Genomic DNA, 115,343 nt, shown 5'->3' on the forward strand with positions numbered 1-115,343 from the left:
GAGTTGCCGCACCTGGGCCCGGCCACCCGCGCCGGGTGATCAGACGCACGGTGATCACACGCACCGTGTCATCAGACGCACCGGTTGATCAGATCAGGACGACCGCCGCCGGAAGATCCCGGCGGCGGTCGTCCTCGGTCGTGCTCCGCGATCAGGCGAGCAGCTTGGGCATCCGCTCCCCGATGAGCGCCTCCGCCTCGGCGACGATGGAGCCGACCACCTCGCGACAGCTGCGCACCTCGTCGATGAGACCCTGCGCCTGGCCTGCCCACCACATGCCGCCGTCCATGTTTCCCTCGGCCAGCACCTCGCGTCGGCCGCGCTCACCCGACGCCAGGTGGGCCACGTCGGCGAACGTCGCACCGGGACGCGCCGAGATGGCCGCGATCTCTTCGGAGACCGCGTTGCGGGCGACCCGTGCGGTGTTGCGGAACTCCCGGAACACGAGAATCGTCGACCGCTCGTCGTTCGCCACGATCTGCTGTTTGACGTTCTCGTGCACCGGCGCCTCGGTGGTGGCCACGAATCGGGTGCCCATGTTGATCGCGTCGGCGCCCAACGCGAGCGCGGCGACGAGGCCTGCGCCGTTGGCGAAACCCCCGGAGGCGACGATCGGGATCGACAACGAGCGCGCCGCCGCGTTGATGAGGACCAGACCGGGCACGTCGTCGTCGCCGGGATGTCCGGCGCATTCGAAGCCGTCGATGCTGATGGCGTCGACCCCGACCCGCTCGGCCTTGAGGGCATGCCGAATGGCCACTGCCTTGTGGACGACCTTCACCCCGGCCGCCTTGAAGGCGGGCATGTGCGGTTCCGGGTTGGCGCCTGCGGTCTCGACGATCGAGACCCCGCCCTCGATGATCGCGTCGCGGTACTCGTCGTAGGGCACCGGATCCACCGTCGGCAGGATGGTGAGGTTGACGCCGAACGGCTTGTCGGTGAGGTCGCGCACCCGGCCGATCTCCGCGGCCAGCGCCTCGGGGGTCGGCTGCGTCAGGGCGGTGAGGAAGCCGAGCGCTCCGGCCTCGGCCACGGCCGCGATGAGTTCGGCCTTGCCCACGGCCGTCATGCCGCCGCAGACGATCGGGTGGTCGACTCCGAAGATGTCGGTGAAGCGTGTCTTGATCACAGCAAAACTCCCTACAACAGAACGATTTCGGGCCGTTGGCGCGGTCCGGCAAGGGCGAGAAGAACGTCGGCGGTCAGAAGCTGCCGGTGTCGAACCAGCGCTCGAGTTGCTCGCGTCGGTCGTCGTTGACGTACTCGATCCGGGTGTGGGTCACGGTGCTTGTGGCGTAGATGGCCGAGATCTCCCCCGTCGACCGCCACAGCACTGCCTCGACGGTGATCAGCGGGTCGGCGTCGAGGGACTCGAGCCGCCGCGCGATGTCGGACTCCCAGACCCCGACATGATGCAACCCGATCCGTTCTGCCGCATAGATACCCGTGCCGTGGGCGGCGATCAGCTCGAGCCGGTGCGGGCCGGTCCGGCTGTAGGTCACCGTCAGCTCCATCGGCCCTTCGGTGCCGGCGATCCGGTCGTCGAACCGGGGCACGGTGAGCGTCGTCGGGGTGTTGAACTCGTAAGAGATCTCACCGTTCAGACCGGCCATGGCCTTGCCGAGGTCGTCGACGAGAATGCCGGAGTGATAGGGGATCTGGGCAGCCATCAGGGACTCGTTTCGTCGGTTGGTGCGGGTCGCAGGTCACGCCGGGCGGTCGGCCACCCAGTGCAGTGCGTTGTGCAGCAGTCGCTGGAACGACGGATTGCCGTACGCCGACGGTCCGTCGCCGAACTGGAGGTAGACGATGCGGCTGCGGTCGTGCGGGCGTTCCCACGCCACCACGCCTGCGCCGGGCTCGTGGTGCCAACCGTCGTTGGTGTCGCGTCGGCCCAGAACCGCGTTCCAGGTGGACCAGTGGTTGTCGACGGTCAGTGCCGAACGCGTCGTCAGCAGCGGCCGGATGTCCGGCGAGACCTCGCACAGATAGGTCTCGTCGGTGATCTCGAAGCCGTCGACGAGTCCGGCGGTGACCGGATGAACGGGGTCGGTGACCGAGATCGTCTGGTTCACCTCGTGGCGGTACCCCGAATCCGGGGCGTCCTCGTCCCGCAGGAAGCGGAATCGTCCGCCCATGACGCCGGCGTACTCCGGCCAGGTCGGCCAGGAGGCCAGGGCATGGTGCACGAACACGAAGCCGTGCCCCCGCTCGACGGCAGCCAGGAAGTTCCGCCGGAACTCCGCCGACGGCTCGTGCAGGTCTGGTGGGCTGTGGTCGGGATGGAAGGTGTAGCCGGGCATGTCGTACATGAGGTACGCATCCCATTCGCCGGCGATTTCGGGGCGGAAGAAGGCTTCCGCGGCAGGTTGCTCCGCCTGACTGACCGCGAGGCCGTCCAGACCGTCGAGCATCGCCGCGAATCCGTTGCGCTCGAACTTGTGCCCCCGGGTGACCGCGAGTACCCGCTTGTCGTTCTCAGCCATAGGACTTGGCGCCCATCACTTCTCGGCCATCCGGTGGATCCCGCGGTCGGCGGCCACCCATCCGGTCAGCTGCGGGTCGGCACCGATCTTGTCGCCGGAGACCCAGCGGCCGTCCGCGGCGAAGACGGCAACCTTGCCGTCACGCTGCGTGACCTGGACTCGCCGCTCACCGAGTGGCTCGTAGAGTGCACCGCTGTAGGGATGTCGCAGTCCGTGCATGTCAGTCCTCCTCCATGTAGGCGTCCATCAGCTGATGCATCCAGCGGATGTTGTCCTCCTGGTACTGCGCGAAGGTGACCGTCTTCTTGGAGGCGGCCTCCATGCCGTACTGGACCTTCTCCATGTTGTAGACATCCTGGTCGAGGATGTTCCCGACCAGCCCCAGCTCCGACCGGCTACCGAACGAGGTGTCGGCGTCGAGCTTGATCTCCTCGGCCGGCGGCGGCCGCTCACCGGTGTACGGCCCGATCAGGAAGACGTCCATGATCGACTCGCGATGGTTGTCGCCGTATGGCCGGAACCGGTAACAGAGCCGGTGCACGCCGCCCCACGGCATCATGTTCGGGAAAACGGTGTAGGTGAAGTTGTCCACCAGTTCGCAATCGGCCCAGTCGTCGATCTCGTCGCCGATCAGACCCCGCCACTTCTCGCGCGAGTTGCTGACCACGAAGTCACGCGCGGTCTCGCCATCGAGGGGCTGGACCGGCAGCTCTTCGTCGACGCGGACGTCCATGGTCGCCTTGAGCATCTCCTCGGTCGTGGGATCGCCGAGGGTCATCGGGCCGACGACCTCCGACGGGGTGACGAACCGGGCGAAGTTGTCGTAGCAGTCGACCTGGCACACCCCGAAGGCCGCGTAGGGCACGGTCTGCGGATGGGTCGCCGCGGCGTGCCAGCACTCCATGTACGCCTCCTGCGCGACCTTCCAGTTGCAGCGCAGGACCTTTGACACATGGGCCTGGATGTAGCGGTCCTCGAGCTTCCACTTGGCGAAGTGATCGGTCAGCTCACCCAGGTAGTCGTCGAGCGGCTCGGCGTCGGGATCGGGGTTGATGAACACGAAACCCGCCCAGGTGCCGACGCTCACCGCAGGCAGCGAGAAATCGTCTTTCTCGACGTGCGGGAATTCCCAGGGCGCCGGGATCTGCTTCAGTGCCCCGTCGAGGTCCCAGCTCATGCCGTGGAAGGAACAGCGGATCTCCGAGCACCAGCCGTCGAAGTCCTTCAGCTGGCGACCCCGGTGCAGACAGGCGTTGGGATAGGCCCGGATGGTGTCCGGCGCCGATCGGATCACCAGGTACTGCAGGTCGGCCACGGTGTAGACGATGTGGTCGCCGACGTCCGGGATGTTCTCCTCCCGGCAGACGAACTGCCACGTCCGCTTCCACACCCGATCCTTCTCACGGAGATGCCACTCGCGGCTGGTGTACCGCTCGATCGACGCCTCGGTCCACGAGAACTCACCCCGGTTCTCCTGCCGAATATGTTTGGGCACTTCATGTGTGTCCAAATCGAGCACGTCCTGGTAGGACAACAGCCGATCCCCGACATCCAACCGCTCGCCCATGACTCCTCCACTTCCCGACTTGTCTGTGTTTCCAGTTCCGAAAGGCCCGGATTCAGTGCTGCACCCGGGACAACAGGCCTCCGTCGACCACGAGGTTCACGCCGGTACAGAACGCCGCGCGACGACTGACCAGGAAGGCCACGCCGTGTGCGACGTCGTCGACGGTACCCAGCCGACCGAGCGGCACCCGGTCGACGACGGTCTGATAGGTCTCCGGCCGAGCCTGCCGGACCGTATCCCAGGCACCGCCCGCGAACTCGATCGGCCCCGGTGAGACCGTGTTGACCCGGATACCCTCGGCGGCCCAGCTGCGGGCGAGTGCCGATGCGTGATGCAGGACGGCCGCTTTGATGGCGCCGAACGAATTGGGTCCGGACGGGAGATCGACGTCGAGGGCACTGGTCGAGCTGATCGCGACCGCCGAACCCGCATCGGACTGCGCGAGATGCGGACGGGCGGCGTCGGCGAGGATCGCAAACGCCTGCAGATCGCCGCGTGCACTGGTCACCCAGGCGTCATCGCCCTTGACGCTTCCCGGCGATGCGTTGGAGATCAGGATGTCCACTCCGCCGAGCGCGTCGGCCGCGGCGCCGATGAAGCTGCGCGCCGCGTCGGGATCTGCGACATCCACCGACAGCGGGTGGGCTTCGGCCCCTGACTTCCGCAGCCCCTCGGCCGCTTCTGTCAGCGGCCCTTCGCTGCGGGCACCGATCACGAGCCGGCACCCCTCGGCGGCGAGAACCTCCGCGATACGCAGGCCGATTCCGCGACTCGCGCCGGTGATCACCGCGCGCATTCCGTTCAGACCGAGATCCATGGTCGCCCTTTCATCTGGTGTCCTAAGTATTCCATAATTAGATTATTTATGTCTAGAGTAAAGGCGTCCGACACCCCTCATCGAAAGCGGAGAATCCCGTGACCATCGTTCTCTCCAAGCCCGTCGTCGACTTCGGCATCGTGACCACGAACCCCGATCGGATGACCGAGTTCTACGGCACGACGATGGGCCTCCCCCAGCTCGATCCGATTCGAATGGACGGCTTCTCGATCAGCCGGTTCCAGCTCGGCGACACCGTATTGAAGGTCCTCGTCTACGACGCCGAACCCACGGCGACCGCCGCCATCGGCGGTATCGGCAACGGCACCGGCATCCGGTATCTCACCATCTCGGTGGCGAATCTGTCCGAACTCCTCGAGGCCTGCCGCACATCGGACACGGGATCGGTGGTCGACGAACCGGTCGAGGTCCGCCCCGGCGCCTGGATCGCCTTCGTCGCGGACCCCGACGGCAACATCATCGAGCTGGTGCAGCGCGGCGGCACTCTCTGAGGCCGCCGCACACAATCCCCGCACCGCCGTCGCTCCCCTCTCACGGCGGCGGTGCGGACCCTGCTTGGCTCAGCACAGCTCCCGAACTTTGGCGACGATACGCTCGACGGTCGGAAAACCGTTGAGCGCCTTGGAGAACGGGACGGGTGTGAACTTCGCCCCGACGCGGCCGACCGGCGCGAGCAACTCGTTGAACAAGGACTCGTGGATGCGGGCGCTGATCTCGGCCCCCGGCCCACAGAACTCGGTGGCCTCGTGCACCACGACGCACCGCCGCGTACGCTCCACCGACTCCAGCACGGTCGGGATGTCCAGCGGGACCAGACTGCGCAGGTCGATGATCTCGGCCTCGATCCCCTTCTCCGCCAGTGCTTCCGCCGCCTGGGTGCAGACTCCGACGCCGGTTCCGTAGGTGACCAGGGTGACGTCCTCGCCGGTGCGCAGCGTCGCCGCCTTACCCAACGGAATCGAGTACCGACCCTCGTCGACCGGTTCCTTGGTCGAATAGAGCAGTCCCGAATGCTGGATGAACAGGCACGGGTCCGGCGACTCCAGGCACGACTGCAACAGTCCCTTGGCATCGACCGGATTGGACGGCATGACCACATTGATCCCCGGCACGTGCATGAACCACGCCTCCAGCGACTGTGCGTGCTGCGCGCCGAAGTGGCTGCTGCCGATGACGGTGGTCACCAGGATCGGTGTGGGCGTCGCCCCGCCGGTCATGTACCGCAGTTTCGCGGCATGGTTCACCACCTGATCGAGTGCCAGGGTGATGAAGTCGAAGAACATGATCTCGGCGACCGGCCGGTAGCCGCCGAGGGCGAGGCCGACCGCGGTGCCCGCGATGGTGCCCTCGGCGATCGGCGTGGAGCGCACGCGATCTCGGCCGTACTCGCTCGACAATCCCTTACTGGTCTTGAACGGGCCGCCGATCGGGTCCTCGACGTCCTCGCCGAGGACGACGATCTTCGGGTCGGCCGCCATCGCTCTGTGGAAACCGGAGTTGATGGCCGCAGCCATCGTCATGGTCTTCTTCTCAGTCATGGTTCAGGCTCCGAACGAACTCGGGGTCGGCGAACACATCGGAGTCGATGGTCGCCGGGTCGGGAAATGGACTCGCTTCGGCATAGGTGAAGGCGTCGTCGACGTCGGCCTGTGCCCGTCGCTCGATCTCGGTGAGCGCGTCGTCGTCGAAGATCCCGCGCTCGGCCAGCCAGCGGCGGAAGTTGGGGGCCGGGTCACGCTCCATCGCCGCGGCGAGTTCGTCTTTGGGGACGTAACTGAAATCCGCGGTGCCGGTGTGGCCGGTCAGCCGGTAGTGCATGAACTCCAGGAACGTCGGACCCCCGCCGGCACGGGCACGTTCGACCGCCTCGCGGATCGCCCGCGTCGAGGCGATCGGATCGAACCCGTCGACGCGCTGCGTCGGCATCGCATACGCCGCGGCCCGTTTGGCGAGTTCGACGTCGGGCGCGTAGTCAGCGATCGCGGTGTGCTCACCCCACTGGTTGTTCTGGCAGATGAACACGATCGGCAACTTCCACAGTGCGGCGAAGTTCATCGACTCGTGATAGGTCCCGATGGACGTCGCGCCGTCACCGAAAGTGGTGACTATCGCCCGGGATTCGCCGTCGAGCTGGGTCGCCATGGCCAGGCCGACCGCCAGCGGCAGCCCCTGCCCGACGATGCCGGTGGTCGCGGTGAACCCGACGGCCTGATCCTGCAGATGCATCGGGCCGCCCTTGCCCCCGGACATCCCGGGCGCCCGACCGTAGAGCTCGGCCATGATCGAGCGCAGCGTGGCTCCTTTGGCGAGGGCATCGCCGAGGTTCCGGTAGGTCGACACCATCTTGTCGTCCGCGTCGAGCACCGCGCCCATCGCCGCGCACACTGCCTCCATACCCCGCACCGGGTAGAAGGCCGCCTGGAGCCTGCCCGCCTTGGCCTCGCGAGCCGAACGCTCGTCGGCCAGGGTCGTGACGAGCATGAGGTGATACATCTCGGCGAGCTCGTCGTCGCTGAGGCCGGCGGTTACGCCATCATCTGAGGCCATCTGCCCCTCCTGTCGGGTCGAAGACGGTGATCTACGGTTCACACCGAGACCGGCGTCTGGCTGAGTCGTTCGGTGACGGTCTGGCCGCAGATGCGGCCGAATCCGGTGGCGCTGGCCAGGGAACTTCCCGAGCCCACGTAGACCCGGCCCGAGATTCCGCCGGTACATTCACCTGCCGCGTACAACCCGGGGATCACCTGACCGGTGCGGGCCAGCACCCGCCCGGCCTCATCGATCTTGAGGCCGAAGCCGGTGTGCGCGATCGCGGTCGGGCGGACCTCGACGGCGTAGAACGGACCGGTGGCCAGCGGGTTGAGGAACTTGGCCGGCTTGGCGTAGTCGGCGTCCTCGCCGAGTGCGACGAGGTCGTTGTAGCGGTCGATCTCACCGCGGAGGTCGACGTCCGGGATTCCGATCGACGCTGCCAGCGCTTCGACCGTGTCGGCGATGTGCACGCGCTCGTGTTCGGCGAACAACTCCATGACCTCGGCGGTGTAATGCTTCGGACGGAACGCGGCATGGTTGGGCCAGACCTGCTTGTAGGCATCGCGGTAGCGGTCGGCGAGCGCGGCAGGCGGGTTCAGGCAGGCCTCGTCGAAGATCACGTAGCCGACGTTGCCCCGGTTTCGCATCAGCGCGTCGAGGATTCCGTAAGGCGCGGTCTCGTCGGCGAATCGCCGGCCGTGCCGGTCTACCAGGATGGTCCAGCCGGGCAGGAAGGCCTCGTGGACCTTGTCGATACCGGGGTTCAGCATCCGCAGACCCCGGTCGAATCCGGTGAGCTGGACGCCGAGCTGCTCGGCGAAGTCCAGGTGATCACCCTGCGCGCCGTCGGCCCCGATGTAGAAGCTCTCACCGGGCACCCACGCCGACGGGTAGAACTCCGCGAGACGGTCCGGGTTGGCACCGAATCCGCCGCTTGCCAGCACCACGGCCGCAGCGGTCAGCGTCTCTCCGCCCGACACGACTCCGACGAGGTCACCGCCCTCGACGGCCAGCGAGTCGACCCGACGCCCGAAGGCGATCTCACCGCCGCGCGCGGTGTAGGCCGCCGCCAGCGCCTTGACCAGCGCCTGTCCGCCGCCCTCGACACAGTGCCCGCGAGGGCGGCTCTCGTCACCGCCGAAGATGAGCTGCTCGTAGAAGGGCACTCCGTGGCCCTGCAACCAGTCGATCGTCTCGCCGAGGGAGTCGGCCCAGCGTCGCACCGGCCCGGCCGAGAGATCCCAGGCGTTGAGAGACATGTACTCCCGGAACAGGTTGCCCTCGGCATCGTCGATGCCGGCGGCCTGCTGCAACGTGCTCCGGCTCGCCATGACGACGCCGCCGGACAGCCGGGACGACCCGCCGACCTCGCCTTGCGATTCGACGATGAGGACCGAGGCGCCGTGCTCGATCGCGGACAATCCGGCGGACAATCCGGCCGCACCGGAGCCGATGACGATGACGTCGAAGTCGGGGGTTGTCATGGTTGAGCCTTCCCAGTTTCGTTGTGGTTCAGGGAGTTGTCGTGGTTCGCGATGTTTCGGAACGGTTCTCCGACGCGAAGGTGTGCGGTGTCGTTGAGGGACACGATTTCCCGGTGCCCGGCGCGGGACGCCATGATCCGGGTGATGCCGGTCGGGTCGGGCGAACGGACCACCTGCGCGGCCACGCCGAGAGCCCGGCGCACGATCTCGTCGATCACCTGGGGGCAGGCGCAGACGAGCACCCGCTGCCCGGGGTGATCGGCGATCACGGCGTCGACGGCGTCCGCGGTCGCGGGACTCGACCTGGGCGTCAACCCGGTCGCCGCGCCGATCGCGGCCGCGGTGTCGGCAGCCGGTGGGCCCGCGGCGTAGAGCGCATCCCATCCACCTTCCGCGCCGAGCCGCCGCGCGACGGCCGGCGCCTGGTGTCCACCTGTCGCGCCGGGCACGAATGCGCCACCTTCGATGTCCCGGGTCGCCGCGTCGGCATGTTGGACGAAGATCAGTTCCACGAGGCACCCGCCCTCGCCACCGGAACACTCCTGACCGGAGCTCCGGGGGCGCGTGTCGGCGGCCGGGCGTTCAGTTCGCGGACCGACCACCCCGCGTCCGCGCGGTACTCGAAACGGCTGACCGAGCCGTAGTCGGGCGCGAACAGGCGTAGCGCCGACTCGCCGAGTATCCAGGCCAAGAAGATGTTGATGACTCCGCCGTGGCACACCGCGACCACCCGCTCGCCGACGTGCTCGATCCGGATCGCCTCGAGCGCGGTCACCACCCGCTGCCGGAACTCCTCGGCGGTCGTCCCCCAGGGGCTCAGGTCTCCTTCGCGGTATCGCTGCCACACGTCGGCACCGTCTTCGTAGTGCAGATAGTCGCTGTCTCGGTCGAACTCCGCGAGGTCGGCGACCTCGCTGACCGGGACGTCGGGGCCGAGCGCACACCGGGCGCTCTCGGTCGCCCGGCGCAGATTCGAGGCGAACACCGCGTCATAGCCGTCGGCCCGCAGCAGCCCTCCGGTTTCCTGCATCTGCGCGACGCCGAGAGGACTCAGCGGCGGATCGTTCTGGAGCTCTCCGGAAGCGGCTCGGGCCGGCTCTCCGTGACGGACCATCGAGAGGATCATCGTCGACCCACCTTCCTCGGTGTGGGCACTGCCTCATGCCCCAATTACTCTAACACTAGATTTTCCATGTGTAGAGTAAACCTTCGTGCCGGCCCGGTCGGTACGCGCGGACGTGGCCGCGGCCCAGGGGCTCCTGTGATTGACGTCTCAGCCACTTTCGGTTAATACTCTATTCGTAGATTATCTTGCGATAGATGATTGCGCTATAGAGAACCTCATCCAGTCCACGCGCAACGAAAGAGGAGAATCGTGGCCCACGAGCTCACCATCCTGCAGGCGGCCCGCATGAAGGGCCGCCTGTCGCCCGAACTCGCCGCGGCATCGACCGGTCTCGACGTCGACGCGGCGAGCGCCGTCCTGGCCGAGCTGCGCGGTGCCGGCCTCGTCAAGGGCGAGCCGTCCGTGCGCCTCACCCCGGAGGGCCGCGAACGTCTCGCCACCCTGGTGGCCGCGGAACGCGATGACATCGATCAGACCGCACTGAGCGTGCTCTACGGCGAATTCGACGACCACAACAGCGATCTCAAGCACATCATTACCGACTGGCAACTCCGTGACGGTGCACCGAACGACCACACGGACGCCACTTACGACGGTCAGATCATCGCGCGACTGGTCGCGCTCGACGACAGCTTCACCCCGCTGGTCGACCGCATGTCGGTGATCGCGCCCCGGCTGGCCACCTACCGGGCCCGCTTCGCCAACGCGATCGAGCAGATCACCGCGGGCGACAAGGGCTTCGTCGCGCGGCCCATCGCCGACAGCTACCACACCGTGTGGTTCGAACTTCACGAAGAACTGATCGGACTGCTCGGCCTCAGCCGGGCCGAAGAAGCGGCCGCCGGCCGCGCCGTCTAGGAGGGAACACACCGATGACGTTCATCTGGCTGGGAGATGCTCCCGATCTGGATCCCGCCCTCGTCGGCGGTAAGGCCCGCAGCATCAACCGGATGCGTGCCCTGGGGATGCCGGTGCCGCCGGCATTCGTCCTGTCCACCGCGTTCTGCGCGGAGGTCAGTGCCAACAACGGTCGGCTCACCGACCGCATCATGCAGCACATGAGTGATGGCATCGACCGGTTGCAGGCCGAGACCGGCCGCCGCCTCGGCTGCGACACCGCGCCGCTGCTCGTCTCGGTTCGCTCCGGCGGCGCGCAGAGCATGCCCGGCATGATGGACACCGTCCTCAACCTCGGGATGAATACCGACGTGGAGCGCCGCGTGGCGGAATACAGCGGCAGTCCCGACTTCGCTGCCGACACCCACCGACGGTTCGTCGAGCAGTTCTCCCGGGTGGTCGGGACCGAGGCCACCGGCGTGCCCTGGGACGACCTGATCCTCGCGGCGGAGGCGGTGTTCGCCTCCTGGAACTCGCCACGAGCTCGCTCCTACCGCGCGCACCACGACATCAGTCACGAGGGCGGCACCGCGGTGACCGTTCAGGCGATGGTCTTCGGCAACTACGACGAGAACTCCGGCACCGGCGTCCTGTTCAGCCGCAATCCGCTGACCGGCGATCCCGCCCCGTACGGCGAGTGGCTGCCCGGCGGCCAGGGCGAGGACGTGGTGTCCGGCCGGTTCGACGCCTTGCACCTCGAAGAACTCGAGAAGCTGTTGCCCGAGGTCCACGCCCAGCTGATGGCGGCCTCGGAAGCCTTGGAGCGACACGGTCGCGATGCCCAGGACATCGAGTTCACCGTCGAGAACGGGCGACTCTGGCTCCTGCAGACGCGCGCGGCCAAGCGCTCGCCGCAGGCGGCGGTCCGGATCGCGGTGACCCTCGCCCAGGAGGGCATCATCACGCGGCAGGAGGCGGTGGCCCTGGCCACCGATGCCCAGATCGCGGCGGCAACCGCACCCCACGTTGATCCGGTGGCGCGCCGCGACGCCACCCTGGTCGCCTCCGGACTGCCCGCGTGTCCGGGCGTGGCCAGCGGCCGTGTGGTCTCCGATTGCGAGGCGGCAGAGAAACTTTCCGATGAGGGTATCCCGGTGATCCTGGCCCGTCCCACCACCGACCCCGACGATGTGGCCGGCATGGTGGTCTCCGAGGCCATCATCACCGAGATCGGCGGAGCCACAAGCCACGCCGCGGTGGTCAGTCGAGAACTCGGCACGCCGTGCATCGTCGGGTGTGGGCAGGGCGTCCTGGACTCCCTCATCGGGAAGACCGTGACGGTCGACGGCACCAACGGCGAGATCTTCGAGGGCATCCTGCCGCTGGCCGACGTCCACGGCAAGGAACACGACGCCGTCGTGCAACTGCGTGACTGGGCGACGGAAACGCCTGTGGCGGTAGCGCGATGACCTTCGCCGCCCAGCTCGCCGCGGAGCGTCCCGACGAAGTGGCGCTCCGCGACGACGAGTGCGCGCTGAGCTGGCGCGACGTCGACGAACGGCTGCGTCCCGCCGTCAACGCCCTGATCGCCGCCGATCTCGGCGCCCGGCGACGGGTGGCGATCCTCGCAGGCAACTCCGCCGAGACCCTGCTCGGATATGTCGCCTGCACTCTGGCGGGCTCGTCGGCCGTCGCGGTCAACTCGCATCTGACGGCGGCCGAGACCGCGTACATCCTGGAGGATTCCGGGGCCCGGGCGGTGCTGTGTGACCGCGGGACCGCGCCGGTCGCCGCCGAGGCCGCACGACTCGCCGGCATCACCACGGTCGCCGCCTGGGGCCGATCCGCCGAACCGCTGCCCGCCGGCGTCGCCGCATGGCGGGACTGGGCCCGTGATCCCGCCGAGCCGCCGACCGATCTGACACCCCGCCGGACGCTGGTGTACACCTCCGGCACCACCGGACGGCCGAAGGGCGTCGAGTTGCCGTTCACCTCATGGGTGGGTGGCGCCGACATCACCCGGCATCTGGCCGGCCTGGCGCAGAACCGGATGGTGGATTTCGGCAGGCACCTGGTGGTCGGCCCGATGTATCACTCGGGTCCGCTCACCGGGACCCGACTTCTGGCCGGGGGTGCGCCGGTCACAGTGATCGGCAAGTTCGGGGCGGAGGCAGTGCTCGCGGCCATCGAACGGGACCGGATCGGCTCCACGATCATGGTTCCGACCCATTTCCAGCGACTGCTGGCGCTACCCGAGGAGCGCCTCCGCACCGCCGATCTGAGCGAGCTGCGCTACGTCCTGCAGGTCGGCGCGAAGTGCCCGGTACCGGTGAAACATGCCATGATCGACTGGCTCGGCGATCGCGTCTGGGAGAGCTACGGCGCCAGTGAGGTCGGTACGACCTGCATGATCAGCTCGTCGGAGTGGCTGGAGCGTCCCGGATCGGTCGGTCGCGCGGTACCTCCTTTCGAGGCCTACATCCTCGGCGACGACGGGCAGCCGGCGCCACCGGACACCGAAGGCCCACTGTGGTTCCGCGACACCAGCGGCCACGGGATCAACTACATCAGCGGCGCCGGCAGTGGCCAGGAGTTCACCCTCGGCGAGATCGGGAGGATGGACAGCGACGGCTACGTCTGGATCACCGACCGTCTGTCGGACATGGTCGTCTCGGGCGGCGTCAACATCTATCCCGCCGAAGTCGAACAGGCTCTGGCCCAACATCCGTCGGTCGCCGACGTCGCATGCTTCGGGTTGCCACACGACGAGATGGGCGAGAGCCTTGCCGCGCTCATCGTTCCTGCCGATCCGTCATCTCCGCCGGATCGCTCCGAGCTCGAGCAGTTCGCGCGGAGCCGACTGGCCGGCTACAAGATCCCCCGGCAGGTCTACCTGACCGAATCGCTGCCGCGCACCGCGGTGGGGAAGCTGGACAAGAAGGCGATGCGCCGCCTGCCCGGGAGTGGTTCCGGCGAGATCCGCTCGCTCGGCGACCATCTCGGCGCCGCTCGGTGAGCCGGCCCTCCGGCCGGAAACTCGATGAGTAGACTAATGAGAATGGCGGGTAAGCGAGTGACAAGTACAGAGGTCACACCGGATACGATGACCGACCCGGTGGATTGGGCTCGGCACTACTGGGAGCAGCAGAAGCTCGACGGTGACGAACAGCGGTTCCTCACCCTCACCTCGCTGCTCCGGTATCAGCGCCTGGTGGCCGACGAGGTGGACTCGGAGCTCAAGAAGCACGGGCTCAACATGACCGACTACCTGTTGCTCATGACGCTGCAGCTCTCCGAGCACGGGACCCGGCTGATATCCAGCCTCGCCCGCAACCTGATGGTGCATGCGACGACCGCGACGCTGGCCACCGATCGGCTCGAGCAGCGCGAGCTCCTCGCGCGCAGTCCGCACCCCACCGATCGCCGGGCCACCTGCGTGACGATCACCCAGAAGGGACGCGAGGCCATCGACACCGCGACCCGCGCTCTGACGGCCATCGACTTCGGAATGCGTGGTAGCAGCCCGACTGATGTGACCCAGCTGCACGACGCGCTGACCGCCATGCGGCAGAGCGCCGGGGACGCCTGATCCTCACCCTGCGTGTATCACGGTCATCTCCCGAAAGGACGCCACACTGAAGGCTTGGGTATTCAACGGCGCAGGAAGGCCTCCGGAACTGCAGGATGTCCCCGCCCCAGTGGCCCAGCCCGGCTAAGTAATCATCGACGTCAAGGCCAGCGGTCTGTGCCACTCTGATATCTCTGCCTTGGACGATCCGAACTGGTCAGCTAATTTTCCAAGTTTGCCCATCGCCCTGGGCCACGAGCCCGCAGGGGTCGTCTCCGCCGTCGGTGAGGGCGTCACGAACCTCGAGGTGGGCGACCGCGTGGGGGTGCCCTCGGGTCCGCCCAACGCCAATGGCTACTTCAAGGACGGCGCCAACGCGGAGAAGACAACCGCCATCGCAAACTCTGTGTGAGGATTCCCGACGGTCTCGACTTCGTTCCCGCTGCCGCGGGTACCGATGCCGGCAACGTTGCTCACCACGCCGTGATTACGCGCGCACGGTTTCGACCTGGCGACAAAGTCGGCATCATCGGAATCGGGGGCTTTAATTAGTACTACAGTCGCGTTTAGGGGAGATGTCGTCGGGCTCGGTAGTGGGATTGTCGTCGGGCTCGGTGTTGGTGGCGGCGACGCCACTGGGAGCGTGCCAGGACGTGGCTCGGATCGGGTGCATACGTCCAGATCAGGTCGCAGAGCAGCCGTCGGATCTCGGGCACGCTCAATGCGATCAAGTCGCTGTCGTCGCCGGGTTCTGGGGGCCCCTTTTTGACCGGGTCACGGTGAGGAAGGCATGGTGGCATCGGCGGCCATCCAGGTGCAGTAACACACACTCAGTTGCACGACAAGAGCAGCGCAACCGCCCCTCCACTTCCTGCGCTCGCGATTGCCTGAACGGCCGGTGAACTCTGGTCACTTAGGATCCGGGCACGGTTTCACTCGACGTCCTCTACGCCGGCGTTGCAGCACTTGATCGCGTTCTATTTCGCCGTATTTGTCACCTTGCGTGCGATATCGAGCATCTCCTTGATATTGGTGAGCTTGACTCGAGGGCGGCCGCGTTCCCGTCCGCGTGACCGTTCCTCCGCGTCGATCGCCAACCAGCCTTCCCGGTCGACGACCTCGGGGCGGCGTTCATGGACCAGCGCAGTCAGAGCGTTTCCGTCACCGAACTTCGGCTGCGGCAGCCGTCCCCCGACCATGTCGTCGATCAACGCTGCCACCGTGTCGTGGGCGCATTGCTTGTTGGTGCCGATTACACCCGACGGCCCGCGTTTGACCCATCCTGTGGTGTACAACCCCGGAATCGTCGCCGCGGTGTTCGGATCGACGATCCTGCCGTCGACGTTGGGGATCCTCCCTGAGACGTCGTCGAAGGGCACATCCGGTACGGCGGTGCCGCGGAGACCGATCGACCTCAGTATCAGCCCGGCCTCGAGGACTTCCCGATGTTCGGTGGCCAGGGCCGCGAGTGCACCGTCCTCGGCCCGGACCAGCTCGTTACGGACGATCTCGACGCCCTCGACACGATCCTTCCCGAGAATCCGGGTCGGCGACGCCAGGTACCGCAAGACAATGCGCTTGTGCCCCGGAGTGGGAATTACGTCGGCGTACTCTCGGGCGATCCGAGTCTTGAGGTCCGCCGAAAAGGACCGGTCAACGTCGGTCGCATCTCCGAGGTCGAACTCGCCTGTATCGGCCACGACGTCGACACCCGGGATGGAACCGAGCGCCAGGAGCTCGGGCGTGGTGTACGCAGCCTGGGTGACCCCCCGCCTCCCCAGCACGACGACCTCTCGAATCTTGCCCTTGCGCAAAGCTTCCACTGCATGCTCTGCCATATCAGTTCGAACCAGCTCATCAGGGTCCGTGACGAGTAGCCGCGCGACATCCAGGGCGACGTTCCCGTTCCCGATGATCACCGCACGCTCGCACCCCAAATCGAATGTCCGGTGCGCGAAATCGGGGTGCCCGTTGTACCAGGCAACGAACTCGGTGGCTCCTACACTGCCCGGCAGCTCCGTTCCGGGGATGTCGAGTTCGCGGTCCTCGAGTGCGCCGACGGCATAGATCACGGCATGGTGGTGAGCGAGCAGCTCATCATTGGTGAGATGCCGGCCGATCTCGACATTGAGGTGGAACCGGAACCCGGGCTTCGCAGCGATCTTGCGGAACACTTCGGTGATTGCCTTCGTGCCGAGATGATCGGGGGCGACCGCAGCGCGCACGAGACCCCACGGCGTGGGCAGACGATCGAACATCTCGATCTCGACGCCGCGGCTCGGCATTCTGCCGAGCAACTCGGCCGCGGCGTACACACCGGCCGGTCCCGAGCCGACGACGGCCACTCGCAAAGGCACGTCCAGCTTCGGCACTTTCACCGGCATCGGCTTGTCGAACGGCGGTACGGAAGAGTCGAGCGGGTGGCGACGGAAGTACTCCGCATTGATTTCACGGTACCGCGACTGGTGTTCCGGAAGTTCGTCCTCGTGGCAGATCGCCTCGACGGGGCACGCTTCCATGCACGCGCCGCAGTCGATGCAGGTCTGCGGATCGATGTAGAGCATTTCTGTCGTGCGAAACTCCGGATCATCTGGGGTCGGGCGGATGCAGTTGACAGGGCACACCGGGACACAGCTGGCATCGTTGCAGCATGGCTGTGTCACAACAAAAGACATGGAAACTCCTCAGACGAAGGCCACCGGATCGGTAACTGGGAATCCGGCACTCAGTGCACGCGCATCGCTACGTCGGATACCGAGAGGTAGGTCAACGCGTGATCTCGCGCGAAGTCGCTGACCTCTCCTTCGCTCGCCATCCTCGTCGCATCGATTGGGGAAACGAGTTCGCACATGGCGGCCATCGGTCGCATGCTGGCCGCTTGCACCAAGCGCACTATCGTTTCGGCGATGCCCGACCCAGCGTTTCGGGCAATGACCGGGGCCACGTGTCCCGGCCGGGACAGCCCGGACGGAACGGTACGCGGGTCTGCGATGGTCCTGATGGTGTGCGCTCGGTCGGCTGCCGAGATTCCGGTACCGATACCTTCCGCGGCGTCCACGGTCACCGCCGGGATCGAACTCACCACCGGTGCAACAAGTTGCCACATTTGAGGCAGTTGGAGACGGACGCAATCTTCCTCCGGTACCGCGACTTTCACGAACCCTGAGGTGTGCCGAATCATGAACGCCAGGGATTCGGTGGTCGCGAACTCGGCAGCAACGACAAGGCTCGCTTCTCCGCAAGCGGGATCGAACAGAACGATCGATTTTCCGGCGGCGATATCGGCCACCGCCCGTTCGACGCGATCCTGGACAGTGCACCGCGGATCGAGCCGGGGCATATAGCTGATCTCAGCGATCGACATTGCCGCTCCTCGCGTTGGTTGCGGATTCCGGCCGAGAGCGCTTGGCTGTGAAGGCCAGGATTGCGGAGCGGAAGTCGTCCCTGGTCGTCAATCGAATTTGGCCATCGCGCTCACGGGCAAACGCGTTCCCGAGTTCGCGCAGACTCGCCTCGTTGATGGCGCGTTTGGTTTCGATGATCGAGTCGAGGGAGATTCCGCTCAGGCGTGTCGTGAGTTCTTCGAGTTCCGACTCGAACACGTCCCGCTCGTACACTGCCGCCACCAGTCCGGCCCGCTCGGCTTCCTGTGCGCTCAGGCGTTCTCCGAGCAGCGACATCCGCATCGAGATCGCGCGGCCGGCCGATGCGGCGACCAGTGCCGTCGCACCGCCGTCGGGCATCAACCCGATCGAGGTGAACGGCATCGAGAAGAAGGCGTCGGATCGGACGACGGTGAGATCGGCGGCGAGGGCAAGCGAGACCCCCACTCCTACAGCTGGTCCGCGGACGGCGGCGACGACCGGACGGGAGACTCGGGTGATCGTGGTGATGCACCGGGAAGCCGCGTCGGAGGTGCTGGCAGTGTTCTCGACCGACAGCGGGTCCTCGACGTCGAGATCTCCTCCGGCGCAGAAGGACCGGCCTGTCCCAGAGAGCACGATCACTCGCACGGCGGGATCCTCGCCGGCACTCTGGACGGCATCGGAGACGTTGTGCAAGGTGTCCTTGTCGACGGCGTTCATGCGTTCGGGACGATCGATCAGGATGTGCCGCACCGATTTGTCGTCGACGATACTCACAGTCATGGAAGAACCTTCCGGAAGAAGTCAGCGATCTCGGCGACGCCGTCGCGTGCTCGAGGGAGAAAGTCGGTGAAGAGCGTCCACGCATGGCAGGTGTCCGGGTAGACGGACAGCGTGCTCGTGCCGCCCCCGGACTGCACCGCATGGTGGATCCGGACCGCATCGTCGAGCAGGATTTCGCTGTCGCTGGCCAGCAGCAGGATCGGAGGTAGGCCGGTGAGGTCGGCGAAGACCGGAGAGGCAAGGGGGTGGTCGTGGTCGTGCCCGCGGAGGTATGTGGCGGCGAGCATGCCGAGCGAGCGTTCGGTGATGACCGGGTCGGTGTCCCGGTTGGTGGCGACGCTTTCTCCGGATGCCGTGAAATCGGCGAGGGGAGACACCGCGACGGCGACCGCAGGCAGCGTGGCGCCGCGGTTGCGGGCGTCGACCAGGACGGCCACCGTCAGGCCACCGCCGGCGGAATCACCGCCGACGGCCGTGTGCCCGGGTCCGTATTCGGCGATCAAGGCGTCCACCACAGCCGCCGCGTCCTCGAGTGCGGCGGGAAACGGATGTTCCGGAGCGAGCCGGTAGTCGGGCAGGATGACCGCGGACCCGAGCGCCCGGGACAGCGCTGCGGCGGCATGGCGGTATCCGTACGGACTCCCCATGACGTAGCCACCGCCGTGAAACCACACGAGCACGTTGTCGTCGATCGCGGGTCCGGCCGCGACGCGTAACGCTCCGACGCCGCCGACGACGATTTCGTCGACCGAAACATCCGCGGAAAGTTCGGGTTCCAGCATCATCTCGTCGAGGTTGTGCCGGAGTTGTTCGAGTGTGAGGCGTCCGTTGCCGAATACCGCGGCGAAGGAGTTTCGGGCACGTTCGAGCGCACCCTGGTGATCGACTGCGGAGTCGACGATTTCCGAGTGAGTCATGCTTGCGCCCTGCCCGTGGTCGCGAGCGCCGCGTGGGTGCCGAAAGCCCTGCCGTGGTAGGTCAGGGGCGGAATCGTTTCGCTGGCGATGTCCACGACGCGCCCGAACACGACCGTGTGGTCGGCCACCTCCAGGGTTTCCATCACCTCGGCAGCGATCCAGTGCGGGACATCGGCGATACGCGGCACTCCCCCGTCGACCCGCCACGCGACGTCCTGGAATTTGTCCTGCCCCTTGCGCGCGAACTGCCCGGCGAGCGCCGACTGCCGACTGCCGAGGACGTTCATCCCGAAGCGCCCCGATCTGAGGACCAGTGCCAGCAGGTCCGATCCCCGATCGAGGGAGACCAGCACCGACGGCGGCGATATCGACAGCGACGCGAAGGCGCTGACGGTCGTGCCGTGGGGGCGGTCCCCGTCCATCGCGGTCACGACCGCGACCGGTGTGCACACCGCGGCCATGGCGTCGCGGAAGCGCGTTGCCAGTTCGTCGAGTTGCTGTGCGGGCATGTCGGATGCCTTTCGTACGTGGTGATGCCGGATGGAGGAGTGGAATGCGGGTGCCGCACCGCCGGTGCGGCACCCGCATGTCTGGTGGGACCCGACGAGGTGTCAGAGTCCGAGTTGCTTGCGGATGAAGGCTCCAGCTTCATCCGCGGCCTGAATGCCCTCCGGCAGGATCGACGAGAACAGCGGCCACACATGGACCATGTCGTCGTACGTCGAGACGCTCGCCGCTCCGCCGTTCTCCACGATCGCGGCGGCCGCTCGACGGGAGTCGTCGAGGAGCACCTCACCGGAACCGACCAGGAAGAGTGTCGGCGGCACGTCGTGCAGGTCGGCGAAGAGCGGAGATGCCAGCGGATCCTTCGGATTGTGGCCCTGCAGGTACGCGTCGCCGACGTTGCCGATCGACCCGCGTGAGACCGCGACGTCTTTGCCGTCGAATTCGTCGATGCTGTCGCCGCTTGCCGTGAGGTCGAGGAGGGCTGAGATGAATACCGCTGCTGCAGGTAGTGATTCACCCTTGTCACGCACCGCGAGAAGAGCGGCGAGTCCGAGTCCGCCGCCGGCCGAGTCGCCACCGGCCGCGACATTGCCCGCACCATACTGCGAGACGAGTGCGGAGATCACGGCGATGCCGTCGTTGACGGCAGCGGGGAACGGATTCTCGGGTGCACGCCGGTAGTCGGGCAGGACGACGGTCACGCCGCTGGCGCGTGAGAGGTTGTGTCCGAGTTCCTGGAAGCCCCGCGCGCTGCCCATGATGTACCCGCCACCATGGAACCAGACGAGGACCTTGTCCTGCGCCGCTCCCTCAGCCGTGACGAACAGGACGGGGACGCCGCCGACCTCAGCCTCGACCGGCTCGATGCCCTCGGGGAGGGGGAACTGCAGAAACAGCCGGTCGTATGCGTCGCGCAGATCGTCCACCGTCGCCGTCGCCGGGTCAGGGAAACCTTCCACCCACATCTTCTCGGCGCGCACGAGAGCTTCGGTCCTGGCCATGGGTCCTCCGAAAATCGAGTTCGAATCCCGACATCGCCTCGCGATGGGGTTGTGAGCAATGTTACATAGTTATCACTAACTGTGGAAGGTATTTCCCAGGACTTTTTTCAAAATGCACAATGATCTGGCCATAACGAGGGTTCACAGGATAGATTTTCAGCAGATAGTGGCACGGCCCGGATCACACCAGCCTGTGCCGCAAAGACACCGCCGGTACCCGCACCCGCGGTTCCGGTCCTTTCCCCGGCCTGAGTTCTGCTCCGTCCCGACACATCCCCGGACGCGGACACAACGGCCGGGCACTCGTCCAGACGTTCCCACTCTCGCCCGGAGGTCCACAACCATGACCCTCATCTCGGACGACGGTTCCTCCCGCACACAGGAGTCCGACGTTCGCCCCTCACCCTCTCTCGAACGCGTGCTGAACCCGTCGACCATCGCGGTTGTCGGACTGAGCGACAAATCCCCCGTTGCGCCCTTCATCGAGCCGACGCTCGACAGCGACGCCGAGGTGTTCTTCGTCCACCCCACGGCACCCACCGTTCTGGGAAAACCGACCTATCGCACCATCGCGGACATAGCTGAACCCATCGATGCCGTCCTGTCCGTGATGTCGGCCGAACGGACGGTGACCCTGGCCGAGGAGTGCGCGACACTCGACTGCGGAGGGCTCGTCATCTACGCCGCCGGCTTCTCCGAAGTAGGCGCGGACGGGGAGGATCTCCAGCGTCGACTCGCCGCCGCAGCGCAACGCGGCGGAATGGCCGTGATCGGGCCGAACAGCCTGGGCTACATCAGTGTTCCCCGCAGTCTCAACCTGACCGCCTCGGCGGACTACCGGCCGCCGGCGGGTGGGGTGTCGATCGTCTCCCACAGCGGCGCGATGATCGGTGGCATCGCGATCGCCGCCCGCGCTCGCACCGGCATGGGTATCTCGCGATTGATCTCGGCCGGAAACGAAGTCACCACCGACATGGCCGACTACGTGGACTTCCTGGCCTCGGACCCGGAGACCGCCGCCGTGGGACTGATTGTGGAGGGCATCCGCCGGCCCGAGGAGTTCCTGCGCGCGGCCCGCCGATGCATCGCAGCGGGAAAGCCGATCGTGGCGCTCAAACTCGCACGCAACAGCCGGACCCAGCAGATGGCGGCCTCGCACACGGGAGCTCTGGCCGGGAGCGCCTGGGCCTACGACGTGGCGTTCCGTCACGCAGGCATCCAACTCGCCCACGATCTCGAGGAACTCGTCGACCGGCTGTCGCTCGTCGGCCAACTCGACCCCGCCAAGTGGAACAAGGTCGAACGTCTCGGTGTCGTTGCCGGGACCGGAGGGTTTGCGTCCCTGGCCTACGACCTCGCCGAAGCGGAAGGTCTGGTCCTCCCGCCCCTGGACGACCTTGCTGACTGGGTGCGCTCGACCATCCCGGGCATCACCGTCCCGAACCCCCTCGACACCACCGGCTTCGGCGCGACGTTCTGGACGGACATCGTCGACCGTTACGTCGGATCACCCGAACTCGAGGCCGTCGTCTTCGTCAACATGTGGGGCGAGGGCGACGACTCCCCGATGTACCGCCGCCTCATCGACGACGTTGCCGTCGCTGCACGCCGATTCGGAAAGCCGGTCGCGATCGCGGCCGGTGCCGGCCCCGTCGGTGCCTATGCGCAGGACGTCATCGGTTCCGATGGGAGCGTCGCACTCGGGTACGGGCTCCGCGGCACGCTGCGCGGACTGCACACGATGGGCACGTTCGTCCGCGACCGTGGGACGCCACGTCCGCCGGCCGACGCCGTTACGCCCGTCCCGCGCCCGACCGGACCGCTCCCCGACGCCGGTGACGGCCGGAGTTTTCTGCCGTTCACCCAGGCCATGGCGCTGCTCGACCGGTTCGGCATATCCACGGCGCCGCATTGCACCGTCGACACCGGTGAGCAGGTCGAGCCCGGTTTCGCGGGACCGTACGCGGTGAAACTCGCCGATGTGCCCCACCGGACGGAGCTCGGAGCCGTCGCGCTGGACGTCGGTCGGGACGACCTCGAACGCGCCGTGGCCGACATACGCGCGATCGCGCAGCAACACGGGCTGCCCGAGACCGTGGCCATCCAGCCGATGACGGCCGCGCGAGGTGAACTGCTGGTCGGCATCGAGGGACGCAGCGAGCTCGGCCCGATGGTGGTGCTGGGTATCGGTGGCATCCTCGTCGAGGTACTCGAACGAGTCGGTGGTCGTCCGGCACCGTTGACCCACACCGACGCCGTGGCTCTCATCGACGAGTTCCGCGACCTGCGCCTGATGCACGGTTATCGCGGATCCGAGCCCTGGCACCTCGCGCAGCTCGCCGACCTTCTCGTCGGCTTCGGACAGCTGGCCGCCGCGTGCCACGGCTGGATCGAATCACTCGACGTCAATCCGCTCCTCGTCACCGAGGACGGTCTCGTCGCGGTCGACGCCCTCTGCATCGTGCGCGACACGGAAGGAAACCGATGACGACGACCGAAGCAGTCATCCGTTGCGGCAACGACGTCCGTACCCACTCGGAGATACGGGTGCGCGCCACTCGCCTGGCCTCGGCGTTGTCCGCGCTCGGTGTGGGGCACGGTGACCGATACGCGCTGGTGATGCGCAACGAGATCGGCTTCGTCGAGGCCACCCTCGCCGGTGCCGCGATCGGTGCGGTTCCGGTCCCTGCGAACTGGCACGGGAACTCCGACGACCTCGGTCACGTGCTCACCGACAGCGCGGCCAAGGTGGTGCTGGTGCACACCGACCTGCTCCCGAAGGTCGAAGCGGTTCTCTCGCCGGGTACCACGATCGTCGAAGTGCGGACGCCGCAGGTAGTGGCGGCCGCCTACGGATTCGACCGTCCCGCCGCCTCGCGGCGATACCCGGACCTCGACGAACTGCTCGACGTCCACGAGCCGCACATCGCCGGGATCACCGAACCGCCCATGAGCGTCATCTACACCTCCGGCACCACCGGATTGCCCAAGGGGATCCTGCGCAGTCCGACTGCTCCCCAGGACGTCACCGCGCTGCACGAGGTGGTGATCGCGGCGTTCGGGTTCGGCACTGCACGTTCCACGCTCGTCGCCGCACCGATGTACCACACCGCCCCGAACACGCAGTTCCAGTTCGCGTTCGCACTGGGCTTGGACGTCGAGATCATGCCGCGCTTCGATCCGGAGGAACTCCTCCGGGCGATCGAGCAACGCCGGATCGAACACCTCCAGGCCGTTCCCACGATGTTCGTGCGCCTGCTGAAGCTGCCGGCACCGGTGCGGGAGCGGTACGACCTGTCGTCGTTGATCGCCGTCGTCCACGCGGCCGCCCCGTGCCCACCCGACGTCAAGCGCGCGATCATCGACTGGTTCGGCCCGATCGTCCACGAGTACTACGGCGGTTCCGAATCCGGTGCTGCCGTGATCTGTTCGAGCGAGGAATGGCTCGCGCACCCCGGCACGGTAGGCAGACCGGTCTCCGATGCCGCCGTGCGGATCATCGCCGCAGACGGCAGCGAGGCCGCCGTCGGTGAGCCCGGCGACATCTACCTCCGGCCGTTCTCCGCATGGCCCGACTTCACGTACCTGGGGGACGACGCCAAACGCCGCGCCATGGAGAAGGACGGGTTCGTCACCGTCGGTGACATCGGCTATGTCGACGCGGACGGCTTCCTGTATCTGAGCGACCGCCGGAACGACATGATCATCTCCGGCGGGGTCAACATCTATCCGGCCGAGATCGAATCGGTGATACTCGGCCTCGACGGAGTGGCCGACGTCGCGGTGTTCGGCATTCCCGATCCGGATTTCGGTGAAGCCGTGGCGGCGCACATTCAACCGGATCCCGGGGCGACCCTCGCCGAGGACGACGTCCGCGCGCACGTCGCCCGTCGCCTCGCACGGTACAAGGTGCCCAAGGTTGTGGTGTTCGAGGACGTCCTGCCGCGTGAGGACACCGGCAAGCTGTTCAAGCGGAGGTTGAAGGCCCACTACTGGGAGCAGCACACGTCCGAGGTGCCCACCGGACACGCATAACGCGGGTACCACACACGAGATGCGCGCCCGATCGGTTCGATCGGGCGCGCATCTCGTTCTCGGACGCTGTTGTCGTCAGAACGCTGCCTCGTCCAGGCCCATCACGGAATCGTCGACGGCACCGGCGATCCTGCCCTCGGCCACCACGACAGGAAGGACGTTGCGAGCGAAGAACCGCGCTGCCGCAGCTTTGCCCTCGTAGAAGGACCTTTCGGCCGCGGGAAGGTCCGTGTCGAGCGCGCGGAGAGCGATTGCGGCACTGCGCAGCAGTAGCCAGGCGACGAGGACGTCACCGAGCACGTAGAGCAGCCGGCTCGCGTTGAGTCCGACCTTGTAGACGTTCTTCTCGTCACCACCGGGGACCTTCGGATTCGTCTGGGCGAGATCCGCAGTCATCGTCGCGACGATCGACTCCACGCTGTCGGTCGCCTCGACGAGAAGGTCCCGTTCGAACGCCAGCTCCGTGGCCGCGGCCGGATCGTCGGCGAATCCCGAGATCTCTCGCACAAGGTGCCCGAAAGCCACTCCCCTGTTCCGGGCGATCTTGCGGAAGAACAGGTCCTGCGCCTGGATGGCGGTCGTTCCCTCGTAGACGGTGTCGATCTTGGCGTCGCGCACGTATTGCTCGAGCGGATAGTCCTGAAGGTATCCCGATCCACCGAAGGTCTGCAGGGATTCCGTTCCCAGGATCGTCCACGAACGTTCGGAGCCGTATCCCTTGACCACGGGCAGGAGCAAGTCGTTGACGGCCTCGGCGAGGGTCGTGTCGGTGCCGGCGGCGCTGCCGATCGCGATCTCATCCTGCCACGACGCGGTGTACAGCACCAGGGACCGGAGCCCCTCCGCGAACGACTTCTGTGTGAGCAGCGACCGGCGGATGTCGGGGTGGCGGGTGATGGGCACCCGGGGTGCCGCCCTGTCGGACGAACGTGTCAGGTCGGCACCTTGCAGCCGGATCTTGGCGTACTCGAGCGCATTGAGATACCCGCTCGACAGGGTCGCGATCGCTTTGGAACCCACCATCATCCGGGCGTCTTCGATCACGTCGAACATCTGACCGATGCCGTCGTGGACCTCCCCGAGAAGCCAGCCGCGTGCCGGTTCGTTCTCACCCAACGTCATCTCACAGGTTGCGGAGACCTTCACGCCCATCTTCTTCTCGACGCCCGTGACGTAGACACCGTTGCGCTCGCCGGTGAGCTCACCGGTCTCGAGGTCGAAGTGGAACTTGGGGACGAGGAACAGACTGAGTCCCTTGGTGCCGGGCCCTCCGGCGCCCTCGACACCCGCGGGCCGGGCCAGAACCATGTGGATGATGTTGTCCGTCAGATCGTGTTCGCCCGCAGTGATGAACCGCTTGACACCCGTGATGTTCCAGGTGCCGTCGTCGTTGGGGGTGGCCTTGGTGCGACCGGCCCCGACGTCGGAACCGGCGTCCGGTTCGGTGAGCATCATCGTCGCGCCCCACTGCTTGTCCGCAGCGATTTCCGCGATCTTCTTGTCCCGATCGGTGCCGTGACGCCACACCACCCGCGTGGCCGTCGGGAACCCCACATATGTCCACAGGGTCGGGTTCGAGCCCAGGACGAACTCGCCGATAGCCCAGTTCAGGGAACTGGGCGCGTGGGTTCCGCCCAGTTCGGGAAGCACACGCAGGCGCCACCATTCGGCGTCCATCCACGTCTTGTACGTCGCCGCATAGGCCGGCGGGACGGTAACCGTGTGCGAAGCGGCATCGAAGACCGTAGGACTACGATCGGAATCCTCGAACGAGGCCGCGAGCTCCTCGCGGGCGAGACGATCGACCTCGCGCAGTGCGACCTTCGCGGTATCGAGGTCTACCTCCTCGAACGGACCGGTCCCGAGTACACGGTCGCGCTCGAGAAGTTCGAACAGGTTGAACTCCACGTCGCGGAGATTGCTCTTGTAATGCCCCATGGTCGGGTACCTCTCACACTCGTCGGCCTGCCCCCGGCAGGCCGGAACACCGGCCGCGCCCGAAGGCGCGGCCGGACCGGAATCTCAGGATCGGGCCGGAATCTCGGATCAGGCTTCGGCTTCTGCGTAGATCGGGAGCAGAACCCCCGCGGCATTGACGAGCATGATCGGATCGACGAGCAGGTGCTGGGTTGCCACATTCATGTCGCGAACGAAACGGCCCAGCGTGCTCTTGCGGCCGATGCTCTGGCTGCCACCCCACCGATGGGCGAAAGTCACGACATCGGCCGCGACTTCGTGCACCCAGGACAGCATCTGGCTCACCCGGGCGATGTGTTCGGGGGTCACCGCCTGTCCGGAGTTCACGGCAGCTTCGGCAGCCTTGGTGACCTCGTAGCAGTACAGACGCGCGGCCTGGAGGTTGGCCTCCTTGCGCGCGAAGTCGATCCGGAAGATTTCGGCGTCCCCCACTGGGACAGTGTAGGTGGGACGGGTCTTGCCAGCCGTGATGCTCGCGACGATTTCCAATGCACGGGTTGCGATTCCGAGCGCGATCGGCGCATGCGGCAGGCCCCCGGCCAGTTCGTTCGTCAGCTTGTACATGGTTTCCGAGCGCGTCGGAGTACCACCGAAGGTGGGGGTGGTGTACTCGGCGGGAACGAACTGCTTTGTGATCGTGTAGTCATTGCTGCCGGTGCCCGCGAGACCCCATACGTCCCAGTTCTTCTCGAACTCGACTTGGTTCTTGGGCAACAATGCGATACGCGCCTGCGGCTGCCCGTTCTCACCCAGGATCGGGTTTCCCTGCTCATCGGCGACGAAGAACCCGGCGCCCACCCAGGTGGCGTGGTCGGAGCCGCTGGCGAAGGAGTACTTGCCGTCGATGATGTAACCGCCCTCGACCTGCACGCCCGGGTACCGCGGCAGGAGCTGACCGGCGACGATGAAGGGCTCGTCCTTGCTCATCAGTTCTTTCGTCACCGCGGGATCGAGGTAACCCACCACGCCGGCGGTGCCCCATTCGCTGGCCATCCATGCCCAGCCTGTCGAGGCGTCGGACTTGGTGATCTCCTCGAACACCCGCATCCCCTCGCTGGGGAGCAGGCCGCCACCGCCGAGTTCTGCGGGGACCAGCATTCCGTGCAGGCCCAATTCGACGAGCGCGTCCGCGACCGGTTTCGTGATCGTCCGGCCCTCTTCGATGGCGGCCGCTTCCTGCCTGATCAGCGGTGCGATGGAACGAGCGCGCTGCAGATAGTCGGCCTCCCTGTCGCTGCCGGCAACTGCGTCTCGGGTCAGCGTCTCGGTCATGTTCATGCCTTTCGTGGGGATGTCCGGAGGCGTGCCCAACATTCGAGTGTCTCCCACGCAACCGGTCTTCGTAGTCTCTACGGCGCTCCCGAAGCTGATCGAGAAGCATTCCGGTGTGAGTAAGCTAACATAGTTACCACTAATGTCAATACTCAATAGCGCAGGTCAATCGCCTTTGGTTCCTTGACCAGGGCCACAATGCTCATTTACAGACCCGCCCGAGACGAGGAAGTAGGCGCACCGGTGCGGGTTGCCCGACGGCGTCGGAAGAAAGATGTTCGTACGTCTCGGGGCGCACGCGACATCCAACTCCACCGCCACCCACCTCTCCGCAGTAGGGTACATAGTGACAACTAACTATTTGGCCATATATTGCAGTTCAGTATCCATTGACCGCCATGTCGAGCCATAGTTAGCATTAACCCAGGCTCGATGAGCCACCTCGTCGAGCGGCTCACAGCGATCGATGTCCTTCGCTCTCCGATCGACCGAACCCCACCTACACACTCCGGAAGGAGAACCGTGAGCCTCACCGTCACCCCTAACCCGAATCTCGATCGTGCCACCGTGCACGCCGCAGTCACCGCAGGCAATATCCCCTGCCTGCTCCCCGTCCTCTATCAGTTGACCGGCGAAGAAAAGTGGCTGTCCTCACCGTATCTTCCAGCCTCCACCAAGGGATTCGAGGAGCTGAACGACGGCGGCCTCGACCCGGCGATCCAGGCGGAGATCCACAACGCGGTCACCGACGCGGTGCTCGACTGGTGCAACGGCAAGCCGATCGCACACCCCGCGCCCACCGGCAGCGAGCTGACCCGGTTGATGAGCACGGTCATGGGCGAACCGATCTCCGAGGTCTACGCACCGATGATCGCCGAACAACTCGGGTTCGCACCCTTCACCCCCGAGAACGTCGGTGACCTCGTCCGGACGTCGCGCCCCGACTTCGGTGTCGCGATTGTCGGCGCCGGAATATCCGGCATAACCTGCGCTATCAACCTGGAGAAGGCCGGCATTCCCTACACCGTCCTCGAGCGTAACGACCACATCGGCGGTACCTGGTGGGAGAACCGGTACCCCGGCGCACGGGTCGATATCCCCAGCGACCTGTACTCGTTCTCGTTCCGTCCCAAGAATTGGTCCGAGTACTTCGCCCGTCGCAATGAGATCTTCGACTACGTCTCCGATGTCGCCCGCGAGGCGGGAATCACCGATCGGATCCGGCTCGGTTACTCGGTCGACACCGCAGCATGGAACGCGGACGAGCAACTGTGGATCCTGTCGGTCACCGGACCCGATGGCACGCAACAGGAGTTGCGCGCTACCTCGTTGGTGACCGCCGCCGGTCTGCACAGCACGCCCAACGTCCCCGACTTCCCCGGCACATCGGAGTTTCGCGGCGAGATCGTCCATTCCGCACAGTGGCCCGACGATCTGGACCTGACCGGCAAGCGGGTCGCGGTGGTCGGCAGCGGCGCGAGCGCCATGCAGCTCGTCGTGGCGATCGCCGACCAGGTCGAGAGCATGGCAGTGCTGCAGCGTCAGCCGCAGTGGATCGCCCCCAACGAGCACTACTTCCAGCAGTCGGATGCCACCAAGCACTGGCTCTACGACAACATCCCATTCTATCGGGGCTGGTACCGGTTCCGTCTGTACTGGCTCTACACCGAACGCACCTTCGCCGCGCTGCCGGTCGACCCGCGCCGCGAGGAGAAGGGCAAGCACGTCAGCTCCCTCAACGACGCGTACCGGGCGCACTTCACCGCGTACCTGAAGCGCCAACTGGCCGGTGAGGAAGAACTGCAACGCAAGACGCTGCCCGACTACCCCCCGTTCGGCAAGCGGCTCCTCATCGACAACGGCTGGTTCGCCACACTCCGCAAGCCCCACGTCGAGCTCCTCACCGACAGCATCGAACGACTCACACCCGACGGAATCGTCACCGCCGACGGTGAACACCGCGACATCGACGTCCTCATCCTGTGCACCGGTTTCCAGCAGCAACGCTTCCTGTACCCGATGGACATTCGCGGGACCGACGGAACATCGCTGCGCGACATCTGGAACGACGACAACGGGCGCGCGTACCTCGGCATCACCACGCCGGGATTCCCGAATCTGTTCTTCCTCTACGGTCCGAACACGAACCCGCCCGGCGGTAGTTACATCACCATCGCCGAAGCCCAGGTGCGGTACGTCGTCGAGTCGATCAGCCGGCTCGTCACCGAGGATCTCGCAGCCCTCGAATGCAAGCAGGAGCCGTATGAGCGCTACAACTCCGAGCTCGACGAGGCCAACGCCGCCATGGTGTACGCGATGGACGGGGTGAGCAGCTACTACCGTAACTCCAGCGGACGAGTGGTCACCAACTCGCCTTGGCCGGTACCCGAGTACTGGGCGCGCACCGCCAACCCCGAACCTGGGGACTTCACGGCGACGAAGCGTCGCGGGGCCTGACAGCCGACACGAGGCAACAGGAATTCGCCGGGTTTCCGAAGACACCCGGCGAATTTCTTTGTTACTCGGTCGATCGTCGCTACTCAGTGGATTGTCGCGAAGACCTCCGACTCGAGGTCGGACTCGTCGAGGCAGATCGAATTTCCGCCGTCACGAGCTTCCAGCTGCCCCTCTCGGACCTCACCGACGTAATAGCAGGTCGGGTAGGAGCGGCCGGTGTCGGAGTAGGTCAGCGGCGGAGCCAACCCGCCCAGTGTGTCACCATCGAGTTCGCCCAGTCCCCGAGCTACATCGGCGGGTGTGGAGTCCGACGTCAGCCCTGCGCGGCCGGCGGCGGCCTCGAAAAGCCTGCCGGCGATCCAGGAATCGAACGCAACGGCCGAGAATTGCGCCGAGTCCGTCAATCCCTCGTAGTACGAGTCGATCGTCTCCCGGGCCTCACCGACGACCGGAACGGACGGGTCGTAGTACGGAGCATTGGACTGCGTGAACAGCAATCCGTCGGCGGCCGGTGACTCCATGAATTCGTTGCCGACCGCTCCGGCAGAACTGTAGAACTGGGGCTCGTAACCGATCTTGTGGCAGTCCTCCGCGATCCGGACGTCCACACTGGTGATGTGAGCCAGGAAGAGGCCGTCGACACCCTCGTTCTTCATCGTTTGGCACACCGCGGTGTAGTTGGGGGCGGCCGCCGCGGCCTTGACCGAGAGATACCCGATTCCGACATCGGCCGCCGACTTGCCCGCCAGCGCATCCGAATCCGCGCACACGGGGGATTCCGAGCAGTACACGACACCCAGCTTGGTCGTGCCCTCTTCACGGGCGAGCTTCGCCAGACCGTAGGTGATGACCGGGTTGGGAGAGCCCGCGAGGTAGAAGTTGTCGCTCGCGAGGAACGTTGCGTCGGAGGGCACGCCCCCGAGTACGGGGATCCCCTTCTCCTCGACGTACTGCCGCCACGACCCGGTGGTACCGGTGATGGGACCGACGATCGCGACGACCCCATCCTCCTCGACGAGGCTCTTGACCGCGGCCAGCGCCTTCGACGGCTCCTGGCCGATGTCCTTGACGATGACCTCCACCGGATGGCCGTTGATTCCACCGGAATCGTTGACGCTCGCGGCCCAGGCCTGCGCGACGTCGTCGACCCGGCCGTGGGTGGGTGCGGACACTCCCGAGCACCCACAGACCGTGCCGACCACGATCGCCGGTTTCGTCAGAGTCGTCGACGGTGTCGGCGACTGCTCCTGTTCGGCGGAACAGCCGGACAGCACAAGTGCTCCCACCGCGGCCGCGAGCGCAGCCCGCCTCCACATCGTTCTCATCACACGTTCTCCTCAGCTGTAGATTCTTCCAAGTCGGTACCGATATCGATTCCCAGGTATCGGCTCATGAGCTCGTCCTCGTCGAGCGACGACGGATCGATCGGACCCGATACCTGCCCGCGGTCGATCAGGTGCACCACATCCGCGCTGGTCAGCGCGCGACCGACGTACTGCTCGACGAGCAGGATCGACTTCCCGGAGTCCCGGAGGACACCGAGAGCGTCGAAGATCTGGTCGATCACCAGCGGCGCCAACCCCATCGACACCTCGTCGAGAACGATTACGGAACTGCGGGGCAGGAAGGCGCGTGCCAGGGCGACCATCTGCTGCTGGCCTCCGGACAGGCTTCCTGCCTTCGCGTCCATACGCCTGCCGATCTCGGGAAAGGTTTCCAATGCCAGCGCGTACTGGTCGCGGAGAGATCCGTCCACCGCAAGGAGGAGGTTCTCCCGCACAGACAGTCCCGGAAAGATTCCCCGCCCTTCGGGTATCAGGCAGATTCCTGCAGCGGCTCGTGTTGCCGGTCGGTGCTTGGTGATGTCCGTTTCCCCGAGCCGAACGGAACCCGAAGTCGGCGTGAGCAACCCACCGATCGCCGCGAGCAGGGTGCTCTTTCCGGCACCGTTCGGACCGAGCAGCGCGACGACCGAACCGGGCTCCACGGTCACGTTCGCGTCCCGCAGCACGGTCAGTTTCCCGTAGCCGGCGGACAGGCCGGTCACCTGCAAGGTCGGCGTGGTCATTTGATCTCCTCCAGTTCCCGACCCGACTGCACCTCGTCGACCGGCTCCGTTGTTCCGAGGTATGCCGCCTGCACGACACTCGACCGACGCGCGTCGGCGGCAGAGCCGGAGAAGATGACGCGTCCGAATTCCAGGACGTACACGTCGTCGGAGACGCCGAGTACCAGCGAGACATCGTGTTCGACGAGGATCACGCCGATTCCGCGTTCGTCGACGACCCGCCGGATCAGCTCGCCGAGTCGTGCTGACTCGTTGTGGTCCAGACCCGCCGAGGGTTCGTCCAGGAGCAGGATCGTGTGGCCGCCGGCCAGACAGCGGGCAACCTCGACCAATCGTCGGGTGCCGGTCGGAAGATTCATCACATGCTGGTCGGCGACGTCCTCGAGGCCGCACGCCGCGAGCGCGGATTCGGTCGCCGACCGGATCCGGTCCCGTTCGGCTTTCGACGACCGCAGGTGGGTGATCGGGTCGAGCCGGACGGTCCGTCCCTCGGCGCCGACCGACACGTTGTCCCGCACCGTCATCGACTCGAACAGCTCGACGGTCTGGAACGTGCGGCCGATGCCCGCACGCGCCCGGGCGGACGGACTCTTCCCTCGAAGGTCGGCTCCACCGAGGGACACCGATCCGCCGGAGGTGGCGACCAACCCGGTCACCGCGTTGAACAATGTCGATTTGCCTGCCCCGTTGGGGCCGATCAGCCCTGTCACTCGTCCCGGAGTACAGACGATGTCGGCACCATCGAGCGCCTTGACACCTCCGAACGTGACGCCGACCTTCGAAACCTCGAGTACTACGGGTTCGATCGGTTCGACGTCGACCGGTTCGGTGCGCAGTGCCGGTTCGGTCCGATCGTCGCGACGGAACCACCGGTCGACGAGCGACGTCACCCGCACCGGGAGCTGTGCTGGTGGCAACATGACGAGCGCGATCGCGCTGATCCCGAACAGCAGTTGCAGGTAGGTCCCCACCTCGGTGCTCGGAAAGTAGCTGGGAATGAGCGTGTATGCCGCCGCGGCGAGAACCGCGTTCCACGGCACCGCCGGACCGTTCAGGACGATGATGACGAACACGGTCAGCGAGATGATCGGGGCGTAGCTGTCGGCCGAGATGCTCTGCTGGGCGGAAGCTGCCAGCGCTCCCCCGATCGCCGCGAGGAACGCCGTGATGCAGAAGATCAATACTCGTGTCACCGCCGCGGGAACGCCGTTGGCCTCCGCTGCTCGGGGCGACTGCTTGATGTAGGTCAGCAGTCGGCCCAGCCGGCCGCGTTCGAGTGTGAACACCACGGCCACCGATACGACCGCGATCGCCAAGACGAGGTAGTAGTACCCGGTGTCCGATGCGAGGTCGACGATCATGGTGTCGGGCCGTCGTACCTCGAGTCCCGACGACGCGGCGCCGAACATGAAGTCCTGTGTGTAGAACATCTGCTGCAGGAAGATTCCGAACCCGAACGTCGCGATCGCCAGGTACAACCCACCGAGACGGATCGCCGGTACCGCCAGCACCGCACCGATCGGCACGGCGACCGCACCGGCGAGCAGCAGCGCGGCGGGCCACGACATCCCGGTTCCCTGCAGCAGGTGTGAGAACGTTGCGGCACCGATCGCCATGAACCCGATCTGGGCGAGCGACACCTGTCCGGAGGTGTGCACCAGCAGCGACAGCGACCCGAAGACCAGGATCATCGCGACCGCGACCGTCCAGTCGACCAGATGGATTCCGGCGAAGAGGGGAACGGTCACCAGGAATGCGACGACCAGGGCGCCTCCCGTGGCCTGGAGCCGGACCGGAGCTTTCCACGTCGCCCGGGGATGGATCCGGACGGCGGTCTTGTCGGCGAGGTACTTCTTCGGGAAGAAGAGCAGTACGACGAACAGGATCGCGAAGGGAAGTGCCGCGGGGAGCGAGGCGAGGATGCCGTTCGTCAGCCATCGGGTCGACAGGGCGGCCAGCACACCGACGACGAGTCCGCCGGCGAACGTTCCCGGCAGGTTGCTGAAGGTTCCGATCGCGGCGGCGGCATAGGCCGCGACGACCAGCAACGTGAGCTGGACCGGGTCCAGGGGCATGATCGGTGCGAGCAGGACACCCGATAGGGAGGCCATCACGGTGCCGAGAATCCAGGCCCACCGGCGCACCCGTGTTGCGCTGTGCCCGACCAGCTCGAGCAGTTCGGGGTTCTGCACCACCGCCTTCATGGCGATTCCGGTCCGGGTCCACCGGAGGAACGCCCACAGGCCCGCCGTCGCCACCACGGCGATCACGAAGGTCAGGACGTCGTCGTACTGGATGAAGGTGCCGGCGATCTCGATGCGGCCCTTCGGCAGGAACGACGGTACCCTGCGTACCTCCTGGGCACCGAAGATCAGCAGGGTTCCGGCCTGGACGACCAGCAGGATTCCGACGACGCCGGCGATCTGGAGCGGCAACGCGGCACCCTGCAGTCTTCGGGCGAGCAATTCGAGGAGCAGTCCGACCGCGGGTCCGACTGCGCACACGGTGCCGGCCGCTGCGATCGGCCACGACAGCTCGAGTTGAACGTTGAGCACGTAGAACGAGTAGGCGGCGAGAGCCGCCAGTGCGCCGTGCCCGAGGTTGAACACTCCCGATGTCTTGTAGGTGAGAACGAGGCCGACGGCCGCCAATCCGTAGATCGAACCGGCTACGAGTCCGATGATGACAAATGAGATGAGATCCACTCTTGCGCTCCTTGGGCAAGGACGTCGCAGTGGTCGATCCTCCGAGCACGCGAGCGCTGGATAGGAACCGCCACCGAGACGCAGGGAGGCCGCGCGAATATGCGCTGCGTCACATCATTACCCGAAGCAACGAGGAATGCAACTGGTCCAGCTTCGAGAAGTCTACGAATAGCGTTGCTCACCAACATGTTCACGTGCCGTTCGGAGGATCAGTTCACTGCGCGAGCCAGTCCACGCCAGTACGGAGCCCGCAGGTCCCGTTTGAGAACCTTCCCGACCGCACTGCGCGGCAACGACTCGACGAAACTCACCTCGACGGGGCGCTTGAACCGGGCGAGATGCGCCCGGCAGTGGTCGAGGACGTCTTGCTCGGTGAGGTCGGTGTCCTTGTCTGGCACCACGATCGCGATCGGGCTCTCACCCCAACGCTCGCTCGGCACGCCGACGACGGCGACATCTGCCACGCCCTCCATCTCGAAGAGCACTTCCTCGATCTCTCGTGGATAGATGTTCTCGCCACCCGAGATGATCATGTCCTTCACCCGGTCCGAGATGTATAGGAACCCTTCGGTATCGAGGTATCCGGCGTCACCTGTCCGGAGCCAGCCGCCGTCGAGGGTCGCGCGGGTGGCATCCTCGAGAGCCCAGCACCCGCTCATCAGCTGCGGCCCTCGCACGAGGACCTCGCCGACGGATTCGACCGGGACGTCACTGCCGTCCTGTGCCGTCACGCGCAGCGCGGTTCCGATGACGGGCCGGCCCGCCGACATGAGGATTCGCGGGTTCGATTCGAGGGCCCGATGGTGGTCCTCCGGTGCAAGAATGGTTGCTACCGCGCAGGATTCGGTCATGCCGTAGGCCTGCGCGAAGTCGCATCCGAAGAGGCTCATCGCCTTCTTGAGCACTTCCACCGCCATCGGCGCCGAGCCGTAGACCATCAGGTCGAGACCGGTGAAGTCGAGTTCCGCGGTCAGCGGGTCGGCGACCATGTCCTGGATCATGGCCGGTGCCAGGGTGAGAAGCTGGATACGTAATTCGGACATCGACCGGAGCACGCTCGCCCGGTCGAAGTCGCGGACCACGCGGATCGAGCACCCCCCGGTTGTGTAGGCGAAGATCTGCAGCGCTGCCCCGGCGTGAAACAGGGGCATGACGCACAACGTTCTTTTCCGGTTCGCATCGAGGGCGAGCTGGATCTGAAACGCGTTGGTGCACGCGGCCCGGTGGGTCACCATGGCGCCCTTCGGCTTCCCGGTGGTGCCGCTGGTGTACATCTGGTGGTAGACCGATTCGGCCGGCACGTCCCGGTCGATGCGGTCAGCCGGGTATGCGACCACGTCGTCGGCGAACCTGAGCCCGGATGGCGTGTCGTCCCGCATGACCGAGACCGTGACGCCGGGTACGACAGAGGTCAGCGCTTGCTCATAGTCCTCGTGGACAACGGCCAGTGTGCACCGCGCGTCCTCCACGATGTACTTCCACTCCTGGGGAGCCAGCCGGAAGTTGAGAGGCACTGGGACCACGCCGGCGCGTGAGGCGCCGAAGTACAGCGCGATCATTTCCAGCGAGTTCCGGTCGAGCATGCAGAACCGGTCACCGGGCTGCAGGGCGTCGGCCAGCCAGTTGCCGACCCGATGCGTCCACTCCCGCATCTCGTTCCAGGTCAGACTCCGATCGCCGTCGCTGACGTAGATCTCGTCCGGGAAGCGGTGGGCCCAGTGGTCCAGCAGTTCGTGGACACGCATTTCCACCATCCTCCCGATCAGCCGGGCAGTCCGGCGCGCAGTGCGATCGAAATCTGTTCCTGTACGTCCTGTTCCGAGAACTCGAGTACGGCTTCAACGAGGCTCTCGTCCGGGGTTCCGCCGTGGTAAGCAGCGCGAAGGGATTCGGAGACTTCTCGTCTGCGTCTGCGCAGCGTATCGACATCGGCGGCCGGAGCCGGATCGGGTGCGAGTCCGAGTTTTCCTGCCAGTTCCTGGGTGCGTTCGCACACCTGCCCCAGCCGTGCCTGGTCCCACGCGAGACGCTGCGCAAGGTTGTCGAGCTGTTCGAGCACGCCGGCGAGTTCCAGCCGGGCGGGCCCTTCGTCGAGCGCCGGAGCGACACGCCTGCCGAGTGTGTCGGTGATCGTGCCGAGCAGCTTGGTCAGGTCTGTCGAATAGACGGTCATGTCAGTTTCCCCATTCTCCGTCGCGGAGCATCTTCGTCAGCCAGCCGATGCTGTAGTAGACGCTGTGGGCCATGTTCGAATACCGCAGTTCGTCGCGGTCCCCGCGCTTGTAGACGTCGACCGCCTGCAGGCAGCCCACGGCGGTCTTGACGAGGGACTGGACCGACCACCAGGTCAGTGTCTCGGGGCTCGGCCGCCATCCGCCCGCCCGCTCGTACTCGTCGAGGAACGGCTCGAGTTCGATCAGCTTGCACAGCAGCGGAGATCGACCCCGCGAGGTGCGCTGCGCGAACCATGCGATGTCGGCGGTGGGATCGGAGAAGTGGGCGGTCTCCCAATCCAGGACGCCCGAAATCCGTCCGTCCTGTACGACGAGGTTTCCCACTCGGAAGTCGTTGTGGACCAGGCTCACCCGGCCGGACACCACATCGCTTCGGTGATCGAGCCAAGCGAAGGCGAGATCGAGAACCGGGATCGGGATGTCCGCGACCTCGCGGTACGCCCCGGCCCACTTGTCGTTCTCGATCCTGCCGGTGTCGGCACCGTCGGGCACTTCCCCGAGCACGCTCAGCCCCATGGTGCGCGGATCCACGCTGTGCAGACGCGCCATCTCCCGGGCGACCTCCCGCCCGAGCTCCGCGCGCTGGGCGGTGTCCGGGATGAGCCGCGACACGGTGTTCGGCATCGGGATGATGCCCGGGACCTTCTCCATCGCGAAGAACCCACGCTCACCGTGTGTCTCACCGCGGTGGGCGATCACCGCAGGTACCTTCATTCCGGTGCGCGCCGCGGCCTCGAGCAACGCGACTTCACGATCCACGTCGTAGTCGCCGGTGATGCCGCTGACCGGTTGCCGTTTGACGGCGAAGGTGTCGGTGCGGCGGTCGGCACCGCTCGTCCACTTCGCGGTGACCAGATAGGTCTCCCACGAATTGCCCTCTCCACGTTGGTCGATGTCGGTCAGTTGCAGGGATCCACCGGCGGACAGCGCAGCGTCCAGTGCGGCGGTCAGCGCGGCGAAGAAATCGTCGTGCTCGGTAGTTGGGGTGTCTGCCTCGGCCACGGTCGTCACGGAATGCCTCACTCGTGTGTCGGTCGTCAGAAGATGGTCGGGTTCGGGCCACCGCCGTCGACGATGAGCTGCTGCCCGGTCACATACCCGGAGTCCGGGGAGACCAGGAACGCCACCGTGCCGGCGACGTCCTCGGGCCTGCACACGCGCCCGAACGGAGCGGCGGCGTCGAGATCACCGATGTCGGTTCCACGCGAGGCGGAGACCAGGCGCTTGCCCATGTCGGTGGCGATGAGCCCCGGCGCGACAATGTTGGCGTGGATGCCGTGCCGGCGTTCCTCCCGTGCGAGGGTGCGCACGCACATCTCCATTGCGGCCTTCGCCATCGTGTACGGCGCGGAATTCGGCGGTGCGGACAGCGTGGTGTTGGACGAAATCATGACGATGTCGCCGCGTCCCACCTCCCCCGCGGCCGCCTTGCGCATATCCGGCAGCACCTGCTGGATGAGCCCGATCGGACCGAACGCGTGCACCCGCATGAGCTGCAGATAGTCGGCATACGACGTCGACGCGACATCCTGACCGCGGCTGGCCGACCCGGCGTTGCTCACGACCAGGTCGACCGGACCGAGATCCGAGCGGATCGCCACCACCATGTCCGCGACGGCGGCCTCGTCGTCGATCGACGCGCAGTACGCCGCCGCACGGCCTCCCGCTGCGACGATCTGCTCGACCACCTCGTCGGCGGCTGCCGCGTCGCGCCGGTAGTTCACGGCCACGTCAGCGCCGTCACGGGCCAGCCGCAGTGCGACGGCTCGGCCGACGCCGCGCGAACCCCCCGTGACGAGCGCGGTACGTCCAGCGAGCGGGCCTGCGTTCGGTGTGCCGTTCATCGGGTCACCACAGCCCGGCCGACCAGATCCTTCATCACTTCGTTCGCTCCTCCGTAGATGCGCTGGATGCGCGCGTCGCGCCAGATCCGCGCGATCGGGTATTCCTCCATGTAGCCGTAGCCGCCGAACAACTGCAGGCAGCGGTCGACTACATCCCATTGCAGGTCGGTGGCCTTGTACTTGGCGCCCGCGGCGTCGTCCGCGGTGAGGTCGCCGCGCCCGAGTGCTTCCACGCATCCGTCGACGTAGTGCTGCAGGACCTGGATGTCGGTGTGCATCTCCGCGATCGCCATGCGGACCGACTGCAGATCCGCCAGAGGTGCACCGAAAGCCACGCGGGACCGGACATGGTCGAGTGCAAGGTCGAGCACGTGTGCGGCCGAGGCAACCCCCGACACCGCGATCGACAGTCGCTCACGCGGGAGGTTGGCGATGGCCGAGCCGAACCCGCGGCCGGGTTCACCGATGATGTTCGCGGCCGGGACCCGGCAGTCGGTGAACACCAGCTCCGCGGTGTCCTGGGCCTTACGGCCGATCTTGTGCATCGGCCGGCCGCGTTCGAATCCGGGTGTTCCGGCTTCCACGACGACGAACGACGTCCCACGTCCGTCCCGCTCCCCGGTCCGCACCAATACGATCGCCAGGTCGCAGGTCGCGCCGCTGGTGATGAACGTCTTGGTGCCGTTGACGATCAGATCGTCGCCGTCGCGGACCGCGCTGGTCCGGATCGACGCCAGATCCGAGCCGGCGCCGGGTTCGGTCATGGCAAGGGCCGTAACGCATTCGCCCCGAGTGAACTTCGGGAGCCATCGCTGTTTCTGCTCGTCGGTCGTGAGGTCGCGCAGATACGGGACGATGATGTCGTTCTGCATGCTGAAGGTGTCGCCGGCCATGCCGGACCTGACGACCTCCTCGGTCATCACGGCGTTGTAGCGGAAGTCCGAGATTCCGAGGCCGCCGTACTCCGGGTCGAATTCGAAACCGAGGAAGCCGGATTCGGCTGCCGTGGTGATGAAATCCCGGTCGACGGTCCCGGCCTGCTCCCACTTGTCGACGTTCGGCACGGCCTCCCGGTCGAGCAGCGCTCGGAACGCCGACCGGAACGCGTCGTGTTCCGGGGTGTAGAGGGATCTGCGCACGTCTCAGCCCTCCAGCAGTGACGCGGGCGGGGTGAACCGCGGCCCGTACTTGTCGGCGAGTTCCTGCGCGCGGTGGACGAAGGCCCTTGTGCCACCGGGGTATCCGGCGACGAACTGGCTGGTGCCGCCGGTCCAGGTCGGGAATCCGATACCCAACAGCGACCCGACGTTCGCATCGGCGGTCGAGCGGAGGATCCCGTCCTCGTGGCAGCGGACCGTTTCGAGCACCTCGGCGAACAGGAGACGATCGCGCAGGTCGGCCAGATCCGCGCGTTCGCCGCTGACCGGGAACCGCTCGCCCAGGCCCGGCCACAGCGCACCGCGCCGACCGTCCGGGTACTCGTAGAAGCCACCGCCGGCCACGCGGCTGGGCCGGCCCAACTCCTCGACCATCGCGGTGAGCACCGCGTCGCCCGGATGGTCGGCGAGTTCGGTGCCCTGCTGCTGCGCGACCTCGCGGAACTGGCTGCGGATCTTCAGCGGCAACGACAGGGTGAGTTCGTCGAGCAGCGCGAGAGTACCGACGGGGTAGCCGGCCTGCAACGACGCCTGTTCGATCGACTGCGGGTCGACGCCCTCGCCGATCATCGCGGCCGCTTCCACGAGACGTTGCAGGATGACCCGGCTGGTGAAGAAGCCGCGTCCGTCGCCGACGACGATCGGGGTTTTGCGCATCTGCAGCGCGATGTCGAAGGCCTTGGCGAGGGTCGCGTCGCTGGTCTTGTCGCCGACGATGATCTCGATCAGTTCCATGCGGTCGACCGGCGAGAAGAAGTGCAGTCCGATGAAGTCCTCGGCTCGGGGCAGATCGCGCGCGAGATCGGTGATCGGCAGGGTCGAGGTGTTCGAGGCGAGCACCGCGTCGGGTGCCACCACGTCGAGGACCTCGGCGAACACCGTGCGCTTGAGGTCCGGATCCTCGAACACTGCCTCGATCACCAGATCGGCGCCGGCGAGGTCGGCGACCGATGCGGTCGGGGTGATGAGGTCCAGGATCGCGTCGGCGTCCTCTCGGGTGCGCTTGCCGGCCTCGACCTGCTTGCCCAGCACCTTGCGGGCATAGTCCTTGCCACGTTCCGCGGCTGCGGTATCGATGTCCTTGAGCGCCACGCGCATTCCCACGAGAGCACATGACAGGGCCACGCCGGCGCCCATCATGCCGGCACCGAGAACGGCGGCGAAGTTCGCGCGGTGGACAGGGAAGCCCTCCGGGCGGCTCGCGCCGGACTTGATGCTCTGCTTGTCGAAGAAGGTGCTTTGGATGATGTTCTTGGAGATCGGTCCGGTGGCCAGTTCGACGAAGTACCGGGTCTCGACTGCGGACGCGGTGTCGAAGTCGACCTGCGTGCTCTCGACGGCGGCAGCCAGGATGTTGGCGGGGGCGGGCATCGGTGCACCCTTGTGCCGGGTGCGCAGCACGGCACTGCGCAACGGCAGCACCGCCTCGATCTCGGGGGTGTATGCGGTGCCGCCGGGAATGGGTTCGCCCCGGTCCCACGGCTGGGTGGCACCCGGGTTGGCCGAGATCCATTCCGTTGCAGCCACGATCAGAGAGTCGGCGTCGGGGACGATGCGGTCGATCAGTCCGAGTTCGAGCGCGTCCTGGACGCGGTATGCGGTTCCGGGCAGCAGTACCTTGTCGAGCGCGGCGTCCAGACCGAGCAGGCGCACGGTGCGCACGACACCACCGCCGCCGGGCAGCAGACCGAGGGTGACCTCGGGAAGCCCGATCCGCAGCGCCGGAGAATCCACGGCGATGCGATGGTGGCACGCGAGCGCGATCTCGTAACCGCCGCCGAGTGCGCTGCCGCCGAGCGCGGCAACCACCGGGACACCGAGCGTCTCGAGCCGGCGCAGCATGGCCTTGGCACTGTCGGCGAATACGGTGAGTTCGCCGGCCCGCTCAGGCGTCGTCGCGAGCAGGTCACCGAGATCGCCGCCGGCGAAGAACGTCTTCTTCGCGGAGGTGAGGATCACGCCGGTCAGGTCGGATCCGAGGGTCGCGAGCCGGTCGAGGGCCGCGGACAGGGACGCGGACCACGCCGCGGTCATCGTGTTGACCGACTGTGTGGGGTCGTCGAAGGTCAGGACGACGACACCGGATTCGGTCTGTTCCCAGGTGATGGTCTCGGTGGTGGTGTCTGTGGTGGTCACGGCGCTGGCCTCGCTCATGGTGCGGTCACGATTCTCTCGGTGCGATGTCTGTCGGGGGGAAATGTCGGTCACGTGCACTCACATCCGCTCGACGATCGTCGCGATGCCCATGCCGCCGCCGACGCACAGCGTCACCAGTCCGCGGCGCAGATCACGACGCTCGAGTTCGTCGACCATCGTCGAGATGAGCATCGCGCCGGTCGCGCCGAGCGGATGCCCCATGGCGATCGCGCCCCCGTTGACGTTGACCTTCTCGTGCGGAAGATCGAGGTCTCGCATGAAGCGCAGGGCGACCGAGGAGAAGGCCTCGTTGATCTCGAACAGGTCGATGTCGTCGACGCTCAGTCCGGCGACCTCGAGGGCCTTGCGGCTGGCGGGAGCCGGGCCGGTCAGCATGATCGTCGGGTCGGAGCCGCTCACCGCGCCCGCGACGATGCGGGCGCGCGGTGTCAGGCCGAGTTCGGTGCCGACCTGTTCGTTTCCGAGTGCGACGAGCGACGCGCCGTCGACGATGCCCGACGAGTTACCGCCGGTGTGCACGTGCTCGATCCGCTCGACCCAGTGGTACTTCTGCAACGCCACCGCGTCGAAGCCGGCTGCACCGAGCCCCGCGAACGCGGGCTTGATCCGGCCGAGCGACTCGACGGTCGTGCCCCGGCGGATGTGCTCGTCGTGGTCGAGGATGGTCTGCCCGTTCCGGTCGAGCACCGGCACGATCGAGCGCGCGAATCGGCCCTCGTCCCAGGCGGTTGCGGCGCGGCGCTGCGATTCGACGGCGAACCCGTCGACGTCCTCACGGGTGAAACCCGCGAGGGTCGCGATGAGGTCGGCGCCGATGCCCTGTGGAACGAACCCGGTGGTCAGATTGGTCTCCGGATCGTTGGCCCACGCGCCGCCGTCCGATCCCATCGGAACACGGGACATGCTTTCGACGCCGCCGGCGAGGACCAGCGACTCCCACCCCGATGCGACCTTCTGTGACGCGGTGTTGACGGCCTCGAGACCGGACGCGCAGAATCGGTTCATCTGCACCCCGGCCACGGTCTCGGGCAGGCCCGCGGCGATCGCCGCGGTACGCGCGATGTCGGCTCCCTGATCACGCAACGGTCCGACCACGCCGAGGATCAGATCGTCCACGCGCTTGGGGTCGAGGCCCGGGTTGCGGTCCTGAAGCGCCTCCAGCAAGCCGACGACGAGGGAGATCGGCTTGACGCCGTGCAGGGCTCCGCATCGTCCACGACCTCGCGGGGTGCGGAAGGCGTCGTACACGTACACGTCATGGGGCATTTCGAATCCTGTTCTCGAGGTGGTGCGCGGTCGCGCCGGAAGAAGTCCGGACGTCAGGCGCGCGATGCTGCGGCGTCCGCGGTCGTCCAGTACGCGTCGCGGAGCGGTTTTTTGTAGAGCTTGCCGGTGGGCAGCCGGGGCATTTCGTCGGTGAAGTCGAAGGATTTGGGGCACTTGAACTTCGCGAGATTCGCCCGGCAGAACTCACTCAGCTCGGCCGCCAGGTCGGAATCGGCCTGCGCCGGGTCGACGGCCTGGATTACGGCCTTGACGGCCTCGCCGAAGTCCTCGTCCGGGACGCCGAAGACGGCGGCGTCCATGACTTTCGGGTGGGTGACGAGCAGATTTTCGATCTCCTGGGGATAGATGTTCACTCCACCGGAGATGATGACGAACGCCTGGCGGTCGGTGAGGTAGAGGAATCCGTCCTCGTCGAGGTAGCCGATGTCGCCGATCCTGGACATCGTGCCGGTGGGGTCCTTGGCCTCGGCCGTCTTGCCGGGGTCGTTGAAATATTCGAAACCGCTGCCCTCGCCGCGGAACCAGATGTTGCCGGCGACGCCGGGTGGGCACTCGTTGCCGTCGTCGTCGAGGATCACCGGTTCGCCCATGAACGGTCTGCCGACGGTTCCCTTGTGCGCCAGCCATTCTTCGGGGGTGCATCCGCACATGCCGTTGGCCTCGGTGCCGCCGTAGTACTCGTAGATCACCGGGCCCCACCAGTCGAGCATGGCCTCTTTCACCGCGACCGGGCAGGGGGCCGCTCCGTGCACCACGACTTCGATCGACGAGATGTCGTGGTTGCGCTTGTCCTCGGGCAGCTTGAGCATCCGGGAGAACATCGTCGGTACTACCATCGAGTGTGTGATGCGGTGCTGCTCGACGAGTTCGAGGTACTGCTCGGCGTCGAACTTCTCCATCACCACGATTGTCGCTCCCAGGCGCAGGCCGATCGCGACCGTCGACTGTGGACCCGAGTGGTACAGCGGGGCCGGCGAGAGGAACCGCATCCCCTCACGCAGATGGAACAGCTTGCGGCCGAAATCCTCGATCGCCAGGATTTCGCCAGGATGCGCGTCGGGCAGAGCGCGTTTGATCGCCTTGGGGCGACCTGTCGTTCCGGAGGAGTAGAACATCGGCGTGCCGAGCCGCTCGTGCTCGCCGGGTTCCGTCACGAAACCGGCGACGGCGGCACTGTAGGACTCGTACGGTCCCGTCAGAGCAGTCGAGCCCGGATCGGCGTCGGCCATGAGCCAGCGGGTCACCTTCGGGCACAGCTCGGGAAAACCCTGGGCGACCGGCGCTTTTGCTGCTGTCGTGATGACCAGCCGGGACTGCGAGTCGTCGATGATGTACGCGGCCTCGGACGCCGACAGGAACGAGTTGACCGGGGTGTAGAACAGCCCCGAGCGCTCTGCTGCGGACATCGCCACGATCATCTCCATGTTGTTCTCCATGAACAACGCGATGTGATCGCCCGGACCGAGCCCCTCGGAGCGAAACAGCGCGGCCAGACGATTGGCGCGTGCGTCGAGGTCTGCGTAGGTCAGAACCTCACCGCGGGGGGCCATGATGATCGCCGGTCGGTCGGGATGTTCGGTGGCATAGCGCCCGGGGTACATGGCGGACTCCTGTCGGACGGTCGTTTGGGACGAGGTGGCGCAGTGTGTTCAGGGGCGGATGGGACGCAGGAACTCCGCGACCGCCCAGCCGCCGTGACCACCGGCCAGGTCGACGGTCATCTGAGCCATCCGGACGGCGCGGTCCTCGGTTCGCTGGGTGACCGGTACGAAATGCCGGATGGCCCCGTCGACGACGATCGTCGGTAGTCCTTCTGCGGTGATGATGCCGACATGGCGTCCGTTGTAGGTGGATTCGCCCGCGTAGTCGGTGTGCACCGTGTAGTCGGTGATCGGGTGCGCCACGCCGTCGGTCGTGAGTACCGCGCCGGCGGACACCCGGATCCCGGACTTCTCGTATTCACCGTACGCACTGAACGCGGTGCCGTCGGCAAGCCATCCGGCCAGCCACTCACCGGTGTACGACGCCCACTCCCGCGGACCCCACGAGTGGTCGCGGAACGAGGTGACCTTGTCGAGCACCCAGGTGCGGTTGCCGACCCGGATGGTGCCTGAAAGGTGTCCGAACTGTTCGTAGTGGTCGCTGGCGATGACGGAACTTCCCGGTGTGCAGTCGCCGTCACCGTCGCTGTTGATGACGAACATCGGGCTCGACGCCTCGTAGGACAGCGAGATCTCGCATTCCTCCGACGGCGCATTCTTGAGCGCGATGCGGCCGTTCTCCGCCATCAACGACGGATGTACCACGCGTGCAACGGTATCGCGGTAGGTAATCTCCGCGGTCCGTGTGGGTTCCTTGATCGTGATCTCCAGACCCTGACCGGAGAAGCCGTCGTTCGTCTCACACGGGGTCCGCCCCGCCCGGAACGCGATGGCTCCGCCGGGCAGGGTCAGCTGCACCGAAGTCTCGCTGTACCCGAGATTCGGTCGGTTGCCGATCCGGACGAGTCCACCGAGCTGCGAGATGGGGTCGACGAAGTTGAAGTAGACGCTCTCGTTGAAATTGGGAATGTCGGCGAAATCGTGCGTACCCTCCGCATCGGCGCCGTACTTGCACACGGTGAACGGTTCGGTCGTCATAGCACTCCTCAGGTCGATCAGCTTCGAGTTCAGAATTTTTCGGCCGGTGACGGATCCAGCGGCGGGAAGACCGCCGGTCGACGTTCGAGGAACGACAGGATCCCTTCCCGCGCGTCTTCCGAGTCGACTCGGCCGGCGTAGGTCCGGGATTCGTCCGCCGCCGCCGGACCCGGATGTGCGTGCTGCCAACCCGAGGCCAGGAGCCGCTTGGACAGGGCCACCGAGGTCGGAGACGTCTCGTGGACGAACTGGTCCGCGTACGCCCGGGCCGCCGACATCACCTGATCCGCGGGCACCACCCGGGTGAGATACCCCGCCTCGTACCCCTCGGCGGCGTCGAAAACCCGGCCGGTCAGAATCCAGTCGGTCGCGCGCCCGACCCCGACGAGTCGAGGCAGGAACCACGACGACGCGCCCTCGGGGACCACTCCCCGACGAGTGAAAACAAATCCGAATCGGGCGTCCTCACTGGCGATACGAACATCCATCGCCGCGGCGATCGTCGCGCCACCCCCGATCGCATGCCCGTTGAGCGCCGCGATCACAGGTTTCTGCATCGCGAAGAGCCGTTCACTGATTCGTCCCGCGGGTTCGCGGTAACCGGTGGGAGTGTGCCCGTCGGTGTCCTCGACCAGCGCCCGGGACAGAGTTTCCGGACCGTCCAGGGCCGCACCGACGGAGAACGCGTCGCCGGCGCCGGTGACGATCACAGCGCGCACCTGGGGGTCGCGGTCGGCGCGATCGAGGATGCGCAGCAGGTCGACCAGCATCCGCACGCGCATCCCGTTGCGGCGCTCGGGGGCATCGAGCGTTAGAACGGCCACGCCGTCGGACACCTCGTAGCGCACGTCCTCGTAGTCGACCCCGGCTTCGCCCTCATGCACGGACATGTCCGTCACAGCCCTCCGCCGCAGACCAGGACCTGGCCGGTGATGTAGCTCGATTCGGGGCTGCACAGCAGGTAAACGGCGCCGGCGGCTTCTTCGACCGTGCCGGCCCGGCCGAGTGCGATCTGCTTGGTGGCCGCGTCCATCACGGCGGGATCGACCCCGACCTTGATGTCGCGGTCCTCGACCTTGATGGTCTTCGCTTCGGTGGTCACCGACGTCAGCCGGGTGTTGATCACGCCGTACGCGACCGCGTTGGAGGTGACGTTGTAGCGCCCCCACTCCTTGGCGATCGTCTTCGTCAGGCCGACCATGCCGGCCTTCGCCGACGAGTAGTTCGCCTGGCCCGGGTTGCCCAGCAGACCCGAGGTGGAGGAAATGTTCACGACCTTCCGGCACGGCACGAAGCCGGCCTCGCGCTCGCGCTTGACTGCGGCGCTGATGACCGGCTGGGCGGCGCGCAGGATCCGGAACGGGGCGGTGAGATGCACGTCGACGATGTCCGCCCACTGCTGGTCGGTCATCTTCTGGATCACGTTGTCCCAGGTGTAGCCGGCGTTGTTGACGATGATGTCGATCCCGCCGAAATTGTCCACTGCAGCAGAGACGAAGCGATCGGCGAAGGCAGGGTCGGTGACGCTACCGACGCACGCGACGGCCTGGCCACCGAGAGCCTCGATCTCGGCAACCACTTCCTTGGCAGGTTCGGCATCGAGATCGTTGACCACGACCCGGGCACCCTCGGATGCCAGCTTCACGGCGACGGCACGCCCGATACCGCGACCCGATCCGGAGACCAGTGCCACTTTGCCCTGCAGTTTCTGGACGCTCACGTGCTTCCTCCTGAGATGTTTGCGTCGAGCGCTCGGCCGCCGGTCGCGGCGGCGTCGTTACGCCGAAAATCGTGTTGTGACCCCAGTCACTGGGGTGAATACTAACTTCACCGCGTCTGTGCGTCAATAGGGACTTTCAACTGGTATTTTAGGGTGATTGTTAGTCGTGAATATGTATAGTCGTTGGGAGCTGGACCCACGAAACCACTTCGAACGAAAGGCAGGCCCCATGAGGAACGTCTGCATCAGCGGCGTCGGAATGATGCCGTTCACCAAACCCGGCAGAAGCGAGACGTACGACCGGATGGGTGCCGCGGCAGCAGCAGCGGCGCTGAAGGACGCCGGTCTCGAATACACCGACGTACAGCAAGCTTTCGTCGGTTACGTGTACGGCGATTCGACGTCGGGTCAGAATGCTCTCTACGAGATCGGAATGACCGGCATCCCGGTCGTCAACGTCAACAACAACTGTTCGACGGGATCGAGCGCCCTGTGGCTCGCACGCCAGGCGGTAGCCTCGGGGTCGGCGGAATGTGTTCTTGCTCTGGGCTTCGAGCAGATGCAGCCCGGCGCTCTCGTCAACGCCTACGGTGATCGTCCGAGCCCCACCGCACGCGGGGAGAACGTCGCCGCGTCGATGCCCGGCGGCGACGAGAACGCCCCGATGGCCGCGAAGCTCTTCGGCGGCGCTGGACTCGAGTACATGGTGCGCTACGGCGTATCCGCCGAGGTGTTCGGACGTGTGTCGGTGAAGGCGCGGTCGCACGCGGCCCGGAACCCACTTGCGGTGTTCCGCGATCCGATCGACCTCGACGCCGTGATGTCCTCGAAGCAGATCTGGGGACCGCTGACCCTCCTGATGTGCTGCCCGCCGACCAACGGTGCGGCCGCCGCCATCGTGTGCAGCGAAGAGTTCGCCCGCGCCCACGGGCTGGACGCGAGCATTCGCGTTCGTGCCCAGTCGATGGTCACCGACGTGGCCGGCACCTTCGATACCACCGACATGATGAAGGTGGCCGGCTACGACATGACGGCCAAGGCCGCGGCCGAAGTCTATGAAAAGTCCGGCGTGGATCCGCTGGACATCCCGGTCGTCGAACTGCACGACTGCTTCAGCACCAATGAAGTGATCACGTACGAGGGTCTCGGCCTGACCCCCGAGGGAACCGCGGAGAAGTTCGTGCTCGACGGTGACAACACCTACGGTGGGCGGGTCGTGACGAACCCCTCCGGCGGTCTTCTCTCCAAGGGCCATCCCCTCGGCGCCACCGGGCTGGCACAATGCGCCGAACTGGTGTGGCACCTGCGCGGGCAGGCCGGTGAGCGGCAGGTCGAAGGGGCACGAATCGCGTTGCAGCACAACCTCGGTCTCGGCGGCGCGTGCGTCGTCACCATGTACGAGAAGGTGGACTGATGTCACTCGACCACGCAATCCTCGATGTCACGGTTCCTCCGATCGTCACCGACGTCGAACGGGGCCGGATCCGGCAATTCGCCATCGCAATCGGCGAGGAGAACCCGATCTACCGCGATCGTGATGCCGCCGTCGCCGCCGGCCACCCGGACGTACTCGCACCCCCCACCTTCCTGTTCGGCCTCGAACTGGAGAACTCGAACGTCTTCGCCGATCTCGCGGCCCACGGAGTGGATCTCGGCAACGTCCTGCACGGCGAGCAGCAGTTCCGCTACTTCGCCGACGTCCACGCCGGCGACCGGGTCACCTTCGAATCCGCATATGTCGACGCCTACTCCAAGGCGAGCGGCGCCCTCGACTTCCTCGTGCGTCGCAGCACCGTGACCCGCGACGGCACCGTCGTGGCAGAACTCGAGAGCGTCAGCGTCATCAAGAATCCCGGGGGTAAGAAATGACCTCGTCCACACCCACCACGGACGTCGTAGCCGAGTTGCGACCCGGTGCCATCTCGCGCACGACCCTGGCGTTGTTCGCCGGCGCCTCCGGCGACCACAACCCGATCCACATCGACATCGACTCGGCGAAAGCCTCCGGCATGGAGGACGTCTTCGCACACGGCATGTTGTCGATGGCCTATCTGGGACGCTTGCTCACCGACTGGATACCGCAGAGCCGAATCCGGGAACTGTCGACGCGTTTCACCGCCATCACCCCGGTCCACGCCGAGCCCGTGCTGACTGCAACGGTCAAGGAGATCGTCACGGTCGACGGCGAGCAGCGTGCCCACCTGGACCTGAACGTGGTGCTCGCCGACGGAACCCGAACCCTGACGGGCACCGCGGTGGTGGCGTGGTCGGATCCTGGTGAGCTCGCAAATGCGACACTGGTTCCATGATCGAGCCGAGCGGGAAGAACTGAGATGTCACGATCGACAGCGGCACATACCTACGTCGAAGAGAAGGCAACGCCGTCATCTGCACGTGGGAGCGCTCGCACCGAGCAGATTGCGCGGGCCGCCGCGAACCTCTTTCAGGAATTGGGATACCAGAACGTCAGCATCGATCAGATCGGCGCCGCCGTCGGCCTGACAGGCCCCGCCGTCTACCGGCACTTCAAAGGCAAGCATGGCATTCTCGTGCATGCTCTGATGAGCCAAGTTCGGCTCGTGGACGAGCTCAACGCCCGCGCCGACCAGAAAGGCTCGACCGCGCAGGAACAGCTCGACCTGTTCCTCGAAGGACTCGCAGATCTCACCGCAAACGGTGACGAGGCGACGTTGTGGCGGCGTGAGCAACGGCATCTCGAACCCGCCGAACGCGAGCAGTTCCGTGGCCACTTCGCTGCTAATCAACACCGAATTGCCGCCAAGATCAGGGCGGCGAACCCCGCGATCGACGCACACAAGGCCGAATTGCTCGGCTTCGCGGTCCTGGCGGTGTACTCGAACACTCCCGACATCCGTGGCAATCTGTCGGCGGAACGGTTAATGGAGATCCAATCGGCGCTGGCCAAGTCGATCCTCGGCTGCAACCTGCCCGCCCCCGATCCCGACGCCGGTTCGGCGCCGCGTCCCGTTCCCCGGCAGCCCGCAGGGCGCCGCGAACGGATCATCGATGCCTCGGCGAAGTTGTTCGACGAGCGCGGGTTCTACGACGTGCGGATCGACGACATCGCCAAGGCGTCCGAGATGTCGGTAGCGACGTTGTATCAGCACGTGACCGGTAAGGCTCAGGTGCTCCGCGCAGTGCTGGAGCGGGGCGCGGAAGGTCTCCTCTACGTGACCGCCGACGCGCTCGCGCTCGCTACCACCCCGGACGAGGTACTCGACGCCTTGATTCGCACCTACGTCCGTCAGGCGCTCGGTATCCACGGACGGATCATGCACATCCTCTCTACCGACCTGCTGTACCTGTCCGACGAGGAACAATCCGCACTCCGCGAGACCCAGCGCGAATACGTCGCCGAATGGATCGCTGCCATCTGCGCACTCTCCGACGAGCTGGCCACCTCCGACGCACGCGCACTCGCGCAGGCCGTCATCGGTGTCGTGACCGACGTGGCGCAAACACCCCAGCTCCGGGAACGCCCGGGACTCGCCGGGGAACTGACAGTCCTCGCGCGGGCAATGGCGCTGCCGCCGAGCCTCGTTCCGAAATAGCCACCCCCGAACCCTGAGAAGGGCACAAATCTCATGTCCGAAATTGAACCGCGCAGCGCGGTCGTGGTAGGCGGTGCCTCCGGCATCGGTGCTGCCATCGCACGAGCGCTCGCCGCCGACGGAGCAACCGTCACTGTGGCCGACCGAAACGTCGACCAGGCCAAAGAACTCGCCGCCGAACTCGGTCCCACCCACCACGCGGCGCAGGTCGACGTCACCGACGAAAACTCGATCCTCAGATTGTTCGAATCGGTACGCGCAGCACGCGGCCGAGTAGATATCGCCGTGAACAGCGCGGGCATCAGCGTCGCCGGATCCATCACTGATCTTCCCGTCGACAAGTTCCGTCTCGTCGTCGACGTCTGTCTCACCGGGGCATTCCTGGTAATCAAGCACGCAGCCCGAGCGATGGACGACGGCGGGGTGATCATCTCCCTGTCCTCACTCAACGCACGGCAACCCGGCACCGGGATGAGCGCGTACTGCTCGGCCAAGGCGGGGCTCGCGATGCTGACCGAGGTCGCCGCGCTCGAGCTGGCCCCCCAGGGGATCCGCGTCAACGCGATCGCGCCGGGCATCGTCATGACTCCGCTGACCACGCCGTCGATGTCCGTCCCCGGTCTCGAGGACGACTACCTAGCCAACACGCCGCTCGGCAGATCAGGGACCCCCGAGGAGATCGCCGACGCGGCCATCTACATGACCCACGCGTCATGGCTCACCGGTGAGAGCCTCGATCTGAACGGCGGGGCACACCTGGTGAAATACCCCGACCTGTTGACGCATTTCCGCCGAGCCACCGCCTGACACCACCCGGTGGCACGCGATCTCACCCGTGCACGACGTTCCGCCCTCCGCTCCGATCGCGCCCGGCGCCGATTGCAGCGGAGCGCGGATTCGTCGTGCGCACCGCGGACGGCCTATTACCCATCGACACTGACATACATTCAGAATTATCACTAACTTTCGCAGTCAGAATTACTCCGGCCGACACCGCTTCCTGGCACGACTGCCCCTCCTCGTGGGAGATGAAACGGCGGGCCAAAGGGCCGACTTTGGTTTCTTTGCAGGCACATTCGTGCACACTCAAGGCGAAGACATCGTCGACTTCCATCGCGCACCGGAGATCGACCAAAGATTTCCATTGACGGCCGGGCGACGGCATGTCACGATATGATCGTTCACAGACTATGTGCCGCCCGTCACACTCTCACGGGTCGCCTTTCCGGTTCGGTCGATCACAGCAGTCCCCCGTTCATCGGCTGCACGAATCCCGGACCGAAGGTCACGGCACTTCCCGCCGCTACCGAAGGAGCACACATGACAACCACACCGGCCGACGACGTACTCGGCACCGACACAGCCTCCGCCACCGGGGGCCACCCCGCCTTTCCGTTCGGCCGTACGTGCCCGTTCGCGCCGAAAGACAAGTATCAGTCCTTCAGCGACGACAATCTGCAGAAGGTGGACTTCAAGGGCACCCCCGGATGGCTCGTCACCGGGTACAACAACGTGCGCACGGTTCTCGCCGATCCCCGCATGAGCGTGCGCGGGATCGACGATTCCTCCCGCGGCGACGACGGCGAGCAGGCAGTTCCCGGCTTCTTCGTCGCGATGGACCCACCGCAGCACGACGACCTGCGCAGGATCCTGGCGAAGGAGTTCACTCCGCGTCGCATGGCAGCGATGCGCCCGACGATCGAGCGGATCGCCAACGATTTGATCGACGAGATCCTCAAGTCCGACGAACCCGTCGACATCATCGACGCGCTCGCTCTGCCACTCCCGTCGCTGGTCATCTGCGAGCTGCTCGGCGTCCCCTACGACAGGCACGACTTCTTCCAGGAACGCACCCGCGCCGTCCTCGCAGCCGGCAGCACTCCCGAACAGGTCGGCGCGGCCATCGGCGACGTCATGACCTACCTCGCCGAGCTGGTGACCATCAAGCAGGCGAATCCCGGCGACGACCTGGTCAGCCTACTGGTCAAGCACATCGAGTCGGGCGACCTCGGCGTGATCGACGTCGCGGGCATGTCCACCTTCCTGCTCATGGCCGGCCACGAGACGACCGGCAACATGATCGGCCTCGGCCTTTTCGCGTTGCTCGAACACCCCGACCAACTCGCCGAGCTGCGCGAGGACCCCGAACTCATGCCGCAGGCTGTCGAAGAACTGCTGCGTCACCTCGACATCATCGGAAGCCTCCCCCGGACCGCGACCGAGGACCTCGAGGTCGAGGGCCAGCGGATCGCCAAGGGCGAACTGCTGATGTTCTCCACCGAGGCGGGCAACCGCGACCCGTCGGTGTTCGACGAGCCGGACCGCCTCGACTTCCATCGGGATGCAAGCCGGCACCTGACGTTCGGACACGGAATCCACACCTGCCTGGGCGCTCCACTGGCGCGCCTCGAGCTGCAGGTCGTGTACTCGCTTCTCCTCGAACGCATCCCGTCCCTGCGCCTGGCCGTTCCCGCATCGGACATCAAACTCAAAAACGATGCCCGAATCTTCGGCGTCCACGAACTCCCCATCATGTGGGACCGACCGTAACAACACAACGACGCATCAGGCGGAAAGGAGGAACCGTGACAACACACAACGACAGCGACTTCGACACCGTCGTCGAGGATGATGAGTTCGATGTCGTCGTCGAGCGCATCGAGCCCGCCGCCACCGACGTCAAAGCGCTCGTCCTGCGACCGGTCACCGGCACGACGCTTCCCACCTGGACGCCCGGATCACACATCGATGTCCTCCTTCCGTCGGGAACGGTCCGCCAGTACTCCCTGTGCGGCGATACCTCGGATCACGACGCGTGGCGGATCGCCGTCCTTCGGGAACCACCGGAGAAGGGCCGTGGCGGGTCCGAGTACATCCACAACGCCCTGCACCCGGGATCGAAGTTGCGAGTGGGACTACCACGCAACAACTTTCCGCTCGTCGAGTCGACTCGATACCTGTTCATCGCCGGTGGCATCGGGATCACCCCTGTCCTCTCGATGATCGCGCACGCCGATAAGCAACACCTCGACTGGCGGCTCATCTACGGTGGCCGGAACGCCGAGTCGATGGCCTTTCGCGACGAACTCGCGCGGTACGGCGTCCGGGTCGAGATCGTTCCCGAGGACCGCACCGGCCCCCTCGACCTGGGCCATATGCTCAGTATTCCGCGGTCCGACACCGCGGTGTACTGCTGCGGTCCCTCCGGACTGCTCCAGGCGGTCGAGGCAGCGTGCAGTTCCTGGCCGGACGGCTCGTTGCACCTGGAACGATTCGTGCCAGCCCCATCACAACCGGAGTCGGGCGACACGGCCTTCGAGGTTGTCCTCGCCAAACAGGGCCGCACGTTCGTCGTACGACCGGGCGAGACGATCCTCCGCACACTGGAATCGAACGGGGTCGATGTCCTCTCGTCCTGCCAGCAAGGAATGTGCGGACGCTGCGAGCAAACTGTACTCGAGGGCACTCCCGATCATCGAGACGAAATCCTCACCCCCGAGGAACGAGCAGCGGGCGAATACATCCTGATCTGCGTGTCCCGGTGCCACGACGACCGGCTGGTACTGGATCTGTGATTTCACAACATCATTCGACAAGGAGTAAGCAAATGGGCCGTGTAGAGAGAAAAGTCGCCATCGTCACCGGTGCAACCAGTGTCGAGCCCGGAGGCCTCAACATCGGTGGCGCAACCGCGACCGAACTGGCCGCAGAGGGCGCCCGGGTAGTCCTGGCCGATATCAATGTCGAAGGCGCCGAGCGACTCGCAGCAATCCTCAACGAGCGTCACGGAGACAAGACCGCACTGGCGGTCGGCATCGACCTGCGACACGAAGACCAGATCCAAGATCTCGTACAGCGCACCGTCGACTATTTCGGCGCACCCGACATCGTCGTCAACAACGCCGGCATCTTCCCTGGCGACGACGGTGACGTCGCCACCATGGCCATTGAGGTGTGGGACAACGTGATGGCCGTCAACGTCCGCGCGGCGATGCTGCTCACCAAGCACGCGCTGCCCCACCTGCGCAAAAACGGCGGCACAATCGTGAACACCTCATCCACCCACGCCTTCGCGGGTGACAGCAGCCTTACCGGATACGGTGCGACCAAAGCCGCGCTCATCGCGCTGACGAAGTACACCGCGACCCAGTACGGGAAGGAAGGGGTGCGCTGCAACGCCATCTGCCCGGGTACCACCACCACTCCCCCTGCGCTGGCACTACCCCAGGAGATCAAGGACATCTACGTCGCACATACGATGCGCCCGACGCTCAACGGCCCGACCGAACTGGGCAAGGTCTTCCTGTTCCTCGCCTCCGACGACTCGCGCGGCATCAACGGTGAGGTGATCCGGGTGGACGGCGGTCTTCTCGCCCATCAGCCATTCGTCCCCGACATGCACAGGCTGGGCATGGTCACAGCACCGGATCAGTAACCGCCCACCATCACCCTCCCCTCGAACCTGCCCCTCACCCCTTCCTACGTGGGCAACCGACTGCCGGCTCCGGCGTCGACTACTTCACGCGCGGAAGACGGTGTTTCCAGGATGAGCTCGACAATCCGGCAGGGACGTCCGTCGAATCGTCCACCGCGCATGTCACCGATGAGCAGGCGTTCCGAGCGTGTAGTGCCTCGCCGGGATCCGGGTAGGCCGTCACCCACGTCGTCCCTACCCGGATTCGGCCGACGAGGCTTCAACAGGTAACGATCGCCCCGCCCTGCGACTGACGAGCCCAACAGACCGCCCAAATTGAATTCAGGAAGCGAGATCTTCAGTATTGCGGGGCTGTTCACGAGCTCCTGGTCGGCTATTCTCGCGGCCGCGACCGAAAATGCCGCGTCGGTACCCGACGGCGTCTCCGACATCGTGCCGGAGACTCGGTAGGGTCGCCAGTTCTGTCCCAGTATGCTCGCATTCCTCTGACGCATCCGAGTGAGTGCCTGCCTGGAGTGCGCCCAGCCCTGAAGTCAGGCCCGCCCTCGGCAATACAGACATCCACCGATCTCGAGGTGTTCTGCGTTACCCGGATCGATATCAGCCCTCTCGCGTCCGCAAGGACCCCACGATCGACAGCCGCATCTCGTTGTGCTGCGCGTGACCTTTTGCGGCGCACGTCGACAAGCCCCCTCAGCTGCCGTGTATCCCACAGCCACTCACTATCCGATTTGCCGACCGTGGCCGGACCCCTGCCGCGCGGTGCGATTGCAGTTTCCCTTTCCCCAAGGGGTTCGAAGCCCATCTGCCCGAGACACGAAGGAAACAAATGACGAAAATCCGAACGTCGTCGATCGTATGGCTCGCGATCGGCGTACTGATGATCGGCTCCGCCATGCTCGTCAGATGGGTGGTAGTTCCCTCGCTGAGCAAGTTGCCGGCCGACTTGGCTCAAAGCCAGAAGTACGAGGGCACGATGAGCGCGTTGAATCCTGAGGCATTCGCTGCCAACGATCTCACGAATCTCATCACACCTGATCTGCCGATCACCGCGAACCGGTCACTGACTGTCGAAGCCACGGACGGCGACACTGCGATCGTCACCAGCAACTCCACGCTCACGCTGCCCGACGGGTCGACGCAGAAGGACGTCCACAGCTATGCCGTCAGTCGTGTGGACTATCGCCCCATCCAGTTGTCTGCTGAGCAACAGCAAACTCTGGTTCCCCCGAACGCGCAGAACACCTTCGAGGACCACGAGGGCATTGCCTTCAGTTTCCCGATGAATCCTCAAACAGACGGTTACTTACTGTACGACTCCGTTACACGCAGCGGGCAGCAGGCAAAGTTCATCAGTGAGGGCACCCGCGAAGGTCGCTCGGTGTACAACTACGAGGTCAATGCTTCCGGGCCGATCACAAGTCCCAGCGTGATGGCGCAGTTCAAGGACTTCCCGCCGCAGCTTCCGAAAGCGGTGATCGCGGGATTGCTTGGAGCCAACATCGTCCCTTTGGATGCACGAGCGATCTTGCACGACAATCTGGCAGGCCTGCCCGACACTGTCGACATCGGCTTCGGCAGTTCCAACGCAGTAAAGCTGGCAGTTGACACACAGTTCGGTGCGCCGCTGGACGTGGATCAAGTTCAGAGCATGTACGTAACGGTTCCTGTCAACGGCGTGAACGTTCCTGTGCTGCCGTTGTCGACGGTGCGGCTGCTGACCGCCGACAGTGAAGTCACCAAACTTGCCGACAACCTTTCGGAGAACGCCACGCTGCTGACAACCCTCGGAGTATGGCTGCCTGCCGTCATGGCGGTCGTCGGCCTCCTTCTGGTCGTACTCGGATGCAAACGATGGCGTCGCCCATTGGGCAAGGACACCGAACGACGCCTCGCGCACGTCTGAGGAGCGCGAAGGCTGACGCTGCCGCCGTATCGGACAACGCCAATGAGTCCGGGAAGCTTCGTAAAGACCTAAACCAAGTTGATCCGTAAGGCTCAATAGTCAGCGCTCGACCCTTCGATGCGCCGAACACATCAACCGGCCGGCCACCGAGTCGGAGCACCGGGGCGTCGACCCGACACCCATCCAGACGCGTGAATCGACGGTACCGAGGGAAATTACTTAGCAAAAAGAGTTAGCACTCCTACCACTAGAGTGCTAAATTCTTATGGGGTCCAGGTCACAAGCTGGAGACCCTCGACCGAGTCGCAATCATCGACCATCGAAACGGCCTCGAGCACACCGTTCTCGTTGCGCCCGAACAGTTCTTGAAGACGCTTCCGGTCTCGTCAAACCAATTTGCCCCGTCGACCCACTCGTCAACCGTGAGAAGCGAGAAGGAGGACCATGACCGCCGCCGTCCCCGACAGCCCCGGCGCCGACCACCGCATGTGTTCCTCCCACGACGACAACGGGATACGGAAACAGCACGGGTCGCGGCTGCCCGCCGTGTCGATCACCCTCGGCATGCTGTCCGTTGCGTCGTTCTGGTTGGTCGGACTCGGCTTCCTCCTGGGGGTGACCGCAGTGGTCTGCGGCGCCGTCGCCACCTCGCGGTCCGCGGTAGCGGACGACGAGGCGGCATCGTTGCGGGCCCTCCTGGGTGTCGTTGCCGGCGCAGCGGGTATCACCGTCTCCGCGATCGCCCTGTTCCCCATGCTCGCGCACCTGTGAACTGCGAACACGACGGCTTCATCCTTGGTCGCCATCCGGGCCGAACCGCACCACCCCAGCACCACCGCCCTCGGCACAGGTTGCTCATTGAGACCACGACCTCATGCACTATGCGGGCTAAATCACGGCGGATCCGCGGTAATCGTTCGAGACTGTTGAGCTCATCGAGAACATGGTCGACCGCGGTGGTCGGGGTACAGATATCCGTGCCCTCCGAAGCGCGGATCCGGTCGCGTATGTTGGAGACCACGGAGAGTTCACGCTCGAGGTCTGCTGCGGTTCGGTCGCCCACGCCCCCGCCGCCCATCGGATTCGAGAAAATTTCTAACAGTGCAGAATTCGCGGCCATAACCCAATCTGATCGCCTGCGAAAAGTTCGGTCGGATCACCGGTTTCGGAGCCGAATCCGGTTCGCCACTGCAACCGACACCGATGCAGATCCAAACTGATCCCTCGAACGGTTGCGTCCGAGGCCTCGCCGGCGTCAGTGGCGCAGTGCTGCAACGTTCTCGTCGAGAAATCCTTCACCCGCCACTGAAGACATCGTTGTCGTCGCCCGCGACCATATGACCGGCCCCGGTCACGTCGATCAGCTTCGCGGTCGGAATCAGTTCGAGCAGTTCCTTGGCGCCTTCCTCGCTGACCACATGGGACTGCTTGCCACGAACGAGCATCGTGGGAACCGTGACCGCAGCCGCGGCGGCCCGAGCGCGTTCGTATCGCACGATCGAATCCGCTTGGCGGGTGGGTTCGTCGCCGTGACGAAGGAACTTTGGATCCCAATGCCAGAACCAGCGGCCATCCCGCAAACGGAGATTCTTGCGCAACCGCTGCGGGCTGGGCTTACGCACCCGGTTCGGGCTGCCGCGATCGCCGCCGCAGCCTCGTCCAGGCTCGCGAAACCCTCGAGGCCACTGCGCATGAAGGCCATGATCTCCGCGGTACCGCTCGTTTCGACCCTCGGTGCGATATCGACCAAGACCAGACCGCGCGCCAGATCCGGGTTCTCCCCCTGCCCGATCAACGACGTCATACCGCCCATCGAGGCACCGACGAGGACCGGCTTCTCCGCCACCTCGGCGATGATCGAGGTCAAGTCGGCGACCAGTGCGTCGATGCCGTAGTCCCCGTCGGGTGCCCACTGGCTGTCACCATGCCCACGCGCGTCCACGGCGATGGCAGACCAGCCATCCGGCGCGAGGCTGCGACCGGTGTTACGCCAGGAATGCCGGGTCTGCCCGCCGCCGCGCAGCGGCAGAACCAAGCCTTTTCTTTCGACATCCGATCCGCCGACACCCTGGGACGGTGGATCCCCACCGGTCGGCGGCAAGCGTGACACCGTCACCGCGGCATTCGGACTGTGCGACCACGGGATCCATGAAGTTCCTCACCAACATTATCGAGTTGTGCCTACGCGCTCCACGAAGACCAGAAGACACCGCACGGCACCCGCATCGGCAGCCCGACCACCCTGACCAAACGGGAATGGCAGGTCGCCGAGTTGGTGTCCGAGGGACTGACGAACAGAGCCGTCGCCGACAAGTTGGTGATCGCACCGCGTACCTCCCAAGGACGCGTGGAGCACGTCCTCACCAAACTCGGATTCACCTCACGCGCACAAATCGCCGCCTGGGTCGTCGAACAGTCCACGCGCCAACAACCCCAGTCCAGCTAGGAGTACCGCACCCTGAACCGTCTGTAAGTGTTTGTAGTGGCTGGCCCGGGGCTGGCTGGCAGGATCGGTGTCGTCGTCGCGACTGGGTGTGACCCCTGAACCGCATGGCCCTTTCTGGGTGCACTTTCCAGGATCTGTCCACTCGGTCGAGACGGCGACGCCGACCCGGTCTCGCTTCGGTGGCTTGATCAGAAGCCTGCCCGACCCGTGTGCGCGGGTCGTGGCCCGTTACAGGCCTGCCTCGAAGGGGTCGCGGGTAAATATCCGGCGCCACGTCGAGCGCGACATCGCCAGCGTTCACCGCCCTGTCCCCGACAAATCCGAATCGCAATCGGCACAGTCGGGATGACCGGTGTGCCAGGCTACGAACTCCGCCGCAGTCCATCCGGTCTCACGGCGACGAGACATCCGGTCGACGGCTTGACGGGCCGGAACTCAACTCCGGTGAAACCGATGCGATGTAGCGAATCGATGTACCTGCGCACATCGACGGCGGCGAATGGATCCGGCGGCGTCTCTCCGTCAGCCCCATGCCCATGACCGTGACCGTGACCGTGACCGGGGTTGTGGGTGGCGACCCGGGCGAGCGCACGCACCGCGCCGGCGCGGAGACGATCGAGTGGATGCATGTCGGCGATCAGCAACCGCCCGCCCGGGCGCAACACCCGGAACATGTGACCCAGCGCGACCTCTCTCTGATCCTCCGGGATGTGGTGCATCACGAACGTCGAGGTCACCACGTCGAATGACGCGTCCGGAAGGCTCAGCGACTGGGCCGTGCCCAGATGAAAGGTGCAATTGCCGGTGCGGCCCGCGTGCGCGGAGGCATAGTCGATCATCGGCCCGGACGCGTCAACGCCCTCGACCTGACCAGTGGGGCCGACCCGGTCGGCGAGCGCGCCGGCGAATCGTCCGGGCCCGCAACCGATGTCCAGCACGTGATCACCGCGGCTCGCCCCGCTTTCCGCCGCGAGCGCGGTGTCGAGTCGTCGTCGGCGTCCGCCGAAGAAGACCGTGTTGAAGAGGTTGTATCCGCGGACACGGGTGATGAGAATGCCCGGTGGCGTTTCGTTGGCCGGCCCGGGTCGACGATGGGTGGACTGTGATTGTTCGGTATCGGACATGAGTTCAGCATTTCCCCAATAGCATTGCCGGACCAGAACCAAATGGCCCGGATGCGTCCGATTTGGAACAGTTGATCGCGAAATGTTCGGTAACGACGGGAGCAGCCGATGGTGAAGTCAGCCGATCGCCGTGTTCGGCGGACGAAGGGGCTCCTGCACCAAGCTCTGATCGAACTGCTGCTGGAAAAGGGATACACCCGCACCACTGTCCAGGACATCCTCGACCGCGCCGATATCGGGCGATCCACGTTCTACAGTCACTACCGGGACAAAGACGACCTACTCGTGGTGAGCTGCACCGAGTACCTGCGCGCGGCGGTGCACAAACCCGGGGCAGACGCTGCCCGGCTCTGGGAACCGGTGCAGACGATGCTGCAGTTGGCCGAGCAGCACCGCGAGCTGTACCGGGCGTTGGTCGGCAGACGCAGCAGCGGCGTGTTGCTTCGTGCAACGCAGCAGATGGTCGCAGAGATCCTGGCGGAGAATCTTCGCGGCCGACTCGACATCGACGACGCCGAGATCGACACGACGCTGACGTTCCTGTCGTGGGCTCTGGTGGGTGTGCTCGGCTCGATCGCCGAAGACTCGGTATCGGCGTCGGACGCCTTCTCGACTTTCGAGCGCCGCCTCGGCCACGGACTCAGCGCGCGAAGATCGATCTCGGCACCAGAGTGATGGATGCGTGAGGGCGTGGTCGCAGACGACACTGACCCTTACCCGTTCCTCTGTCATTCAATCCGTCACATTGGGGCCGAGGTACGTGGTTGTGACACCGATCGTTTCGTTGTCGAGCTCTACGTACGGCAGCTGTGGATCGCTGCGGACTGGGCGGTTCCGGAACCGGTGTGGGAGCAAGCTCTTCGAACGCCTTCACCACAGCGACGAACGGGGCGCCGGTTGATCGGTCGAGTGGCATGCCATCGGTAGCGAACGCCTCGTTGGATAGTTTGCGCTACGTCGGTCGTCTGTCCTTGGTTCGTTCTGGGCGCCAGCTCATGAGGCATCACGAGAGGATCGCGGCGCGGGTGTGCGGTGTGGGTTCCGCTTGCGAGAAGACGCAATTCATCCTCGCCCGCCGATAGACCCTCCCGCCCGTCTTCCACTCTTCGGGCTTGACCTCGAGAATGGTTGATGTCTTACGGTGTGTGGACAACCAATTCGGAGGTGCGCGGTGTCAGTCGTCTACCGCGTGCGACAAGTTCGTCGCTCCTGATCAAGCCGGAGAGGAGTTCTGCTCTCCTGTCCGCCGGACACACCTGGTCCTACGGGATCAGCCTGGGTTCATCGCGGACTATCTGCTCGAACAGATCGCCGGTCCGGGCCGATGCAGGACGTCGCGCGGTAGTTCGGGGTCCGATTCCCGATTGGAGAAGCGGCGGCGTTCGGCAAGGAACAACCATGCACCGCGAGCGTGCCATCGGCGCAACGAAGGGCGTTCTCCGACTCAGGGTCCCACCAGCGCCCATGTTCCGGCCCCTGTCGATCTGCGGGAGTTGCGCTGACTGAAACGACTGAGGTTTGTCGACCGTTGGCGCGACCGGTCGAGGCCTCCACGGCGACATCCCGCCCTTCGGATTGCAGGCGCGGTGTCAAGCCCCTTTCGCGTCTCCGGGACACCCTCCGTCTGACATCGGCTCGGCCCCTCGGAGGACGGTGGTGACGGCTTTGATGAACTCCTCCTCGATGTCGGTCCAGTCGCGATCGAGCTCCTGGGCGAGGCGGGGATAGCGCGCGGCCGCTGCTTCCAGTAGCCACGCGGGCGGTGCGGCGGGGCGGTTTGCCGGTCCGGTGAGCAGAGCGAAGGTGTGAGCGAGGCCGTCGAGGAGCAGGGCGGTGTGCATGGGGTCAGGCACCGAGCCGCGGTCCAGCTCACGTAAGAGCAGGTCTATCCACGCCAGTCGTTGCGGGTAGCGAGGCATGCCTGCGGCGCGCACGTCGGCGAGCCACGGGTGGGTCCGGTAGCGGTTCCACAACTGCTGTGCCCAGGCCAGGGCTCGGGCGCGCCAGTCACCCTCGCCGAGCTGGGGGGCCGGGCCCACGGCGGCGTCGACCATGATCTCGACGAGTGTGTCCTTGGAGTCGATGTAGCGGTACAGCGCGGTAGTCGTCAGTCCCAGCTCAGCGGCGACGGCCGCCAGCGACACCACGGTGAGGCCGTCGGCGTCAGCCAGTGACATTGCGGCGGCGACGATGTCATCGACGCTGGACCGCGCCTTGGGCCCCCGCGTCGTGGGCGGGTCCAGTCCCCACGCGGAGCGCAGGATCCGGCTCCCCATGTCTTGACTGCGCATGTCGTTCACAGTAACGTAATGGAACTGTGAACGACATTGACAGTAAGCGGGCCGTCCTCGTCACCGGAGCATCCTCCGGACTCGGTGCCCGCACTGCCCAGATGCTCGCTGAGCAGGGTTACCCGGTAGTGGGCGCAGCTCGCCGCGTGGAGCAGATAGCCCAACTGGCCGGCGTGGTGCCCGTCCACCTGGACCTCACCGACGAGGCCAGCATCGACCGCGCCGTCGCGGCAGCGCAGGCGGAGTGCGGACCCATCGAGATCCTGGTCAACGACGCCGGGTACGGGGAGTTCGGGTCCTTCGAGGAGACGCCCCTGACGCGGGCGCGTCGCCAGTTCGACGTCAACGTCTTCGGCCTCGCCGCCTTGACCCAGCGCCTCCTGCCTCCGATGCGTCAGGCGCGCCGAGGGCGCATCGTCAACGTCTCCAGCCTGGCGGGGGAATTCAGCTCTCCGATGGGTGGCTGGTACCACGCCAGCAAGTTCGCCCTCGAAGCCCTCTCGGACAGCATGCGCGCCGAGCTGCGCCCGTTCGGCATCCAGGTCACCGTCGTCCAGCCGGGCCCGGTGCGCACCCCATGGCACGAGGACGCCTTGGCATCCCTACAGGAGTCATCCGGGCACGGCGCCTACACCCAGATGGCCGAGGCGGTCGCGGCCTACCACCGCACGAATCAGGACAAGGTCATCACCAGTGACGTCGATCAGGTCGCCGTATCCATCGTCAAGGCCGCGACCACCCCCCACCCCAGGCCGCGGTACCGGGTTGGGCGCGGCGCCGCCGCCGCGGTGGCCATCAGCAAGCTGCCCGACCGCACCTTCGACGCCATGATCCGACGACAGTTCCGCCTCCCCTAGCCACCCGGCAGTCGCTTCGCCACGCCCATGCAGGCAAAGCCGACAACCGCGAGGACGAGCCCTGCGGCGGTCGCCGCACCTGTGCCAGTGGAGGAACCCTCACCGCACACCCCGCCGCGATCGGGCGACGGTAGGTTTCGGCAGCTCACGCCCGACCCCCGGCCACTCGACGAAGCTCGACCGAGACAACGACGGTATCGCCTGCGACAAGTGATGCGGCGGAACATCGTCGACGTCAAGCCGTAGTCGACTGTGCGGGTCACAAGGGGGCACAGGGATCGCCGGGTGCGGTTCCCAGAAGGGAAACAGCTCGGGGATGCCGGCGTCCGGGTGTTGCCGTTGCGCCTGCACGACGAATTCGAGGACCGCCTTTCCGGTGATGTGGGACAGTGCGCAGGCGTCGAGACTCACCCTTCGCCGACGCCACGAACCCGATCCGCTCGGCGTACGGGCCCAGGACCCCGGAATCGACGAACGGAGCAAGGCCAATCCCCCACCGGTTGACGGCAGACTGCAACCCGCTCACGGGTCTCGGTGTCGTACTTCCTCGGTGCTGGCATGACTTCATTCTCCTGGTTCAATCAGGAGTCTCCACTCAACCCAGGACAGTTCAGCATGCCAGCATCTCGACGAAGGCCACGTTCCGTCGAAGTTGAAAGAAGTAGCCACAGCCACATCACGAACTCAGAGGCCACGCACTCCTCATGCCCGTCCCTGTCGGTCACACCGACGCCGCTGAGCGCAAGAACATTCCACGTATGGCGCCGTCGGGTAGCACACCGCCCATTGCACCGGTGCGGCGACAAATCGACCCACTCCGCCGCCGCGTCACCCCACCTCGCCACGTCGACCACGTACGGCGAGGAAACACAATGGGACTGGGTGGACCCGCCGAACCCACCAGCCTCCTGGGGACGGGGTGCGGCGGCGCACCTGCTCGTCGGATCACTCGCCCATTCCGGGCGCTGGTACGGGGTCCTGGCACCGGCCATGACCCAGCGCATCTGGTCGACCGCGTCAGCCGCAGACTCGGGGGCCTGACCCGAACCTGGCGGTTCGATCGGAAGGCGACCGTCTGCCACTCCGACTTCGTCGGGTCACGGCCGGCTTCGCCGGCGTCGCCAAACGCTACGGCGCCTCGATGGCGATTTGCCCACCGCGGTCCGGAAACCGCACAGGAGTGGCGGAGAAGGCCAATCCCACTGCTGCCCAGTGCTGGTGGCGCACCCTGTCCGACGATCTCACCGTCGAACGAGCCCAGCAGAGGTTGGATGAGTTCTGTCGTGTGCGGGGCGACACCCGGCTGCCTCCCACCGCGAACGGAAGGGTGACGGTAGTGACTGTGGCCGCGAGCGAGCAGTTGACGGAGCCGCAGCGCACCAGGATGCAAGCACGCGGAGGTTGTTTCGCCGATCCGGCACCCCAAGGCGTCTTCGCCTCGACTCTTGATTTCCGGCTCACTCCGGTTGCGGGAGCGAAAGACTCCCGACTCTTTTCCACGGCAGGTCTGCGGAACGGCTTCCGGCGCGGCCATGGTGCGCACAACGTCGCGAGGAATGCCCCTCCCCCGAGGCAAGCTCTGCATCACGAGTGCGAGGGCGGGGTGCTGTTATATATGTGACGTGGTGGACATACTGAATGAACGACGATTGGACTACCGGACCCTCATGATTGATGCGGGAGGATCGATGTCGAAGCGACCAGCGCAAGACAGAGCATCACTGTCGCCACTGCGGATGTACGCAGCGTTCCGCCGCACGCACCCGCACGCTCCGATCCCGGACGACTACGTCACCGACAACGGATACCGCCTCGGGCGGTGGCAGACCCGTCAGCGTGTCGCCCGAATGCTCGGAACACTGCCGGCCAGCCGGATCAGCGAGCTCGACGCGATCGGTTTCGTGTGGAGCGAGAACGGGCAACCCCTCCCGGCGGTCGCGAGGACGGATTCGAAGCGTCGGCGCATGTTGACGGCGATCGCCGCCTACCGCGAAGAGCACGGCAACGCTCTGGTGCCCGCCAACTACATCACCGATGATGGCGAGCAATTGGGGCAGTGGCTGTATCGGGCCGTGAAGAAGTGGCGCGCGCACAACCTGCCGGACGAGGAGCGAGCACCGCTAGCATTGCTAGGCGTGTCACCGGCGCCCCGTCCGCGGGGTCCGCGCACGGCGGCATAGCCTCTCACGTGTGGTGCCGGGTCCGGTGCCGATCGCAAGGGTCGCAGCCACCCGCCGGGATCCGTCCGAACCTACCGGGTTTCGCGGTGTCGATTTCGGTGTTGCTGCCGTGCGGTGTCTTTCGCCCCGATCGGCGGCCCTTCCCCAATTCCTGACCCCTGATATCCACTCACTCGTGCCATATCCCACGGTGATCGAAGCCTAAATTGGTTAGCCGAAAATTTTGGATTGCGATGCTATCCGCTTTAAATCGTTCCGCGGATTGTTACGATCGACGAAGTGATGGCCGTTCTTGTTGCCGTTACTGCACGCGCAGTCCCATCCAGCGGCAGTATTTGTCGCGGATACTCGGAGGAGTTCTCATGGCATTGCCCACTTTGACACCGGAACAGCGCGCGGCAGCATTGGCGAAGGCAGCTCGGGCACGGAAGCTGCGCAGCGAACTTCTCTCGGCCGTGAAGTCGGGTGACCTCACAGTGAGCGCGGTTTTCGATAAGGCCGAGTCCGACGACATCGTGAAGAAGACGAAGGTGTCCGCCCTCCTCAAATCACTCCCCGGCGTGGGTCCCGTCAAGGCCGCTCAACTGCTCGAGGAGCTGTCGATTCCCGAGACCCGCCGGATCGGTGGTCTGGGGCCGAATCAGCGGACGGCACTTGTCGACGCCGCCGCGAAGTGACCGGTGCGCTGCAAGAACATGGCAGCGCGTCAGTGAGCTGCGTCGTACGCCTCCACGATGTCCGTGGGGACCCGCCCACGGTCCCCCACCTCGTAACCCTGCTCGCGCGCCCATTCGCGGACCGCTCTCCCCTGGTCGCGGTCGCGCCGTGCCGGCTTCGTCGGGCTACCGCCGGAGTGGAGGGTGCCTGCGGTCCGGTTCTTGCGGCCGCCCACCCTTGTCGCATGCTCAATGTAGTAATCGAGCTTCTTGTGGAACTGTGTCGCATTCTTCGCTGACAGATCAATCTCGTAATCGATGCCGTCGACGGAGAAGGCGATCGTCTCGCCTTTTCCGTCGTCGATGGACGTTCCGTCGATATCGTCGACGTGTTCGACCACTATTTGGCGCGCCATGACCACTCCCTCATTTTCTTTACCGGTCGACTGTACTGCCCGCGCGAGATGACGGCATCCTCGCGATATCTCCGCCAGACCAGCCGACAAAATTGACCGCGGCAATGAAAGACAGCACAATTCCCGATGTACGTCTCTCACATTCGGCGTCGAATTAGCTGTCCTTGCTCTGTTCGGCGAGTTCGAGGACCGATGCCGACCCTCCCGCCGCCATAAAATTGCGTTCGTCGAACACCGCGGACTCAGCCGTGAACGTGTGCGTTGAGTGCACCGAGGACGCCTCTCCGTAGGTGGACAATCGTGACCGGCGAATCTGAATTCGCTCACTACGAGAGGCGCTTTCGCTGTTCGCGCGCCGACAGTCCCCACGGCGACTCCACGGATCCAGGCGTTGTGGTGCGGCACCACGCCGACAGTGCATATTGCTGGACATGCCGAAGTACACGGTGACTTTTCGCAATGGTATATCGAGCGACAAGCCCTTCGACTCAGACTTTCAGGCGATCAACGAGACGCACAGGCCTACCGCACCTCAAACCGGCATCGTCCAGATCCACCGCTACGCGGACGGTGGCGGCCTGACCGACGTGTGGTCTGCCTCGCCCACCGGCCGGGCCGACAGACCGGACGCATGAGCTGGGCGATCACTGTCAATCCCCGACGTCTGCAAGGCAATCGGGCGGGCCGTTCATGCAGGGAACGGGGACGACCCCGCCGACATCGCACGATGAGACGCAACCCGTCACAAGGGAGCGACGCCTCGTCCGTTTCCTACCGTCCCTGCTGTTCGCACGACCAGCTCGGTTCGCTCCGCGCCACCGTGCCGCGTCTGCGGTCCACCGCGGTGACTGTGGCCCCGGGGTCGGTGCACCCCATCGTGGCGGAGCAAGCCCACCGCTACCACACAGATGATGGACGGTCAGCACGTCCCTGCATCCAGCCCGACCTCGCCGAGCCTGATGCAAGAGGCCAGTGACGAACGCACCCGTCGGTCCCCGATCGATGACCGTTTACCGATCAATCACCGGTCACCGATGGTGGCGCGGGGCAGCAACGGCCCGGCGGCGGAGTTCGTCGTGGAACAGGTGGGTGGCGGAGCGGTCGCATTCGATCAGCAGTCGAATACGACTGCAGCACGCCAGTCTCGCCGAGTTCCGGCCTGCATCGACCGGCGGGAACCGGGCGGCGACGACCGCACACCCGGAGTGCGAGTGGCCGTTTGGGGCTGCGGGTGGTTACGGCCGAGGTGGTCGCGTGCGTGGGGCCGTGTCCGGAGTGTGGGCGACCATGGTGGTCCAGGTGGTCTGCATGAGGGTGCCGTGGACGTCGGTGATGACGTTCTTGATCACGATGAGGTCTTGTCCGTGGCTGCGGCGGAACGAATCGACGTAGATGTCGCAGATCAGGCGGTCCCCCACCGTGAAGGGTTTGTGGAATTGCAGGCGCTGCTCGGTGTGCAGGACCTGACTCAGGTCGTAGCCGGTGACGAGGTCGGCGAACACGCGTTGCTGGGCGACGCCACCGAGCATTGAAGCGAAGGTCAGCGGTGCGATCAGCCCGGCGTAGCCCAGGTCGGCGGCGCCGGCCTCGTCCCGGTGTGCCGGGTGCGGGTCGAAAACCGCCCGTGCGTACTCGCGTATTTTCTCCCGCCCGACCTCGTAGTAATCGGGGAGACGGAAATGCCGGCCGACCATGTCCGCAGGATCGGCCGTCTCCGCTGTTGCGTCATCATCACTCACCCGGGCACACACTGCCGATGCCGTCTTGGCCGGGGGTCAATGGGATGGCGTCGATGTGTCCGCTGCCGATGTGACCGGCGGATCCGGTGAGGTGCGTGATGTACCGCTGGTACACCTCCTCGGCGGCGATCGGTACCGCCTCGTCGTGATGTGGGCGCAGCGCCTGCACCCGGTCGTCGAGGGTGCGGGCGTTGTGTGGCTGCAGCGCCTGGATTCGGTCGACGTGGAATCCGGCGGCTTCGCCATGGCCGGAGACCTCGACAGAGTCCGGGACAGGTGATTCCCTCACTTATTCGGTCGAAAATCGTGTGCATGGTCGGCATGATCACGTCATCCATGCCGACAGCATCGGTCCCCGCCACACGGGGCGCATCTCGTCCACGCTGGCGACCGACGCCAGAGCATCCCGCCCTGATAGAAATCCTCGCCGTCCACCTCGACGAGTACCACCTGCTCCCGTCGTATGGGACCTCGATGATGCGCATATCCATGCGTTTGTCTCCCCAAGGCCGGACGTGACCCACTACCAAGACCGCGCCGCGATATCGCCGTTGCCGTTGCGGCGATGATCGTTCCCTTATAAGACCACTCGAACGACGGTGCCTGCCGTGTTATCGGCAACGGCGACCGGTCGGGCGAGCCGGTACATCCTCACCGCGACGTCCCGACCGACGTCCTGATCGGGGGAGCAACCGCAGTCCCGGGTCAGGGCAGCAGATCGGCGGTTCAGGCGGTGCGGCGGGTGGTGTGGGTGGCCGCGCACATCGGGCACCACGTGCGGTCGCCGACGATCCATCCGTTGGTGCGGGCAAAGGCGACCGCTTCGGGCCGGTCGGCGACGGCGACCTCGAAGGTGTGCTCGCACAGATCGCATCGCAATGTCCAGCCATGTCTGCCTGTGGATCGCACCAATGCACATGTAGTCATGTCACCCCCGCGACTTCGACACCGTGCACCCAGCATGACACAACCCTCGCGCCCGTGAGGCCCACGCAAGCGCACGCCGAGCCGTTACACCCCGGACCCGGGACGCTCCGGCACCCTCGGTCTCATCCGCATCAGCAACCAGAAAATGAGGACCCTCGCCTCTCCGATTCTCACGCAGACCATCCCGGCGATGGCCGACAGTTGCGACGGGATACGTGTCGCGGCATGCGGTTTCGGCCGGAGTCGTGACCTCGGTCCGATCGCCGGGCAGCTACGTGTCGGTGCCGAGTGCGGACTCGGCGGCGGGCGGGGCCGGGTGGTCGTGGACCACGTGCTCCCACCAGGAATCGAGCGGGCTGGGTTCGGGCCACACGATCGTGTCGTCGGCGACCGGCGACGCGCTCTCGCCCGGTTGGCTCGATGCGGTTCCGGTGGTGTCGTTCGAACAGTCGGTCTCAGACATGATCGTGCGCATCCTGTCGCGTCAGCTCGCGTGCGCGTGGCGGCGTGGGGGAAGTTGGGTGATCAGCTGGTCCCATTCGTCGAATCGGATGGCGTCGGACCGGCGGCGACGGGGTGCGGGTCCGGCGGCGAGGTCGACCAAACTCCGGGCGGCGCCGAGGACGGTCAGATGATGACGGCGGGATACGTCGAGGAGTTCGTCGAACGCCTGGGCGTCGCTGCAGCCGCGGGCGGCGATCAGGATTCCCTTCGCGGTGGCGAGGAGTTCGCGACCGTCGGGCCGCCGGCGGGGAATCAGGCGCGTCGGGCCGGGAACCGGGGTGAGGGGTGATTCGGTGGTGTCCTCGATCATGGGGCGTGGTCCTTCGCTCTCGTGCATCGGCCGGGATCCCGCCGGTGTGCCGACAAATCCCCGCAGGACAAGACGATGTGAGTCACGTCACTGTCGATGCCTGATCAGTTCTAGCACACGCCGCCCGCCGTCCATCTACACAAACGTCCAGATGGAGGTGGACATCTGCGCAGGTGGCGCGGGTGACCGCGGTGCTGTACAACGGAAACGGCGAGACCGGTTTGTGATCTGAACCACACATAAACGTTACTTTGAGAGCCGATTACATCGACTTGACCATCAGTTCCAGGGGCGAACGGATCGCAAGGCGGATCCGGTTTCGGGAACGGTAAAGGACACGCATGCTGTTACCGATGGCACCGACCGATTCGCTGTTTCTGCTCGGCGAATCCCGCGAGCATCCGATGCACGTCGGCGGCCTGGCGGTCTTCACCCCACCAGAGGGCACTTCGGCGGCCGATCTGCGCGCGATGTTCGACACGGCCTTGGCCGGCGACCAGGTGGCGGCGCCTTTCCGGAAGCGGGCCCGCCGTTCGGTCACCTCGCTCGGCCAGTGGGGATGGGACCACCTCCCGCACCACGAGGTGGATCTCGAGCACCACGTGCGCCGCGACGCGCTTCCCCAGCCGGGCGGCATGACCGAACTGATGACGTTGGTGTCGAGGCTGCACGGCACCCTGCTCGACCGCAGTCGCCCGCTGTGGGAGATGCACCTGATCGAAGGACTCGCCGACGGCCGCTACGCCGTCTACACCAAGATCCACCACGCGCTCGCCGACGGTGCGTCGGCGATGCGACTGCTCCGCGACAGCATGAGCGAGGACCCGCACCGTCGGAACATGCCCGCTCCCTGGCAACCGCGCACGCCACTCGCCGCCGTCCCGGCACCGACCGCGAGCGGCGACGCCGACACCGCGGTATTCGGCTCGGCACTGCCCTCGATGGCGTGGGACGCCGCCCGGGCCGCCGCCGGCGAGGTGGCCGGACTCCTGCCCGCAGCGGTCGGCACCATGGACCGTGCCCGCCGCGGCAAGGGCGGCGCGGTCTCGCTCACCGCGCCGCACACCCTGTTCAACGTGCCGATCAGCGGAGCCCGGCACGTCGCCGCCCGCTCCTTCCCCCTGGAACGGATCCGCCTGCTGGCCAAGCACGCCGACGCCACCATCAACGACATCGTGCTGACGATGTGCGCGGGCACTCTCCGGGCCTACCTGCACACCCGCGACGCGTTGCCGGACAATCCCCTGATCGCGATGGTCCCCGTCTCTCTCCGCGCGCCGAATACCGGGGCCGGAGGCAATCGGGTGGGCGTGCTCATGTGCAACCTGGCCACCCACCTCTCCAACCCCGCGCACCGCCTCGAGACCGTGCGCAACTGCATGAACGAGGGCAAGGCGGCCCTTCAGGCGATGAGTCCGGCCCAGGTGCTCGCGATGAGCGCACTCGGCGCCGCCCCGCTCGGAGTCGAGATGTTCCTCGGCCGCCGGGGTCCGCTGCGACCACCGTTCAACGTCGTCATCTCCAACGTCGCCGGCCCCCGAACCCCGTTGTACTGGAACGGGGCCCGACTCGAATCCCTCTACCCGCTCTCCATCCCCACCACCGGGCAGGCACTCAACATCACCTGCACCAGCAGCGACGACCAGATCGTCTTCGGCCTCACCGGCTGCCGCCGCACCGTCCCGGACCTGAACCCCATGCTCGATCACCTCGACGCCGAACTCGACCTCCTCGAAACCGCTGTCGGACTCTGACCCCGACGCCCCACCCGCGCAGGATCGCCCCCACATCGAGACGAAGGCAGGAATCTCACGATGACCACCCCGACCACACCAGCCACCGCGATCAACGCCGGCGTGCGCGGTCCCGCGCACGCCGCCGCGATCAGTGCCGAAGAAATCAAGTCCCGGATCGAGGCCATGTTCGCCGACGACCGCCCCGATCAGCAGCGTGAGGCCCGCTGACACCGCCGCCTAGGTTCTTCTTGCGGGTGGTGCCCGACCTGGTTCTCGCGACGACGTGGGCGTCGCGAGCGGTGTGATGGGAATCGTCGAGAAATCGATCAGCGAGGGGCCGGCCCCAGTGTGCGGGACCCACCCCCATACTCGATGTCTTCGTCGACGCTCCAGCCCGTTGGATTCGCCTTACACCGTGGCGCATCGTTCCTGCTGGTCACATGCTTGTCGCACAGACCGTGGGCATGGCGCCCGCACACTGTGCACGAGTGGCGTCTGCCGGCAGCGGCCCAGGAACGGGCCGGCTCGGCGGGCTATGACATCGCGACCTCCTTTTCCGGGCCCTGCCCTCGAACGCAAATCTACGGTAGACTTCTATATAGAAGTGGTAAGGGTACTTGCCCGGGCACCAAGGAGGGGAACATGGCGCACAAGACCGCAGGCTCGAGCTACGAGTCCGATCCGCAACAGCAGCGCGGCGGCGTGAGCGACCACGAGTTCATCGCCCGGATGCGCGCCGAGCTGTACAAGAGGCCGAGCATGCGGCTGGTCGCCGACCGGGTCACCCACATCATGCTGGCCGGACGGATCGATCGAGACGACCCGATTCTCGAGCTCATCGAATCGGACGACATCCTCGACGAGAAGACGGTGCTCAGCGACGCCGTCGAACGCATCCTGTCGTTCCCGCATCTCTCCGCCAAAGAGGTCGCCGACAACTACGGCAAGAACTGGGCCAATCCCAGCGATGCGCTGCGCAAGCTCAGCGCCAAAGGGGAGGTCATCGGGCTCAAGCGGGCGGGGAAGTTCCGGTATCCGGAGTTTCAGTTCTCCCTGGCGGGCGAGGCGAATCAGGTGGTGCGGGAGGGCAACGTGGTTCTCGGTGCCCGGGATGATCCGTGGGGGGTCGCGTCGTGGTGGCTCTCGCCGAACCCGTCGGCCGAAGACCGCAAGTCTCCGGTCCAACTTCTGGACGAGGGATCGTTCGACTCCGTGCGCGCGTTGTTGCGCGCCGAGATCACCGACGACCTTGCCTAAGCGCCCACCACCGGTATCGGTGACCGCGCATATCGGGTCGCTCACCGCGGGAACCAAGCTCTGGCGCATCCACTCCGGCGACCCGAGCCGGGGCGTCTTGACCCTGAATCCGACCCCGGCGGGAGCGGGAGGCGGTCGGTTCGACTCCTCCGACGGGTCGTACCACTACAGCTATTTCGGGGAGGACATCTCCACCTGCATCGCGGAGACCTACTGCCGGTCGCTGCCGCTCGATGATCACGTTCCGAGAATTTTGCGGAAGGCCAAGCTGGCCGGTCGAGTCCTGTCCCAGGTCACCGTCACCGACGACGTCCCCGTCGCACTGGTGCACGGCTCACATCTGGCGGCGATCGGTCAGGACACCTGGCTGACGAAATGCGACCCCGTCGACTACCGGATCACCCGGGACTGGGCGGCATCCATCCTGCACGGGACCGACGGGGTTCTCGGGATCAAGTACCGGGCACGCAACGACGAGGACAGGTTCTCCGTCGTCATGACCATCAAGCCCAATGCCGGTGTGGGGCTGCATGATCTGATGACCGTCTCCCGGGGCCCGATCGTGCTCGATGACCGCGCCGGAGTGGAGCTGGTCAGATCCCATCTCGCAAAGTACAACGCAACACTCATCTAAGCGTCTACGTCGATCTCCCACTGTCTGTCACCGCTGTGGCGCGCGTGGGAGATAAACCGATGAAAAGCCAACCGTCAGTGCAGTATTGTTCCCTGCCTATCAACGACGCCGTGAGAGACCGCGTAGCAAAGGAGATCCATGGGACGCTCGAAGAAAGCAACGCAGGCCACGCAGGCCGCGAAGAAGAGGCGGAACAAGGCCAAACGGCAGACCCGCGGCACAAACCCGATCGCGAACGCGAGCTTCCCCGACTCCAGGGCAATGGTCCTCAACAACCCCTTCGACGCGACCGCACAGGGGGCGCTCATCGAACTGGCACCGGAGCTGACCGTCGAGGAGTACCACAAACTCCGGGACACCGGCGACAACCCGAAGCCTGATGAGTACGACCTTGTCGATCCCACCCTCACGCGCATACTCCAGGGTCGCCGCGAGTGGGAGAGCTACGAAGACGGCACGTGGGATCACGTTCCGAACCGGGACCACGCCGCGACAGCCTGGGGTGAGTTTGCCCAACCACTACATATCGCGGTCGGCTTTGCCGCCGCCGATGGACCCCGGTGGGAGGTCCACCATCCCTCCCCGGACGAGGATTTTCGCACCCCTGCCGAAACCTACACCAGCCGAGACGCCCTCCTCGCCGAACTCGACCGACTCGAACACCTGGGCCACCAGCCGATAGATACCCGATCAATTCCCTAACCGGCCGGCAGCACGTCGGGCTGTGCCACCTTCAACCTGTGGACGACACCTTCAGGGTTGTCGCCGCGGACCGGCCACGTGGGGGTCCCATACGCCGTAGTCGACACCACCCTCGACTGGCGATGCGGTGTCAGTGGGCGTCGTGGAAGGCTTGCACGATCTCGGCACGGATCCGGCCCCGAGCGGACATTTCGTAGCCGTGTTCTGTCGCCCACTCCCGAATCTTCTTGACCTCGCCCGTCCTCGGAGTCGACCCGATCGGGTCCGTCACCCGATTCGCGCGGCGCTTCCTTCCGCCGACCCTCCTGGAATGCGCAATCCAGTAGTCGAGAGCGTCGCGGAACTCCTTGGCGTGCTCGGTCTTCAGATCGATCTCGTACTCGACGCCATCAACCGCGTAGTTGATGCTCTCCCCCTCGTCGCCGAACACGGTCCCGTCGATATCGTCCACCAACTCCACCACAGCCCTATGCGCCACGGATTCCACTCCCACCTTCATCGGCACCAACGAAACAACAGTACTCGCGCCGGACAACACAGCATCGCTAGCTACGCTAGCTATGCTTGCATCGCACCAAAAGCAGGCGATCAGCCTCGTCGTTGCACAGCACCCTGTCACCGTTTCCGAGCGGCCGCCGCCGCAATCCATTGAGGATCCTCATCAACGGCGCTCACCGGCTTTTCACCAGACGACCCCAACGCACGCGACACCCACGCCACTTTCGTCACGGTGATGCAATTCGAGCGCCAGTCGCCGTACCGCCCCTCCGATCGCCCCGTCCGACAACCGACCCATGAAGCCGCAGAAGCACTCTCGGGCCTACAGGTGCGGCATCAACGGCATCCGTCGGGCCGGATGCACGTACAGCATGCGCCCACCTCCGCCTGGTCACACCACCACTCCCCCGCGCAGGGGCTCCGCTGGCGTGGTGCGGCCCAGCCCCACCCAGGTGCAGGTGGGCGAACTCCCGCGGACCGGCCTCCAGGTCTTCGGTGTCGCAACAATGAAAGGTGCTCACTCGGCGCGGCGCCGACGTGGTTTGCGGATGTCGGTGCGCGCACCCTGGCCCGGCCTGTTGTTCGCCCACTCGACGATCTCCGAGCGCTTCCACAGCGGAGTGCGGCCGATCTTCTCCACCGGCGCCGGCGCCTGCCCACGGGAGACGTACCCGCGGAACGTCGAGGCAGACAGCTCGGTACCGGTTTCCTCTTTGATCAGGTCGACGACCTGGTCGGTGGTCAGTCGATGTGGGTTAGCCATCTGGTGAGAGTCCTTCCTGTTCATCGCCTTCTCGGCGATGCGGGGGTAGTTCGGTTGCAGTGCGGCGGTCGGCCCGGCAGACCGGCTGCGACACGACGGCACGCTGTGCGGGGCTGTCCTCGACAGGGACCCTACAACGGCGTGCTGTAATGCCCGCACACGCGTTCGGGGGTCTGATAGCGGTCCATACGTTCCAACACTACAGCGATGAGTTGCAAGGTTTGGACCCCTTGGAGAGGGTCCCTCTAGCTGGACGGCACGTACCCGAACATCATGTGTCTCTCCTCGAACCGAAAGGGACCTGCTCGCTTGCGACAGCAATGTCGACATGTCGTTGTCCTAACGGTCGATCTCGCGCAAACTCTTTGCCGAGCGTGCGCGCGGAAACTTCCACGTCGACGTTCCGCAGCCAATCGTTCAGGGGTGTCTCCCGAGCGCAACGGCCGGGGTGAGCACGCCCTGCCCCGTCGGGGAGAGACAGACTCAGTGCCGACTCGCCGGGGCAGTGACGGCACGCGGCATGGCGACCGCCGTCGCACGTCCCGACATCGCCGTAGACCGCCCGTGCGACCATGAGCTCCCCCGGCGCCACACGTGGCCCCACCGCATGCCAGGCATCGGGCAGGAAGCCACGTGCCGCCGAAGTGAGAAGAAGTGCCCACAGTCACATCGCACGAACTCAGGCGCCACGACCTCCTCATGCCCGTCCCCGCCGGTCACACCGAAAGCGATGAGCACAAGAGCATTCCACGCTTGGAATCGTCGCGTAGCCCGCACCGCCGGTGGCGCTGACACGGGCGACACGGCCCTCGGCCCGGCGACGGATTCGACCTCCCACGCCGCCGCGTCACCCCCCTCGCCACGGTTGACCACGTACCCTCACCCGCTGGAGCAAGCACACAAGAGGAGAGACCTCTTCGCATCCTCAAGCGCAGACTTTCCGATGTCGTCTATCGCGCCATGCTCGCAGACCGATCATTGATGGGCTCCGCTACCGCTGCTTGACAGAGGAGCAAGTGACAGTCGCCGAGATCCGGGAAGGACTGGCCGCGGCCCGCGCTGCAAACCAGCCGCCCTTTACCTGCCGTCGACAAAGGTGCGCTACGCGGACTGAAATTCTCCGCTGCATTGCCCGAGGACCTCGCCCGGCGGACCCTGGCCGCACTGGTAAATGAGGCCGGAGCGCAGGTCACGCTAGGCGAGGTGGCGAGAATTTCGGGGGACAAAGTCATACTGCACATTCGGTACACGCACGGGAACGAACCATCGCCTGGCTCGCCGGCTACCGGCGGCTGACCATCCGCTTACGAACACCAGGCCGAACACTTCGCCGGATTACTCCACCCCTCGCCGCCGCCCTGCCCTTCAGCGTGTAAAAAGGATGCGCCGAAATCAAATCCACCGAATTTCTGGCGGTCCCCTTCCCGCATTGATGGCTCGAATCTGCCGCACTGCGGGGTGTCAGCTAGCGGGCTAGACGTGTCGTTATCTGGCGTGCTTCCTCTTTGGCGGCGGCCGCGAACTCGTCGAGACGGTCGGCGATGCGCGTTGTGGGGCCGGCCATGGCTAGGACCGCGAGTAGCTGTCCGTGGCCAAAGACGGGCACGGACACACCACTGACGTCGGGAAGGGTTTGTCCTCGGTTGATGGCGATACCTTCGTCTGCGATCGTGCGGAGTTCGGCTCGGACCTGCTCTCGCACATCCTCGTCCGGAAGGTGCGCTGCGAGATAGCTTTCGCGGAAGGCGTCGCCGGCGTACGCGAGGAAGCATTTTCCGGAGCTGGTGGGGTAGAGCGGTCGGCGGGTGCGCAGCGGGGCGGAGTACCGGATCATCTGGGTCGATTCGATGACATCGGTGTAGACGACGGCGTCTCCGACGAGGAAGGAGAGCATCACGGTTTCGTTGAACTTGTTGTGCAGCGCTTCCATGCTGGGCCGGGCGGCGCTGTCGATGGGCACTGTTGGTGCTGCAAGTAGTGCGCGGACGGCCGAACCGATGGTGTACCTGCCGCCCTCGTCGTGGAGGTAGCCGTTAGCGACCAGGCCTTTGATGAGGACGTGGACAGAGGAGCGGGGAGCGTCGATTGCCGCGGCGAGGTCGGCGAAGCGGGTCCCGTTCTCACTGCGAGCAACGAGCTCGAGGATGTTGGTGACCCGAGAGACTGTGCGGTGTTCTTTCGCGTCACCCGGCATTGGCACTGTTGCTTCCATCTTTCGGCTCGTCGGTCGGTTCACGATACCGTCCGGCGATGAGGGTGCCGCGGGCGAAGGGTGCGTGGTTGTTGCGCTGCGAACTGCTGGGGTAGACGTGGTCATGGCAATCTATTCCGTTCGTGTGGACGGTATCGGCGGGGTGGGACAGCGGTCGCGTCCGCAGATCGTTTAGGAAGCCCCGGCGTGCCGCGGTCAGCAGGGCGGCGGCGACCAGCATGGCGGCGGCGCAGGTCCGCCATGCGGTGGGGTAGTCGGCGTACGAGACGATCAGCCCGAACATCGCCGGGCCTGCCGCGCCGCCGGCGAAGGCCCCGGCTTGGAGTGCCCCCGAGGCGGCACCGGGCGCGTCGCGCCCGATCCGCACGATGGCGAAGAGTAGTAGTCCCGGCCAGGCCCAGCCGATCGAGAAGGTGAGGATCGCTGCACCCCAGAAGGTGGGCACGGTGTCGATGGCAAAGATCAGGAAGCCGCAGGCTCCGAGGACGATCTGCCTGATGACGACGGTGAGGTTGCCGCCGTTGCGCCGATCCGCGCGTTGACCGCTGATGAGTCGGGCGCAGATGGACAGGCAGCTGCCGCCCGCCATGAGGTAGCCGGCTTGGGCCGGGCTGATGCCGAGTTGGAATCCCCAGGAGGCGACGAAGGCCCCGAGTGAGTTGACTGCCATGCTGGCCATCCCCATACCGCAAGACGCCAGCACCAGCGCGGCTCGCGGTGGGCGTTGCAGGTGGTGTGCGGTCGCCGTCACGCGGGTGCTGCTGGGGCGGATCCGCAGTCCCCTCAGCGTGAGCAGTGCTGCCGTGATTGCGGTGAAGGCGAAGGTCCACCGCCAACCGATCAGCGTTCCGATCGCGGGAACCGAGAGCCCCCCGATCAGGATGGCCAGGGGAACGGCGGATTGCTTCACCGCGAAGCCCAGGCCCTGCCGATGAGCTGGGATGGTGTCGGCCAGGGAGAGATTGGCGGTGATCTGCAGGACGGCGTTGGCGACGCCGAGGACGACGAGCGTGAGGGTCAGGATCGAGTAGGAATGCGCGACCAGGGCCACCCCGGCACCACCTGCACAGGCCGTGACACCGGCCAGCACCGTGCTGCGGCGGCGGCCGAGGCGGTCCAGGAAGCGTCCAGCGAACGTCGCGGTGAGTGCGGCGGCAGCGAAGAAGCCGCTGACAGTGAACCCGAACTGGGCCTCGTCGAAGTCGAGGTCGCGGCGGATGAGGACGGACTGGGCACTCAGCAGGTAGACCGGGATGGCACCGACGGTGGACAGGGCGCCGGCGGCGACCATCGAGCGGAGAAGCTCGGGTGCTTTTCCCACATGCATGGCGTGTTGACCCTCCGGTTTCCTCGACTGCGCCCAGCGGCCTGGCAGGGTTTGAGTCAATTTCTGCCAGGTTCGGCGTACTGGCGAGTGCCTTCATCTGGGAGGCCGTGTCGATCGGGACGTCCTGCCACCGAACCGATGCGTCCAGCCGTCGCCCTCCATGGTGAGGAACGGCCGGACGCATCGGCTCAGGTATTAGGCGGTGTCGGCGCGGCGGTCGACGTTGCGTTGTTGATCGAACAACGAACCGCCGGCGATGAGGAGCGCGCCGACGATGAAGAGCAGGGACACTCCCCAGGTCGCGTTGGTCGAGGACATGGTGACCATGGTCAGGGCGGCCAGCGGGGCGAGACCACCGGCGAAGGCACCCCCGACCTCACGGCCGGTACCCAGTCCGGAAGCACGGACCTCGGTGGGGAATTGGCGGGCGAGGAAGGATCCGGAGGCGGCGAGCATGGCGGGGACGGCGATGCCGGTGGCCAGGATCAGTGCCCCCCAGATGTAGACCGGACGTCCGGTGTTGAGGAGCCAGAAGAAGGGGAAGGCGATGGCGGCGGTGCCCGCGGCTCCGAACAAGATCACTCGCCGGGAGTCGACGATGTCGCAGACGCGGCCTGCGATCGGCACGGTGACGATGGCGACCGCACTCGCGAGGGTGATGCCGAAGGCCCCGATGTTGGCGGCGACATCGCGGAATTCGGTCAGATAGGACAGCGAGAAGGTCTTGAAGACGTAGCTGACGCCGTTGTATCCGACCGTGATGGCCATCACGACCATGAGTCCACGCCAGTCGGACTTGAACAAATCGCGCATCGGCCGTGACTTTTCGAGCTTCTTCTCCTGGGCGGCCAGGCGCTCGAAATCCGGGGTTTCGGGCATCTGCCGTCGTACCCAGAAGCCGAGGCCGACGAGGGCGAAGCTGGCGATGAACGGGATGCGCCAGCCCCAGCTGTAGAGGAACTCGTCACTGAGGCTGGTCAGGATGGCCACCGTCAGCGAGGACACGAGCAACCCGATGTTCACGCCCAGCGCCGGCCATGAGCCCAGCCGGCCCCGAGACTTTTTGTCGGCGTGCTCGTAGGACACCGCGATCGCGCTGCCGAACTCCGCGCCGGCGCCGAGACCCTGTGCGATGCGCAACGCCACCAACAGGATCGGGGCGGCAATGCCGATCGACGCGTACGAGGGGATCAGGCCGATGAGACCGGATGAGATCCCCATGAGCAGGAAGGTGATCGACAGCACCGCCTTGCGGCCGATCTTGTCGCCGAGGACGCCGAAGATCATGCCACCGAAGGGACGCGCGAGGAATCCGACCGCGAAGGTGGCGACCGCGGCGAGCGTGCCGGTGGCCGAGTTCTCCGAGGGAAAGAAGATCGGTCCGAACACCAGGGCCGCCATCGAGGCGTAGAGGTAGAAGTCGAACCATTCGAGTGCCGATCCGATCACCACGGCGGGACCGACGGACTTGTGCGCCTTCGGTGGTGAGGTGGTGGTACTGGGTGGGGTCATTTGCTCGGTCACGTGGCTGGATCCTTTTCTTCTGTGGTCCATGGTCGCGGTTGAATGCGTCGTACTCGAAATCGGGCCGAAGATTGCGCTTGGAAGCGGCAACGCGTAGCCCGCACATTCACAGTGTTCATATTTATGGACACGAAGTTCTCATGTATGAACCCGAAACGGATGCTAGGGAGTGTGCCACGTCACGTCAAGTCCTCGAGTTTGGGCCCGGCCACGCGACAGCCCGACACCCCCCGCCCGCTTGACAACGTGGCGGACCTCACGCAACACTCGATCTGTCCATATATAAGGCTATTCAGTCCATATTTAGGAACAAAATGAAGGTGTGCATCCACCAACGCGGTCTGTACTTCGAGGAACTCGATCCCGAGGTGATCTACCGCCACAGTCCCGGCCGGACCGTCGAGGCCGCCGACAACACGCTGTTCTCAACATTGACGATGAATCCGCAGAGCCTGCATCTGGACGCGGCGGCCTCGGCACGCACCGAGTTCGGGGAACGGCTGGTCAACAGCATGTTCACCCTGTCGACGCTGATCGGGCTCAGCGTGGCGCAACTGACTCAGGAGACGACCGTGGCCAACCTGGGCTTCGGGCAGATCGCCTTCCCGACGCCGGTCCTGGCCGGCGACACCCTCTACGCCGAGACGACCGTGCTGAACAAGCGAGAGTCGAAATCGCGGCCGGAGGTCGGGATCGTCGAATTCCTGCACGTCGCGCGAAACCAGCGCGACGACGTGGTCGCAGAAGCCCGCCGCACCGCAATGATGCGGCGGCTGCCGCCCGAGGACCAGCGATGACCATCCTCGGGCCAGGGCCGTCCCTGCTGTTCTGTCCGGGCGATCGCGGCGACCGGTTCGACAAGGCCTTGGGACGCGCCGACGTGGTCATCTTCGACCTCGAGGACGCCATCGCGCCGGAGCAGAAGGATGCTGCGCGGGCCCAGGTCGCCGCGGCCGCCGCGGCCGAGCCCGACCGCGCCGTCGTGCGAATCAACGCCGCCGACACCCCGTGGTTCGACGACGATGTCGCCGCCATGCGCGCCGCGGGAGTACGTACCCTCATGCTTCCCAAGGCGTCCCGTTCCGAACAACTACGTGCCCTGCACGGATTCGACGTGATCGCCTTGTGCGAGACCGCCGCCGGGGTTCTGGCGGCTCCCCGGCTGGCGGCGGAGGCGAACTGTGTGGCCCTGATGTGGGGCGGGGAAGACCTCGTCGCGGACATCGGCGGCCGGTCCAGCCGTGGACCCGACGGCCGGTACCGGCCGATGATCGAGCAAGCGCGGGCGACGGTTCTGTTCGCGGCCGCCGCCGAAGGCAAGGCTGCCATCGATGCCGTCCACATCGACATCTCCGACCTCGACGGACTCCGGCACGAATCGATCGAAGCCGCCGCTATGGGGTTCCGCGCCAAGGCCTGCATCCACCCCGGACACGTTCCCCCGATCCGTGAGGCCTTCCGCGCCACCGACGATCAGATCGAGTGGGCCCAGTCCGTCCTCGCCCATCCCGACGCCTCCACCGGCGGGGTGTTCCGGCTCGGCGATCAGATGATCGACGCTCCCCTGATCGCCCACGCCCACACCATCATCGAAAGGACCATCTCATGCACTTCGAACTGACCTCCGAACAGCAGGAACTGCGCGCCGGTGCCCGCGAACTCGCCCGGAGCTTCTCGGACGACTACTGGGCCGAACGCGACGAAAAGTGCGAATTTCCCTGGGAGTTCTACGAGGCGTTCGCCAAGAGCGGCTGGCTCGGCATCGCCATTCCCGAGCAGTACGGCGGCGGCGGTCTGGGGATCTTCGAGGCGTCGCTGCTACTCGAGGAGATCGCCGCCTCCGGCGCCGGCATGAACGGCTGCAGCACCATGCACCTGACCATCTTCGGACTGAACACCATCGTCAAGCACGGCAGCGAAGAGCTCCGCCAGCAGATCCTGCCCGCCGCAGCGGACGGATCCCTGCACGTGTGCTTCGGCGTCACCGAACCGAACGCCGGCACCGACACCACCCGCATCTCCACCTTCGCCAAACGCGTCGACGGCGGCTACATCCTCAACGGCCGCAAGGTGTGGATCACCAAGGCCGGCGATTCGACGAAGATGGTGCTCATCGCCCGCACCACCAAACGCGACGAGGTACAGCGCTCCACCGACGGCATGTCGCTGTTCCTGATCGACATCGATCCCAAGCACGTGCACCTCAACGCCATCCCGAAGATGGGCCGCAACGCCGTCTCCTCCTACGAGGTATTCATCGACGACTACTTCGTCCCCGACAGCGCCCGCATCGGCGAGGAGGGCAAGGGGTTCAAGTACCTGCTCGACGGCCTCAACCCCGAACGCATCCTGCTCGCCCACGAGGCCCTCGGCATCGGACGCGCGGCCCTCGACCGTGCCGTGCAATACGCCAAGGACCGTGTCGTGTTCGACCGGCCCATCGGACAGAACCAGGGCATCGCCTTCCCTCTCGCCGAAGCCGTGACCCGCCTCGACGCCGCCGAACTGATGGCCCGCAACGCGGCCTGGCGCTACGACCAGGGCCTGCCGTGCGGTCGGGAGGCGAACATGGCCAAGTGGCTGTGTGCCGACGCCGGTTTCAAGACAGCCGACCAGGCCATCCAGACACACGGCGGCATGGGGTACGCCCGCGAGTACCACGTCGAACGCTACTTCCGGGAATCGCGGATTCTTCGTTTGGCCCCGGTCAGTCAGGAGATGGTCATGAACTATGTCTCCAACCATGTCCTGGGCCTGCCCAAGTCCTACTGACCATGAGTCCTACCGACCACGATCGGACGGTTACCACTGTGCTCACCACCCCACCACCGGACACCGGAAGCCTCACCGGCCTGCGTGTGCTCGATCTGTCCCGAGTTCTCGCGGGCCCCCTGTGCACCCAGATGCTCGCCGATCACGGCGCCGAGGTCATCAAGGTCGAACCCCCCAACGGAGACGAAACCCGCACCTGGGGACCGCCTTTCGTCAGCGACACCATGAGCGCCTACTTCAGCGGCGTCAACCGGAACAAGTCCAACATCTGCCTGGACCTGCGCACCGACGACGGGCAGCGGGTGCTCGCGGACCTGCTCACCGACACCGACGTCCTCGTCGAAAACTTCAAGGCCGGCACCCTGGCCAAGTGGGGCTATCCCGACGAGCTGCTGCGCGAGCGGTACCCCCACCTGATCCAATGCCGCATCACCGGCTTCGGCACCGACGGACCCATGGGAGCCATGCCCGGATACGACGCCGTCGTGCAGGCCTACAGCGGACTGATGAGCATCAACGGCGAAGCCGACGGACCGGCTCTGCGCGTCGGAGTGCCGATCGTCGACATGGTCACCGGTATCTACGCCTTCTCCGGAATCCTGCTCGCCCTCAACGAACGTCACCGAACCGGCATGGGTCAACTGGTGGATTGCACACTGATCGACACTGCGATCTCCCTGCTGCACCCGCACTCCCCGGCTCATCTGGCCGACGGTCGCATCCCCCAACGCACCGGGTCGGCACACCCCACCATCGCCCCATACGACACCTTCGACGCAGCCGACGGAAAGATCTTCATCGGCGCCGGCAACGACCGCCAGTTCCGTCACCTGTGCACCCTGCTCGGGATTCTCGACGTCGCCGACGACCCGCGGTTCGCCACCAACGCCGACCGCGTCAGCAACGTCACCGAGCTGCGCCCGCTGCTCGCCGAGAAGATCCTCCCGTTGCAACGACACCGGTTGGCGGCAGAGCTTCTCGCCCGCGGGGTACCGGCATCCGCGCTGCACAATGTCGCCGAAGCCCTGCGCGACCCGCACGTGCTCCACCGGCAGATGGTCGTGGACAAGGACGGATACCGCACCACCGGGGTACCGATCAAACTCAGCCGCACTCCGGGCAGCGTGCGGGTCCCTCCCCGCGACCGCGGCGCCGACACCCGGCGCATTCTCACCGGTCTCGGATACAGCCCCGCACAGATCGACGCACTCATCGACTCCGACATCGCACACACAGATGTCATCGACTCGCCACAGCCGGCCGAAGCTGCCCGCCCCTGAGCTCCCCACATGAAGGACACACCATGACCGACCCCGTGTGGACCCCCACCGCGAGGCAGATCGCCGACGCCCGAATCACCGACTTCGCCGACTGGCTCTGTCGGCACCAGCGGGCAGAAATCTCCGACACCACCGATTACGCGGCGCTCTGGCAGTGGAGCATCGAGCACGTCGAGCAATTCTGGACTGCGATCTGGGACTACTTCGACATCGGCGAACGCGGTACCGGACCGGCGCTCACAGGTGATCGGATGCCCGATGTGCACTGGTTCCCCGATACCGAACTGAACTATGTCGAGTATCTATTCCGGCACGCCGAACCGGACCGGACCGCCCTCGTAGAGGTCGACGAAGACACTGGTACGCGCATCACGCTGACCTTCGGTGATCTGCGCACCCAGGTGGCGGCGTTGGCCCAGACGCTGCGCAACCTCGGTGTCGACCGCGGCGACCGAGTCGCCGGATACCTGCCGAACACCGCCGAAGCGGTCACAGCCTTCCTCGCCACCGCCAGCCTGGGGGCGGTGTGGGCCGGTTGCGGGCAGGACTACGCACCGGCCGGGGCAGCGCACCGCTTCGCGCAGCTCGAGCCCCGCGTTCTCGTCGCCGCAACGGGATACCACTACGGTGGCCGGCACCACGACAAACGACAGTCGGTCGAGGAACTCCGCAGGCTCCTGCCGTCGGTTCGACGCACCATCCTGACGGACCGCAATACCGGTCTTCCCGACGATCCTCACTACCTGTCCTGGAGTGACGCCACCTCCGACACCACCACGCCCCTCTCGGCCGAACCGGTGCCGTTCGATCATCCGCTGTGGGTAGTGTTTTCCTCCGGAACCACCGGCCAACCGAAAGGACTCGTCCACGGGCACGGCGGCGTGCTCCTCGAGCACCTCAAAGCGCTGGCGTTCCACTTCGACCTCGCCCGCACCGACCGCCTGTTCTGGTACACCACCCCGTCGTGGATGATGTGGAACTTCCAACTGTCCGCACTGCTTCTCGGCGCCAGCATCGTCTGCTATGACGGCAGTCCAACCCATCGGCACGTCGACACCATCTGGCGCATCGCAGCACAGACGAGCACAACTGTGCTCGGCACCAGTCCCGGCTACCTCCTCGCCTGCGAAAAAGCCGCCTGCACCCCCCGCGACGAACACGACCTGACGATGCTGCGCACCGTCGGCGTCACCGGCGCCCCCTTCCCGGCAGCATCTGCCCACTGGGTCGCGTCGCACGTCGGCGCCGACATCCCCGCTGTGTCCATCACCGGCGGCACCGACGTGGTCACGGCCTTCCTAGGCGGTGCCCCCACCGTTCCGACCTGGCCGGGCCAGATCTCGTGTCCCTGGCTCGGCGCCGCCGTCGACGCCTTCGACGACACCGGCGCCCCGGTACGTGATGCGGTCGGCGAACTCGTCGTCACCTCACCCATGCCGTCGATGCCCGTGTCCCTGTGGAACGACACGGGCCACCGGAAATATCGCGAGGCCTACTTTCACACGTACCCCGGTGTATGGCGTCACGGCGACTGGGTGACCCTCACCACCGCTCACGGCATCGCCGTGCACGGTCGCTCCGACGCCACCCTCAACCGCAACGGCATCCGCATCGGCAGCGCCGACATTTACGACATCGTCGAGGAACTCCCCGAAATCGTCGAAGCCTTGGTCATCGGTGTAGAACGACCTGACGGAAGCTATTGGATGCCAATGTTCGTCGTTCCGGCCCCGGGACAGGTGATCGACGACGACATAAAGAACCGCATCCGTCACCGGTTACGAAACGAAGCCTCAAGTCGACACGTCCCAGACGACATCATCACCGCACCCGGCATCCCACACACCCGCACCGGCAAGAAACTCGAGGTACCGATCAAACGGATCCTGCTCGGCCACAAACCGACCGACGTCGCCGACCCCGCCACCATCGACAATCTCGAAGTTCTCGACTGGTACGCCCACCACGCAACAACATCGATGAACACGTGAATCACTACCGAAACCACAGTCTGTACGCGGATCCACCACCGGCCACCGGCGACCCGGCCACACCTCACACACCGGGCATCGCAAACTTCCACACCGCCACCACACCCACCCCCATGACCCCAACCCCGGCGTACAGAACGGTGCCCACCACACTGACACGCAACCCATGCAGCAGATTGGCGCCGAGGTTTTCGGTAGTCCGTGCCATCGCAACTCTTCTCCTCACGTGCAGGTGATGACGCTCGGCGAAAGTGCTCAGACTTGCTCGGTGAAAGTGCCCACCTGTGAGCGGTGATTACTGTAGCGGTTGGCGGGGTGTGGTGGTGGCTTTGCGGAGGTTTTCGGAGCGGGCGTGATGATCCCGAAGGCGGTAGGAGTCCCCGTCCAGGTTGAGCACCACGGACCGGTGCAGGAGCCGGTCGAGCATGGCCGCGGCGACGGTGGTGTCACCGAGGACCTGACCCCACTCGCCGACACTGCGGTTTGTCGTCATGATGATCGAGGTCTTCAAATACCGTTGCGTGACAACCTGAAACAGCGCCGACGCCGCCTCGCCGGGCAACGGGAGATAGCCCAGTTCATCGACGACCAGCAGGGTGGGGCCGGCGAAGAACCGCATCGTCGTCGCCCACCGGCCCTCGATCGCGGCCCGGTGGCAGCGGGCGGCGAGGTCAGCGGCGGTGGTGAAGTAGGTGCGGTATCCGGCGTGCACCGCGGCCCGCGCCAGCCCGACCGCGAGGTGTGTCTTGCCGACCCCCGGCGGGCCGATGAGCAGGAGGTTCGTCGCGGTTTCGAGGTAGCGGCATGTCCCGAGTTCGGCGATCAGCTTCCGGTCGAGGCCCGCGGCGGCGTCGAAGTCGAAGTCCTCGAGCGACGCTGGTGTCGGCAGGCACGCAAACCGCAATCGTCCGGCGAGTCGGCGGGCCTCGGTAGCGTCGACCTCGATCGAGAGCAACTCCTCCAGGGTGGCGGTCATCGACAGGTTGGTTTGTTGCGCGCGGTCGAGGACCGCGGGCAGGGCTTCGGCGGCGTCGTGGAGTTTGAGTACCGCCAGATGGCCGCGCAGGCGTTGGTAGAGGCTGGCCGCCTCGGCGGTGTTCGGCGCCGGCACCGCATCGGGGATCGGGGTGGTGGTCATGCGAGGGTGTTCCTTCCGCGGGCGGCCCGCTCGTAGGTGGACAGGTCGATGACCGTCGAGGCCGTTGCAGCCGAGGGTTCGACCGCACTCGATGTTGTGGTGGTTCCGGTGGTGGTGCGGCGCAACGTGTCCGCGGCCTCGATCGCGGCGGGTCCGGGTGGGATCCGTTCTTTCCGGCGGTGCGGGCGCCCGGCGGATCCGACGGCGGCCATGGCCACTTGCTCGAGCGCGTAGACATGACCGTGATCGCGGACGATCACCCCGGCGCCGTCCGGGGCGAGGCGGTGGCGGGCGATGGTGATCTGCGCGGTGGTGACGATGTCGATCACCTCCGATCCGAGGACTTGGGTGACGGTGACCTGGCCAGATGCCAGCTCCGGGGGCACCGAGTACCGGTTGCCGCGGTAGGACACCAGCGCCTGCCGCGATGCGGTCCGGGGTTCGGTGAGGATCGCCGGATACGGTGTGGCCGGCAGCGCGGTCAACGGTTCGGCGGCCGCCACCGTCGCCACCGATGCCTTGCCGTTGTTCGGCAGATCGACCCAGTCCCACTGAGTTTCCTCGCCGGGCGGATGGTCGATCATCGCGTTCGCCCGGTCGGTGGCGTTCGCGCAGGCCTCGCACACCGGGCGGAGTTTGCGGTCGCGGATCTGCCGCGTCAGCGTCGGATACGACAACCGGTAGCCGAGATCCTCGAGTTCGTCGCACAGGGTGCGGGCCCACAGGTGCGGGTCCTCCCGCAGCCGGCAGGTGACGTACTCGACGAACGGTTCGAACGGGTCCTCACGTGCGGGTTTGCGGATACCGGGTGTGGTCACACCGTTGATGTAGTTGCGGATGGTGCGGCGGTTGCGGCCGGTGTGGCGGGCGATCGCCGAGATCGTCCAGCCCTGTTTGTGCAGTGCGTGTACTTCCACGTCTTCCTCCCATGTCAGCATGAGATTGCGGGTCTCCTTCGAATCGCTGGTGTGTGGTCAGAGACCACCAGCATCGAGGGAGACCCGCCCTCATCGGCGGAGCCACACGGGTGAGCACTTTCGGTAAGCAGAACTGAGCATTTTCAGCGAGCGCCGTCACAGGGGTTTCCACGGCACCGCCGCTGACGGTGCACCACACACAGTGAACCGATTTCAGCACCTGCACATCAGCCGAAATACCGACGCCCATACCCGTATCCTGGCCTGAACTTTTTGGGTTCGCTTCAACGTCGCAACACCCATTCCCGACGCCAGGCTCCTCCCTGCAGAAACTACGAAGTTTCACGTCACTCAGGGGTATTCGAACCTCCGGGAGCCGTCGACCGCTGGACAGCTCCAAAAGGAGGGCAGACAGATTGCGGCACAGCAAGAGGGCCCTCGAGTAGCTTCATTCGATCATGATCAGCAGCGGTCCCAGCGCCCATCCCATGTCGGCAGTCCAGGCGATGACCTCGTCTTCGTGGATATCGAATCCGTAGGCGAAGTCGACCGCGACCTATACTGTGAAGGCGGCATGAACCCAGCACACGTACCACGACCCCAACCCGGCCGACGGGGGCGAGGACGGCGGTCGGCGCGAAGTACTCGACGTCCGTCAGGCTCCGACACTTGACGCCAGAGTGTTCGTGAGGCCGTACGACTTGAGCTCGTTATAGGCGTCGAACCCCTCCGGTCCGGACTCTCGACCGATTCCACTGGCCTTGAACCCGCCAATCGGAGCCTGCCACCCCACCGGGCCCCCGTTGATCTCCACGACTCCGGTTCGGATGCCACGCGCGACGGCGAGGGCCCGAGCGTCGTCCCGAGAGAACACAGACCCGCTGAGCCCATACATTGAGTCATTGGCGATGACCACCGCCTCGTCCTCGCTGTCGTACGCGATCACGGTCAATACCGGCCCGAAGATCTCCTCCTGTGCGATGCGCATCGACGGTGTAACTCCGGTGAACACCGTCGGCTCCACAAACCAGCCTCGAGGCAGGTCGGTTGGCGTGCCTCCCCCGACGAGGAGATGTGCCCCTTCCTCCCGGCCCGTCGTGATGTAGCTCTTGACCAGCTCCTGCTGCCGCTGTGCGACAAGGGGCCCGATGTCCGTGGCCGGATCCATCGGATCACCGACCTTCAATCCCTCCATCATGCCCACTAACCGGTCTCCGATCTCCCGCTCAAGCCGGCGCGGTACAACAAGCCGGGTCTTGTTACTGCAAGTCTGGCCACTGTTCCGCAACGACAGAGCGCGCACGTTGTCGATCACCACGTCCAGATCCGCGTCCTCCAGCACCACTGCGGCAGACTTACCCCCAAGCTCCAGAGTGACCCGACGCAGATCGCGGCCACACAATGATGCGATCCTGCGACCGGCCGCCGTCGAGCCGGTGAAGGCTACCTTGTCCACATCCGGGTGCGTCACCAGATGCTCGCCCGCCTCACGTCCCGCCGGAACGATGTTCACCACTCCGGCAGGAATTTCGGCCTTGTCGAGCAACTCGCCGAGCAGATACGTGTTCAGGGGAGCTTCGGGAGCAGGCTTGACCACGACGGTACAGCCCGACAGGAGCGCGGGAGCAAGTTTTATCAGCAACGACAGCAACGGAGCGTTCCACGGGATCACGATGGCCACCACTCCCACCGGCTCCCTGGTCACCAATGCCTGTGCTGCAGATGATGTCCGAACTGAAGACCAGGGATAACCCCCGGCCAGATCGAGAAAGCTGTCCACCAACATTCGCGGAGAGCGGGACTGCATCACCCGCGACAGCGATATCGGGCACCCCATCTCGGAGGTGACCAGCGACGCGATGAGCTCCTCGTTCTCGAGCATGTACTCACTGAGCCGCCGAACGGCACCCATCCGCTCTTCCAGCCGCAGTCGCGGCCACGGACCGGCGTCGAAGGCCCGCCGAGCGGAAGCTACCGCGTGGTCCATGTCCTCACGCGATCCGTCCGGCACCTCCGCGATCACCTGCTCCGTGAACGGAGAAACGACAGCGATCACATCGGAAGATGCGGGCGCACGCCACTGTCCGTCGATGTACAGGTCATCGTAATTGCCTTGCCACACCACTGAATTACCTTCCATTGTTGATCACTCTGCAGGCCAGGTGAACTCGACGCGGTCGTCGACCGTGCACACCCGGTTCACGATCAGTCGTGTGGCCGGACCATGAAGCACAGAATGCGGGCCCCGACCTCACCTGCGATCCACGCGTGCCGCGCAGCAGGGAGCACGATGGCGTCTCCGGCCGCCAGTTCGATGTCGGCGGTGTCCAGTCTGCACACGACCTCGCCCGCTACGACGAAGTCGAAATCCGCCGTGCGCGTGTAGTGCATTCCGTCATCATCGAATGCGTCCTCCATTCCGGGGAGCGATGCGACAGCACCCGCTTCGACGACCGCCAGGCGCCAGCGGATATCGCCGGCCTCCGGTTCGATGCCGGACAGCGCCGCACAGGGGTCCAGTCGCGCCAGGGCCGACCTGATACTTGGCACTCCCCCGAACCAAAGGGTGTGCGGGTCGTCGACGGACAGCGACGACTCGCTTCGCACGAACGACCGACCCTTCTCGTCCACACCGACCATCACCAGTTTCATCCGAACTCCGATCTCTCTCCGCACCATTGTTTCGATCCCGATCGGGTAAGCCCCCGACCGCGCTACTCGTCGCCGTCACCGAACCGCACTCCGGCCCACTGTGCGTATAGACGGGCGATATTGGTCGAAGCCAACTCCCCTCCGTAGTCGGCAACGGCGATGCGGACCAATTCAGCGATGACGTTTCCGGCCGGCATCGGAGATCCGAGTGTCCGGGCGAGGGTCACCGCCTGCGCGCAGTCCTTCTCGAGGAGCCGGGAGGCTCCGCCGGACTCAAGCGAAAAGTTGCCCCGGAGAACGAACTCCGGGAACCGGTACTCGGTGCAGAAGTTTCGGCCGGAGCTCGCTTGGATGGCATCGACCAGAGCTGCAGGGTCCAGACCTGCCTTCATGGCCGAGACGACCACCTCGGATGTCAGGATCATCTCGGCGGCGACCAGGAGATTGTTAAGAGATTTCGCGACGTGGCCGCTTCCCGCCGGACCGAGGTGATGCACGCTGGAACCGATGAGGTCGAGCACCGGGCGGTGCACCGCAAGGTCGTCGGCCGAAGCACCCACCAGCAGCGTCAAGCATCCGTCCGCTGCGGCACCCGCACCACCGGTCCCGCTGACAGGAGAGTCAAGGTACCTGATACCGGCGTCCCCGAGTCGCTCCACGATCTCGGATGTCTTCGCCGGGTCCCCGCTGGTGAGGTCGATCACCGATCGAATCCCGCCCGACAGCGCTTCAGCAGACCCGTAAGCCGCAAGACCAGACTTCGGATCGAAGAGGATCTCGAGGACCTGCGCCGACGAGGGTGCGCAGACGAATACGGTCTCGCACCGTCGAGCAACATCCATCGGAGAGTCGACCACCGCAACTCCTAGCGCAGCTGCCCGATCCCTCGCAAGGGCCGAGAGGTCGTAGCCGTGGACCTCGATTCCCTGTGTTACGAGGCGGTGTGCGATCGCCGCACCCAGTGACCCGAGACCGACAAATCCGACTTCCCGGATCACGAAATCACCCGATCAGTAATATCTTCCATCCCGGAGATGACACCGGCGTCGGTTGCCTCGGGCATTCCAACGGCCATTCCCTTTGGGAGTTCACGAATGAACAGACCGGCGATCAGCGACACCGCGGCCGCCGTCGACATGTACGCGGCCACGGCGTGCCATCCCCCGGTCGCTGCCTCCAGCCACGTCGCCACGAACGGCGCCACCGATCCGCCGGCAACCGCTCCGACCGAAATCGCGACTGCAGTCGCGCTCAGGCGCATGCTCGTCGGGAACGAGAGGGCGAAGAAGGTCGAGTAGGCCGACAGCCCCGACGAGTAGCCCACGATCATCAGGAAGAATCCGAGGAGAATGAGCGAATACTGACCCGTCTCGAGCAGCGCGAACCACAAGAACGGGACGATGATGAAGATCACGTTGGAGGCGAGGAACACCGGCTTCCGCCCCACCTTGTCGGTCAACGCCCCGAAGGCAGGGACCAGGAACACTGCGAAGATCGTCGTGATGATAATGGCCGAGAGGATCGTGCTCTTGGGGAGGTCGAGGATGGTCGTCCCGTACGAGATGGAGTAGACCGACAGGATGTAAAAGTTGACACCGATCCCGATCATCCCGAGCACGACCAGCAACATCCGGCCCCAGTACTGAGTGACCGCGTCCTTCAACGGTGTCTTCCGCACGGCGTCGAGTTCGGCGACGACCTCGAAGTCCTCCGCCTCCTCCAGGCGGTAGCGAACGAACAGGCTGATACCGACGAGCACGGAACTCAGAAGGAACGGGATGCGCCACCCCCACGACATGAACTGAGGATCCGGGAGGAAGGCCAGCACGAAAAACACCGCGTTGGAGATGAGCATCCCCCAGGCACCGCCCGACATGACGAGGGCACCAACGAATCCACGACGTCCGACCGGGGCACTCTCGACCGCCATGACCGTAGCGCCAGCCTGTTCACCGCCGAGCGCAAGTCCCTGCAACAGTCGCACGATCACCAGCAGAATCGGCGCCATCAGCCCTATTTGGTCAAAGGTCGGCAAAAGGCCGATCGCGAGGGTGGCGCCACCCATGAGAAGCATCGTCAGGAAGAGCATGCGCTTCCTGCCGATGCGGTCCCCGAGTTGGCCGAACAGAGCCCCACCCAGCGGCCGCACGATGAAGGCGACGGCAAAAGTCGCCAACGACAGCAGGGTGCCAGCCAAGGGGCTGACCTGCGGAAAGAACAGCTTGTTGAAGACCAGGGTCGCGGCGGTGCCGTAGATGAAGAAGTCGTAGTACTCCAGTGCGGTACCCGTCCCGCAGGCGAAGACCGTCCGGTACAACGATCGAGCCTCTCCACTCGGTGGCGACGTACGGTCGGGGGCGTTGATATCTGGCGCGGTCATGAAGACTCCTGAAGGAAGGGCACATACGCGGGGAATGCTCCCGCCGTATGTACGGCGACGGAGCGAACGGGAATAGCCATATGTGTTCGATATCACGAATGCAGGTACGTTATCGCGGATATTTCTCGTCTGTCAATGCCTAAAATCGGCCGGGGCTCGACAGGGAAATGACGGAAAACCCCCAGGCCGGAACATTATTCGATCCGGGATGACAGCGCTGCCGCGCACCAAGCGACGTTCCGATATCTGAACGCCGTGGACCGGCACGCAACGCCCGCGGCGGCGGGTCAGTCTCGCCACATGACAAAGCTGGCACGGTTCGCGTCGACATACCCGAGATGACCCGAGCCACGCACGTCTCGCGATCCGCGCCAGCCTTCCGAGGACAACCCGGGCCGGGAACTTCGGCAACCACGGTCAGGGCACGAACGCACCCTTGCCATCGGTCTGCTCACTGAACCACCGGTACGCATCCTCTGCGTCGCCCAGAGACCACGTGTGCGTAAACAGGTCGTCGACTGGAAGATTCCGTTCCATGACGAATCGCGCGCACCGCATCTGTTCAACCGTGGACATCGTCCACGAGGTCAGGAGGGTCAGCTGCCTGCGAAGGGTGTCACGTGTGTTGAAATGGACATCCGCTCCCACACCCACGAAGCACCCACGCCCCCAAATCGCGAGACTGTCGATGCCCGACTGGGCGCCCCGACTGTTGCCAGAGGTCTCCATCATGAGCTCGGCGCCGGTGCCTCCCGTGAGCCTGCGAACCGCGTCGGCAACGTCTTCGTTTGCCGGATTGACCACCGCGTCCGCACCGAACGTCAGCGCCTTCTGCAGCCGCGCATCCGACAGGTCGACCGCGATCACCCGGGCTCCTAGGGCATGTCTCCCAATAACTTGAGCCACTCGACGATGCCGGCGAGCAGGAATCCGGCGCGGTAGGTGAGGGCGAGTTTGTCGTAGCGAGTGGCCACCGCACGCCACTGTTTCGCCTTGTTGAAGGCCCGTTCGACCACGTTGCGCCCCTTGTAGGACTCCGGGTCGAAGTTCGGCGGCCGCCCGCCCGCGCGGCCCTTGTTCACCCGGTTCGCTGCCTGATCGGTCTTCTCGGGGATCACCGCCTTGATGCCCTTGCTGCGCAGCAGCTCCCGGTTGGCCCGTGATGAGTACGCCTTGTCGGCCCGGACCTCGTCGGGGCGCGTGCGGTGCGCTCCGCCCGCGAGCCGCGGCACGCAGATGCCCTCCAGCACGCGGGCGAACATCGGACTGTCACCGGCTTGGCCGGGGCCGACCAGCACCGACAGTGGGCGCCCGTGACCGTCGCACGCCAGGTGCGCCTTGCTGGTCAACCCGCCCCTCGACCGGCCGATGCCGTGATCGGCAGGCTCGTCACGCAGGTTCGTGTAATTCGGTAGATCCCCCTGTGTGGCGGGCGGCGTTCGCACCGTGCTGATGGACACGGACCACTGTGGACTCGACCGATACCGCCCAGTCCAGGTTCCCGCCGGCGTCGGCCATCGCGACCAGAGCCGTCAGCACCCGATCCCAGGTTCCGTCTCCGGCGTAGCGGCGATGTCGCTTCCACACCGTCTTCCACGGCCCGAAATGCGACGGGAGATCTCGCCAGGGCAACCCGGTCCGCAGTCGATACAGCATCCCCTCGACCACCACACGATTGTTCCGGAACTTCCGCCCCCGGAGCCCATCGGAACTGGGCAACAGCAGCTCGAGCAACTCCCACTGCTTGTCCGTCAACACCTCAAACCGATCAACAACGTCTGCCACACCGAAGAGTCTGCAGCACAACACCACAAATCATTGGGAGACACACCCTAGAGCGACGCCCAGCATGGTGGCGGAGGCCCCGACCGGGCCTTGCCCGACCACGACGAGGGTCTTTCCTCCCACGTCACCCAGGCGTAGCAGCGCTCCCCAAGCCGTGCCCGTTCCACACGCGATGGCGGCCCCCGCCTTGAAGCTCAGTTCATCGGGTAGCGGCAGGATCTGTGCGGCAGGGACCTTGATCATTGAAGCATGCCCGCCGTGCTCGTTGACCGAGCTGATACGGGGCTCCATCGAGGTGCACAGTTGAGACCACCCCGAACGGCACTCGCTACAGGTGCCGCATCCCCAATAGTGATGGATCATCACGCGATCGCCCACCTGCGCAACATGACTCGGAACCCCTTCGCCGATCTTCTCGACGACACCACACGGCTCATGGCCCTCGATCACGAGATCCTGCCCATCGGCAGCCGGCGCGTGGTACGCGTGCAGATCACTGCCACACATGCCCGACGCCCGGACACCGACGACCACCTCTCCGTATCCCGGTTCGGGGTCCTGGAACTCTCGAAGTTCTACCCGGTCGTTCCCGGGGAAGACGATACCTTTCACATGAATCTCCTTAGCTGTACGGCGGCATCTCGGTGCCTGGCACCGTCGAGGACCGAGATCGACTCGGACACCTCCGGTTCGGACACAGCGACACACGAATGAAGCTAATCAGTTGCTCGATTTCGCTCACGCGGAGCCGGTGGCGGACTTTTTGTCACATGCGATCTGCGGTCGCACTGCGTTCCGGTGCAGCGGTGAGCGGACGCTTGGTCCGGCCGGTGACCGTCCACGGCAGGCTCCACAGTCTGGAACAGTTCGCTCGCACGAAGGTGTTCCTCGTGTGCCAACTGTGCCGCGGTGTACACGAGGAACGCTCGCAACCGCGCGGCGAGCAGACGGTCTTGTGCCTCGTCGTCGCTCAAGTTCGCCAAGGCGCCTCCGCAGAGCACCGCCCACCAAGCTGCCTCAGTCGCACGCCGGAAGTTCGGGTGCGGGTCGAAGGGGCGGCACCTCGTCACCGACAAACGTCCACGGCAAACCTGTCACCTCGTACCGGCCCACGCTCGGGCTCTCCACGGAACGGAACAGTTCGGTGTCTCTGACGAATTCGTCTCGAACCAGTCCCGCCGAGGTGTGGACAACGGACACCGCTAGTCCCTGCTCGAGGAGTGCCCGCTCGAGGTCACGGCCGTCCGGATCGGTCGGCTCCTGGTCGATAAGAGGAACGCGGCGGTCGATCAAAGGCACCCGAACACCCGTAGCCGCTTCGAAGCGGGCGCGTTCCTCGTCGCTGCGGAGGGTGATTGCGAGCAGCCGTCCCGTGGCATGTTCGCGTATGAAGAATTCGGTTTCGGATTCTCGTGCGGCGTAAGGATCGACCGGATCGGGCCCGGCGAGTTCGGCGATCTGGACGGCGACGAGTTCCGCCATGGAGATATCCAGCGCCAGGCTGGAGGTGTGGGAATCCGCCAGGCACCAGGCCAGTGTCCACGTGACGAGGATGACGCTGGTCAGAGGGTCGGCCCACGGTGTGCCGATGTCCCCCATACCGCCACGTGCGTCCTTGGTGGCATCGACGAGTCCGGCGAAGGCGTGGATGTTGTGGCCGTAGGCGCGGTAACCGGCCCACGCGCCGGTGCGCCCGAATCCACTGGACGAGAGCAGAAGTTTCGGTGACTGTTGGGCGAGCACCGAAGTGTCGTCGACACCGATGGCCTGCGCCCGATGTGGGCTGAGGTTTTCCATCACGACGTCGAACGAGGCGAGGTCCACTGCGCGAGGCGAGGAGGCGCCCGAGAACTGCAGCGGACGTTTGCAGAAATTCAGCTGATTGAAATACGCGCTGCGATTCGGGCCGGGTGTTCCGTCGACGAACGGACCTCGGCGGCGGTAGACGTCGAGCCGGTCGAGGTCTTCCAGTTTGGCGACTTGCGCGCCCATCGCGCCCAGCCAGGCTCCGGCAAGTGGTACTGCGAGAACATGTCCGGCGTCGAGTACCCGAAGATCCGACAGGCGCCTACCCCCGGAGTCGGCGCCGGTTTCCTTCGGCACCTCGGTGATCTGGGCGGGCAGCACGGAGCAGTCGGGTCCGGACAGGTCGAAGTTCCGGCCGAGCGCGCGGGATCGCTCGGCGAAGGTGTCGACGGCGTTGACGGCGGTACAGGGGACACCCGCCGCCTGGAGTACTTCCTCGCACTCCTGTGCCGTGCGGGTCGATGCCCAGGACGCCAGCTGGGAGTTGACGTGGTCGGGCTGTTTGCGGGCGTCTTCGAGGGTGGTGACCGATTCGAGCGAGGTTCCCATGACCGAGCGGAAGGCCCGCCATTGGTGTTCTTCCATCACCAGGACGTAGACCGCACCGTCGCGGCAGTCGACGAAGCCCGAGGGGGCGCCGTACCGGGCGCTGCCGCCTTCGTCCGGGCAACGCGACAGGGCGTGGGCCATCTCGAGTGACAGTCCCGTCGCGATGATCGCGGCTTGCGCCGAGAGGTCCGCGTGCACCGGTCCTTTTCCGGCGCGGCGGGCGTGGAGGCCGTGGAGGGCGGCGACGACGGTGAGGTGACCGACGAGCTTGAGTGCCACCGTGCCCGGCGGCACCGTAGGTGCGAATTCGTCCCCGGTGCGCGAGTGCCCGAGTATGCCGCTGGCGGCGAGCAGAGTGAGATCGGACGCGAACATGTCGGCGCGGGTATCGGTCAGCCCGAAGGCGCTGGCGGTGACCCAGACGCCGCGGTTGTTGGCGGCGACGAATTCGAGGTATTCGTCGGCGGTCGGGGCGTGTCCGTCCGGGAGGACTGCCGGTCGTTCGATCCGGTCGACCAATACGACGTCGGCGTTGGTGTCGACGTCTCGCAGGGTGGCCACCTGTTTGACGGCGGCGCCCAGTTGTCCCAGTGCGGCACCGGAAACCTGGAGAGCGACCGACCGCCCTACCTGGACCACATGCACGCCGGCAAGCCACCGCATTGTCGCGTCACGTTTCATATTGCTGCGTCCTCTCATAGGCCCTCGCACTGGTGCGAGCGGAAACAGTCGCCGCTACCGGTCTCCGTTCGGGCCCACACTCGTGGCCCGTGGAGATCGGTGTATTCGGGCTACCGAACTCGCGGTCGATGCATGGCACCGTGGCACCCTGGCATTCAGGTTATCGTATTTGCATACGAGATTACAAACACATATTGTCGAGAATGTGACCGCCGGCGCGTTCGGATCCACAGGCGCAGACCTGCTCCGTCCCGCGTTCACGAGCATCGGGGGCAGAGCGGAGATGCCCCTGCGGCAACGGAAGACGGAACTCTTCGAGGAGTGAGATGACCCGGTCGACATCCGAGGGACACGACACCGTGCTGGTCGAGGATAGGGAATTCGACAGCGGTCTGGTGCGCCTCATTACGCTCAACCGGCCCGCCAAGCGCAACGCGCTCGACACGCAGCTTCTCACCGAATTACTGCAGGCGTACACCGCCGCCGACGCAGACGCGGGCGTGCGGGCGATCGTGTTGAAGGCGTGTGGGCCGGTCTTCTGCGCGGGCGGTGACACCTCCGAATTCCGCACCGGACAAACGGAACCCGTGATCGACCGCGCCAGGATCATGACGGACGTCCTGGCGTATCCGAGCACGCTCGCCAGTCCCGTGGTGGCGGCGGTCCACGGCCCGGCGCTCGGCGCCGGTGCCGCATTGGCGCTCAGCGCCGACCTGGTCGTAGCAGGTGAGGCGTTCTCCCTCGGCTACCCCGAACTGCCGAACGGCGCCTACCCCCCGCTGGTGATACCCAGTGCACTCGCGCACATGAACCGCAACCTGGCCTTCGAACTCGTCACCACCGGCCGCCGTCTCGGTGCCGAAGAAGCGTTGGCGTGCGGCGTGGTCAATCGCATTGCCGAGCACAGTGTCGACGCGGAGGCGCTCGCGCTTGCTGCCGTGTATGCGCGATTCGACGCCTCCCTCGTCGCGGCAACCAAAAAACTGTTCTACCGGCAGGTCTCGCTGCCGACGGATGTCGCATTGCGTGAGGGTCTCCACGATCTTATCGCGAGGCAGTGACAGCACCGACCGTCTCTCGGCTCGGCCGGGCGCGATGCAGGTGACATGCTTCGCGAACTCCGGCCCTGCTCTGCTCTGCGGCAAACCACTCGTGGGACGTCGTGTTCGCCGCTTCCGGCGTGGACGCCTCGTGCCGCAATGCATCCCTGCGCGGTGGGTCCGCAACACTGCACCTACCCCGCTTCGTGGCCGAAACTGCATCGCTCCGCATGTTGACCGGAACGGAACCCGGCCGTACGATCTTCGATATACCGTACGTGTATTCACAATACCGAATGCCGCCGATCGGCGGTCGCGGAGCGCGAACATCGGCGCCCGCTCATCACGAGGGGAAGGTGTGGCCTTGTCCAACACGACCACGGAATCCGCAGACCGGGACCAGCCGGAAGCTACCGACTTCGACCAACAGCTGCGCGACGCAATCGGCGTCGCCAACATACCCACGCTGCTTCTCGTGCTGGTGCAGCTGACCGGCGACAAGCGTTGGCTCGACGAGCCGTACCGGCCGGTGCGCAGCCGCGGTGTCGACGACAACGACACCGGCGGTCTTTCCACCGAAATTCAGGACCGGATCCGCGACGGTGCATTCGACGCGATCCGCGTGTGGCACCGCGACGGTGAAATCGCCGTCCCGGAACCGTCGCCCGAGCTGCTGGTCGAGATGATGACGGCCTCCGAAGGTGCACCCGTCCCCGAGAAATACGCCGGGATCATGACCGCCCGTCTGAAGTCCTTTTCCGAACCCGACACCCCCTCACTGAATGGACTCGTCCCAGCGGGTTTCACCGCATTGATCGTCGGAGCCGGGATGTCCGGAATCTGCGCAGCCATCAAGTTCCAGCAGGCCGGCGTCCCGTACATCATCGTCGAGAAGCAGAGCAACACCGGCGGCGTCTGGCACTCGCACCGCTACCCCGGATGCAGCGTCGACACGCCAAGTCACTTGTACTCGTACACCTTCGATGGTGGCGACTGGAGCCGGTACTTCCCGCCGCAGGCGGAGATCGACGAGTACTTCCGTGGTGCTGCTCGGCGCAACGGGATCTACGACGAGATCCGTTTCGGGACCGAAGTTCTCGCTTCCGAATACGACGAGTGCGAGCACATCTGGGTGAGCCGTCTCCGTAATCCCGACGGTACGGAAGAGATCATCCGCACCAATGTTCTGATCAGCGCTGTCGGGCTCTTCGCAGAGCCGATCGTCCCCGATATCGCCGGACTCGACGAGTTCGACGGGCCCGTCGTCCACACCGCGCGCTGGGATTCGGAACTCGACCTGACCGGCAAGCGGGTTGCGGTCGTCGGCACCGGTGCAAGCGCCATGCAGCTCGCCCCCGCCATCGTCGACGACGTTCACTCGCTCACCATCTTCCAACGGTCCAGGCAGTGGGCGGCGCCCTTCCCGAAGTTCCACAAGCCGGTCCCGGACCCGATCCGGTTCCTGATGCGCGAAGTCCCTCTGTACCAGCACTGGTACCGCATCAGGCTCAGCTGGATCTTCGACAGCAAGACGTATCCGTCGCTGCAGAAGGATCCGAACTGGGAAGACACGCAGCATTCGATCAATGCGATCAACGCCGGGCACCGGCGGTTCTTCGAACGGTACATCCGTGAAGAACTCGGCGACCGCGAGGACCTCGCTCCAAACGTCATCCCGAACTACCCGCCGTACGGCAAGCGCATGCTGCTCGACAACGGCTGGTTCCGGATGCTGACCCGTCCTGAGGTGACGCTCGTCGACAACGCCGACGACGGGATCGATCACATCTCGGGAAACACCATCCACACCCGCAACGGGAACAGCTACGAGGTCGACGTCATCATCCTGGCGACCGGTTACAACGTCGCCCGCATGCTTTCTCCCCTGCCGATCAAGGGCCGCAACGGCCTGAGCATCCGCGATGCATGGGACGACACCGACCCCCGCGCGTACCTGGGTACGGTCGTTCCCGACTTCCCCAACCTGTTCGTCCTGTACGGACCCAATACACAGCTCGGACACGGCGGCGCATTCATCTTCGTGATGGAATGCCAGATCGACTACGTGCTCAAGACCCTGCGCGCGATGTTCGAAGCAGGCGTCGGTGAAGTCGAATGCCGGCGGGACGTCTTCGAGACCTACAACGACGCCGTTCAGGAACGTCACCAGCAGATGATCTGGACCCACCAGGGAATGACCACCTACGTCCGCAACGACAAGGGACGCGTGGTCGGGAACAACCCCTGGGAGCTCGTCGAATTCTGGAGTTTGCTCAACAACGCCGATCTCGGCGACTACCACCTGGTCGAGAACGCTGTCGAGGTTGGCGTGCGATGACACCCGAACTCGTCCTCGACACCGAGCTCGACAGTTCGCACGTCGGTACCGTCACCTTCGAGCGAGGCCCCTACAACTATCTCAGCGCGGGTCTGCTGACCGCGCTCGCAGATGCCTTCGACGACCTGAGCGCCCGCGGCGCCCGCGCAATCGTGCTCTACGGTGACGGCCGGCACTTCTGCGCGGGAGCCGATTTCGCCGGCAACGACACCGCGGCTCCGGGCGCCGCCACCTCGCCGATCTACGAGGTGGTTCCGAGACTGTTCGAACGCTCCGCTCCGGTGGTCGCGGCGCTGCGCGGCGCGTCCATCGGTGGGGGTCTCGGGTTGGCTCTCGCCGCGGATTTCCGTATCGCCACCGCGAAAAGCCGCTTCTCCGCGAACTTCGCGCGACTGGGTTTCAGCCAAGGATTCGCGCTCTCACTCACCCTTCCGCGCCTGATCGGGTTACAGCGGGCAAGCGATCTGCTCTACACCGGTCGCACGATCTACGGAGACGAAGCCCTGCAGATCGGGCTGTGCGATCGGCTCACCGACGACGAAGCGTTGTTGCTCGGCGAGGCCCGATCCTATGCCGCCGAGATCGCAGCCTCGGCGCCACTGGCGGTGGCGGCGATCCGTCGACGACTCCACGGAGACCTCGCCGATGCTGTGCGCGATGCTCTCGAACGAGACTGGACGGACCAGACCTCCCTCAAGCTGACGGCAGACTTCCGCGAGGGCATCGTCGCGGCACGTGAGCGCCGTACACCACAGTTCCGAGCTCAGTAGCACGCTGTGAACGCTCGACCGGCGCCCCTCACGCTTCCTGACGAAAGCGAAACACCTCTGATGACAGACATCGTCGTAACCCCACAGGGAGGACGCAGCGATCCGGCCACTCCACGCGGAATGATCATCGACGGGACCGAAACCGCATCGCTGACGGGCGAGACCTTCGACGTGTTCGACCCCGGCACCGGCGACGTCATCGCGCGGGTGGCGCGGGGGAACGCCGAAGACGTGGACAGGGCCGTTGCCGTGGCACGGAGATCGTTCGACGACGGTCGGTGGCGGCGGCTGTCGCCGGCCGACCGCGGCGTTGTGCTCTGGCGCGTGGCGGAGCTCCTCGAATCCCACCGCGACGAGTTGGCGCGGCTCGAGAGTGCGAACGTGGGCTTGCCGTTCGCGCACGCCTATGCGATGGCGGGCGAAGCGATCAGCGCGTTCCGCTACTACGCGGGGTTCGCGGATAAAATTCACGGCAGAACACTCGAGATCGGCCCGGCGGAGCAGCGTGTGCACGCGTACACACTGCGTGAGCCGATCGGGGTCGCGGGTCTGATCACCGCGTGGAATGCCCCCTTGGTGATGGCAGCGCAGAAGCTTGCCCCCGCCCTCGCCGCGGGCTGCTCCTGCGTCCTCAAACCGGCGATGGAAGCTCCTCTGACGACGCTGCGGGTCGCCGCGCTTCTCGAAGAGGCCGGGGTACCCGCGGGTGTCGTGAACGTCGTCACCGGATCGGGGACGACGGTAGGGGCTGCGATTGCCGCACACCCCGGTGTGGACAAAGTGTCCTTCACCGGTTCCACCGAAGTCGGCAAACTGATCCTCGGCGCGGCAGCCGGAAATCTGAAGAAGCTGACACTCGAGCTGGGCGGTAAATCCCCGGTGGTCGTGTTGCCGGACGCGGACATCGACAAGGTGATCCCTGCGGTGGCCGCGGCCGTCTTCTACAACGCGGGTCAGATCTGCACGGCCGGTACGCGACTGTATGTCCACGATTCGGTGTACGACGCTGTCGTCGACGGTGTCGGCGAAGCGGCACGCGCGTTGAAGATGGGCCACGGCAGCGAACCGGGAGTCGAACTCGGACCATTGATTTCGGCGAAGCAGGTGAGCCGGGTGGCCGAGTACGTCCGCGGCGGCGTCGAGGACGGTGCCCGTGTCGTCAGCGGCGGATCGCCCGTCGACGGCAAGGGATTCTTCTTCGAACCGACCGTTTTGGCCGATGTGAACCACGAGATGAAGGTGATACGGGAGGAGATTTTCGGACCCGTGATCGGTGCGATGAGGTTCAGCTCGGTCGACGAAGCAATCGTGCTGGCGAACGACACCGACTACGGCTTGGCCGCGAGCGTGTGGACCAGGGACATCGGGTCGGCGCACGCGGTGGCACGGCAGTTGCGCGCCGGCCGGGTCGGGGTGAACGTCCACCGTGCGGGTGGAATTCACATCCCGCAGGGCGGATATCGGCAGTCCGGCTGGGGCCGGGACGGCAGTGCCGAGGGACTCGACGCCTATCTCGAGACGAAGTCGATTCTCGAGGCGCTCGATCGCTGACCGACAATCGATGACGCCGACGGCACCCGCATACGGGTGCCGTCGGCGTCATCGATTGTCCACGGCCGGTGGGTCAGCTCCGCAGCCGGTCAGGGCAGGTCATGTGGATCGTTGGGGCGCCGGGGTCCGATACCGCACCGAAGGTGGGTTCCGCACCGCGAATATGTTCCCACGAAAGAAATGCCCTGTCCGGCCAGGCCCGGACAGGGCATGTTCGTCACTGCGCGGATACACCTCCGTTCGGGAGGGCCGGCCAGGCGTCCTACGGTGTGTCGTGAAGGACCATGCCGCGCAGTGTGGACCCGTCGTACATCGCAGTCCCTCCGTGCCCGTGTTCGTGGTGCCTGTATCTAGGAATTCAGGCGAGCCGCGGCACCGGGCGCCGAGCCGGTTCCCGTCGCCGAGCGGAACCGTGATGACACCGCCGCCATCCTGGTATCAGGGTTATCCGGCCTCGACGACACGCGCGACGGACTCGGACACGACCACCGGCTTGTCGGAACCCTCGCGCTCGACGACCTGGCTCATGGTCACCTGGATGCCGCCGCCGACCTGTTCGGCGGACTGGATGGTGGCGCGCATCCGGATGCGTGAACCCACCGGCACCGGCGCGGGGAAGCGGACCTTGTTGTAGCCGTAGTTCAGGCGGTGGGCGAAGCCGTCGAATCGCAGCAGGGTCGCCGACAGGGCCGGTCCGAGGGACAGGCTGTACAGGCCGTGCGCGATGGTGCCGCCGAGCGGGCTGGCGGCGGCGCGCTCGGGGTCGATGTGGATCCACTGGTGGTCGCCGGTCGCGTCGGCGAAGGCGTTGACGCGTTCCTGGGTGACGTCGTGCCAGTCGGTGGGGCCCAGCTCCTTGCCGATCAGCGCCGTGAGCTCGTCGAAGCTCGCCGGGCGAACGGGCAGTGCGGTGGTGTCGGTCATCTGTCTCCCTCAATTCCGGGTGGTGCAGGGCCTGGATGTGTCATGTTGGACCGAGCGCTTCGACGATCGCCGAGCCCTCGTGACCGCGGCAGCACGGCAGGTGCTGCCGGTCGCTGTCTCAGCGTGGTGCTTGTCGGAATGGCGCAGCCCGGACGCGATGGTGCGAGGCAGCACTTCATTGTCCCGGGGCTGGTCCACGTCGACTTCGACGACCTCTCACGCCCGGAATGTCCATCAGGAGTGCAGCCTTCGACGTCCCGCGCCGCCGTGTATTCGCGATTCGGGAGTGTTGTCAGGGGTGCGAACCAGCGTGGTCGAGGTCAGGGCCGGTCGGGATTGCGTATGCGCATACATACACCAAAGTCGGTCAATGCTCCGGCGAGGTGCTTCGCCGGGTCGGCGAGCCGGGATCCGGACCGGCAGAGGTCACCTCGACGCGGGGCGGGAAACCTCGGGTAGACCCGCATACCGGCGATACTGGTTCACGGTCCGGTAGAGACCTTCCTCCATCGAGTAACGGCTGCGGATGCCGAGTTCGGCCTCGGCCTTGCTCGCGTCGTAGCGACGAGCCCATGCCATGGTGGAGCCGGCGGGCAGGCCGTCTCCGCCACCCTTCTCCAACGAGAGATCCGCCCCCGGCAGCAGTGCACGGAGGAACTCGTATCCCTCCTCGATGGGCCGGTAATCGCCATGTGTCAGAAAGCATCTGCCGCCGGCATTCGGGGCTTCCAGGGCCCGGACGAATGCGTCGGATACATCCTCGACATAGTGGAAGTCGAGGCTGTGATCCCCGAAGAGGAACCGCGCCGGGCCGGACTCCACTGCAGCGGCATGAATCGCGTCGAGGAACCACGTCGAACCGCCTCCCCGACCCGCCTTGACGTGCTCGCCGAAGCCGTAGACCCGGCTCAAACGCAGCCCGACGGTGTCGAGCCCGAAGTTCTCGTAGTACCGGGTGGCCAAATTCTCGGAGAACACCTTGGTTGCCCCGTAGACACTGCTGGGGTCGTAGTCGCTGTCGTCGGTGATGAGGCCCTGCGGTCCTTCCGATCGGGGCCCGAAGACCGTGACCGAGCTCGCCCAGACCACCTTGTTCACTCCGAGCTGGGCGGCGGCCTCGAAGACGTTTGCCGTTCCCCCGGCATTGACCCGCACGGCGGCCGGCGCGTTGGCCTCCGACGCGGCGCCGACCATCGAGGCGAGATGCACGATGGAGTCGACGTCGTTGGTTTCGACGGTGGCCCTGACGGCCGCCTGCTCCGAAATGTCACCCACGACGACGGAGACCTTGTCGAAGAGATCTCCCCCGAGCAGGTAGTCGAGGAATTTTAGATCGGGCAGCTCGATGTCCGCCGGTTCTCCCCTGCCGCCGAAGTAACCGTAGAGGACGACCTTCTTGCCGGCTTTCAACAGGTCTCTGACGACGTAGCTTCCGACGAAGCCTGTTCCGGTGACCATTACTGCCATTGTCCGAGTCCTTCACTTTCCTGGTCTTGCAGCGCGTCCGCGCTGAACATCTTCTCTCGATGGGGTGTGTCAGGCAGTCGCCGGATCGGTCGCGCGTTCACCTCGCTCGCGGGTGTGGCGCGAGCGGGCGAGGATGCGGCGTGCCTGCGCATAGACCGGACCGTCGACCATCCGACCTTCGAAGGTGGTCACCCCGCGGCCGTTGTTCGTCGCCGCCAGCAGGTCTCGGGCCCATCGCACTTGATCGGCGGACGGCGCGTACGCATCACGGATGACGTCGACCTGTGTGGGGTGGATCGCGACGGTGGCATCGAAACCCACCGCCACCGCGTCGAGACACTCGGCGCGAAGACCATCCACATCGGGGATGTCCATGTAGACGGCGTCGATGGCGACCAAGGAGCGGGCTTTGGCGGCAACGAGAACCCGCGACCGGGCGTATCGGGCAACGTCGCGATACCGACCGTCGGGGCATCGGGACGATAGTCCACCGAGCCCGGCGACGAGGTCGTCGGCGCCCCACATCAGAGCGGTGACGCAGGTGGCGTCGGCGATCGAGGAGCACTGATCCACACCGAGTGGCGTTTCGATCAGGGCGATCACCTCGAGGTGGCCGAGTTGTGCGAGGTCCGCGGCCCGCTCGGCCTTGGCCAGCATGATGCGCCCGATGGAGGTCTCGCGGAGCAGGTGCAGGTCTGCTGTGTGTTCGGAGCTGCCGGCACCGTGGATGCGAAGCACGGTTCGCTCGAAGTCGTATTCTCCGTCGTTCACGAGCTCGGCCACGGCTCGGCGGGCGGCGTCCTTGCGTTCGGGCGCGACGGCGTCCTCGAGGTCGAGGACCGTTATGTCTGCCCGCTGCAATGCTTTTCGGTATCTCTCCGGCCGATCGGCGGGGCAGAACAACCATCCTGGAGGTGGAGTCCACTGCCTCATGGCTGTTTCCTCACGAGCGTGGTGCGGGTTGCCTCGGCGACGATCTCGCCCCGTTGGTTGCGTGCTGTGTGGGCGAAGGTGACGATGCCGGCGTTCGGGTGACTGCGCGATTCCCGCTTGTTCGCGACGACGGTCTCGGCGTAGATGGTGTCGCCGTGGCGCACCGGGTGGGGAAACGTTGCCTCGGAGAATCCCAGGTTGGCCATGATCGTGCCCTGGGTCAACTGCGCCACCGACAGTCCCACGAGTGTCGATAATGTGAACATCGAGTTCACCAGGCGGTCGTGGAAGGGTGCGAGCTGTTCGCTCTCCGCCTGGTCGAGGTGGAGCGGCTGGGTATTCATGGTCAGCGTCGTGAAGAGGACGTTGTCGGTCTCGGTGACCGTCCGGCCCGGTCGGTGCTCGTAGACGGTGTCGAGCTCCATCTCCTCGAACCACAAGCCGCGCTGTACGATTCGCCGGGAGCTTCGTCCTGTCGTGTCGAGTGCCGGTTCGGCGGTCAGCACCTCCTCGGTCACAGCCGACCGGGCGCGTCCCGGACTTCCTACATCTTCTGTGCGCATGGAGCCTCCGCTCTATCGATCTCGATCATCTGCGACGCCGGTCTGCTATCTGGGTTCAGAGAACCGTCGTCGACCGCTGCGTTGACCATACCCATCATTCACTATATCGTACGGATATTCATACTCCCGAATGCTGAGGAGGCCGGAACGTGGACTTCGAGCTCACCGACGACCAGCAAACCATCCGAAAAGCAGTGGCCGAACTAGCCGCGAAATTCGACGACACGTACTGGCTCGACAAGGACCAGGCGCACGAATTCCCCACCGAGTTCTACGACGCGTTCGCACAGGGCGGTTGGCTCGGCATCACCACACCCGAGGAGTACGGCGGCAGCGGTTTCGGAATCACCGAGGCGTCGATCCTGCTCGAGGAAGTGGCCGCATCGGGAGCCGGCATGAACGGTGCCAGCTCGATCCACATGTCGATCTTCGGCATGCACCCGGTGATCGTGCACGGCTCCGAGGAGATGAAGAAGGAGAACCTTCCCCGGATCGCCAACGGCGACCTGCACGTCTGCTTCGGCGTCACCGAGCCGGGCGCTGGTCTCGACACCACCCGCATCACCACCTTCGCCCGCCGCGACGGCAGCGATTACGTCGTCAACGGCCGCAAGGTGTGGATCTCCAAGGCGGTCGAGTCGGAGAAGGTCCTGCTGCTCACCCGCACAGCGAAATACGAGGACTCGGCCCGCAAGACCGACGGGCTGACGCTGTTCTTCACCGATCTCGACCGCGCCCACGTCGACATCCGTCCGATCCGGAAGATGGGGCGCAACGCGGTCACCTCCAACGAGTTGTACATCGACGACCTGCGTATCCCCGAGGAACATCGCGTCGGAGAAGAAGGCCAGGGTTTCAAGTACATCCTCGACGGTCTCAATCCCGAGCGGTGCCTCATCGCCTCCGAAGCCCTCGGCATCGGACGCGCCGCCCTGCGCGCCGCGGTCCGGTACGGCAACGAGCGCGAAGTCTTCGGCAGACCGATCGGCAAGAACCAGGGCGTCGCATTCCCGCTCGCCGACTCGCTGGCACGACTCGATGCCGCCGAGCTGATGCTCCGCAAGGCAACCTGGCTCTACGACAAGGGATTGCCCTGTGGCCGCGAGGCCAACACCGCGAAGTATCTGTGCGCCGACGCCGGCTTCGACGCCGCTGACCGCGCGGTACAAACCCACGGCGGCATGGGCTATTCGGAGGAATACCACGTCGCCCGGTACTTCCGCGAAGCCCGGCTGACCCGGATCGCCCCCATCAGCCAAGAAATGATCCTCAATTTCCTCGCAGAGCACGTTCTCCGACTTCCCAGGAGCTACTGATGTCCGATTCCTTCACTCTCGCGGGCCGTTCGGCCCTGGTCACCGGTGCCGGTGGCGGCATCGGCGCCGCCGTCGCGACGGCCTACGCCGCTGCCGGTGCAGTTGTGCTCGTCACCGATAGGGACAAGGACGCGGCCGCCGCGGTCGCCGACCGGATCGTGGCCGCCGGTGGACGTGCCCAAGCGGCTGCCCTCGACGTGACGAACGCCGACCAGGCCACCACCGCCGTCGAGCAAGCGGCGGACCTCGGCGGCGGCACCCTCAACATCGTGGTCAACAACGCGGGCGTCATCGCCCCGGCGATGTTCCCCAAGATGACTCCCGAAAAGTTCCGGTTCGTGCTCGACGTCCACGTCGGCGGTACCTTCACCGTCACGCAGGCTGCACTGCCCCACCTGCCCGACGACGGCACCGGTCGCGTGATCAACGTGACCTCCGCGGCCGGACTCGTCGGTACCATCGGCCAGGTCAACTACGGTGCGGCGAAGGCCGGGATCATCGGTCTGACGAAATCGTTCGCCAAGGAGCTCGCCAGGCGGAAGATCACCGCCAATGCGGTCGCGCCCCTCGCAGCGACGAACATGACCAGCACCCTACGCACCGACGAAAAGCTCTCCGAGACGACGCTCGCCCGGATTCCGCTCGGCCGGTGGGCATCCCCGGACGAGATCGCGGGCACGTTCGTCTTCTTTGCAAGCGATGCGGCGGCGTACATCACCGGGCAGGTGCTGCCCGTCGACGGCGGGATGGTGATCTGATGGCGTTCGCCGGCACCAGGCGCGACGCCTGGATCGTAGAAGCCCTCCGCACGCCCATGGGACGCGGTCACCTGCAGAAGGGGTGGTACCGCGAGGTGCACCCCACCACGATGCTGGCCGAGGTCTACAAGGCGCTGCTCGCGAGCACCGGTTTGGCCGACACCGACATCGAGGACATCGTCGTCGGCACCACCTCGCCCTTCGGGGAACAGTCCCGCAACGTGGGCCGCAACGCCTGGCTCTCGGCGGGCTACGCACCCACCGTGCCGGCTGTCCAGGTGGACCGTCGCTGCGGGTCCGCGCAGACCGCGGTCGCCATGGCCGCCGCGTTCGTCGCCTCTGGCACGCACGACGTCGTGATCGCCGGTGGCGTCGAGCACATGGGTCGCATCCCGATGTCCGCGGCCGGCGAGATCGAAAAGCTCTACGGTCCTGCGTGGCCGGCCTCGCTGCTCGAGGCATGGGACTTCCCCGCCATGGGCGAGGCCGCCGAACGGATTGCCGAGCAGTGGGGCATCAGCCGCGCGGCGATGGACGAATTCGCCGTGCGGTCGCACCGGCTTGCCGCCGACGCGGTGGCCGAGGGACGGTTCGAACGCGAAATGGTGCCGCTGCATCTCGACGGCGCACTGCGCACGTCGGATCAGGGCATCCGACCCGGAATCAGCGCGGAATCACTCGCGGCGCTGGCGCCGGTGTTCCGGCCCGACACCGGGCGCGTCACCGCCGGAACGTCCTCACCGATGACCGACGGTGCCGCCGGTCTGGTCCTCGCCTCGGACGACGCCGTCGACCGCTTCGGGTTGGCGAAGCGCGCCCGCATCGTCGACCAGACAACTGTCGGCGTCGACCCGTCCATCATGTTGACCGGACCGATTCCCGCGACACGAAAGTTGCTCGAGCGCAACGGTATGACGATGGCCGACATCGACCTCGTCGAAGTCAACGAGGCCTTCTCCTCGGTCGTGCTCGCCTGGGAACAGGAACTCAAGCCCGACATGGAGCGGGTCAACGTCAACGGAGGTGCCATCGCCCTCGGACATCCGGTCGGCACCACCGGGTCCCGCCTGTTCGCGACACTGCTGTCCGAAATGGAGCGTCGAAACGTGGAGATCGGTCTTGTGACGATGTGTTGCGGCGGAGGACTCGGTACGGCCACCCTCGTCCAGAGAGTGTGAGTGCAGCCATGTTGGACTTGACGGGGCTGGTCCGCTCGGGAGACGGCATCTGGTGGGGTCAGGGCGGCGCCGAGCCGACTCCCCTCGTGGACGCGTTGATCGACGCCGCCGATCGGATCGGTCCCGTCACGGCCTTCTCGGGCGCGTCCTGGAATCCCCGCCTGAGGCGGGAGCTGCCCGATGCGCTGGCGATGACCTCCTACGGCGCCCTCGGCGAGCTGCGCCACCTTTCCCGCGGCGGCCGGCTCGTGGTGGTGCCCTGTCACTACTCCGCGCTGCCTCGCATGTTCGCCGCCGGCCGACTTCCTTGCGACGTCGGCATCGTCCAGGTTTCGCCGCCGGACGGGGAGGGACTGGTCACGTTGGGGGTCGGGGTCGACTACATGGCCGACGCTATCCCCCACACACGGACCCTCATCGGGGAGATCAACCATCGGATGCCGGCCACCACAGGCGGCCCTCGCTTGCCGTTGTCGGTGTTCGCTGCCGTGGTGGAAACGGATCGCCCCTTCCTCGAGGTTCAGGTCAGGGCTCCCGACGAGGTGGACCTGTCCATCGCCGGCCAGGTGGCATCGATCATCGACGACGGGGACACCCTGCAGATGGGGGTGGGGTCGTTGCCCCACGCGGTACTCGATGCGCTGGCGGGCCATCGCGATCTCGGATTCCACAGCGGCATCATCACCGACGGAGTGCTTGCCTTGATCGAGAAAGGCGTCGTCACGGGAGCCCGTAAGGAAATCGACCCGGGCATCGTCGTCACCGGCTCGGCCTTCGGCACCAACGACGGATACTGCCGAATTGCGGATCTGCCCATCGAGTTTCGCGCTACGTCCTACACGCATTCACCGGTGGTGTTGTCGCAGCTGCGCTCGTTCGTGTCCGTCAATTCGGCGATCGAAATCGATCTGTCCGGTCAGGTGGGTGCGGAGCTCGCACGCGGACGGTACATCGGAGCTGTGGGCGGCCAGGTGGATTTCAGCCGTGCCGCCGCGCTGACGGGTAGCCGATCGATCATCGCGTTGCGTTCCACGGTGCCCTCACGCACCGGTGGTACGACCTCGACGATCGTCCCCACTTTGTCAGGGCTCGTCACAACGGGGCGGGTTGACGTGGATGCGGTTGTCACCGAGCACGGTGTCGCCGTGCTCACCGGGTGCACTGATGCAGAACGTGCCCGGAAGCTGGTCCGGATCGCGGCGCCGGAGCACCGGGAGGCGCTCGAACGTAGCGCGAGAGACCCGCGCGGCACCGCGTAAGGAACGACCAGGTACAACGGCTCGTGCCGCCCGAAGATTCTCGGGCGGCACGTGGCCGTTGTACCTGGTCGAGTCGAGCCTTAGTCTCGGGCACCTGTGTTCGACAGAAGCTCTGCGGCTTCGAGGACGCTCTTCGATATTCGGTCGAGTTGTGCTTCCATCCTCGCGGCCGGTCCTGCCAGGCCGATGGCCATGGTGACTTCCTTGCCGTGCAGCAGGATCGGGCTCGCCACGCCGAAAAGATCCGGATTGCGTTCGCCCCGGTTGTAGCCGATGCGGGTGTCGTGCACGGTCGCCAGTTCTTCGGCGATCCGGTCCCATTCGGCTGGGTTATCGGTGATCCGTCGGAGGTAGGCGTCTCGGCGTCGCGGTTCCATGAAGGCGAGGAAGCATTTGCCGTAGCTCACCGGCCACAGTGGATTGCGCTGGTGCATCGGCGGTGATGCACGGATCGTCTGTGTCGGCTCGACGAGGTCGACGATGATGGCGGAGTTACCCACGAGAATCGAGAGGATGGCGGTTTCGTCGCACGCCTTCGAAAGTTGCTCCAGTGCATGATGGTACCCGACTGGGACCTGCTGTCCGCCGATGGCGAGCAACGTCGAGACCGCGGGTCCCTGCAGGTATCGACCCTCGTGCTCGCGGAGGTAACCGGTGGTGACCAGCCCCCTGGCGTATCCGTGGATTGACGATTTGGGTGCTCCAATGGCGTCTGA

General features: G+C 65.6%; 106 protein-coding genes and 3 pseudogenes (2 of these 109 cut by a window edge). 46 read left to right on the forward strand and 63 right to left on the reverse strand.

Going from position 1 to position 115,343, the window contains the following annotated elements; translation table 11 throughout:
* Positions 1–39, forward strand: the end of a protein-coding gene (locus JWS14_RS43640; protein ID WP_206016549.1) for a nuclear transport factor 2-like protein. Its footprint begins 510 nt before the window's first position; 39 of the gene's 549 nt are visible here — the last part of the coding sequence; its start codon lies off the left edge, out of view; its stop codon occupies positions 37–39.
* A 112-nt stretch (positions 40–151) separates the two neighbouring features.
* Here JWS14_RS43640 and JWS14_RS43645 read toward each other — a convergent pair whose 3' ends face one another.
* From JWS14_RS43645 to JWS14_RS43670, 6 genes are all read right to left on the reverse strand, one after another.
* A complete protein-coding gene (locus JWS14_RS43645) occupies positions 152–1,129 on the reverse strand; it encodes an NAD(P)H-dependent flavin oxidoreductase (protein WP_133987203.1) in 978 nt (325 codons plus the stop codon).
* A 73-nt stretch (positions 1,130–1,202) separates the two neighbouring features.
* Positions 1,203–1,670: a VOC family protein gene (locus JWS14_RS43650; RefSeq protein ID WP_206016550.1), complete on the reverse strand. Its 468-nt coding sequence runs from the start codon at positions 1,668–1,670 to the stop codon at positions 1,203–1,205.
* A 36-nt stretch (positions 1,671–1,706) separates the two neighbouring features.
* Complete coding sequence (locus JWS14_RS43655; protein WP_206016551.1) at positions 1,707–2,486, reverse strand: ThuA domain-containing protein; 780 nt, start codon at positions 2,484–2,486, stop codon at positions 1,707–1,709.
* A gap of 15 nt (positions 2,487–2,501) precedes the next feature.
* Entirely contained in the window at positions 2,502–2,705 is a 204-nt protein-coding gene (locus JWS14_RS43660; protein ID WP_133987209.1) for a transposase, read from the reverse strand.
* A gap of 1 nt (position 2,706) precedes the next feature.
* Entirely contained in the window at positions 2,707–4,053 is a 1,347-nt protein-coding gene (locus JWS14_RS43665; RefSeq protein ID WP_206016552.1) for an aromatic ring-hydroxylating oxygenase subunit alpha, read from the reverse strand.
* A gap of 52 nt (positions 4,054–4,105) precedes the next feature.
* Positions 4,106–4,870, reverse strand: coding sequence for an SDR family NAD(P)-dependent oxidoreductase (locus JWS14_RS43670; protein ID WP_167116617.1), 765 nt, complete (start codon positions 4,868–4,870; stop codon positions 4,106–4,108).
* 98 nt (positions 4,871–4,968) lie between these two features.
* Here JWS14_RS43670 and JWS14_RS43675 point away from each other — a divergent pair, with 98 nt between their 5' ends.
* The gene (locus JWS14_RS43675) at positions 4,969–5,382 is read left to right on the forward strand and encodes a VOC family protein (protein WP_167116620.1); all 414 of its coding nucleotides are present in this window, start codon (positions 4,969–4,971) and stop codon (positions 5,380–5,382) included.
* Between the two features lie 69 nt (positions 5,383–5,451).
* On the opposite strand, the gene JWS14_RS43680 is transcribed toward JWS14_RS43675, so the two are convergent.
* Genes JWS14_RS43680 through JWS14_RS43700 form a run of 5 tightly spaced genes read right to left on the reverse strand, consistent with a single transcriptional unit; the run spans position 5,452 to position 10,033 of the window.
* Entirely contained in the window at positions 5,452–6,429 is a 978-nt protein-coding gene (locus JWS14_RS43680) for an alpha-ketoacid dehydrogenase subunit beta (RefSeq protein ID WP_206032425.1), read from the reverse strand.
* Positions 6,422–7,438 (reverse strand): thiamine pyrophosphate-dependent dehydrogenase E1 component subunit alpha, encoded by a 1,017-nt coding sequence (locus tag JWS14_RS43685; protein WP_206016553.1) that lies wholly within the window; start codon positions 7,436–7,438, stop codon positions 6,422–6,424. Before JWS14_RS43685 ends, JWS14_RS43680 begins: the two co-directional genes overlap by 8 nt.
* Before the next feature lie 38 nt (positions 7,439–7,476).
* On the reverse strand, positions 7,477–8,907 hold the full coding sequence (locus tag JWS14_RS43690) for an FAD-dependent oxidoreductase (RefSeq protein WP_206016554.1): 1,431 nt from the start codon (positions 8,905–8,907) through the stop codon (positions 7,477–7,479).
* On the reverse strand, positions 8,904–9,419 hold the full coding sequence (locus JWS14_RS43695) for a histidine phosphatase family protein (protein WP_206016555.1): 516 nt from the start codon (positions 9,417–9,419) through the stop codon (positions 8,904–8,906). Before JWS14_RS43695 ends, JWS14_RS43690 begins: the two co-directional genes overlap by 4 nt.
* Positions 9,410–10,033 (reverse strand): histidine phosphatase family protein, encoded by a 624-nt coding sequence (locus tag JWS14_RS43700; RefSeq protein ID WP_133987222.1) that lies wholly within the window; start codon positions 10,031–10,033, stop codon positions 9,410–9,412. The genes JWS14_RS43695 and JWS14_RS43700 overlap by 10 nt, the downstream gene beginning before the upstream one ends.
* A gap of 249 nt (positions 10,034–10,282) precedes the next feature.
* Here JWS14_RS43700 and JWS14_RS43705 point away from each other — a divergent pair, with 249 nt between their 5' ends.
* The 5 genes from JWS14_RS43705 to JWS14_RS50755 all read left to right on the forward strand — a co-directional run bounded on the left by JWS14_RS43705 (position 10,283) and on the right by JWS14_RS50755 (position 14,850).
* Positions 10,283–10,891 carry a hypothetical protein gene (locus JWS14_RS43705; protein WP_241031783.1) on the forward strand — a complete coding sequence of 203 codons (609 nt, stop codon included), beginning with the start codon at positions 10,283–10,285 and terminating at the stop codon, positions 10,889–10,891.
* A 14-nt stretch (positions 10,892–10,905) separates the two neighbouring features.
* Positions 10,906–12,339, forward strand: coding sequence for a pyruvate, phosphate dikinase (locus tag JWS14_RS43710; protein ID WP_206016556.1), 1,434 nt, complete (start codon positions 10,906–10,908; stop codon positions 12,337–12,339).
* Positions 12,336–13,886: an AMP-binding protein gene (locus tag JWS14_RS43715; protein WP_206016557.1), complete on the forward strand. Its 1,551-nt coding sequence runs from the start codon at positions 12,336–12,338 to the stop codon at positions 13,884–13,886. Before JWS14_RS43710 ends, JWS14_RS43715 begins: the two co-directional genes overlap by 4 nt.
* An 87-nt stretch (positions 13,887–13,973) precedes the next feature.
* On the forward strand, positions 13,974–14,459 hold the full coding sequence (locus tag JWS14_RS43720) for a MarR family winged helix-turn-helix transcriptional regulator (RefSeq protein ID WP_240960644.1): 486 nt from the start codon (positions 13,974–13,976) through the stop codon (positions 14,457–14,459).
* A gap of 133 nt (positions 14,460–14,592) precedes the next feature.
* Positions 14,593–14,850 (forward strand): alcohol dehydrogenase catalytic domain-containing protein, encoded by a 258-nt coding sequence (locus tag JWS14_RS50755; protein ID WP_269592345.1) that lies wholly within the window; start codon positions 14,593–14,595, stop codon positions 14,848–14,850.
* Between the two features lie 565 nt (positions 14,851–15,415).
* Here JWS14_RS50755 and JWS14_RS43730 read toward each other — a convergent pair.
* The 6 genes from JWS14_RS43730 to JWS14_RS43755 all read right to left on the reverse strand — a co-directional run bounded on the left by JWS14_RS43730 (position 15,416) and on the right by JWS14_RS43755 (position 21,011).
* Entirely contained in the window at positions 15,416–17,113 is a 1,698-nt protein-coding gene (locus JWS14_RS43730; RefSeq protein WP_206016558.1) for an FAD-dependent oxidoreductase, read from the reverse strand.
* 50 nt (positions 17,114–17,163) lie between these two features.
* On the reverse strand, positions 17,164–17,802 hold the full coding sequence (locus JWS14_RS43735) for a 3,4-dihydroxy-2-butanone-4-phosphate synthase (RefSeq protein WP_206016559.1): 639 nt from the start codon (positions 17,800–17,802) through the stop codon (positions 17,164–17,166).
* Positions 17,789–18,586, reverse strand: coding sequence for an enoyl-CoA hydratase-related protein (locus JWS14_RS43740; protein WP_206016560.1), 798 nt, complete (start codon positions 18,584–18,586; stop codon positions 17,789–17,791). The genes JWS14_RS43735 and JWS14_RS43740 overlap by 14 nt, the downstream gene beginning before the upstream one ends.
* The gene (locus tag JWS14_RS43745; RefSeq protein ID WP_095870612.1) at positions 18,583–19,503 is read right to left on the reverse strand and encodes an alpha/beta hydrolase; all 921 of its coding nucleotides are present in this window, start codon (positions 19,501–19,503) and stop codon (positions 18,583–18,585) included. The genes JWS14_RS43740 and JWS14_RS43745 overlap by 4 nt, the downstream gene beginning before the upstream one ends.
* Positions 19,500–20,012 carry a flavin reductase family protein gene (locus JWS14_RS43750; protein ID WP_095870613.1) on the reverse strand — a complete coding sequence of 171 codons (513 nt, stop codon included), beginning with the start codon at positions 20,010–20,012 and terminating at the stop codon, positions 19,500–19,502. The genes JWS14_RS43745 and JWS14_RS43750 overlap by 4 nt, the downstream gene beginning before the upstream one ends.
* A gap of 102 nt (positions 20,013–20,114) precedes the next feature.
* The gene (locus tag JWS14_RS43755; RefSeq protein WP_206016561.1) at positions 20,115–21,011 is read right to left on the reverse strand and encodes an alpha/beta hydrolase fold domain-containing protein; all 897 of its coding nucleotides are present in this window, start codon (positions 21,009–21,011) and stop codon (positions 20,115–20,117) included.
* 343 nt (positions 21,012–21,354) lie between these two features.
* On the opposite strand from JWS14_RS43755, the gene JWS14_RS43760 reads away from it, so the two are divergent.
* The gene (locus tag JWS14_RS43760) at positions 21,355–23,499 is read left to right on the forward strand and encodes an acetate--CoA ligase family protein (RefSeq protein WP_206016562.1); all 2,145 of its coding nucleotides are present in this window, start codon (positions 21,355–21,357) and stop codon (positions 23,497–23,499) included.
* Positions 23,496–25,046, forward strand: a complete 1,551-nt coding sequence (locus tag JWS14_RS43765) for an AMP-binding protein (protein ID WP_206016563.1) — start codon at positions 23,496–23,498, stop codon at positions 25,044–25,046. Before JWS14_RS43760 ends, JWS14_RS43765 begins: the two co-directional genes overlap by 4 nt.
* 75 nt (positions 25,047–25,121) lie before the next feature.
* On the opposite strand, the gene JWS14_RS43770 is transcribed toward JWS14_RS43765, so the two are convergent.
* Together JWS14_RS43770 and JWS14_RS43775 are read right to left on the reverse strand one after the other, a co-directional pair.
* Entirely contained in the window at positions 25,122–26,984 is a 1,863-nt protein-coding gene (locus JWS14_RS43770; protein WP_206016564.1) for an acyl-CoA dehydrogenase, read from the reverse strand.
* A gap of 108 nt (positions 26,985–27,092) precedes the next feature.
* A complete protein-coding gene (locus tag JWS14_RS43775; RefSeq protein ID WP_095870709.1) occupies positions 27,093–28,295 on the reverse strand; it encodes an acyl-CoA dehydrogenase family protein in 1,203 nt (400 codons plus the stop codon).
* 522 nt (positions 28,296–28,817) lie between these two features.
* Between JWS14_RS43775 and JWS14_RS43780 the strand changes: the two genes are divergently transcribed.
* The gene (locus tag JWS14_RS43780; protein WP_206016565.1) at positions 28,818–30,752 is read left to right on the forward strand and encodes a flavin-containing monooxygenase; all 1,935 of its coding nucleotides are present in this window, start codon (positions 28,818–28,820) and stop codon (positions 30,750–30,752) included.
* 83 nt (positions 30,753–30,835) lie between these two features.
* On the opposite strand, the gene JWS14_RS43785 is transcribed toward JWS14_RS43780, so the two are convergent.
* From JWS14_RS43785 to JWS14_RS43850, 14 genes are all read right to left on the reverse strand, one after another.
* Positions 30,836–32,077, reverse strand: a complete 1,242-nt coding sequence (locus tag JWS14_RS43785; RefSeq protein ID WP_095870618.1) for an ABC transporter substrate-binding protein — start codon at positions 32,075–32,077, stop codon at positions 30,836–30,838.
* On the reverse strand, positions 32,077–32,820 hold the full coding sequence (locus tag JWS14_RS43790) for an ABC transporter ATP-binding protein (protein WP_095870619.1): 744 nt from the start codon (positions 32,818–32,820) through the stop codon (positions 32,077–32,079). The genes JWS14_RS43785 and JWS14_RS43790 overlap by 1 nt, the downstream gene beginning before the upstream one ends.
* Positions 32,817–35,525, reverse strand: a complete 2,709-nt coding sequence (locus JWS14_RS43795) for an ABC transporter permease subunit (protein WP_206016566.1) — start codon at positions 35,523–35,525, stop codon at positions 32,817–32,819. Before JWS14_RS43795 ends, JWS14_RS43790 begins: the two co-directional genes overlap by 4 nt.
* A 209-nt stretch (positions 35,526–35,734) precedes the next feature.
* Positions 35,735–37,270, reverse strand: coding sequence for a long-chain-fatty-acid--CoA ligase (locus JWS14_RS43800; protein ID WP_206016567.1), 1,536 nt, complete (start codon positions 37,268–37,270; stop codon positions 35,735–35,737).
* Between the two features lie 17 nt (positions 37,271–37,287).
* Positions 37,288–37,698 carry a hypothetical protein gene (locus JWS14_RS43805; protein ID WP_095870622.1) on the reverse strand — a complete coding sequence of 137 codons (411 nt, stop codon included), beginning with the start codon at positions 37,696–37,698 and terminating at the stop codon, positions 37,288–37,290.
* Position 37,699: 1 nt separating this feature from the next.
* Positions 37,700–38,770, reverse strand: a complete 1,071-nt coding sequence (locus tag JWS14_RS43810) for a phosphotransferase family protein (RefSeq protein ID WP_095870623.1) — start codon at positions 38,768–38,770, stop codon at positions 37,700–37,702.
* Between the two features lie 26 nt (positions 38,771–38,796).
* Positions 38,797–39,603, reverse strand: coding sequence for an SDR family NAD(P)-dependent oxidoreductase (locus tag JWS14_RS43815; protein ID WP_095870624.1), 807 nt, complete (start codon positions 39,601–39,603; stop codon positions 38,797–38,799).
* A complete protein-coding gene (locus JWS14_RS43820) occupies positions 39,600–40,742 on the reverse strand; it encodes an acyl-CoA dehydrogenase family protein (RefSeq protein WP_095870625.1) in 1,143 nt (380 codons plus the stop codon). Before JWS14_RS43820 ends, JWS14_RS43815 begins: the two co-directional genes overlap by 4 nt.
* A gap of 3 nt (positions 40,743–40,745) precedes the next feature.
* Complete coding sequence (locus JWS14_RS43825) at positions 40,746–42,896, reverse strand: 3-hydroxyacyl-CoA dehydrogenase NAD-binding domain-containing protein (protein WP_241031784.1); 2,151 nt, start codon at positions 42,894–42,896, stop codon at positions 40,746–40,748.
* Between the two features lie 78 nt (positions 42,897–42,974).
* Positions 42,975–44,183: an acetyl-CoA C-acetyltransferase gene (locus JWS14_RS43830; RefSeq protein ID WP_206016568.1), complete on the reverse strand. Its 1,209-nt coding sequence runs from the start codon at positions 44,181–44,183 to the stop codon at positions 42,975–42,977.
* Between the two features lie 53 nt (positions 44,184–44,236).
* The gene (locus JWS14_RS43835) at positions 44,237–45,805 is read right to left on the reverse strand and encodes an AMP-binding protein (protein WP_206016569.1); all 1,569 of its coding nucleotides are present in this window, start codon (positions 45,803–45,805) and stop codon (positions 44,237–44,239) included.
* Positions 45,806–45,853: 48 nt separating this feature from the next.
* Positions 45,854–46,843, reverse strand: coding sequence for a DUF7065 domain-containing protein (locus tag JWS14_RS43840; RefSeq protein WP_095870628.1), 990 nt, complete (start codon positions 46,841–46,843; stop codon positions 45,854–45,856).
* Between the two features lie 29 nt (positions 46,844–46,872).
* On the reverse strand, positions 46,873–47,733 hold the full coding sequence (locus JWS14_RS43845; protein ID WP_095870711.1) for an enoyl-CoA hydratase-related protein: 861 nt from the start codon (positions 47,731–47,733) through the stop codon (positions 46,873–46,875).
* A 5-nt stretch (positions 47,734–47,738) separates the two neighbouring features.
* Positions 47,739–48,563 carry an SDR family NAD(P)-dependent oxidoreductase gene (locus JWS14_RS43850; RefSeq protein ID WP_206016570.1) on the reverse strand — a complete coding sequence of 275 codons (825 nt, stop codon included), beginning with the start codon at positions 48,561–48,563 and terminating at the stop codon, positions 47,739–47,741.
* A gap of 229 nt (positions 48,564–48,792) precedes the next feature.
* Between JWS14_RS43850 and JWS14_RS43855 the strand changes: the two genes are divergently transcribed.
* The 10 genes from JWS14_RS43855 (at position 48,793) to JWS14_RS43900 (ending at position 59,247) form a co-directional block, all read left to right on the forward strand.
* On the forward strand, positions 48,793–49,977 hold the full coding sequence (locus JWS14_RS43855; protein ID WP_206016571.1) for a lipid-transfer protein: 1,185 nt from the start codon (positions 48,793–48,795) through the stop codon (positions 49,975–49,977).
* Entirely contained in the window at positions 49,977–50,432 is a 456-nt protein-coding gene (locus JWS14_RS43860) for a MaoC family dehydratase N-terminal domain-containing protein (protein WP_095870631.1), read from the forward strand. The genes JWS14_RS43855 and JWS14_RS43860 overlap by 1 nt, the downstream gene beginning before the upstream one ends.
* The gene (locus tag JWS14_RS43865; protein WP_206016572.1) at positions 50,429–50,872 is read left to right on the forward strand and encodes a MaoC/PaaZ C-terminal domain-containing protein; all 444 of its coding nucleotides are present in this window, start codon (positions 50,429–50,431) and stop codon (positions 50,870–50,872) included. The genes JWS14_RS43860 and JWS14_RS43865 overlap by 4 nt, the downstream gene beginning before the upstream one ends.
* Before the next feature lie 24 nt (positions 50,873–50,896).
* On the forward strand, positions 50,897–52,135 hold the full coding sequence (locus JWS14_RS43870) for a TetR/AcrR family transcriptional regulator (protein WP_095870633.1): 1,239 nt from the start codon (positions 50,897–50,899) through the stop codon (positions 52,133–52,135).
* 33 nt (positions 52,136–52,168) lie between these two features.
* A complete protein-coding gene (locus JWS14_RS43875) occupies positions 52,169–52,942 on the forward strand; it encodes an SDR family NAD(P)-dependent oxidoreductase (RefSeq protein ID WP_095870634.1) in 774 nt (257 codons plus the stop codon).
* A 513-nt stretch (positions 52,943–53,455) separates the two neighbouring features.
* Positions 53,456–54,685: a cytochrome P450 gene (locus JWS14_RS43880; RefSeq protein WP_206016573.1), complete on the forward strand. Its 1,230-nt coding sequence runs from the start codon at positions 53,456–53,458 to the stop codon at positions 54,683–54,685.
* Positions 54,686–54,720: 35 nt separating this feature from the next.
* Positions 54,721–55,710: a PDR/VanB family oxidoreductase gene (locus JWS14_RS43885; RefSeq protein ID WP_206016574.1), complete on the forward strand. Its 990-nt coding sequence runs from the start codon at positions 54,721–54,723 to the stop codon at positions 55,708–55,710.
* A 32-nt stretch (positions 55,711–55,742) separates the two neighbouring features.
* On the forward strand, positions 55,743–56,570 hold the full coding sequence (locus JWS14_RS43890) for an SDR family NAD(P)-dependent oxidoreductase (RefSeq protein ID WP_133987290.1): 828 nt from the start codon (positions 55,743–55,745) through the stop codon (positions 56,568–56,570).
* Between the two features lie 829 nt (positions 56,571–57,399).
* Positions 57,400–58,476: a porin PorA family protein gene (locus tag JWS14_RS43895; protein WP_095870638.1), complete on the forward strand. Its 1,077-nt coding sequence runs from the start codon at positions 57,400–57,402 to the stop codon at positions 58,474–58,476.
* A gap of 444 nt (positions 58,477–58,920) precedes the next feature.
* Positions 58,921–59,247, forward strand: coding sequence for a hypothetical protein (locus JWS14_RS43900; RefSeq protein WP_241031785.1), 327 nt, complete (start codon positions 58,921–58,923; stop codon positions 59,245–59,247).
* Positions 59,248–59,731: 484 nt separating this feature from the next.
* Here JWS14_RS43900 and JWS14_RS43905 read toward each other — a convergent pair.
* Positions 59,732–60,626: pseudogene (locus tag JWS14_RS43905) on the reverse strand (alpha/beta fold hydrolase).
* A 20-nt stretch (positions 60,627–60,646) separates the two neighbouring features.
* Between JWS14_RS43905 and JWS14_RS43910 the strand changes: the two are divergent.
* Positions 60,647–60,922, forward strand: a pseudogene (locus tag JWS14_RS43910) (response regulator transcription factor); the annotation flags it as partial.
* A 362-nt stretch (positions 60,923–61,284) separates the two neighbouring features.
* Here JWS14_RS43910 and JWS14_RS43915 read toward each other — a convergent pair.
* On the reverse strand, positions 61,285–62,046 hold the full coding sequence (locus JWS14_RS43915; protein ID WP_206016575.1) for a class I SAM-dependent methyltransferase: 762 nt from the start codon (positions 62,044–62,046) through the stop codon (positions 61,285–61,287).
* 108 nt (positions 62,047–62,154) lie between these two features.
* Here JWS14_RS43915 and JWS14_RS43920 point away from each other — a divergent pair, with 108 nt between their 5' ends.
* A complete protein-coding gene (locus JWS14_RS43920; protein WP_241031787.1) occupies positions 62,155–62,721 on the forward strand; it encodes a TetR/AcrR family transcriptional regulator in 567 nt (188 codons plus the stop codon).
* A 914-nt stretch (positions 62,722–63,635) separates the two neighbouring features.
* Here the strand turns inward: JWS14_RS43920 and JWS14_RS43925 are convergent.
* Complete coding sequence (locus JWS14_RS43925; RefSeq protein ID WP_095870643.1) at positions 63,636–64,337, reverse strand: TetR/AcrR family transcriptional regulator; 702 nt, start codon at positions 64,335–64,337, stop codon at positions 63,636–63,638.
* 26 nt (positions 64,338–64,363) lie between these two features.
* Here JWS14_RS43925 and JWS14_RS43930 point away from each other — a divergent pair, with 26 nt between their 5' ends.
* From JWS14_RS43930 to mihF, 5 genes and pseudogenes are all read left to right on the forward strand, one after another.
* Positions 64,364–65,194: an oxidoreductase gene (locus JWS14_RS43930; RefSeq protein WP_208328759.1), complete on the forward strand. Its 831-nt coding sequence runs from the start codon at positions 64,364–64,366 to the stop codon at positions 65,192–65,194.
* A 79-nt stretch (positions 65,195–65,273) separates the two neighbouring features.
* A complete protein-coding gene (locus JWS14_RS43935) occupies positions 65,274–65,408 on the forward strand; it encodes an excalibur calcium-binding domain-containing protein (RefSeq protein WP_133988036.1) in 135 nt (44 codons plus the stop codon).
* Positions 65,409–66,049: 641 nt separating this feature from the next.
* Positions 66,050–66,557: pseudogene (locus JWS14_RS50760) on the forward strand (IS21 family transposase); the annotation flags it as partial.
* Between the two features lie 325 nt (positions 66,558–66,882).
* The gene (locus tag JWS14_RS43940; protein WP_095870715.1) at positions 66,883–67,374 is read left to right on the forward strand and encodes a helicase associated domain-containing protein; all 492 of its coding nucleotides are present in this window, start codon (positions 66,883–66,885) and stop codon (positions 67,372–67,374) included.
* A gap of 362 nt (positions 67,375–67,736) precedes the next feature.
* Positions 67,737–68,051, forward strand: coding sequence for an integration host factor, actinobacterial type (mihF, locus tag JWS14_RS43945; protein WP_206016576.1), 315 nt, complete (start codon positions 67,737–67,739; stop codon positions 68,049–68,051).
* A 29-nt stretch (positions 68,052–68,080) separates the two neighbouring features.
* Here the strand turns inward: mihF and JWS14_RS43950 are convergent, their stop codons facing one another.
* Positions 68,081–68,446, reverse strand: a complete 366-nt coding sequence (locus JWS14_RS43950) for a histone-like nucleoid-structuring protein Lsr2 (protein WP_133987298.1) — start codon at positions 68,444–68,446, stop codon at positions 68,081–68,083.
* Between the two features lie 431 nt (positions 68,447–68,877).
* Here JWS14_RS43950 and JWS14_RS43955 point away from each other — a divergent pair, with 431 nt between their 5' ends.
* Positions 68,878–69,081, forward strand: coding sequence for a hypothetical protein (locus JWS14_RS43955; RefSeq protein ID WP_133987300.1), 204 nt, complete (start codon positions 68,878–68,880; stop codon positions 69,079–69,081).
* Positions 69,082–69,681: 600 nt separating this feature from the next.
* Here JWS14_RS43955 and hadA read toward each other — a convergent pair.
* From hadA to JWS14_RS43980, 5 genes are all read right to left on the reverse strand, one after another.
* Complete coding sequence (gene hadA, locus JWS14_RS43960; protein WP_415651138.1) at positions 69,682–70,197, reverse strand: (3R)-hydroxyacyl-ACP dehydratase subunit HadA; 516 nt, start codon at positions 70,195–70,197, stop codon at positions 69,682–69,684.
* Positions 70,178–70,474, reverse strand: coding sequence for a class I SAM-dependent methyltransferase (locus tag JWS14_RS43965; RefSeq protein WP_206016577.1), 297 nt, complete (start codon positions 70,472–70,474; stop codon positions 70,178–70,180). Before JWS14_RS43965 ends, hadA begins: the two co-directional genes overlap by 20 nt.
* A gap of 437 nt (positions 70,475–70,911) precedes the next feature.
* Positions 70,912–71,064, reverse strand: a complete 153-nt coding sequence (locus JWS14_RS43970) for a hypothetical protein (RefSeq protein ID WP_206016578.1) — start codon at positions 71,062–71,064, stop codon at positions 70,912–70,914.
* A gap of 319 nt (positions 71,065–71,383) precedes the next feature.
* Positions 71,384–71,575 (reverse strand): hypothetical protein, encoded by a 192-nt coding sequence (locus tag JWS14_RS43975; RefSeq protein WP_206016579.1) that lies wholly within the window; start codon positions 71,573–71,575, stop codon positions 71,384–71,386.
* A gap of 21 nt (positions 71,576–71,596) precedes the next feature.
* Positions 71,597–71,926 (reverse strand): ANTAR domain-containing protein, encoded by a 330-nt coding sequence (locus JWS14_RS43980; RefSeq protein ID WP_095870648.1) that lies wholly within the window; start codon positions 71,924–71,926, stop codon positions 71,597–71,599.
* A 341-nt stretch (positions 71,927–72,267) separates the two neighbouring features.
* Here JWS14_RS43980 and JWS14_RS43985 point away from each other — a divergent pair, with 341 nt between their 5' ends.
* From JWS14_RS43985 to JWS14_RS44005, 5 genes are all read left to right on the forward strand, one after another.
* Positions 72,268–73,680, forward strand: coding sequence for a WS/DGAT/MGAT family O-acyltransferase (locus tag JWS14_RS43985; protein WP_206016580.1), 1,413 nt, complete (start codon positions 72,268–72,270; stop codon positions 73,678–73,680).
* Positions 73,681–73,740: 60 nt separating this feature from the next.
* The gene (locus JWS14_RS43990) at positions 73,741–73,890 is read left to right on the forward strand and encodes a hypothetical protein (RefSeq protein WP_206016581.1); all 150 of its coding nucleotides are present in this window, start codon (positions 73,741–73,743) and stop codon (positions 73,888–73,890) included.
* Positions 73,891–74,304: 414 nt separating this feature from the next.
* Complete coding sequence (locus JWS14_RS43995; protein WP_206016582.1) at positions 74,305–74,919, forward strand: hypothetical protein; 615 nt, start codon at positions 74,305–74,307, stop codon at positions 74,917–74,919.
* Between the two features lie 19 nt (positions 74,920–74,938).
* A complete protein-coding gene (locus tag JWS14_RS44000) occupies positions 74,939–75,553 on the forward strand; it encodes an RES family NAD+ phosphorylase (protein WP_241031788.1) in 615 nt (204 codons plus the stop codon).
* A 138-nt stretch (positions 75,554–75,691) separates the two neighbouring features.
* The gene (locus JWS14_RS44005; RefSeq protein WP_206016584.1) at positions 75,692–76,255 is read left to right on the forward strand and encodes a hypothetical protein; all 564 of its coding nucleotides are present in this window, start codon (positions 75,692–75,694) and stop codon (positions 76,253–76,255) included.
* A gap of 130 nt (positions 76,256–76,385) precedes the next feature.
* On the opposite strand, the gene JWS14_RS44010 is transcribed toward JWS14_RS44005, so the two are convergent.
* From JWS14_RS44010 to JWS14_RS44030, 5 genes are all read right to left on the reverse strand, one after another.
* A complete protein-coding gene (locus JWS14_RS44010) occupies positions 76,386–76,733 on the reverse strand; it encodes a histone-like nucleoid-structuring protein Lsr2 (RefSeq protein ID WP_206016951.1) in 348 nt (115 codons plus the stop codon).
* Positions 76,734–77,270: 537 nt separating this feature from the next.
* The gene (locus JWS14_RS44015; protein WP_133987316.1) at positions 77,271–77,516 is read right to left on the reverse strand and encodes a helix-turn-helix transcriptional regulator; all 246 of its coding nucleotides are present in this window, start codon (positions 77,514–77,516) and stop codon (positions 77,271–77,273) included.
* Positions 77,517–78,981: 1,465 nt separating this feature from the next.
* The gene (locus JWS14_RS44020; protein WP_241031855.1) at positions 78,982–79,710 is read right to left on the reverse strand and encodes an IclR family transcriptional regulator; all 729 of its coding nucleotides are present in this window, start codon (positions 79,708–79,710) and stop codon (positions 78,982–78,984) included.
* Positions 79,700–81,055: an MFS transporter gene (locus tag JWS14_RS44025; protein ID WP_206016585.1), complete on the reverse strand. Its 1,356-nt coding sequence runs from the start codon at positions 81,053–81,055 to the stop codon at positions 79,700–79,702. The genes JWS14_RS44020 and JWS14_RS44025 overlap by 11 nt, the downstream gene beginning before the upstream one ends.
* A gap of 195 nt (positions 81,056–81,250) precedes the next feature.
* The gene (locus JWS14_RS44030; protein WP_141474310.1) at positions 81,251–82,567 is read right to left on the reverse strand and encodes an MFS transporter; all 1,317 of its coding nucleotides are present in this window, start codon (positions 82,565–82,567) and stop codon (positions 81,251–81,253) included.
* Positions 82,568–82,893: 326 nt separating this feature from the next.
* On the opposite strand from JWS14_RS44030, the gene JWS14_RS44035 reads away from it, so the two are divergent.
* From JWS14_RS44035 to JWS14_RS44055, 5 genes are read left to right on the forward strand one after another with little or no spacing between them, the layout of a single operon-like run.
* A complete protein-coding gene (locus JWS14_RS44035; protein WP_206016586.1) occupies positions 82,894–83,376 on the forward strand; it encodes a MaoC family dehydratase in 483 nt (160 codons plus the stop codon).
* On the forward strand, positions 83,373–84,200 hold the full coding sequence (locus JWS14_RS44040) for an HpcH/HpaI aldolase/citrate lyase family protein (protein WP_206016587.1): 828 nt from the start codon (positions 83,373–83,375) through the stop codon (positions 84,198–84,200). Before JWS14_RS44035 ends, JWS14_RS44040 begins: the two co-directional genes overlap by 4 nt.
* Positions 84,185–85,351 carry an acyl-CoA dehydrogenase family protein gene (locus JWS14_RS44045; protein ID WP_206016588.1) on the forward strand — a complete coding sequence of 389 codons (1,167 nt, stop codon included), beginning with the start codon at positions 84,185–84,187 and terminating at the stop codon, positions 85,349–85,351. Before JWS14_RS44040 ends, JWS14_RS44045 begins: the two co-directional genes overlap by 16 nt.
* A 38-nt stretch (positions 85,352–85,389) precedes the next feature.
* Entirely contained in the window at positions 85,390–86,631 is a 1,242-nt protein-coding gene (locus JWS14_RS44050; RefSeq protein WP_241031789.1) for a CaiB/BaiF CoA transferase family protein, read from the forward strand.
* A 23-nt stretch (positions 86,632–86,654) separates the two neighbouring features.
* On the forward strand, positions 86,655–88,622 hold the full coding sequence (locus tag JWS14_RS44055) for an acetoacetate--CoA ligase (protein WP_206016589.1): 1,968 nt from the start codon (positions 86,655–86,657) through the stop codon (positions 88,620–88,622).
* A gap of 64 nt (positions 88,623–88,686) precedes the next feature.
* Here JWS14_RS44055 and JWS14_RS44060 read toward each other — a convergent pair whose 3' ends face one another.
* From JWS14_RS44060 to JWS14_RS44110, 11 genes are all read right to left on the reverse strand, one after another.
* A complete protein-coding gene (locus tag JWS14_RS44060; RefSeq protein WP_206016590.1) occupies positions 88,687–88,830 on the reverse strand; it encodes a hypothetical protein in 144 nt (47 codons plus the stop codon).
* An 87-nt stretch (positions 88,831–88,917) separates the two neighbouring features.
* Positions 88,918–89,760, reverse strand: a complete 843-nt coding sequence (istB, locus tag JWS14_RS44065) for an IS21-like element helper ATPase IstB (protein WP_005245523.1) — start codon at positions 89,758–89,760, stop codon at positions 88,918–88,920.
* Positions 89,757–90,698, reverse strand: a complete 942-nt coding sequence (locus JWS14_RS44070; RefSeq protein WP_206016591.1) for a Mu transposase domain-containing protein — start codon at positions 90,696–90,698, stop codon at positions 89,757–89,759. The genes istB and JWS14_RS44070 overlap by 4 nt, the downstream gene beginning before the upstream one ends.
* A 634-nt stretch (positions 90,699–91,332) precedes the next feature.
* A complete protein-coding gene (locus JWS14_RS44075) occupies positions 91,333–92,802 on the reverse strand; it encodes an aldehyde dehydrogenase (RefSeq protein ID WP_241031790.1) in 1,470 nt (489 codons plus the stop codon).
* Positions 92,803–92,882: 80 nt separating this feature from the next.
* On the reverse strand, positions 92,883–93,329 hold the full coding sequence (locus JWS14_RS44080) for a cupin domain-containing protein (RefSeq protein ID WP_206016593.1): 447 nt from the start codon (positions 93,327–93,329) through the stop codon (positions 92,883–92,885).
* A 62-nt stretch (positions 93,330–93,391) separates the two neighbouring features.
* Positions 93,392–94,327, reverse strand: coding sequence for an NAD(P)-dependent oxidoreductase (locus tag JWS14_RS44085; RefSeq protein ID WP_206016594.1), 936 nt, complete (start codon positions 94,325–94,327; stop codon positions 93,392–93,394).
* On the reverse strand, positions 94,324–95,709 hold the full coding sequence (locus JWS14_RS44090) for an MFS transporter (RefSeq protein ID WP_206016595.1): 1,386 nt from the start codon (positions 95,707–95,709) through the stop codon (positions 94,324–94,326). Before JWS14_RS44090 ends, JWS14_RS44085 begins: the two co-directional genes overlap by 4 nt.
* Positions 95,710–96,126: 417 nt before the next feature.
* A complete protein-coding gene (locus tag JWS14_RS44095) occupies positions 96,127–96,576 on the reverse strand; it encodes a zinc-binding dehydrogenase (RefSeq protein ID WP_241031791.1) in 450 nt (149 codons plus the stop codon).
* Between the two features lie 8 nt (positions 96,577–96,584).
* A protein-coding gene (locus JWS14_RS44100) for an IS5 family transposase (RefSeq protein ID WP_420855166.1) occupies positions 96,585–97,494 on the reverse strand; the annotation gives its coding sequence in 2 pieces (ribosomal slippage) (positions 96,585–97,100 and positions 97,102–97,494; 909 coding nt in all).
* A gap of 30 nt (positions 97,495–97,524) precedes the next feature.
* On the reverse strand, positions 97,525–98,106 hold the full coding sequence (locus JWS14_RS44105; RefSeq protein WP_206016596.1) for an alcohol dehydrogenase catalytic domain-containing protein: 582 nt from the start codon (positions 98,104–98,106) through the stop codon (positions 97,525–97,527).
* Between the two features lie 405 nt (positions 98,107–98,511).
* Positions 98,512–100,530: a CoA transferase gene (locus JWS14_RS44110; protein WP_206016597.1), complete on the reverse strand. Its 2,019-nt coding sequence runs from the start codon at positions 100,528–100,530 to the stop codon at positions 98,512–98,514.
* A gap of 326 nt (positions 100,531–100,856) precedes the next feature.
* Here JWS14_RS44110 and JWS14_RS44115 point away from each other — a divergent pair, with 326 nt between their 5' ends.
* The 4 genes from JWS14_RS44115 (at position 100,857) to JWS14_RS44130 (ending at position 106,229) form a co-directional block, all read left to right on the forward strand.
* The gene (locus tag JWS14_RS44115; RefSeq protein WP_206016598.1) at positions 100,857–101,591 is read left to right on the forward strand and encodes an enoyl-CoA hydratase/isomerase family protein; all 735 of its coding nucleotides are present in this window, start codon (positions 100,857–100,859) and stop codon (positions 101,589–101,591) included.
* 337 nt (positions 101,592–101,928) lie between these two features.
* Positions 101,929–103,908: a flavin-containing monooxygenase gene (locus JWS14_RS44120; protein ID WP_241031793.1), complete on the forward strand. Its 1,980-nt coding sequence runs from the start codon at positions 101,929–101,931 to the stop codon at positions 103,906–103,908.
* Positions 103,905–104,678, forward strand: coding sequence for an enoyl-CoA hydratase/isomerase family protein (locus JWS14_RS44125; protein WP_206016599.1), 774 nt, complete (start codon positions 103,905–103,907; stop codon positions 104,676–104,678). The genes JWS14_RS44120 and JWS14_RS44125 overlap by 4 nt, the downstream gene beginning before the upstream one ends.
* 60 nt (positions 104,679–104,738) lie before the next feature.
* Complete coding sequence (locus JWS14_RS44130) at positions 104,739–106,229, forward strand: aldehyde dehydrogenase family protein (protein WP_206016600.1); 1,491 nt, start codon at positions 104,739–104,741, stop codon at positions 106,227–106,229.
* Between the two features lie 444 nt (positions 106,230–106,673).
* Here JWS14_RS44130 and JWS14_RS44135 read toward each other — a convergent pair whose 3' ends face one another.
* The 4 genes from JWS14_RS44135 to JWS14_RS44150 form a co-directional block, all read right to left on the reverse strand.
* Positions 106,674–107,153, reverse strand: a complete 480-nt coding sequence (locus JWS14_RS44135) for a MaoC family dehydratase (protein ID WP_206016601.1) — start codon at positions 107,151–107,153, stop codon at positions 106,674–106,676.
* A gap of 426 nt (positions 107,154–107,579) precedes the next feature.
* On the reverse strand, positions 107,580–108,620 hold the full coding sequence (locus JWS14_RS44140; protein WP_206016602.1) for an NAD-dependent epimerase/dehydratase family protein: 1,041 nt from the start codon (positions 108,618–108,620) through the stop codon (positions 107,580–107,582).
* A 69-nt stretch (positions 108,621–108,689) separates the two neighbouring features.
* Positions 108,690–109,553 (reverse strand): HpcH/HpaI aldolase/citrate lyase family protein, encoded by an 864-nt coding sequence (locus JWS14_RS44145; RefSeq protein ID WP_206016603.1) that lies wholly within the window; start codon positions 109,551–109,553, stop codon positions 108,690–108,692.
* Positions 109,550–110,116 (reverse strand): MaoC family dehydratase, encoded by a 567-nt coding sequence (locus JWS14_RS44150; RefSeq protein WP_206016604.1) that lies wholly within the window; start codon positions 110,114–110,116, stop codon positions 109,550–109,552. The genes JWS14_RS44145 and JWS14_RS44150 overlap by 4 nt, the downstream gene beginning before the upstream one ends.
* 149 nt (positions 110,117–110,265) lie before the next feature.
* Between JWS14_RS44150 and JWS14_RS44155 the strand changes: the two genes are divergently transcribed.
* From JWS14_RS44155 to JWS14_RS44170, 4 genes are read left to right on the forward strand one after another with little or no spacing between them, the layout of a single operon-like run.
* Positions 110,266–111,432: an acyl-CoA dehydrogenase family protein gene (locus JWS14_RS44155; RefSeq protein WP_206016605.1), complete on the forward strand. Its 1,167-nt coding sequence runs from the start codon at positions 110,266–110,268 to the stop codon at positions 111,430–111,432.
* A complete protein-coding gene (locus tag JWS14_RS44160) occupies positions 111,432–112,190 on the forward strand; it encodes an SDR family oxidoreductase (protein WP_206016606.1) in 759 nt (252 codons plus the stop codon). Before JWS14_RS44155 ends, JWS14_RS44160 begins: the two co-directional genes overlap by 1 nt.
* Entirely contained in the window at positions 112,190–113,368 is a 1,179-nt protein-coding gene (locus tag JWS14_RS44165; protein ID WP_206016607.1) for a thiolase family protein, read from the forward strand. Before JWS14_RS44160 ends, JWS14_RS44165 begins: the two co-directional genes overlap by 1 nt.
* Before the next feature lie 8 nt (positions 113,369–113,376).
* Positions 113,377–114,627 carry an acetyl-CoA hydrolase/transferase family protein gene (locus JWS14_RS44170; RefSeq protein WP_206016608.1) on the forward strand — a complete coding sequence of 417 codons (1,251 nt, stop codon included), beginning with the start codon at positions 113,377–113,379 and terminating at the stop codon, positions 114,625–114,627.
* A gap of 80 nt (positions 114,628–114,707) precedes the next feature.
* Here the strand turns inward: JWS14_RS44170 and JWS14_RS44175 are convergent, their stop codons facing one another.
* Positions 114,708–115,343: the 3' portion of an IclR family transcriptional regulator gene (locus tag JWS14_RS44175; RefSeq protein ID WP_206016609.1), read on the reverse strand. It continues 120 nt past the right edge of the window; 636 of the gene's 756 nt are visible here — the last part of the coding sequence; its start codon lies beyond the right edge, outside the window — the gene reads right to left on this strand; it ends in the stop codon at positions 114,708–114,710.

This window comes from Rhodococcus koreensis, assembly GCF_017068375.1.
GTDB lineage: Bacteria > Actinomycetota > Actinomycetes > Mycobacteriales > Mycobacteriaceae > Rhodococcus_F > Rhodococcus_F koreensis.

Excerpts from the sequence above, each read along its gene's own strand:
- JWS14_RS43650 (WP_206016550.1), bottom strand. The coding sequence starts at position 1,670 with ATGGCTGCCCAGATCCCCTATCACTCCGGCATTCTCGTCGACGACCTC.
- JWS14_RS43655 (WP_206016551.1), bottom strand. The coding sequence starts at position 2,486 with ATGGCTGAGAACGACAAGCGGGTACTCGCGGTCACCCGGGGGCACAAG.
- JWS14_RS43660 (WP_133987209.1), bottom strand. The coding sequence starts at position 2,705 with ATGCACGGACTGCGACATCCCTACAGCGGTGCACTCTACGAGCCACTC.
- JWS14_RS43665 (WP_206016552.1), bottom strand. The coding sequence starts at position 4,053 with ATGGGCGAGCGGTTGGATGTCGGGGATCGGCTGTTGTCCTACCAGGAC.
- JWS14_RS43670 (WP_167116617.1), bottom strand. The coding sequence starts at position 4,870 with ATGGATCTCGGTCTGAACGGAATGCGCGCGGTGATCACCGGCGCGAGT.
- JWS14_RS43680 (WP_206032425.1), bottom strand. The coding sequence starts at position 6,429 with ATGACTGAGAAGAAGACCATGACGATGGCTGCGGCCATCAACTCCGGT.
- JWS14_RS43685 (WP_206016553.1), bottom strand. The coding sequence starts at position 7,438 with ATGGCCTCAGATGATGGCGTAACCGCCGGCCTCAGCGACGACGAGCTC.
- JWS14_RS43690 (WP_206016554.1), bottom strand. The coding sequence starts at position 8,907 with ATGACAACCCCCGACTTCGACGTCATCGTCATCGGCTCCGGTGCGGCC.
- JWS14_RS43700 (WP_133987222.1), bottom strand. The coding sequence starts at position 10,033 with ATGATCCTCTCGATGGTCCGTCACGGAGAGCCGGCCCGAGCCGCTTCC.
- JWS14_RS43710 (WP_206016556.1), top strand. The coding sequence starts at position 10,906 with ATGACGTTCATCTGGCTGGGAGATGCTCCCGATCTGGATCCCGCCCTC.
- JWS14_RS43715 (WP_206016557.1), top strand. The coding sequence starts at position 12,336 with ATGACCTTCGCCGCCCAGCTCGCCGCGGAGCGTCCCGACGAAGTGGCG.
- JWS14_RS43720 (WP_240960644.1), top strand. The coding sequence starts at position 13,974 with ATGACCGACCCGGTGGATTGGGCTCGGCACTACTGGGAGCAGCAGAAG.
- JWS14_RS43730 (WP_206016558.1), bottom strand. The coding sequence starts at position 17,113 with ATGTCTTTTGTTGTGACACAGCCATGCTGCAACGATGCCAGCTGTGTC.
- JWS14_RS43735 (WP_206016559.1), bottom strand. The coding sequence starts at position 17,802 with ATGTCGATCGCTGAGATCAGCTATATGCCCCGGCTCGATCCGCGGTGC.
- JWS14_RS43740 (WP_206016560.1), bottom strand. The coding sequence starts at position 18,586 with ATGACTGTGAGTATCGTCGACGACAAATCGGTGCGGCACATCCTGATC.
- JWS14_RS43745 (WP_095870612.1), bottom strand. The coding sequence starts at position 19,503 with ATGACTCACTCGGAAATCGTCGACTCCGCAGTCGATCACCAGGGTGCG.
- JWS14_RS43750 (WP_095870613.1), bottom strand. The coding sequence starts at position 20,012 with ATGCCCGCACAGCAACTCGACGAACTGGCAACGCGCTTCCGCGACGCC.
- JWS14_RS43755 (WP_206016561.1), bottom strand. The coding sequence starts at position 21,011 with ATGGCCAGGACCGAAGCTCTCGTGCGCGCCGAGAAGATGTGGGTGGAA.
- JWS14_RS43760 (WP_206016562.1), top strand. The coding sequence starts at position 21,355 with ATGACCCTCATCTCGGACGACGGTTCCTCCCGCACACAGGAGTCCGAC.
- JWS14_RS43765 (WP_206016563.1), top strand. The coding sequence starts at position 23,496 with ATGACGACGACCGAAGCAGTCATCCGTTGCGGCAACGACGTCCGTACC.
- JWS14_RS43770 (WP_206016564.1), bottom strand. The coding sequence starts at position 26,984 with ATGGGGCATTACAAGAGCAATCTCCGCGACGTGGAGTTCAACCTGTTC.
- JWS14_RS43775 (WP_095870709.1), bottom strand. The coding sequence starts at position 28,295 with ATGACCGAGACGCTGACCCGAGACGCAGTTGCCGGCAGCGACAGGGAG.
- JWS14_RS43785 (WP_095870618.1), bottom strand. The coding sequence starts at position 32,077 with ATGAGAACGATGTGGAGGCGGGCTGCGCTCGCGGCCGCGGTGGGAGCA.
- JWS14_RS43790 (WP_095870619.1), bottom strand. The coding sequence starts at position 32,820 with ATGACCACGCCGACCTTGCAGGTGACCGGCCTGTCCGCCGGCTACGGG.
- JWS14_RS43800 (WP_206016567.1), bottom strand. The coding sequence starts at position 37,270 with ATGCGTGTCCACGAACTGCTGGACCACTGGGCCCACCGCTTCCCGGAC.
- JWS14_RS43805 (WP_095870622.1), bottom strand. The coding sequence starts at position 37,698 with ATGACCGTCTATTCGACAGACCTGACCAAGCTGCTCGGCACGATCACC.
- JWS14_RS43815 (WP_095870624.1), bottom strand. The coding sequence starts at position 39,603 with ATGAACGGCACACCGAACGCAGGCCCGCTCGCTGGACGTACCGCGCTC.
- JWS14_RS43830 (WP_206016568.1), bottom strand. The coding sequence starts at position 44,183 with ATGCCCCATGACGTGTACGTGTACGACGCCTTCCGCACCCCGCGAGGT.
- JWS14_RS43835 (WP_206016569.1), bottom strand. The coding sequence starts at position 45,805 with ATGTACCCCGGGCGCTATGCCACCGAACATCCCGACCGACCGGCGATC.
- JWS14_RS43840 (WP_095870628.1), bottom strand. The coding sequence starts at position 46,843 with ATGACGACCGAACCGTTCACCGTGTGCAAGTACGGCGCCGATGCGGAG.
- JWS14_RS43845 (WP_095870711.1), bottom strand. The coding sequence starts at position 47,733 with ATGTCCGTGCATGAGGGCGAAGCCGGGGTCGACTACGAGGACGTGCGC.
- JWS14_RS43855 (WP_206016571.1), top strand. The coding sequence starts at position 48,793 with ATGAGGAACGTCTGCATCAGCGGCGTCGGAATGATGCCGTTCACCAAA.
- JWS14_RS43860 (WP_095870631.1), top strand. The coding sequence starts at position 49,977 with ATGTCACTCGACCACGCAATCCTCGATGTCACGGTTCCTCCGATCGTC.
- JWS14_RS43865 (WP_206016572.1), top strand. The coding sequence starts at position 50,429 with ATGACCTCGTCCACACCCACCACGGACGTCGTAGCCGAGTTGCGACCC.
- JWS14_RS43870 (WP_095870633.1), top strand. The coding sequence starts at position 50,897 with ATGTCACGATCGACAGCGGCACATACCTACGTCGAAGAGAAGGCAACG.
- JWS14_RS43875 (WP_095870634.1), top strand. The coding sequence starts at position 52,169 with ATGTCCGAAATTGAACCGCGCAGCGCGGTCGTGGTAGGCGGTGCCTCC.
- JWS14_RS43880 (WP_206016573.1), top strand. The coding sequence starts at position 53,456 with ATGACAACCACACCGGCCGACGACGTACTCGGCACCGACACAGCCTCC.
- JWS14_RS43890 (WP_133987290.1), top strand. The coding sequence starts at position 55,743 with ATGGGCCGTGTAGAGAGAAAAGTCGCCATCGTCACCGGTGCAACCAGT.
- JWS14_RS43895 (WP_095870638.1), top strand. The coding sequence starts at position 57,400 with ATGACGAAAATCCGAACGTCGTCGATCGTATGGCTCGCGATCGGCGTA.
- JWS14_RS43900 (WP_241031785.1), top strand. The coding sequence starts at position 58,921 with ATGACCGCCGCCGTCCCCGACAGCCCCGGCGCCGACCACCGCATGTGT.
- JWS14_RS43915 (WP_206016575.1), bottom strand. The coding sequence starts at position 62,046 with ATGTCCGATACCGAACAATCACAGTCCACCCATCGTCGACCCGGGCCG.
- JWS14_RS43920 (WP_241031787.1), top strand. The coding sequence starts at position 62,155 with ATGGTGAAGTCAGCCGATCGCCGTGTTCGGCGGACGAAGGGGCTCCTG.
- JWS14_RS43925 (WP_095870643.1), bottom strand. The coding sequence starts at position 64,337 with ATGCGCAGTCAAGACATGGGGAGCCGGATCCTGCGCTCCGCGTGGGGA.
- JWS14_RS43940 (WP_095870715.1), top strand. The coding sequence starts at position 66,883 with ATGTCGAAGCGACCAGCGCAAGACAGAGCATCACTGTCGCCACTGCGG.
- mihF (WP_206016576.1), top strand. The coding sequence starts at position 67,737 with ATGGCATTGCCCACTTTGACACCGGAACAGCGCGCGGCAGCATTGGCG.
- JWS14_RS43950 (WP_133987298.1), bottom strand. The coding sequence starts at position 68,446 with ATGGCGCGCCAAATAGTGGTCGAACACGTCGACGATATCGACGGAACG.
- JWS14_RS43955 (WP_133987300.1), top strand. The coding sequence starts at position 68,878 with ATGCCGAAGTACACGGTGACTTTTCGCAATGGTATATCGAGCGACAAG.
- JWS14_RS43975 (WP_206016579.1), bottom strand. The coding sequence starts at position 71,575 with ATGTCTGAGACCGACTGTTCGAACGACACCACCGGAACCGCATCGAGC.
- JWS14_RS43980 (WP_095870648.1), bottom strand. The coding sequence starts at position 71,926 with ATGATCGAGGACACCACCGAATCACCCCTCACCCCGGTTCCCGGCCCG.
- JWS14_RS43985 (WP_206016580.1), top strand. The coding sequence starts at position 72,268 with ATGCTGTTACCGATGGCACCGACCGATTCGCTGTTTCTGCTCGGCGAA.
- JWS14_RS43990 (WP_206016581.1), top strand. The coding sequence starts at position 73,741 with ATGACCACCCCGACCACACCAGCCACCGCGATCAACGCCGGCGTGCGC.
- JWS14_RS43995 (WP_206016582.1), top strand. The coding sequence starts at position 74,305 with ATGGCGCACAAGACCGCAGGCTCGAGCTACGAGTCCGATCCGCAACAG.
- JWS14_RS44005 (WP_206016584.1), top strand. The coding sequence starts at position 75,692 with ATGGGACGCTCGAAGAAAGCAACGCAGGCCACGCAGGCCGCGAAGAAG.
- JWS14_RS44015 (WP_133987316.1), bottom strand. The coding sequence starts at position 77,516 with ATGGCTAACCCACATCGACTGACCACCGACCAGGTCGTCGACCTGATC.
- JWS14_RS44020 (WP_241031855.1), bottom strand. The coding sequence starts at position 79,710 with ATGCCGGGTGACGCGAAAGAACACCGCACAGTCTCTCGGGTCACCAAC.
- JWS14_RS44025 (WP_206016585.1), bottom strand. The coding sequence starts at position 81,055 with ATGCATGTGGGAAAAGCACCCGAGCTTCTCCGCTCGATGGTCGCCGCC.
- JWS14_RS44030 (WP_141474310.1), bottom strand. The coding sequence starts at position 82,567 with ATGACCCCACCCAGTACCACCACCTCACCACCGAAGGCGCACAAGTCC.
- JWS14_RS44035 (WP_206016586.1), top strand. The coding sequence starts at position 82,894 with ATGAAGGTGTGCATCCACCAACGCGGTCTGTACTTCGAGGAACTCGAT.
- JWS14_RS44040 (WP_206016587.1), top strand. The coding sequence starts at position 83,373 with ATGACCATCCTCGGGCCAGGGCCGTCCCTGCTGTTCTGTCCGGGCGAT.
- JWS14_RS44045 (WP_206016588.1), top strand. The coding sequence starts at position 84,185 with ATGCACTTCGAACTGACCTCCGAACAGCAGGAACTGCGCGCCGGTGCC.
- JWS14_RS44055 (WP_206016589.1), top strand. The coding sequence starts at position 86,655 with ATGACCGACCCCGTGTGGACCCCCACCGCGAGGCAGATCGCCGACGCC.
- JWS14_RS44060 (WP_206016590.1), bottom strand. The coding sequence starts at position 88,830 with ATGGCACGGACTACCGAAAACCTCGGCGCCAATCTGCTGCATGGGTTG.
- istB (WP_005245523.1), bottom strand. The coding sequence starts at position 89,760 with ATGACCACCACCCCGATCCCCGATGCGGTGCCGGCGCCGAACACCGCC.
- JWS14_RS44070 (WP_206016591.1), bottom strand. The coding sequence starts at position 90,698 with ATGCTGACATGGGAGGAAGACGTGGAAGTACACGCACTGCACAAACAG.
- JWS14_RS44080 (WP_206016593.1), bottom strand. The coding sequence starts at position 93,329 with ATGAAACTGGTGATGGTCGGTGTGGACGAGAAGGGTCGGTCGTTCGTG.
- JWS14_RS44090 (WP_206016595.1), bottom strand. The coding sequence starts at position 95,709 with ATGACCGCGCCAGATATCAACGCCCCCGACCGTACGTCGCCACCGAGT.
- JWS14_RS44110 (WP_206016597.1), bottom strand. The coding sequence starts at position 100,530 with ATGAAACGTGACGCGACAATGCGGTGGCTTGCCGGCGTGCATGTGGTC.
- JWS14_RS44115 (WP_206016598.1), top strand. The coding sequence starts at position 100,857 with ATGACCCGGTCGACATCCGAGGGACACGACACCGTGCTGGTCGAGGAT.
- JWS14_RS44125 (WP_206016599.1), top strand. The coding sequence starts at position 103,905 with ATGACACCCGAACTCGTCCTCGACACCGAGCTCGACAGTTCGCACGTC.
- JWS14_RS44130 (WP_206016600.1), top strand. The coding sequence starts at position 104,739 with ATGACAGACATCGTCGTAACCCCACAGGGAGGACGCAGCGATCCGGCC.
- JWS14_RS44135 (WP_206016601.1), bottom strand. The coding sequence starts at position 107,153 with ATGACCGACACCACCGCACTGCCCGTTCGCCCGGCGAGCTTCGACGAG.
- JWS14_RS44140 (WP_206016602.1), bottom strand. The coding sequence starts at position 108,620 with ATGGCAGTAATGGTCACCGGAACAGGCTTCGTCGGAAGCTACGTCGTC.
- JWS14_RS44145 (WP_206016603.1), bottom strand. The coding sequence starts at position 109,553 with ATGAGGCAGTGGACTCCACCTCCAGGATGGTTGTTCTGCCCCGCCGAT.
- JWS14_RS44150 (WP_206016604.1), bottom strand. The coding sequence starts at position 110,116 with ATGCGCACAGAAGATGTAGGAAGTCCGGGACGCGCCCGGTCGGCTGTG.
- JWS14_RS44160 (WP_206016606.1), top strand. The coding sequence starts at position 111,432 with ATGTCCGATTCCTTCACTCTCGCGGGCCGTTCGGCCCTGGTCACCGGT.
- JWS14_RS44165 (WP_206016607.1), top strand. The coding sequence starts at position 112,190 with ATGGCGTTCGCCGGCACCAGGCGCGACGCCTGGATCGTAGAAGCCCTC.
- JWS14_RS44170 (WP_206016608.1), top strand. The coding sequence starts at position 113,377 with ATGTTGGACTTGACGGGGCTGGTCCGCTCGGGAGACGGCATCTGGTGG.